The sequence below is a fragment of the Bradyrhizobium sp. HKCCYLRH2015 genome (assembly GCF_051168215.1).
GTDB lineage: Bacteria > Pseudomonadota > Alphaproteobacteria > Rhizobiales > Xanthobacteraceae > Bradyrhizobium.
In genome coordinates, this window is the sequence record NZ_JBNPUO010000001.1 from 516209 (window position 1) to 626417 (window position 110209).

Consider the following 110209-nt stretch of genomic DNA (forward strand, 5'->3'; position numbering starts at 1 on the left):
CCGAGGGCGAGGATCCCGCGGCGATCGTCAGCTTCGAGATGGAGCAGATGATCCTGCCGAAACTGTCCGGGCCGCATGTGCCGGCCTGTTTCGGCACCGGCGATTTCGCCACCCAGGCCTATGTGGTGATCGAGCAGATCCCGGGCGAGACGCTGTACAAGCGGCTGCCCGAGCTGCCGCTGGCTTACGAGGAGGCGCGGGTGCTGGTCGCGAAGATCGCGACCGCGCTCGCCGATATTCACCGGCAGCACGTCATCCATCACGACATCAAGCCCTCCAGCATCATGTTCCGGCCGTCGGGGGAGGCGGTGCTGATCGACTACGGCCTGTCCTGCCACAAGCACTTGCCGGATCTCTTGCAGGAAGAGTTCCGCCTGCCTTACGGCACGGCGCCCTACATGGCGCCCGAGCGCATGATGGGCACGCGCAGCGATCCGCGCAGCGACATCTTTTCGCTCGGCGTGCTGCTCTACTTCTTCACCACCGGCGTGCGGCCGTTCGGCGAGACCGAGACGCTGCGGGGCATGCGCCGGCGTCTCTGGCGAGATCCCTATCCGCCGCGGCAATTGAAGCCGGACTATCCACCGTGGCTGCAGGAGATCGTGCTGCGCTGCCTGGAGATCGAGCCGGTCTGGCGCTACCCGACCGCGGCGCAGCTTGCCTTCGATCTCGGCCATCCCGACCAGGTCAAGCTCACGGCGCGCGCGGAGAAGGTCAAGCGCGATCCGATCACGACCGTGTGGCGGCGCCGCTTCAACCGCGGCCTGGTGCAGCCGGAACAGAAAGCATCCGATGTCGCGGTGCAGATCGCCTCCAGTCCGATCGTGGCGGTCGCGATCGACACCGCGGAAGGCGGCGAGGAGCTCAACGGCGCGCTGCGGCTCACCGCGCAGCGCATCCTCGCGACCTTGCCTGCGGCGCGGCTCGCCTGCGTCAACGTGCTGAAGCTCGGGCGCCTCACCATCGACCGCACCCTGGACGAGGAGGGCAACAACAAGCACATCGATCGCATGGTCGCGCTGAAGCACTGGGCGACGCCGCTCAAGCTCGACGCCAGCCGGCTGACGGTGCATGTGCTAGAGGCCGTCGATCCGGCCGCCACCATCATCGAGTTCGCCGAGGCCAACCAGGTCGACCACATCATCATCGGCGCCCGTCGCGATTCGGTGCTGCGTTCGCTGCTCGGCAGCGTCTCGGCGAAGGTCGCCGCGGAGGCGGGCTGCACCGTCACCGTGGTCCGCACACGCCACGCCGCGCGGGAGATGGACGACGACGATGTGCCGGCGAAGGTCGGGTCGGGCGGACGAGGAGGCAACTCCTCATGGTGAGGAGCGCCGCAGGCGCGTCTCGAACCATGAGGTCCGGTCGGGGGCCTCGCCCTTCGAGACGCCCGCCTCTGGCGGGCTCCTCAGGGTGAGGCGTGGCAGCGGTGCGTGAAGAAGGATGTCGTGGGGGCTGCTCTCTTACAGCATTTGAGTGCGGGGCAGGAGACCTTCACCATGCGGTTCGAGCGCTACGCCGGCGGCACCTCAGCCCGACCGTTCAGCGCCGTTTCCGCCGGCGAGGGCGATGTGCGCATGAACCGTGGGCGTATCAACTGAGAGCATAGTTCGAGTATTCTACGGAGCCGTCTGGAAAGTGGATCTGCCAGATTTCGTAAGCGGTGAAGTTCAAGATCTGGAGCTTGATCGAGTTGCCAAAGAGCAGGATCAGGTCAGCCGTTTCTCTGTCGAACCGGGCATCGCTGCACGATGTACCATGCAGGAGCCTAGACATTTCCTGCGTCGCATCGATGGGGGGCGGAAGACCATATTGCTGTCGGTGATCGAAGCTCGACAGCACAGCGCGGCCGTCTTGTATGAGGCGCCAGTAGAAGGCCTACAAGATGGTGCCGTCTGAAAATTTCAAGCCGACGGCTGCTGCTCCGATTTCGTCAGGAGCATCCTCAGCGGAGACATCGACCTGGGTTCCTCGTAGCTTGACGAGACTTTGCTCCAATGCGGTCATCATTTCGTATCGCTCTATGCAGGGTGATCAACTCCAAGCTGTCAGTCCCGCAGCAAGTACGCCACCACTGCGGCGTTCGGCTCACCTCACCGGAACGGGCGCAGCTTCATGTGGCGGTTGGCGTCCTTGTAGAGCAGATAGCGGAAGCGGCCGGGGCCGCCGGCGTAGCAGGCCTGAGGGCAGAACGCGCGCAGCCACATGAAGTCGCCGGCCTCGACCTCGACCCAGTCGCGGTTGAGCTTGTAGACGGCCTTGCCCTCGAGCACGTAGAGTCCGTGCTCCATCACATGCGTCTCCAGGAACGGGATCACGGCGCCGGGCTCGAAGGTGACGATGTTGACGTGCATGTCGTGGCGGACGTCGAGCGGATCGACGAAGCGCGTGGTGGCCCAGCGGCCGTCCGTGCCGGGCATCCCGACGGGCGCAGTCGTCGCCTCGTTGGTGACGAAGGCGTCCGGCGCGGGGATGCCGGGGACGGCCTCATAGGCCTTGCGGATCCAGTGGAAGGTCGCGGGCGCCGCGCTGGCGTTCTTCAGCGTCCACTTGCAGGAGGGCGGCAGGAAGGCGTAGCCGCCCTTGCCCAAGCGATGCTCGGTGCCGGCGATGGTCAGCGCGATCTCGCCCCCGACGACGAACAGCACGCCTTCGGCCTCGGGATCAGGCTCCGGCTGGGTGCTGCCGCCGCCGGGCGACACCTCGACGATGTATTGCGAGAACGTCTCCGAGAAGCCGGAGAGGGGACGCGCGATCACCCAGGTCCGGGTCTTGTCCCAGAACGGCAGCGCCGAGGTGACGATGTCGCGCATCACGCCCTTCGGGATCACGGCGTAGGCCTCGGTGAACACGGCGCGTCCGGTGAGAAGATCGGTCTGCGGCGGGTGGCCGCCCTGCGGCACGAAGTAGTTCGGCTTGTCCATCGTCGTCTCTCCTGCGCGCGGATCGGCACGCCCGCGCGCCATGATTCAGGGGATGCTCAGGAACAGCGGCTGGTCGAGCCACAGCTCCTCGAGATTGTCGGGACTCATGCGGTCGACCACCATGAAGCGCGAGGCCTCGTCGAACACCAGCAGCGGATGATGCCAGACGTTGCGCGCGTAGTTCACGCCCTGGCGTCCGCTGGCGGCGAAGGCGCGGTAGCTCGCGGGATCCCGCGGATCGGCGCAGACCAGCACCAGCCAAGGCCGGTCCTGCAGTGGCATGAACAACTGGGTGCCGAGCGGATGCCGCTCCATCAGCCTGATCTCGATCGGGAGCGGCCGCGGCTTGGCCTCGAACAGGCTGATATTGACGTCGACGCCGCCCGAGGTGACGTCGATGGCGGCGAGGCCGTTGCAGCGGCGGGCAAAGCCCTGGTTGATGTCGATGGGCTGGGCGCCATCGGTCTCGACGACGTCGCCGAAGGCGGCGAACGCGGCTTTCGTCAGCGGCTGCGGCGTGAGCGTGTGCATCCCGCCTCGCGTGCCTCAGATCGCTTCGCCGCGCGCCAACGTGGCGGCGCTGCGGATCGCGGCGATGTTGCTGCGATAGGCCTCCTCCGTGCCGCCCTTGAACACGGCGGAGCCTGCGACAAAGGCGTTGGCGCCGGCCGCGGCGAGCGCGCCGGCATTGTCGCGGCCGACGCCGCCATCGACCTCGATATCGATCGGCCGGCCGGCGGTCATCGCCCGCAGATCCTGGATCTTGCCGATCGCCGAGGGGATGAATGCCTGGCCGCCGAAGCCGGGATTGACCGACATGATCAGCACGAGGTCGACGAGGTCGAGCACGTATTCGATGACGTTGAGCGGCGTCGAGGGGTTGAGCGAGACGCCGGCCTTCTTGCCGAGCGCGCGGATCGCCTGCAGCGAGCGATGCAGATGCGGGCCGGCCTCGGCATGGACCGTGATGTGGTCGCAGCCGGCCTTGGCAAAGGCTTCGAGATAGGGATCGCAGGGCGTGATCATCAGATGCGCGTCGAAGATCTTGGTGGTGTGCGGGCGCAGCGCCTTGATGACGTCAGGGCCGTAGGAAATGTTCGGCACGAAATGGCCGTCCATGACGTCGAGATGGATCCAGTCGGCCCCGGCGGCATCGACGGCGCGAACCTCCTCGCCGAGCTTGGAGAAATCCGACGCCAGGATCGAAGGCGCGATGACGAGCGGACGCGGCGTGAAGGGCTGGGTCATGGACGGCTGTTCCAGTGCGATCGGGATTGTCGCCGTATCATGCAGGGGCCAGTCCGGCAACGCGAGCAGGAAAAATCTGCCGGGCGCGGCATGAAGTGCCGGGTTGGGGCATCCGCAACATCGCGAAATGTCCGGACATATCAGCGGTTTGGCGATGGCATGGCGATTGCGAGGAGAGCGGACGTTCGCATGTCGCCGCCGTTCGCTGCGGCCTTCTCGGAGTTTCACCATGTGGTTTGCACTGGGGGCCGCGGCGTCGGTCCTGGATGGACTGCAGTCGCTGGGATCCACCAAGTCTGGTTCCGGCAAATCGGGCAATGCTGGCGGCGGGCTGTTCAGCCTCAGCGGCGGCAACGCGGGCAGTTCCGGCAATTTCGCCCCGTGGTCGAGCTCCGGCAGCAGCAGCTCCGGGCAGATCGCGCCGGAGACGATGAACGCGCTGCTGGCGGCGCAGAGCCAGTCGGGCACGACGTCGAGCGCGAGCTCGAGCGCCAATCCGCTGCAGGACCTGTTCTCGCAGATCGACGGCGACGGCGACGGGCAGATCACGAAGTCGGAATTCGAGAACGCGCTCGGCGCCGGTGGCACCAACCTCGCCAATGCCGACAAGGTGTTCGGCAAGCTCGACAGCAACGGCGACGGCAGTGTCAGCATGGACGAGCTGACATCGGCGCTGAAGGGCGCGGGCAGCGGTCGTGGCCATCATCGTCATCAGGCCGGCTCTGGCGGGTCGGGCAGCAGCGGCAATTCGTCGGGAGCAGGAGCGGATGCGCTGATGCAGGCGCTGTCGGGCGCCTCGAGCTCCTCGTCCACCAACAGCGACGGGTCGACCACCACCACGATCACCTACGCGGATGGCTCGAAGGTGACGCTGACGACGCCGGCGGCCACCACCGCGTCCAGCGCTGCGACCTCGTCCTACAACATGATCGAGAAGCTGATCCAGCGGCAGTCCAACATGCTGTCGGCCTCCACGACTTCAACGACCGCGGTCAGCGCGTAGGCTCAACTGCCGAAGCGGCCTTGCCAGGACGGCAGCGCGCCGGCGAAGGGCAGCGGCCTCGCGTGATAGACGCCGCGGGCGATCGCGCGCGCCAGGACGTTGGCCGCGACCATGCCGAGCTCGCTCAGCTCGACCAGCGGCTCGATCGGCCTGGCGCAGGTCGCCGCCGCGAACACGATGTCGCCGTCGAGCGGCAGATGCACCGGATAGATCGCACGCGCCATGCCGGTCTGCGCCATCATCGCGAGCCGCTTGGCCTGCGCCTTGGTCAGGACGGCGTCGGTCACGACGAGGCTGATCGTGGTGTTCTCGGAGGCCGACGCCGCCGGGCCGCCCTTGATGCGCATCGCCAGCATGTCCGGCGTGAAGGCGGCCGGCAGGCCGCGGCCGCCGAACTCGCCGTCGACCTCGTACGGCGCTGCCCAGAACCACGGACCGTCGCCGACCGTGACGCTGCCGACCGCATTCACGACCGCGACGGCGGCGACCTTGATGCCGCCTGTCGTCGTCGCTGACGCCGAGCCAAGTCCGCCCTGCAGGTTGGCGGTGGTGGCGCCGAGCCCGGCACCGACGCTGCCGAGCGCGAAGGTCGTGTTGGCCGCCGCTGCGGCTGCGTAGCCGAGCTCGCGATAGGGCGCGTAGCGACCCCAGGCCTTGTTGCCGCCGTTCAAGAGGTCGAACATGATCGCGCCGGGGACGATCGGGATCAGCGCGTCGCGCACGGCAAAGCCGCGCCCCTGTTCCGCCAGCCAGGCCTGGATGCCGCTCGCGGCCTCCAGCCCGAACGCCGAGCCGCCCGACAGGGCAATGCCGTCGACCCGTTCCACGGTATTCGCAGGATCGAGCAGAGCGTCCTCGCGCACCCCAGGCCCGCCGCCGCGGATGTCGATCGCGGCGACCGCCGGCTGATCGAACAGGATCGCGGTGACGCCGGATGCGAGCGCCGCGTCATCGGCGTGTCCCACGCGCACGCCAGGGATGTCGGTGAGGAGGTTCTGCACGGTCGCCCTCGCTGCAGGTGATGATGCCGGATGGATAGCGCGGCCGACGCGGCGGCTCAATGCAACAGCGCGCTGCTTCATCGCTCCAGCGCGATGCGGATCATGCGTGCGAGCTCGGGCTTGCGGTAGGGCTTGGGCAGCAGCAGCACGCCGGCGTCGAGGCGGCCGTGATGCACGATCGCATTCTCGGTATAGCCCGAGGTGAACAGCGTCCGCAGCGACGGCTGCCGCGCGCGGGCGGCATCGGCGAGCTGTCGGCCGTTCATGGCGCCGGGCATGATGACGTCGGTGAACAGCAGGTCGATCTCCGGATGGCGCTCCAGCACGTCGAGCGCCTCGGCGGCATTGGCTGCGGCCAGGGTGGTGTAGCCGAGGCTGCCGACCTGGGCGATCACGTGCTGGCGTACCAGCGGATCGTCCTCCACGATCAGGATCGTCTCGTTGCCGCCGCGCGCGTCCGGCGCCTGCAGGCCCGCGCTGGCGGCCGGAGCGGACGCCGAGTGCGGCAGATACAGCTTGATCGAGGTGCCGTGGCCGACCTCGCTATAGATCTTGATATGGCCGCCCGACTGCTTGACGAAGCCAAACACCATGCTGAGGCCGAGGCCCGTGCCCTTGCCGGTGCCCTTGGTCGAGAAGAACGGATCGAACACCTTCTCGAGATAGGCGGGCGGGATGCCGCAGCCGGTATCGCTGACGGCGATCATCACGTAATCGCCGACGGCAACCTCGCTATGGGCGTCGGCATAGTCCTGGTCGAGCGCGACGTTGGCCGTTTCCAGCGTCAGCTTGCCGCCCTGCGGCATCGCATCGCGTGCATTGAGCGCGAGGTTGACGATCGCGGTGGCGAGCTGGTTCGGATCGGCCAGTGCGGTACATGGATCGGAGCTGAGCGTGCGCTCGATCTCGATCTGCGCGCCGAGCGTCGGCTGCAGCAAGGCTGCGGTCTCGTTCAACAGCGCGTTGACGTCGATATCCGTCGGCTGCAGCGGCTGCTTGCGGGCGAAGGCCAGCAACTGCCGCGTGAGCTGCGCGCCGCGGTCGGCGGAGTCGTCGATCAGCTTGGCGACGGAGGCGAGCTCCGGCCGGTCGGACACGGCGTCGGCAAGAATGCCGATGCTGCCGGTGATGACGGTGAGGATGTTGTTGAAGTCGTGGGCGACGCCGCCGGTGAGCTGCCCGACCGCCTCCATCTTCTGCGCCTGGCGGAATTGCGCCTCGGCGGCGCGCTTCTCGGTGAGGTCGCGGCCGACGAAGAAGTGGCGCTGCACCGGGTCCGACCAGCTCGCCATCCAGTTCAGGACGACGCCGCGGCCTTCCTTGTGCAGGAGCTGCGCCTCGAAATTGTGGACGTCGCGGCCGCGGCGGCAGGCGCGCATCTGGCTACGGACCGCCTCGAGCTCGGGCGGAAAGACGAAGTCGCTGGCATTGCGGCCGACCATCTCCTCCGGCCGGTAGCCGAGCACGTCCACCGCGCTCGGGCTGACCTGCATCAATTGTCCGTAGGAGTTGGCCACCAGGATCAGGTCCTGCGAGGTCTCGAAGATGCGGCGGCGCTCCTCGGTCTCACGGGTCAGGGCGGTTCGGGTGCGCTTGCTCTCGGTGATGTCGCGCGCGACCTTGGAGGCGCCGACGACCGCGCCACGCGCGTCGAGAATCGGGGACACGCCGAGCGACACTTCGATCTCGTGGCCGTCCTTGTGGCGGCGGATCGTCTCGTGATGCTCGATGTTCTCGCCGTCCCCGATCCGGCTCAGGATGCGATCGACCTCACTGCGTCGTTCCGCGGGCACGATCAGGCCGATGTCGTGGCCGAGCGCCTCGTCTGCGCGATATCCGAACAGGTGTTCGGCAGCGCGGTTCCATGATGTGATCTTGCCCTGCAGCGTCAGCGTGATGATGGCGTCGCTGGAGGATTCCACCACGGCGCTGAACAGCCGCTCGCGCGCGATGAAGCGTGCCCGCTCGCTCTCGCTCTCGCGGCGCTGCCGTTGCAACAGCCGCGTGAGTCTTGCCTGCAGACTGACATTGTCCGCGAGCAGGACGCCGAGCACGAAGCTCGCTGCCAGCAGGCCGTAGATGCGCCCTGCGTAGTAGCCCAGGTCGAACCGGGCGGCGTTGAGCAGCGAGGAGAGCGAGAGATCGAACAGCCAGGCGCACAGCACCACCATGACCCAGAGGTCGAGAATGCTGTGCGGCCGGCGCAGCGCCAGCACGAGCAGGGCAGCCGACGTCACGCACCAGATGGCGCCGACCACGATCTTCAATGCCGGCGTGGCAGCGTCGGCGCGGACGAGCGCGGGCAGCGCTGCATCATGGGCGATCACCGCCCAGGTCAGTGCCGCAAGCGCGATCGCCACGCCGAGAATGGCGACCGACAGCGACAGCGCGACGGATTTGACGGGTGTCGGATGGACACGGTCGTGCAGCGCATAGGCGAGAACGAACAGCGGGAACGCGCCGTGCCAGATCATGTAGATCCACACCGCGGTCTGCGGCCCTGCGTCGAGCAGGCCGCTGTGAGAATACAGCCCCGGAAACACCAGCGTATGCAGCAGCGAGGCCGGCGCGGTGAACAGGTAACCGGAGGCCAGCCACAGCAGTGGTCGGGAGCGCAGCAGCACGAACTGGGAGAACAGCAGGAACGCAGTGATGAGATCGTTTAGCGCCAACGCCGATTGGTAGCTCGCGACGAACGCAGGCACTGCCGGCAACTGCACCTTTGCAAAGGGAGCGGCAGCGGCAAACAGCAGGGTCGAGATCGCAATCGCAGCCAATGCTGCGATCTGGTCTCGGCGCGTCGCGGTGGACGTCGACAGAAGGACTTCGCGATGATCCTCGATGCTCTGCATCTCCAGGAATCCTGCGCAACAGAGCCAACGTGCAAAACGCGGCGGCCACCACTTTTGCGCGATAAAAATCAATGTTCTAATGAAGGTTGTATGGTACCAGATCGAGACGTTCTGTAGAATGAGTCGATAGTAGAAGTAACTGCACCTTTACCGCTAATGAGATAAATATACCGGTAGTTGTGCTCGATTTCCTTCGATGTTGTAGGCTGTCCAACGGAAAAATTCTGGAGAAGTTGATGCCACGGATTCTGGTGGTCGACGATCAGAAGGATGTGCGCGCCATGATCTCCATGGTGCTGCGCGTCAATCAGTTCGACGTGGTCGAAGCGGGAACCGCCGCGTCCGGACTGCAGCTGTTCCGCGACCAGGCATTCGATGCGGCCATCGTCGACATCTATCTCGATGATTCCAATGGGCTCGATCTCATCGGTAGCATGCGTGCGCTGGTTCCCGACGTGCCGGTGGTCGCCGTCTCCGGCATGAACGCCTTCGATGGCGCGTCGATGTCGGACGAGCTGACCCGTGTCGTGTACTTGCAGAAACCGTTCCGCCCGGCGGAGCTGATGCGCGCCGTCGAAACGGCCCGGTCGGCAGTCGCGGCGAAGGGGGCCGCATCGCTTTCGGCCTGTGCCGGCTGAGCCGGCCTGCTACTTTCTCTCCGTATGACGGAGTTTCGCAATTTCCTTCAGGCGCTTCGACAAAACGCCCCGGTCGATGACCGGGGCGTTTGCATCCAGCTGATGATCGAAGCGGGAGTTCCTATCAGGATCCCTTGCCGCCGAGCTCGGCGTAGCCGCCCTTGGCGTCCCATTTGTAGACGACGTAGTCGATCTGCTTGATGTCGCCCTTGGCGTCGAAGCCGAGCTTGCCCAGCACCGTGTCCCACTCGCCGGCCTTGATGGTGTCCATCACCTTCTTGGCGTCGGTGGTATTGGCCTTCTTCACCGCCTGCGACCAGACCTGGATCGCGGCGTAGGTGTAGAGCGTGTAGCCCTCGGGATCGATGTTCTTGGCCTTGAACTTGTCGACGATCGCCTTCGCGCTCGGCTTGTTGCGCGGCTCGGGGCCGAAGGTGAACAGCGTGCCTTCCGCGGCAGGACCGGTGATCGAGGCGAACTCCTTGTCGTTCATCGCGTCGCCCGCCATCAGGATGGTCTTGAGACCCTGGTCGCGCATCTGGCGCAGGATGAGGCCGGCTTCCTGATGATAGCCGCCGACATACACGAGATCGATGTTGTCACGCTTCAAGCGGGAGACGATCGCGTTGAAGTCCTTGTCGCCCTTGTTGTAGGACTCGAACATCTTCTCGGTGACGCCGGCCTTGTTCAGCGCCTTCTTGGTCTCGTCGGCGAGACCCTTGCCGTAGGTGGTCTTGTCGTTGAGGATCGCGATGTTCTTGCCCTTGAAGTTCTTCGCGATGTAGTTGGCGGCGACGAGACCCTGCTGGTCGTCGCGGCCGCAGACGCGCGCCACGTTCCACAGCTTGCGCTCGGTGAACAGCGGGTTGGTCGAGGCGGGCGTGATCTGCAGGACGTTGCTGTCGGCATAGGCCTCGGAGGCCGGGATCGACGACGACGAGCAGAAATGGCCGGCGACGAACGGAATGCCGGAGCCGGCGAGCTTTTCGGCAACCGAGCGTGCCTGCTTCGGATCGCAGGCATCGTCACCCACCTGCAGTGCGAGCTTCTTGCCGAGCACGCCGCCGGCGGCGTTGAGGTCGGCCACCGCCATCTCGGCGCCGTTCTGCATCTGGCGGCCGAAGGCCGATTCACTGCCGGTCATGGGGCCGGCCACGGCGATGTTGATGTCTTCGGCGAAAGCTGCGGTCGAGAGCGCCAGCGATGCGCCCAGGGCCAAGCCGATGAGTTTGAGTGGTTTCATGAGAAATCCTCGCGGGGGGTAGGTCGACACGGAACGGCCCGAACGGCGGGCCGCAGACCGCGCGCATTGTGGCTGATTTTCCGGCGAAGTCACCGGCAATTTTTGACCACACCTACGAAGGACTAAGGCCATTCTGGCCGGGTTTTGAGGGCCCGCCTCAGTGGCGGCCGCCCTCAAGATAGGCGGCGCGGATCTCTGGCCGCTGCAGCAGCTCGGTGCCGGTGCCCGACAGCGTAATCATGCCGTTGACCAGTACGTAGCCGCGATGGGCGAGCTTCAGCGCATGATTGGCGTTCTGCTCGACGATCAGCACGGTGAGGCCGTCCTGGCGGTTGAGTGTCCGAATGGCGTCGAAAATCTGGCGGGCGATCAGCGGCGCCAAGCCGAGCGAGGGCTCATCCAGAAGCAGCAGGCGGGGCCGGCTCATCAGCGCGCGCCCGATCGCAAGCATCTGCTGCTCGCCGCCGGACAGCGTGCCGCCGCGCTGGTCCATGCGCTCCTTCAGCCGGGGAAACAGCGCGAAGACGCGCTCCAGCGTGGCGGCCCGCTCGGCGTCGGTCGTCTCGCCGGCATCGGCGCCCATCTGCAGGTTTTCCGCCACGCTCATGCGCGGAAAGATGCGGCGTCCCTCGGGCGACTGTGCGATGCGCAGCCGCGCGATCTGATGCGTCGGCACCTGCGTGATGTCGTTGCCGTCATAGACGATGTGCCCGGAGCTCGCGCGCGGGCGGCCGAAGATCGACATCATCAGCGTCGACTTGCCGGCGCCGTTGGCGCCGATCAGCGCGACGATCTCGCCGGGCTTGATGTCGAGATCGACGCCCTTCAGCGCTTCGATCTTGCCGTAGGACGCGCGAAGATTGCGGATCGCGAGCAGGGACGCACTCACGCCTCGGCCTCCATCACGGCTGCGGCCTCTTCCTCATCGGTGCCGAGATAGGCGGCGATGACCTTCGGGTCGTCGCGGATCTCGCGCGGCGTGCCCTCGGCGATCTTGACGCCGTAGTCCATCACGACGACGCGGTCGGAGATTTCCATGACGACGCTCATGTCGTGCTCGATCAGCAGGATCGACGTGGCGTGATCGGCCCGGATCGACAGCAGCAACTCGCTCAGCGCCGCACTCTCCCGCGCGTTGAGGCCGGCGGCCGGTTCGTCGAGGCAGAGCAGGGCCGGCGAGGTGCACATCGCACGCGCGATCTCCAGCCGGCGCTGGTCGCCATAGGCCAGATTGCCGGCCGCGTCGTCGGCGCGGTCGATCAGACCGACGCGCTTCAGCCAGAACACCGCATTGTCGATCGCGCTCTGCTCGGCCGCGCGCCACGAGGGCACGCCGAGCAGGCCGAGCAGCGTCATGCCGGACGCGCGCATCAGCGCGTTGTGCTGCGCGACCATCAGGTTCTCGAGCGCCGTCATGCCCGGAAACAGCCGGATGTTCTGGAACGTCCGCGCCACCTTGGCCTGTTTGGAGATGTTGAAGTCCTTCAGCTTCTGCATCTCGAACTGCGCGCCGTCATCATGGGTCAGGCGGATGACGCCTGACGTCGGCTTGTAGAAGCCGGTGATGCAGTTGAACACGGTGGTCTTGCCGGCGCCGTTGGGGCCGATCAGGGCCGTGATCTGCGTGCGTTGTGCGGTGAACGACAGCGCATTGACGGCGACGATGCCGCCGAAGCGCATGGTGAGGTTTTCGAGTGCGAGAATGGGAGCGGAGCTCATCCGTGGCCTTCCTTGACGAGGTCCGAAGAGATGCTCTTGGATTTTTCCAGGAATACGGTCGGCGCGCGATGGCCGACAATGCCGCGGGGACGCCAGATCATCACCAGCACCATGGCGAGACCGAACACCAGCATGCGGTAGTCCTCGAGGCTTCTGAACAGCTCGAAGCCGCCGATCATGGCGAGCGCCGCCAGTGCCACGCCGAGCTGCGATCCCATGCCGCCGAGCACGACGATGGCGAGCACCAGCGCCGATTCCTGGAAGGTGAAGGATTCCGGGCTGATGAAGCCCTGGCGCGTCGCGAAGAAGGCGCCGGCGAAGCCGCCGAACATGGCGCCGGTCGCAAATGCGGTCAGCTTGGTGGTCGTGATGTTGATGCCGAGCGCGCGGCAGGCGACCTCGTCCTCGCGCAGCGCTTCCCAGGCGCGGCCGATCGGCAGCCGGCGCAGCCGGATGGTGACCCAGTTGGTCAAGAGGGCCAGCGCCAGGATCAGATAGAACAGGAAGACGATGCGATGCGTCGGCGAGAACGGGATGCCGAGCATCGACGCAAGGCCGCCTTCGCCCGGTGTGAGCGGAATGCCGAACAACGTCGGTCGCGGAATCCCGGAGACGCCGTTGGGACCCCCGGTCACGTCCTGCCAGTTGATGAGGACGAGGCGGATGATCTCGCCAAAGGCCAGGGTGACGATGGCGAGGTAGTCACCGCGCAGCCGCAGCACCGGAAAGCCGAGCAGCACGCCCCAGAATGCGGCGAGGATGCCGGCGAGCGGCAGGCAGATCCAGAACGACAGGCCGAAGGTGGTCGAGAGCAGGCCGTAGGAATAGGCGCCGACGGCGTAGAACGCGACGTAGCCGAGGTCGAGCAGGCCGGCGAGACCGACCACGACGTTGAGGCCCCAACCCAGCATGACGTAGGTGAGGACCAAAATGCCGAGGTCGAGAATATAACGCTGATTGTAGAAGATCACCGGCACCAGGAGGGTGAAGATCAGCAGCGCCGGCGCGAGATAGCGGCCGGCGACCGACATGCCGCTCTGCACGGACGGCGGAACGAAGCTGCCGAGGCCGCCGCGCGGTCCGAGCCATAGCCGCAGCAGCTCGACCACGATCGAGCCGACGAACACCGCCGCAACCAGGCTGGCAAGGTCGCCGAAGCGGGTCCAGTATACGAGCTGGCCGCTCTGGCCCGCTTCGGTGCGGACGCCGACCATCAGGGAGAACAGGCCGAGAGCGACCAGTGCGCTGAGAAAGGCCTTCCTGAGGATGAAGGCGGCTCCAACCGGTTCGGAGCCTTTCGACGAGGCGGGAAGGGACGCGCTCACGCGGACTCCATCTTCAGACTTTTTCGACTTCGGGCCGGCCGAGCAGGCCGGTCGGCAGGAAGATCAGCACCACGATCAGGATCGAGAACGCCGCGACGTCCTTGTACTCCACGGAAAAATAGGCCGACCAGAACGTCTCGATCAGTCCGATCGCGAGGCCGCCGAGCATCGCACCCGGCAGCGAGCCGATGCCGCCGAGCACCGCCGCCGTGAACGCCTTGATGCCGGCGACGAAGCCCATGAAGAAATCGACCAGGCCGTAATACAGCAGGTACATCATGCCGGCGACGGCAGCGAGCGCCGCGCCGATCACGAAGGTCATCGAGATCGTGCGGTCGACGTCGACGCCGAGCAGTGCCGCCATGGTCTGATCCTGCTCGCAGGCGCGCATGTCGCGGCCGAGCCGCGTGCGGGATACCAGCCAGGTGAACAGCGCCAGTAGAACGATGGTGGTGATGACCACCACGATCTGGATGTTGGAGAGCTGGACGACGAAGCCGCTCGCGCCCTCGTGCAGCGTGTAGCCGCCGGTGATGATCGGCGGCACCGGCTTGACGCGCGCGCCCTGCGACACCTGCGAATAGTTGGTGAGCACGAACGACATGCCGATGGCGGACAGCATGGGCGCCAGGCGGAACGAGTGCCGCAGCGGGCGATAGGCGACGCGTTCGATGGTCCAACCATAGAGCGCCGTGATGGCCATCGACACCAGCAGCACGATCAGCAGGATCACCGGAACCGCAGTCAGGCCCAGCGATACCAGCACCAGGAAGGAGATCAGCGCGATGAAGCCGCCGATCATGAAGATGTCGCCATGGGCGAAATTGATCATGCCGACGATGCCGTAAACCATGGTGTAGCCGATGGCGATCAGGCCGTAGATCGAGCCGAGGACGAGGCCGTTGATGAGCTGTTGCGCGAAATAATCCATGAACTGCCGTGGGTGAGACTGCCGATACCGGTTCGCAACGCGGCGGGGGCCTTGCAGAGCGGGTGCTGGTATGCCTGGACATGCACCCGCGCCCAAGGCGACGCGTGCGGCAGTACTAACAGCTAGGAACCGGGTGCCGCAACAGCGTGCAGTGCCACAATTGCGGGCTTATCCCGCCTCCTTTGATGGCGCGGTTCCCCTGCCTTCCTCGGGGCCGGCCGTCGCCATCAAACGAACGCCAGGGAACCCAGCACCGAGCGCCGAAAAGGGGGGTTCTCGCACTGGTTGCGGCGCCGCTATATGCCGCTACCGCTGTCTTCCGGCGGCCCAGGCACTTTCCCCATCAGCTTCGACTGAAGCCGGACCAGGGCGTCGCGCAGCCGCGTCGCCTCGTCGTACCGGGTTTCCCGAGCCAGCAGGCCGGAGAACGGATCTTTCACCATGGTCTCGGCGCCCTGGGCGAGACGGCGCATCGGCGTCGCCACCCATTGCGCGGCGAAATTGAGCAGGACCAGAATCGAGAACACGCCGCCGGCAACATTGAACCAGAACGAGCGCACCAACTGGCGGGTCGGGGCCATCGCGGCAACGGCGTCCTGCCGGACCAGGACGGACCAGCCGAAGCTCGGCAGATCGGCGTAGCCCACGGTGGGGATGGTGACGGTGAAATAGTCCTTGTCGTCGGGCCATCGCTCGATGAGCGCGACCGAGGCCCCGCGGCTTGCGGCCTGCGCCGAGCCGATCGTCAGTTGCTTGCCGACGAGATCCGGCGGCCCGAACAGCACGATACTTTCGCGCGACAGCAACACCAGGTCTATGTTGCGCGACGCCAGCGCCGCGACGGATTCGATCACCCATTTCCAATCGACTTGAGCCCCGATGACGCCGCCGGGAGTGCCGTCGCGCATCAGCGGAGCCGACATGGCAATGAAGCGGTACGATCCCGAAGCGGTCTGCGACAACCGGTCTAGCGCCTCCGACTCGTGGGCATCAACAGCCGTCGGCGTCCCGAGACCCTGCCGGAACCAGCGCATGTCGGCCACGCTTCGTCCTTCCAGCATCCGGTCCTTGCTCGCGATCACCTTGCCGCCGGGGTCGGCGATGCCTAGCCAGGCATAGCGCGGCTCGAGCTCGCTCACGAACTGGATCTGTCGGCGCGCCTCGGCGATGTCGGCTGGGTCGATGATCGCGGCGAGCCGCGACACGTCGCTCCACGTGCCGTACATCTGTCGCGCCAGCAGGTTTGTGCTGAGCTCACCGCGGGTCCTCAACTGCTCGATCGCGAGTTCCTCGCCGCGCCGCTGCAGAGACGCCGAATAGAGAATGGCCACGGCCAGCGCCGTCACGAGGATCAGCGTCGCGCCGCCGAGGAACACCGTAGTCTGTAAGCTCCACCGTCGCCTGGTCATCGTGTTCTCCTCAATCGGCCACGGCTCGCGCGAGTTCTTTCAGCATGCGGCCGAGATCGCCGCTGTCGGCGCCCGGCACTCCACTTGCCGTGTGTAGTCGCTCGATGATCTGGGCGCGCTGCTGCGGCGTTACGCCGAATATGAGCCGGTAGCCGTCGTTTGTCGGAGCCGCGACCTTGGTCTGGATTTCGCCGAGCAGGGGCAGGGTGAGCGTGCCGGTGGTGCCGGTCGCAAGGCCGACGGGACCGCTGACGCGCGCGCCGCCGGGACCGAGATTGACGATCCAGCCGCGTTGCGCCTTGCCGTCGACCGTCAGGGTTATCGGCTCGACGATCTGACGTTGCGGCCGGTTGTAGCGTGGACGATCGATGCAAACGGCGATCGCCACCGACAGCACCAGAATGTTGTAGACCGTCCAGAACATCACGATGACGACGCCGTCTCCCGCGGTCGCCGTGGTATTGAACACGAAATCGGACGTCAGCGACACGATCAGGCCACCGACCGTCAGCGTCATCAGGATCAGGAAGGGCCGCATCAGCGGCCATTGGACGATGATCTTGGCGCGGTCGCCGCCCTTGGCGGTGACCGAGAATTTGTGTGGGCCGGGGGAGAGAAGGCCGAGAGCGGCGGCACGGAGCACGGGCCATGCTGCGACGATCTGCGAGACATCGTTGACGATCGGAATGAACAGTCCCTTGGACAGCCAGTTCAGCGTGTACATGATCGAGAGATAATATGGGCCGTAGTACCGGATGATGTCGGCGATCGAGGCATTCACCACGGTCACGCCGCCCCACCAGTAAAGCAGCGGACAGATCAGCGCGGCGAGGCGGAACGGATAGGTCGACGTCCAGTAGAGCAGCGAGTCGAGCACGCTGAGCCGGTGGAAGACATCGAGACCATGGGAGCCGAACGGATTGTAGACGTTGCGCGCGATCTGCATGAGGCCGAGGCACCAGCGGCCGCGCTGCACGACGTATTCCGCAAGGCCTTCCGGCGCCAATCCCTCCGACAACGCCTCGTTCAGGTACACGGTCTGATAGCCGTGTGCAGACAGGCGCAGCGTGAGCAGGAAATCCTCGGTGACGCTCTCGGTCGGGACGCCGCCAATCTCCTCCACGGCGGAGACGCGGAATATCGAGGAGGTCCCGCAGCACATGGCGATGCCCCAGGCGTCGCGCGCCGGCTCGACGTTGTCGAAGAAGTGGCGCTGCTCGTCGGGGTAGGCTGCGCCGATGCCGAGATTGTGCTGGATCGGGTCCGGGTTGAAGAAGTGTTGCGGCGTCTGTACGAGGCCGACAGCCGGGTCGTGAAACAGCGCCATCGTCCGCTCGATGAAGTCGACATGAGGCACGAAGTCGGCGTCGAGAACGGCGACGAAGTCCGGCCGGTCCGCATCCGCCGCGCGCAGCCGCAAGGCATTGTTGATGTTGCCGGCCTTGGCGTGCGACTTGTCGGTACGGGCGACATAGCCGATGCCGTGCTCGGCGCAGTAATTCTGGAGCCAGGCCCGGCTGCCGTCGTCGAGGACGAAAACGCGTAATGCCGCATAAGTGATGGCCTTGGCGCCGACGATGGTTCGCTCCAGGACTTCGAGCTGCTCGTTATAGGTTGTGATGAAGATGTCGACCCGAGGCGGCGGCCTCGGAAGCCACCAGCCGGCATGGCGATCAGCTTCCGTCGTCCGCTCCTTGGTTCGGGTCAGGATCAGGAAGGCGAAGGACGACGACACGACGGTGAGCGCTTCGAGAATGGCGAAGCCCCAGCTGAGGATCCCATCCGGCGTAAGGCCAAGCGGGGCAAGAGTCTCCGTGAAGCGCCAGGCGACATAGCGCCAGGCCAGCAGGATCGAGCCGCTCAGGAGCAGGGCCCGCCAGTACCATTTCCGCGGGTCCAGGAGGGGCAACACCAGGAGGCGCAGTCCGATGACGACTGCAATGACTGCGAACGCGGACAGAAATGGTGACAGCGTCGGCATCAGTAGCCGTACCGGGCGACGAAGCGGCGGAATGCCGCGACCGGTCCGCTGGTGAAGATCACCCGGCCGGTGCGCCCGATGGCGCAGGACAGGTCCGGCTGCTTGGCGAGATCTGGCACCGCCACGGTGACGTCGAAGCGCTGCAAGTGCTGCGGCGTCGGGCCGACGGCGAGATTGGCGTAGAGCTGCGAGGCGCCCGAGCCGCCGAGACGTGTCACCGTTCCATCGAATATCCGGTCGTCGCCGAACAGACGGAACTGCACCGGGACACCGATCGACAGGCTGTCGTAGAGCCTTTCGGGAACGCTCGCGGTCACCACGAGACTGTTGCAGTCCACCAGCTTGACGAGATCCTGACCTCGACGGGCATACTCGCCATCGTCGACGAGGAAGTCCCAAGCCATGCCCGGTACGCGGGCCCTCAGCGTCGCCGAGGTCAGTCGATTGATCCGGACGCGCTCGGCGTTGATCTGCTGCTCGTACTGGAGCTGGCGGGATTGGATCTGCTGCTCGTCCACGGCAAGTTCGGCGAGACGCAGGTCGAGCTCGTGGATGCGCTGCATCGAGAACGGCACGTCATTGTAGGAGTCGCCGATGAAGACCCCCGATTGCGCGGAGCCCAGCTCGGTCTCGAAATAGTTGGTGCGCTGCTTCGCGCTTTCGACATCCTGCTTGGCGATGTCGAGCGACACGCTGGCCTGGTCGAGGCTGGCAATCGTCTGGACCCCGCGTTCCTTCAGCTCGTTGGCCCGCGTGAAGGTGAGATCCGCGAGCTTCAGCCGGGCGGCCGCGGCATCTTCCGCCGCCTTTGCCTCGGCGATGCGTGCCGCGATCTGCCGGACGCGGCCGGTCTTGTAGTTGGCCGACTGGGTCGCGAAGGCGGCCCGGGCCTGCTCGAGCGCCGAACGCTGCGCTGGAACCCGCTTGAGCGCGATCTTCTGCTCGTCACGTTCGCGCTCGAGATTGAGCAGGCGCGTGGTGTCGAATCGGTCATCGACGATCTCGGCCATGAGTTCCCCGGCATTGACCCTGGCGCCGATATTGCTCACCCCCAGCGTCACGCGGCCTTCGATCGGCGCGCGCACGACGTACAGCCGGGCATTGACGGTCGCGTCGCCTGAAGTTCCCGCGAAATGCTCGCCGATCAGGATGTAAAGGCCGCCGGCGAGCAGGAGGATGCCGACGAAGATCCGAGCTACTCTCATGCGGTACTCCCGCTCGGCAGCTGCCTGCCGCATCACCATCCCGCTGTGCGAAACGCAGTCGTGCTCGTGTTAAGATAGTATTTAATTGTTCGGCTACTTTGACGCTAGTCAAGAACACCGATGGGGCGGCACAGAATTGCGAGGCGCCTGGACGATATCAGCGGCTGCCGCCGCGATCGGGCTGCCGGCGCATCGATCGTGCCCCGATGCAGGCGTCGGCGACGGCGGTCTTTCGCCGGAGGAGCCGCATCGCGGGGGGTGAAGACCGAGCGGGCGCAATGTTCGATGCGATGCAGATGTTCGAGGACGCGTCGATGGCCGGAAAGGCCGCTGTCACGCGGATATTCGAGGCCTGACCGGCGAGGTCATCAGCACCGTCTCCACGGCGATTGGACGGTGGACTCTCGCGCCTGTCGCCCCCTGTTAAGGTAAACAAATGGTTTAAATTGCCGTGCGGGTTTGCCGGGCGTTAGCTCGTCTGGAAATCGGCCGGACGGGCGGTTTGTGGGATGCAAAGGTGGGCGTGACATGATCAAGGATTGCGTGATCAGGAATTGGCGGCTCAGCTGCGTCAACGGTGTGCTGCTGGCGCTCTATTTCGTGCCCGCCTGGACCATCATCGCGTTTCAGATCATGGTTTCGCCGATCCAGGGGTTGTTCGCGCGGCCGAATATCGCGGTGGCGCTGTTCATCAGCGACCATCTGCAGCTGTCGGGCATCGAGACGGTCCGTGCCGCCTGGCTGCTTGCGCTGGCGCGACTGACGGTCGCAGGCTTCTTCGCGATGTTCCTGGTGCTGATCCTGGTTCCGCGGGTGCGAAAGGTGGCCGGCTATGTCGAGGCGCTGTCGATCGGGCTCGGCTTCGGCAGCATGCTCGCCTTCTTCAGCATGATCATGGCCGCCAAAGTCGGGGAGCCCCAGGCGTTGCGTCTGCATGCCACGGAACTCCTGATGCTGCTCGGCACGGCCATCGTCATGCTCGTGGAGAAGCCGTCGACGCAGGCCTCGCCGTCCTCCGCATCCGCTCCGCCGAAGATGATGGAGTCCACGGCGACGCCGTCGCCGCAGCAGGCATGACGCCCCGATCCGTCGCGGTGCATCAGCGCTGGGTCAGAAAGCCCAGCACGGCATCGTTGAACTGGCCTGCCGCTTCGACATTCGAGATGTGCGCGGCATCCACGATGGTCATGCTGGCGCCGGCGATCCGGCTGCGGATCGCTTCCGCCATCGCGATCGGCGTCGACTTGTCGTAGCGGCCGGCCACGACGAGGGTAGGGCTCTTGATGGCCGGCAGATCCTCGCGCAGATCCAAGGCGCGCAGTGCCGCGCAGCAGGCAAGATAGCCCTCGACGGGCGTGGCCACGAGCATCGCCTTCATCCGATCGGCGACATCAGGATTGTGATCGCGAAACTCCTGTGTCAGCCAGCCGGCGATGACGGTGTCGGCGATTCCAGCGAGTCCGCTGTCCTCGACCGCCTTGATGCGGGCGTCCCAGATTGCCGGATCGGGGTAGTAGCAGGTGGTGTTGGCGAGCACGAGCTTGCCGACGCGTTCAGGGGCATGGGCGGCGAGCCACTGCCCGACCATGCCGCCCATCGACACGCCGCACCAGTGCACCTTCTCGATGTTGAGGTCATCGAGAATCGCCAGCGCATCGCGGCCGAATCGCTCGATCGAGTAGGGCCCGGGCGGCACTTGCGATTTGCCATGACCGCGCCGGTCATAGCGGATCACGCGGAACACCTGCGTGAAGGCGCGCATCTGCGGCTCCCACATCTGCAGGGTCGAGCCGAGTGAGTTCGACAGCATCAGGGTCGGCCCGCCGTCGCGGCCCTCGACGGTGACATTCAACAGACAGCCGTCGGCATCGATCATCGGCATGGGCGGAATCCTTGTCGCAGGCGGTCGCGCCGCCGGAGGAATCGTGCAGATTTGATGGCGAACTAAGCACCGCCGCCGCCGTCTGCCAATCAAAACCCGACGGTGACGAGGTCCGGAATGCTGCGGTGCTCCGGCTTTTCTGCAACGCTTCCGGGCGCTGCCCGCCCTTCCTTTTGGGCGTTCGGTGCTTTACTTGAATGCCTCTAACCGCGCCAATCGGGGGGAGATGCACATGGCAATGACGATGACGGGCGAGGTCCAGCTGGCCGCTTCGCGAGAGCAGGTCTGGGACAAGCTGAATGATCCGGAGGTACTCAAGACCTGCATTCCCGGCTGCGAGGAGCTGGAGAGGACCGAGGATGGCGGCCTCCGCGCCGTCGCCAAGATGAAGGTCGGACCGGTCTCCGCGCGCTTCAAGGGCAAGGTGACCTTGAGCGATCTCGATCCGCCGAACGGCTACAAGATCTCAGGCGAAGGCGAGGGCGGTGTCGCCGGATTCGCCAAGGGTGGCGCGGTCGTCGCGCTGGCGGACAAGGACGGCGGCACGCTGCTGACCTACAATGTCGAAGCGCAGATCGGTGGCAAGCTGGCGCAGCTCGGCCAGCGGCTGATCAACGGCACCGCCAAGAAACTCGCCGACGAGTTCTTCGCCAACTTCGCCAAGGCGGTTCAAGGTTGATCGCAACCGACCCATGCGCGGCCGGGGGCGAGGTTGCCCGCCGCCGGGAGCGCCCATATGATGGTTTTCAACTGATTTTGCTGGGCTGCGCTGCAGTGCAACGCTGTGGCGCGGATAATAGAGAGTCCTGAATGGCCAAGATTTCCATGATTGTGAACGGTAATCCCGTCACGGCGAACGTCGATCCGCGGACGCTGCTGGTGCAGTTCCTGCGCGAGAATCTGCGCCTCACCGGCACCCATGTCGGCTGCGACACGTCGCAATGCGGCGCCTGCGTCGTCCATCTGGATGACAAGGCGGTCAAGTCCTGCACGACCTTGGCCGTCATGGCCGATGGTCATGAGGTCAGGACGATCGAGGGGCTCGCCGCCGACGGCGCGCCGCTGCATCCGATGCAGGAAGCGTTTCGCGAGCACCATGGCCTGCAATGCGGCTTCTGCACGCCCGGCATGATCATGACCGCGGTCGATCTCGTCCATCGCAAGGGACATGAGCTCAGCGAAGAGACCATCCGCGAGGAGCTGGAGGGCAATCTCTGCCGCTGCACCGGCTATCAGAACATCGTGCAATCGATCGCCGCCGGCGCCAAGGCGATGGCCAAATCGGACCTCGCCTAAACGTCTGACCTCGCCTTAGTCCGCCCGCTGCGCACAGGACATTTCCCCATGTACGAATTCAAATATCATCGGCCGGCGACCGTGCGCCAGGCCGCCAATCTCCTCACCAAGAACGAAGACGCCAAGCTGGTCGCCGGCGGCCACACGCTGGTGCCGGTCATGAAGCAGCGGCTCGCAAGCCCCCCGCATCTGGTCGATCTCTCCCATGTCGAGGGGCTCGATACGATCGAGGTGAAGGGCCGCAACCTCGTGATTGGCGCGATGGCGCGTCACGCCGACGTCGCCAACTCCGCCACCGTCGGCGAGGCGATTCCTGCGCTGGCACATCTGGCGAGCCTGATCGGCGATCCCGCGGTGCGCCATCGCGGCACCATCGGCGGCTCGATCGCCAACAACGATCCGACCGCGGACTATCCGGCGGCATGCCTCGCGCTCGGCGCCACCATCGTCACCAACAAGCGCAAGCTGAAGGCCGAGGAGTTCTTCCTCGGGCTGTTCACGACCGCGCTGGAGCCCGACGAAATCATCACCAAGGTGAGCTTTCCGCTGGCGAAGAAGGCGGCCTATGTGAAGTTCCGCAACCAGGCCTCGCGCTACGCGCTGGTCGGCGTGTTCGTCGCGCGCCGTCCGTCGGACGTGCGGGTCGCCGTGACCGGGGCCGGCGGCAACGGCGTGTTCCGCGTCACCGCCTTCGAGGAGGCGCTGCAGAAGCGGTTTTCGCCGAAGGTGCTGGAAGGCATTCCGGTCTCGGCCGAAGGCCTCAACAGCGACATTCACGGCAGCGCCGAATATCGTGCCCATCTGATCGGCGTGCTGGCGCGCCGTGCGGTCGATGCGGCCAATACCGGCGCCAAGGCCTCAACCGCGTCGGAGGGAGCCGCCGAACCCGAGGCTCCGGCTTCGTGACGGACGCGTGAAGAAGGAAGCGGTCTCGCCCATGAGTGCTCCGGCCCTGCCAGCATCGGTCGACGCGATGCTCGAATTGTTGTCCTCGCGCGGCTATCTGGCCGAGCGATCGCTGGCGACGGTGACCTATCTGTCGCTGCGCATGGGCCGGCCGCTGTTCCTTGAAGGCGAGGCCGGCGTCGGCAAGACCGAGATCGCCAAGGTCCTTTCGGCGGCGCTCGGTCGCAAGCTGATCCGACTGCAGTGCTACGAGGGTCTCGACGTCGCCTCCGCCGTCTACGAATGGAATTCAGCGGCGCAGATGATCGCGATCCGGCTGGCGGAAGCGGGCGGCGAGGTCGACCGCGATCAATTGACGTCGGACATCTTCGCCGACCGCTACCTGATCAAGCGCCCGCTGCTGCAGGCGCTGGAGCCGGATGTCGCCGGCGCGCCGGTTCTGCTCATTGACGAGCTCGACCGCGCCGACGAGGCGTTCGAGGCCTATCTGCTCGAGATCCTCTCCGACTTCCAGGTCACGATCCCGGAGTTCGGCACCGTCAAGGCGCCGCATCCGCCGATCGTCATCATCACCTCGAACCGGACCCGCGAGATCCATGACGCGCTGAAGCGGCGCTGCCTGTATCACTGGGTCGATTATCCCTCCGCCGAGCGCGAGCTCGCCATCGTCAAGACCCGGCTGCCCGGCATCTCGCAGCGGCTGTCGCAGCAGATCGTGCGCTTCGTCCAGGCGCTGCGCGACCAGGACTTCTACAAGTCGCCGGGGGTCGCCGAGACGCTCGACTGGGCGACCGCATTGACCGAGCTCGATGCGCGCTCGCTGAACGCCGAGGTCGTCGGCGACACGCTGGGCGCGCTGTTGAAGTATCAGGACGACATCGCCCGCATGCAGGGCGATGCGTTGCAGAAGGTGATCAAGGACGCGACCAGCGAGACTTGAGGCGGGGTCGCGCAACAACAACGGTCGTCATTCCGGGGCGCCCGGAGGGCGAGCCCGGAATCCATACTCACGATCGTGGTTATGGATTCCGGGCCCGTGCTTCGCATGTCCCGGAATGACGAGGGGATGGAGCCATGCCCACCAGCATCAATCACCTCGCGCCGCCGACCGGCGGCATCGCCGACAACATCGCTGGCTTTGCGCGGGCGCTGCGCGCCGCGGGCCTGCCCGTCGGGCCCGGCGCCGTCATCGATGCCATGACCGCGCTCGAGGTCATCGACATCGGCAAGCGGCCGGATGTCTTCGCCACGCTCGAATCGATCTTCGTCAAGCGCCACGAGCACGCGCTGATCTTCGCCCAGGCCTTCGACCTGTTCTTCCGTCCCGCCGAGGAATGGAAGTCGATGCTCGATTCGGTGCCGCTGCCGGACCACGCCAAGAAGAAGCCGCCGCCGGCCTCGCGCCGCGTCCAGGAGGCGATGTCGCAGCCGCAGATGCATGAGGAGCCGCAGGCGCAGGAGCAGGACCTGCGGCTCTCGGTGTCCGACCGCGAGGTGCTGCAGAAGAAGGACTTTGCGCAGATGAGCGCGGCGGAGATCGCCGACGTCACCAGGGCGATCGCCAAGATGCGGCTGCCGCAGGCCGAGCTGAAGACGCGCCGCCACACCACCGATCCGCGCGGCCACCGCATCGACATGCGCAAGACCCTGCGCCAGGCGCTGCGCACCGAGGGCGAGATCATCAATTTCCATCGCCTGGGGCGGATCGAGAAGCCGGCGCCGATCGTGGCGCTGCTCGACATCTCCGGGTCGATGAGCGAGTACACCCGCCTGTTCCTGCACTTCCTCCACGCCATCACCGATGCGCGCAAGCGGGTCTCGGTGTTCCTGTTCGGCACGAGGCTGACCAACGTGACGCGGGCGCTGCGCCAGCGCGATCCCGACGAGGCGCTGGCGAGCTGCTCGGCGAATGTCGAGGACTGGGCCGGCGGCACAAGGATCGCCACCTCGCTGCAGACCTTCAACAAGCAGTGGGCGCGGCGCGTGCTCGGGCAGGGCGCCATCGTGCTCTTGATCTCCGACGGGCTGGAGCGCGAGGCCGACAGCAAGCTCGCCTTCGAGATGGACCGGCTGCACCGCTCCTGCCGGCGGCTGATCTGGCTCAACCCGCTGCTGCGCTATTCCGGCTTCGAGGCGAAGGCGCAGGGCATCAAAACCATGCTGCCCCACGTTGACGAATTCCGCCCGGTGCATAACTTGACCTCGATCGAGACGCTGATCTCGGCGCTGTCGTCGCCGCTGCCGCCGCATCAGCGCAGCGCGATCCGGCCCGCCGCCTGAGAGGGAGATGACCATGCTCAATCGCGACGAAGACATCCTCAGGGCCGCCGAGGACTGGCACAAATCCGGTCACGGCGTGGCGCTCGCCACCGTGGTCGAAACCTGGGGCTCGGCCCCGCGCCCGGTCGGCTCCAACCTCGTGATCAACGACGAGGGCACCTTCCTGGGCTCGGTGTCCGGCGGCTGCGTCGAGGGCGCGGTCGTCACCGAGGCGCTGGACGTGATCTCCAGCGGCCAGCCGAAGATGCTTGAGTTCGGCGTCGCCGACGAGACCGCCTGGAACGTCGGGCTGTCCTGCGGCGGCACCATCCGCGTGTTCGTCGAGAAAGTGGGCTGACCGATGCAACTTGCAACGCTGGCAGAACTGAACGCCGAGCGTGCCGCGCGTCGCCCGGCCATTCTCGTCACCGACGTCGCGTCCGGCGCGCAGCGCCTGGTCAAGGCCGCCGCCATCGCGACTGACCCGCTGCGCAACGAGCTGTCGACGCATCTGCGCATGGGCAAGAGCGGCATGGTCGAGGTGGACGGGAAGCGGCTGTTCCTCAACGTCTACGCCCCGACGGCCAGGCTCGTGATCATCGGCGCCGTCCATATCAGCCAGGCGTTGGCGCCGATCGCCAAGTCGCTGGGCTATGACGTCACCGTCGTCGATCCGCGCACGGCCTTCGCCAGCCCCGAACGCTTCCCCGACGTGCCGCTGATCGCGGAATGGCCCGACGTGGCGCTGCCGCCGCTCAACGTCGATCACTACACGGCCTTCGTCGCGCTGACGCATGATCCCAAGATCGACGATCCGGCGCTGCTGCACGCGTTCTCGCGCGACTGCTTCTACATCGGCGCGCTCGGCTCGCGGAAGACGCATGCCAAGCGTCATGATCGGCTACGGGCGCAGGGCGCCAGCGACGCCGACATCGCCCGCATCCATGCGCCGATCGGGCTCGCCATCGGCGCGGTGTCGCCGTCGGAGATCGCGGTCTCGATCATGGCCCAGATCACCGCCACGTTGCGGTTGCCGGCCAAGGAGAAAGAGCAGGCGGCATGAAGTTCGGTCCTGCCAGTCCGGCCGATGCGATCGGCGGGGTGACGGTGCACACCCTGCGCAAGGGATCATTGGTGCTGAAGAAGGGCACGCTGATCGGTCCCGCGGAGGTCGAGGCGCTGGCCCGGGAAGAGGTCAAGGAGATCGTCGTCGTCCGGCTCGAGGCCGGCGACGTCTCTGAGGACGAGGCGGCCGCCGATGTCGCCAAGGTCGTCGCCGGCGCGGGCATTCACGTCGATCGCGCCTTCACCGGGCGCGCCAATCTGTTCGCGGCGCAGCCCGGCGTGCTGATGATCGACCGCGCCGCGGTCGAGCGCATCAACGGCGTCGACGAGGCCATCACCTTTGCGACCCTGCCGGCGTTCAAGCCGGTGGTCGAAGGCGAGATGGTCGGCACCGTCAAGCTGATCCCGTTCGGCGTCGAAGGCCGCCTGCGAGATGCCGCCGTCGCTGCGGCGGGCAGGGGCGCGCTCAGCATCGCCTCCTATGTGATCAAGCGCGTCGGCGTGGTCTCGACGCTTCTTCCTGGGCTCGCGCCCAAGGTCATCGACAAGACGCTGCGCGTCACCGCAGAGCGGCTCGCACCGGCCGGCGCCACCATCATCGCCGAGCGCCGCGTGCCGCATGAGCAGGCCGCGCTGGCGGCTGCGATCAGGGAGCTGCTGGCGCTGGGCGCCGAGCTCGTCATCGTGTTCGGCGCGTCCGCGATCGCCGACCGCCGCGACGTCATTCCCGCCGCGATCACCGGCATCGGCGGGGCCATCGAGCATTTCGGCATGCCGGTCGATCCCGGCAATCTGCTCTTGATCGGCAATGCCGGCGGTGTGCCGGTGCTCGGCGCGCCCGGTTGCGCCCGCTCGCCGGCCGAGAACGGTTTCGACTGGGTGCTGATGCGGCTGCTCGCCGGCATCAAGGTCACCCGCGCCGAGCTGACCGCGATGGGCGTCGGCGGCCTGCTGATGGAAATCGTGACGCGGCCGCAGCCGCGTGCCAAGCCGGAGGCCGAGGGCGAACGCAAGGTCGCCGCGGTCGTGCTTGCCGCCGGACGCTCGACCCGGATGGGCGGACCGAACAAGCTGCTGGCCGAGCTCGACGGCAAGAAGCTGGTGCGGACGGTCACCGAGCAGGCGCTGGCCTCCAGGGCCTGCGAAGTCATCGTCGTCACCGGTCATCAGGCCGAGCTGGTCGAACAGGCGCTGTCCGACCTGAAGGTCCGCTTCGTCCGCAATCCCGATTTCGCCGGCGGGCTCGCCAGCTCGGTTAAATCAGGCATTGCCGCGGTGCCTGAGGGCGTCGATGGCGCGGTCGTGTGCCTCGGCGACATGCCGATGGTGTCCTCGGATCTGCTCGACCGTCTGATCGGCACGTTCGCGCCTGATCGCGGCAATTTGATCGTGGTGCCCGTGTCCGAGGGACGCCGCGGCAACCCCGTGCTGTGGTCGCGCCGCTTCTTCGCCGAGCTGATGACGCTGGACGGCGACGTCGGCGCGCGGCACCTGATCGCCAAGCACACCGAGGCCGTCGCCGAGGTGCCGGTCGATGGTGACAGTGCGTTTCTCGACATCGACACGCCGCAGGCGCTGGAAGCCGCGCGGCGTGGCTGAGCCCACGTAGCCCGCCCTCAACCTCCCATTCACCAAGTCTCAACGACCCCCGGCTAGATTTGCCGACATTGGGCCTCGGGGGAGGAGAGAGTGATCATTTCGACCGCTGCGCGACGTTTCGCGCTGTTTGCATTTGGACTGACCGTGATCGTTGCTGCCGCGCGCATCGCGAGCACCAGCGCCATCAGCCCGGCCCACGCCGCCGGCGCCTTCGCCATGGGCCAGTGCGCCGCCTACGGCCAGGCGTTCGACTATCCGGCGGAGCATCTCGCCAAGGCCGCCGCGCTCAAGCAGTGCAAGGGCGACTGCACCGCGGTGACGATGAAGAAGGCCTGCGCCGCGTTCGCGGTCGATCTCACCAATCCCTGCGGCGCCCACGGCTATGCTGTTCGGCCGACGATCTCGACCTCACTCAACGAGGCGACCCGGGAATGCTACAAATATGGCGGCAAGGAATGCGTCATCCGCGCCTGGGTCTGCGACGCCAAGGGTTGATTCAAGTCTGATGATCTCAACGGCTCGGCTGCCGGGGTTCCACGTCCGCTTTCATTTCGATGCTTCACCCCGAGAACGGCTCGGCTATTCTCGGCGTTCGATGACATCGAACCCCGGAAGTGACATGCAATTCGACACCAAGATCGCGCTGATCATCCGCAACGATCTCGAGGCCTGGCAGAAGCTCAACGTCGCGGCGTTTCTTTCCAGTGGCATCGCCGCCGCATTTCCCGAATGCATTGGCGCACCTTATGAGGACGGCTCGGCAACCCTGTATCACGCGTTGATCGGGCAGCCGATCCTGATCTACGGCGCGCCGGATCGTGCCGCGCTGGCGCGTGCCCTGGATCGGGCGCTGTCGCGCAGCGTGAAGCCTGCGCTCTACACCGAGGACATGTTCAAGACCACGCATGACGAGGCCAACCGCGATGCCGTGAAGGCGGTGGCGCGCACCGATCTCAATCTGGTGGGACTGGCGTTTCGTGCCGAGCGCAAGGTGGTCGACAAGGTCGTCGACGGACTCAAATTTCACGCCTGACAGAAACGGGCGCATTGCGCTGTCATCAAACTGTTACTTCATGCGGCGGCGCGGCTTGACGCCGATCAAGACCGGACGACTCCGACGTCGTTAGTTTGCGCCGCGACATGAGGAGCAGACAGATGCAGACCATGAAAGCCGCCGTCGTCAAAGCCTTTGGCAAGCCGCTGGTCATCGAGGACGTTCCAATTCCTGCGCCGGGACCCGGCGAGATTCTGGTCAGGGTGAAGGCCTGCGGCGTCTGCCACACCGATCTTCACGCCGCCTCCGGCGATTGGCCGGTGAAGCCGGTGCCGCCGTTCATCCCGGGTCACGAGGCGGCCGGCATCGTCGCGGCGCTCGGGCCAGGGGTCACCGACTTCAAGGTCGGCGACGCCGTGGGCGTGGCTTGGCTGCACGATGCCTGCCTGCGCTGCGAGTATTGCGAGACCGGCTGGGAGACACTGTGCGAGCACCAGCACAACACCGGCTACAGCGTGAATGGCGGCTTTGCCGAATACGTGATCGCGTCCGCGGCGTTCGCCGCGCGTCTGCCGGCCAATGTGGACTTCGCCAGGATCGCCCCGATCCTCTGCGCCGGCGTCACCACCTACAAGGGCTTGAAGGAGACCGACACGCGGCCCGGCGAGTGGGTGGTGGTCTCCGGCGTCGGTGGCCTCGGTCATGTCGCCATCCAGTACGCGAAGGCGATGGGGCTGAAGGCGATCGGTCTCGATATCGCCGATGACAAGCTGAAACTCGCGCTGGAGGCGGGCGCCGAACATGCCGTCAACGCGCTTGACAAGGATGCCGTGGAGCAGGTGATCCGGATCACCGGCGGCGGCGCTCATGGCGTGCTGGTCACCGCGGTGTCGACGCCGGCTTTTGCCCAGGCGCTGCACATGGTCCGCCGCAAGGGGACGGTCAGCCTTGTCGGCTTGCCGCCGGGCGAATTCCCGACGCCGATCTTCGATGTCGTGCTGAAGCGCATCACCGTGCGCGGCTCGATCGTCGGCACCAGGCGTGACCTCGACGAAGCCATTGCGTTTGCCGCGGACGGCAAGGTGACGGCCGAGGTGACCACGGCGCCGTTGTCGGAGATCAACACCGTCTTCGACCGCATGAAGGCCGGCAAGATCGACGGTCGCGTGGTGCTCGACTTCGGCTGATCAGCATGACCGATTGGTGCGCCGCCGCGCCGAACACTTCGCGGCGGTTTGATCTGGATCAGGAAGGGGGACGCGCGGCGCTGGCACAAATTGTTCATGGCAGCCGTCACCAAGATCGTCTTCCTCGGCGCGAGCAGCGCGTCCTTCGGACTCAGCGTTTTCCGAGACCTGTTCTCGACGCATGATCTCGCCGGCTCGACGCTCGTGCTGATCGGCCGCGATCCGGTCCGGCTTGCCCGGTCGGAAGCACTCGCCCGGCTGCTCAACGACCTCTCCGGCGCCGGCCTCAAGATCGAGGCGACCACGGATTGGCGCGCGGCGCTCGACGGCGCCGGCTTCGTGATCCATGCCACCGCGATCGACCGCAACCGCCTGTGGAAGCTCGATTTCGAGGTGCCGCGCAAATACGGCATCCGACACACGCTGGGTGAGAATGGCGGGCCTGGTGGATTGTTCTTCACGCTCCGTACCCTGCCGGTCGTCTTCGACTTCGTGCGCGAGATGGAGCGGCGCTGTCCGGACGCGCTGTTCATCAACTTCTCCAATCCCGAGAGCCGCATCATCCTCGCGCTCGGGCTTCACAGCCGCGTCGCGCATATCGGCCTGTGCCATGGCATCTTCATCGCGCGCAGCCAGGTGGCCTCCATTCTGGGACTCGCCGAGGAGCGCGTGGACGTGTGGGGCGCCGGGCTCAATCATTTCCAATGCCTCGTGCAGATCCGGGATCGCGACACCGGGGCCGATCTCTATCCACTGCTTCGCGAAAAGGCCGGGAGCCACGACCCCAAGGTCGCGCCGCTGACGCGGGCGCTGTTGCGCGACTTCGGCTTCTGGCTGGGCTGCGGCGACAGCCATGTCGGCGAGTATCTCGCGTATGGCTGGGAAGCGGGCGAGAGCGGGTACGACTTTGCGTGGGACGAGGCGGAGCGGGCCAAGCTGATTCGGCAGATCGACGAGGTCCTGGCGGGCAAAGCCGGCATGCCGGACTGGTGGCGAATGCCATCCGGAGAGCGCGCGGTCACCGTGATCGGTTCGGTGCTGCACGATCGCAAGCAGGTCATCGAGTCCGGCGTCGTTCTGAACCGTCACGTCATTCCCAACCTGGCTGCCGAGGCCGCTGTCGAAGTGCCCGTTGTCGCGGATCGCGTCGGCATCCATCCGGTTTCGCTGGGCCCGCTTCCAGATGCCGTCGCCAAGCTGATGTCGGTCCAGGTTCAGGTTCAGCAACTGGCGGTGCAGGCGGCCATGACGGCGTCCAAGGATCTCGCCTTGCAGGCGCTCCTCATCGATCCCGTCGTCAACTCGGCCGCCGCCGCGCGCCAGATCGTGGACGAGCTTTGGGAGATCAATCGGCCTTACATCAGGTCCTGCGCGTGATCGCGCTGACTTCGTCTGATGAGGGGCCGCGCGCGGTCGGGTCGGGCTCCTGACCCGCGCCGACGGCTCAGCCTTCTCGGGGCCTCTTTACAATGACTGACTAGTCAGTCATAATTGTTCAATGTCGAAGCCGTCGAAATTGTCCGAGCGCAGAGTTGAGCCCGTCAAGCCGGCGGCAGCCGGCGCCTCGCGCCGGGCGGATCGCTCCGCCGAGCGCCGCGCGGCGATCGTGCAGGCGGCGATGGACGAGTTCATCGCCCGAGGCTTCGCGGCGACGCGGCTGGACGACGTCGCCAAGCGGGCAGGGGTCGCCAAGGGGACGATCTATCTGCACTTCAAGGACAAGGAATCGATGTTCGAGGAATTGATCCGGACCGCGATCGTGCCCTTCGTCGGCCGTCTTGCGGCGCCGCCGCCGGCCGGCGGCTCGGTGCGCGACATGGTCGAGGCGTTGGCGCGCATGTTCCTGCAGGAAATCGCCGGCACCCGGCGGGCCGATCTCGTCCGGCTCATCATCGCGGAAGGGCCGCGCTTTCCGTCCATTGCCGATTTCTACTATCGCGAGGTCGTCTCCCGCGGTCTCGCGGCCATGCGTGCGCTGATCCAGTTGGCGATCACGCGCGGCGAGATCCGCGAGCCCAAGCTGGCGCAACATCCGCAACTGATGATCGCGCCGATGATGGTCGCGGTGATCTGGAAGAGCCTGTTCGAGCGTCATGCGCCGCTCGATGCGGAAGCGATGCTGCAGACGCATCTCGATCTGATCTTTGGCGCGAGGAGGCCGACATGAGTCTGCTGCACTGCCTCGCCGTGCTGGTCACGGCCTTCACGTTCAACGGTTGCAAGGAGACGCGCGATCCCGGCTATCAGGGCTGGGTCGAGGCCGACATGATCTTCGTCAGCCCGGACGAAGCGGGCCGGATCACGAAGCTCAACGTGCATGAGGGGGACGTGGTCAAGATCGGCGATCCGCTCTATTCGGTCGACGACGATCTGCAGCAGGCCGATCTCAACCAGACCAAGGCGACGCTGGCCAATGCGCAGCAGACCTATGACCGCGCCGCCGCCTTGAGCAAGACGGGGGCGGGGACGCAGGCGACGCTCGACTCCGCCGTTTCGGCGCTGCGCGTCGCCGAGGCCCATCTCGTGACCTCACAGACGCGGCTGGCAAGGCGCAAAGGTGTGGCGCCCGTCGCGGGGACCGTCCAGCAGATCTACTTCCGCGAGGGCGAGATGGTCGCGGCGCAGCGGCCGGTGCTGTCGATCATGCCGCCGGGCAACATGAAGCTGCGCTTCTACGTGCCCGAGCCTGATCTGCCGAAACTCGCCATCGGCGACGAGGTCCGCGTCACCTGTGACAATTGCGCTGATGATCTGACCGCCAGAATCTATTTCCTCGCGACCTCGGCGGAATACACGCCGCCGGTGATCTACAGCCTCGATGAGCGCAACAAGCTGGTCTATCTGATCCAGGCGCGGCCCTCGCGGCCGGACGCGCTGCGCGTCGGCCAGCCGGTCAGCATCTATCCAAACCTCAAGACTCCCGATCGGAAGACTCCGGTGGCGGACAAGCAATGAACGGGGCGGGACCGGCCGAGATCGCGATCGACGTCCAGGGACTGACCAAGTCCTTCGACGGCCGCGAGGTCGTGCATGATCTGTCGATGCAGGTGAAGCGCGGCTCGATCTACGGCTTTCTCGGCCCGAACGGCTCGGGCAAGACCACGACCATCCGCATGCTGTGCGGCCTGCTGACACCCGACGGCGGCGAGGGCACCTGCCTCGGCTTCGACATCCGTCGCGACGCCGACAAGATCAAGCGCCGGGTCGGCTACATGACGCAGCGCTTCAGCCTCTATCAGGACCTCTCGGTGCGGGAGAACCTCGAATTCGTGGCGCGCCTCTATGGCATGTCCGATCCGCGCCGGGCCGCGCGCGACATGGTGCAGCGGCTCGGGCTTGCCGGCCGCGAGCGGCAGCTCGCCGGCGAGTTGTCGGGCGGCTGGAAGCAGCGGCTGGCGCTCGGGGCCTGCACCCTGCCGAGCCCGCAACTGCTGCTGCTCGACGAGCCCACCGCCGGCGTCGATCCCAAGGCGCGGCGCGATTTCTGGAACGAGATTCATGCGCTCGCCAGCGAAGGGCTGACCGTGCTCGTCTCGACCCACTACATGGATGAGGCCGAGCGCTGTCACGAGATCGCCTACATCGCCTATGGTCACCTGCTGGCGCACGGCACCGTCGCCGAGGTGATCGCGCAATCGGCGCTCACGACCTACACGGTCAGCGGCGACGATCTGCGCGAGCTCACGGCTGACCTCACCGGCAAGCCGGGTGTCGACATGGTGGCGCCGTTCGGCACCAGCCTGCACGTGTCCGGCCGCGACCGCAACGCGCTGGACGCGGCGATCGCGTCCTGCCGCGACAAGGCTGACCTGCACTGGCAGCCCGCCGCGCCCTCGCTCGAGGACGTCTTCATCGACCTGATGAACCGTTCGCGGGACAATTTCCAATGAGCGATGCGGCCGTCCATCCCACGTCTTCCGAGCCGCGCTTCGGCTTCTGGCGGCGCACCTATGCGATGCTCGTCAAGGAGTTCATCCAGCTCAAGCGCGATCGGGTCTCGTTTGCGATGATCGTGATGATCCCGGTGATGCAGTTGATGCTGTTCGGCTACGCCATCAACACCACGCCGCATCATCTGCCGGCGGCGGTGCTGCTGCAGGAGGACAGCGACCTCGGCCGCTCGATCCTGAAGGCGATGGAGAACACCGCCTATTTCCGCTTCACCCGGGAAGTCGGCAGCGTCGCTGAGTTCGACGATCTCCTGCTGTCCGGCAAGGTCCTGTTCGGCGTCGAGATCCCCCGCGGCTTCGAGCGCGCGGTCCGCCGCGGCGACCGGCCGGCCTTGCTCGTCGCGGCCGACGCGACCGATCCGGTCGCGGCGTCCTCGGCACTGTCCTCGCTCGGCATGATCGTGCAGACAGCGCTGGCGCATGATCTCTACACCGGCAATCCCGTCACCACGCCGTTCGAGATCAGGGCCCATGCCCGTTACAATCCGGCGGCCTCGTCGCGGCTCAACATCGTGCCGGGCCTGGTCGGCACGATCCTGACCATGACCATGCTGATTTTCACCGCGCTCTCGGTGACGCGCGAGATCGAGCGCGGCACGATGGAGAGTCTGCTGTCGATGCCGATCAGGCCGGTCGAGGTCATGCTCGGCAAGATCATCCCCTATGTGATGGTCGGCTTCCTGCAGGCGACGATCATCATCGGCATCGGCGTGCTGCTGTTCGGCGTTCCCATCATGGGCAGCTTGTTGCTGCTGGCGCTGCTGTCGACGCTGTTCATCGCGACCAACCTCTCGATCGGCTACACCTTCTCGACGCTGGCGCAGAACCAATTGCAGGCGATGCAGCTGTCGATGATGTTCTTCCTGCCGAGCATCCTGTTGTCGGGATTCATGTTCCCGTTTCTCGGCATGCCGCAATGGGCGCAAGTGCTCGGTGAATGCCTGCCGCTGACGCACTATCTGCGCATCGTGCGCGCCATCATGCTCAAGGGCTCGACGCTCCAGAACCTGCAGCATGATACGATCGCCCTGTTCGGCCTCATGCTGTTCGCGATGACGGTCGCCGTCTTGCGCTTCCGCCGCACCCTCGATTGAGGCACAATGGCGGCCGGGCTCAGAAGACGGCTGGGGCAGGATGACGATCTCGTGGGAAGGGCAGACCGGCAAGGAGCCGGCGGCGTCGGCTACGTTCAACCAGGCGCTCATGCGCCAGACGTTGAACACCGAGCTGCTGCGCGTGAGGGTGCTGATCAGCACTGCGGCGCTGTTTCTCGTGATATCCCTGCTGGTCGAAACCTTCGAACCCAAGATCTCGGAGTGGATCTGGCCGAGCCGGATCGGGGTCCTCTACGTCTACGCGATCATCGTCGCATTCATCAGCTTCGAGACTCTCATCCTGTTCAGGATCAAGGCGGACATCCGCCACGGCCGCGACGTGCCAGTGATCTGGCGCTATGTCAGCGCCCTGGTCGAGACCTCGCTGCCAACGTTCGTCCTCATCCTTCAGATCGAGGGCATCGGTCACGACAAGGCGCTGGGCTTCGGCGCACCACTTGTCTATTTCATCTTCATCGTTCTCTCGACGCTTCGTCTCGATTTCTGGCTGTCGAGCTTCACCGGTCTGGTTGCCGCGGTAGAGCTGCTGGTGGTGGCGCTGTTCGACCGGCCTTCGATCGATCTCAGCCAGAATCCGGAGATCTACTATCACGGTGAGCGCAGCTTCATCATCCTGCTGTGCGGGATGCTCGCCGGTGCTGTCAGCGTGCAGCTGCGACGCCAGTTCGCGGCGAGCATCGAGGCCGCGTCGGCGCGCGATCGCGTCACGCATCTGTTCGGCCAGCACGTCTCGCCCCAGGTCGTCGAGCGCCTGATGAAGGAGGGGACGGCGGAGGCACGCGACATCCACGAGGTCGCGGTGATGTTCGTCGACTTCCGCGGCTTCACCGCGGCGGCGCGGTCGAAGACGCCGCAGGAGGTCGTCGACCGGCTCGACGGCGCATTTGCTGTTCTCGTCGAGATTCTCGAGCGCCATGGCGGCATCGTGAACAAGTTCCTCGGCGATGGCTTCCTGGCGCTGTTCGGCGCGCCGTTCGAGTCGCGCGATGCGGCCCCGCAGGCAGTCGCGGCGGCCCGCGAGATGGTCGCCGCCATGGACCGCGTCAATGCGATGTCGTCCTGGCCGCTGCGGATCGGGATCGGTGTTCATCTCGGCGAGGTCGTTGCCGGCAGCATCGGGTCGCCGCGGCGGAAGGAATACACCGTCATCGGCGATACCGTGAACTTCGCCTCCCGCCTCGAGGCGCTGAACAAGGAGCTCGATTCGCGCCTCCTGATCTCGAGCGCGGTGCGGCAGGCCGCCGGCGACGGGGCGCGCGACGCCGTCTTCCACGGCGCGGTGTCGGTGCGCGGCTACGATCGGCCGTTCGAGGTCTGGCAATTGCACTGACTGGCAACCCGTCGCTCGCTGTCGGAGATTTACATTGCACGGTCTCCGCGTTTAACTGACCCCAATGAGAAGCATCATCAGGGGGGAATGCATGATCCGAACCGGGGCGCTGTTTTTGGCTGGGGTAAGCCTCGCGTGCGCAGCCGGCGGGGGGCCAGCGGGAGCCGAGGATGCTGCCTGCAGCAAGGTGACGGCAGAGGCGCTGAAGGTCCCAGGGCTGACCCTGACGGGATCGAAGCTGCAGGAGGCCGCCGACGGGTTGCCGCGGCATTGCATCCTCTCCGGCAAGGTCAATGAGCGCACCGGCGTCGACGGCCATGCCTATGCGATCCAGTTCGAGATCCGGCTGCCGGAGAATTGGAACGGCCGCTTCCTGCATCAGGTCAATGGCGGCAATGACGGCGTCGTGGTGCCGGCGCTCGGCGACAAGGCCGATGGTCTCGTCAGCGGTGGCATCACGCCGCTGGCCCGCGGCTTCGCGGTGCTGTCGTCCGACAGCGGCCACTCCGGCAACGATCCCGCCAACAAGCCGCGCGGGCTTGCGTCCGGCTCCGCCTTCGGCCTCGATCCGCAAGCACGCCGCGACTACGGCTATTCGGCCGACATCACGCTGGCGCCGATCGCGAAGGCGATCATCTCGGCGCATTACGGCAGGAAGCCGGATTATTCCTACATCGCCGGCTGCTCCAATGGCGGTCGCCACACCATGGTCGCTGCCGAGCGCATGCCCGAGCAGTATGACGGCTTCCTGGTCGGCAACCCCGGCTTCAACCTGCCGCGCGCGGCCGTGCAGCACGCCTGGGACGTGCAGGCGCTGACCAAGGCCGATGCCGATATTCGCAAGTCGATCACGCGGGACGATGCCAAGCTGATTGCCTCCAGGATCACGGAGGTCTGCGACGGGCTCGACGGCGCCAAGGACGGCCTCACGGCCAACCTGAAAGCCTGCCAGAAGGCGTTCAATTTCGACAGCCTCCGCTGCGCCGCCGGCGCGATCGACGCCTGCCTGCCGGCCGCCAAGGTCGATGCTTTGAAGAAAGTGTTCGCTGGCCCACACAATTCCAAGGGCGAGCCGCTGTATTCCGACTGGCCGGTGGATGGTGGCGTCGGCACCGGCAATTGGCGCGCCTGGAAGGTCGAGAGCCCGGTGGCGCCCTGGAACAACCTTCCGATCATCGCCACCATGGGCGGCGCCTCGCTCAACTACATCTTCTCCACGCCGCCGGTCGAGATCGAGGGCTCGCCCGACAAGCTCGTCGAGAAGCTGCAGACCTTCGACTTCGACAAGGACGCGCCGAAGATCTACGCCAAGGAAGGCCCGTTCACGGAGTCGGCGATGGACTTCATGGCGCCACCCGCGGTCGATAACCCGACCTTGCCGGCGTTCCAAAATGGGGCCCGCAAGATGCTGATCTACCACGGTCAGGCCGATCCGGTGTTTTCGTTCAACGACACGATCCGCTGGTACGAGAAGCTCGATGCCAACGTGCAGGGCAAGGCCGAAACGTTTGCGCGCCTGTTTGCATTGCCCGGCGAGACCCATTGCGGCGGCGGCGTCACGCTGGAGAAATTCGATGCGCTGGGCGCGCTGATGGACTGGGTCGAGAAGGGCAAGGCGCCGGAGGCGATCACGGCCTCGGTCAATGCGGCCAACAAGGAGCTGCCATCGACATGGAGCCCGCAGCGGACGCGGCCGCTGTGCCCATGGCCGACATTCGCCAAATATATCGGCGGCGATGTCGAGCAGGCGTCATCCTTCACCTGCGCGGCGGAGTGAGGCGTCAGACCTGCGGCGCGACCAGGTTCTTCACCTTGACCTGGTCGCGGTCCTCGATGATCTCGGCGATCCATTGCCGGTGGCAATGAGCGTGGTCGCGCTCGTAGCAGAGCAGGCAGACGGGACCGGCGCTCTTCACCAGCGCGGCCAGCTCGTCCATCTGCTCCTTCGCCTGGGGCGTCTTCAGGTGCGCGCTGTAGATCTTGTGCAGCGTGTCGTAATGGCCGCTGCGCGCGGCTTCGCGGCCCTCTTTCGGCGTGCCGAGCCCGCGCAGATGGACGTAGCCGATGCCGCGCTCGTCGAGCCCGGCGGCGAGCTGGCTCTTGGAGAAGCCCGGCCGGCGCGAGGCCGCCACCGCGCGCACGTCAACCAGCAGCTTGACGCCGGCCGATTGCAGCTCGTCGAGCACGGCTTTGGCCGGCGTGTGCTCGTAGCCGATGGTGAACAGGGTCTTGCTCTTGGCCATCGTGCGTCCCCTCGCGTCAGCTCACGCGCTCGATGAGCTCCATCGCCCCGGCTGGCGCGCGCACCTTGCCCTCGTGAATGACATAGGCAAACACGTCGCGCGGCATCTTCTTCGCCGGCTTGTCGTCAACCCGGGGCAGGTCGTCCGGTTCGCCGCCGTTGGCCCAGAGCTGCAATCGCTTCGCCCAGGCATCGAGCTGCTTCGGCGGATAGCAGGTCGTAAGCTCGTCATTGCCCTTCTGCAGCCGGGCATAGACGAAATCACCCACGACATCGGCGATCGCCGGATATTTGCCGTGCTCGGCGAAGACCACCGGCGTCGCGAACTCCCGCAGCAGCGCGACGAAGCCGGGGACGCAGAAACTGTCATGGCGGACCTCGACGACGTGACGCAGCTTGCGGCCGTCGAGCTCACGCGGCAACAGCTCGAGGAACTTGCCGAAATCAGCCTCGTCGAACTTCTTGGTCGGCGCGAACTGCCACAGCACCGGTCCGAGCCGATCGCCGAGCTCGAGCACGCCGGTGTCGTAGAAGCGCTTCACGGAATCGCCGGCTTCGGCAAGCAAGCGGCGATTGGTCGCGAAGCGCGGTCCCTTCAGCGAGAAGATGAAGCCGTCCGGCACCTCGCGCGCCCATTTGCGGAAGCTCTCCGGCTTCTGCGAGCCATAATAGGTACCGTTGATCTCGATCGAGGTCAGCTTCGAGGCGGCGTATTCGAGCTCTTTCGATTGCGGCAGCTTGTCCGGATAGAACACGCCGCGCCACGGCGCGAAGGTCCAGCCGCCAATGCCGATGTAGATGTGGCTCTTGGATTGCGAGGCGCGTGCGGGGGCTTTGCTCACGGACCGATTCCGATGCTGATTGCCGAGGGTGTTGCGGTACGGAGACGATAGTCAACCGGACCGGTTCTGGCCAGTTCGGCGCTGTTGGGGCGTCGCTCTTCCCGTGCTCCGGAGGCTCGTGTATCCAGGACGTGGGCCGGGAAGGGGAGATATGGCAATGAGAGCGGAATCGGTCGGTGGCCTGCTGGGCGCGATCGTCGGGGCCGCCGTGCTGGCGGCAGCCTTCTATTATGTTCCCGTCGGGCCGATGGCCCGTCAGATGCAGCCGGCCAAGATCGAGCTGCCGCCCACGCCGGTGCAGACCGTCCCAGTGGCCCCGGCGGTGCGGGGACCGGTCGTCCGCGAGGTTCCGAACTAGGCTGGCTTTCGTAGCCCGGCTGAGCGGAGCGATATCCGGGGTCTCCCGAAGAGTTCGCGTGAACCCGGATGTCGCTGCGCTCAGCCGGGCTACGGCGGACGGCCCTTGCATTTCGGCCGGCGCACCCCATTTTGGGGAACGACGGTGACGTCGAGCTCAACGGCTCCGGCACCGAGACGACCACGGCAGAGCGGCTGCGCCGGATGTACGCGCGCCCTTTGTTTGTGGTCGTTGGCGTTTTTGGGCCGGATTTGCGGCGGTGCACGGCGGCACCACAGTTCGCCCTTTTTGCAGTTTCCGGCGGCCGTCGCGCTTGGCAGTGCGGAACGCGGCGGATATACGCATCCGCACCATGACCGACGCCCTCCGACCGGCCCCGCAAGTGGCCCAGCAAACCGTTGAAATTCCGATCGTTTCGGTGGTCGTTCCGACCTTCAACGAGCGCGACAATGTCACCACGCTGTATCGGCGGCTGGAGGCGGCGTTCAAGGACGTGCCGTGGGAGGTCGTGTTCGTTGACGACAACTCGCCGGACGGCACCTGGCAGGTGGTGCGCGAACTGTCGCGCAACGACCAGCGCGTCCGCTGCATCCGCCGCATCGGCCGGCGCGGCCTGTCCGGCGCCTGCATCGAGGGTATCCTGGCTGCCAGCGCGCCCTATGCGGCTGTGATCGACGCCGATCTGCAGCATGACGAGACCCAGTTGCCGAAGATGCTGTCGCTGCTGCAGAGCGGCGCGGCCGAGCTCGTGGTGGGCAGCCGCTACATCGAGGGCGGCAGCGCGGCGAGCTTCGACAGCAAGCGGGCCGGGGCCAGCGCCTTCGCCACCGAGATCGCGCGCCGCGCGCTCAAGGTCGAGGTCAACGACCCCATGAGCGGCTTCTTCATGATCCGCCGCGACCGGTTCGAGGAGATCGCGCCAAAACTGTCGACGCAGGGCTTCAAGATCCTGCTCGACATCATCGCCAGCGCCGAGGGCGGTCTGAAGACGGTCGAGGTGCCCTATACGTTCGGCTCGCGCCTGCATGGCGAGAGCAAGCTCGACTCGATGGTCGCGCTCGACTTCCTCGGCCTCGTGCTGGCCAAGATGACCAACGACGTCGTGTCGCTGCGCTTCCTGCTGTTCGCCATGGTCGGCGGCACCGGCCTGGTGGTCCATCTCGCCACGCTGTTTCTCGGTCTCAATTTGTTCGACATGCCGTTCGCCGAGGCACAGGCGCTCGGCGCCTTCGTGGCGATGACCTCGAACTTCATCCTCAACAACTTCCTCACCTATCGCGACCAGCGGCTGAAGGGCTTTGCCATCCTGCGCGGCCTGCTCGTGTTCTATCTGGTCTGCTCGGTCGGGCTGCTCGCCAATGTCGGCGTCGCCTTCTCGGTCTATGACCAGGAGCCGATCTGGTGGCTGGCGGGCGCGGCCGGCGCGCTGATGGGCGTGGTGTGGAATTACGCGATCTCCGGATTGTTCGTCTGGCGCAAGCGATGACCTCTGCGGCAGGCGCCGACGACGCCCGGCTGGTCCGCAATGTCTGGCTGACCATCGCGGGCCTCGTCATTGTCAGGCTGATCGCGGCCGCGGTCACGCCGATCACCTTCGACGAAGCCTATTACTGGATGTGGTCGAAGCATCTCGCCGGCGGCTATTACGACCATCCGCCGATGGTGGCGGTCGTGATCCGGCTGGGCACCCTGATCGCGGGGGACAGCGAGCTCGGCGTGCGGCTGGTCTCGATCCTGCTCGGCCTGCCCATGAGCTATGCGGTGTATCGCACCGCCGAGATCCTGTTCGGCGGCGTGCGCGTGGCGGCGACCGCGGCGCTGCTGCTCAACGTCACCCTGATGGCGGCGGTCGGCACCTTGATCGTGACGCCCGACGCGCCGCTGCTGGTCGCCTCGAGCTTCGTGCTGTTCTTCTGCGCCAAGGTGCTGGAGACGGGCAGGGGTGTCTGGTGGCTCGCGGTCGGCGCGGCGGTCGGCGCGGCGCTGCTGTCGAAATACACGTCGCTGTTCTTCGGCGCGGCGATCCTGATCTGGCTCGTCGCCGTGCCGAGGCTGCGGCATTGGCTGGCCTCGCCCTGGCCCTATCTCGGCGGCCTCGTCGCATTCGCGCTGTTTTCGCCGGTGATCCTGTGGAATGCCGATCACCAATGGGTGTCGTTCATCAAGCAGCTCGGCCGCGCCAGGGTCGAGGCGGTCAGGCCCGTCTACATCGCCGAGATCATCCCGACGCAGTTCGCCTTCGCCACGCCGCTGGTCTTCATCCTCGGCGTGATGGGCCTCTATGGCCTGGCCCGCCGCCGGGCAGGGGACGCGGCGGCACGCGTCCTGATCGAGGCGATGGTCTGGGTCATCGTCGCCTATTTCGTCTGGCATTCGCTGCACGCCCGCGTCGAGGCCAACTGGTTCGCGCCAATCTATCCGGCCTTCGTAGTGGCTGCTGCGGCGGCGGCCCATCTCGTCGCCTGGTCGGCGCGCGAGCAGCGCACCGCGGCATTCTGCCTGCGCTGGGCGCTGCCCGCCGGCGTCGTGATGTTCGTCGCGCTGATCGTGCAGGCGAACACGGGCCTGCTGTCCGGTTATCGGCGCGATGCCACCGTCCGCAGTGTCGGCGTCGGCTGGCGCCCGCTGGCCGACGAGATCGAGGCGGCACGCGTGCGCGTCGGCGCCTCCTGCGTGCTGGCGATGGATTATGGCACCACCGCCTGGCTGTCGTTCTATCTCCCGCCGGGGACCTGCGTGCTGCAGCCGATCCAGCGCATACGCTGGGTCAATTTCCCGGAGCCGGATCCGGCCAAGCTCGCGGGCACGCAACTGTTCGTGGATGAGGCACAGATCGCGACGCGGGTCTACGTGAGCAAAACGTTCGGCCGCATCGAGAAGGTCGGCGAGGCCGCGCGCAAGCGCGGGCCCTTGACCATCGAGACCTACGCGTTCTACTCGCTCGGCGAGCCGAAGGCCGAGCTCCTCGACCGCACGCCGCCGCCGGAGCTGCAGCGCTGACGCGCGCCTCAGGCCTGCGGGATGATATCGGCCAGCGCCTTGTCCCGGCCGTGGATCGCGACCATGTTGATGTCGGCGTCGACGGTCTTGTAGCCGCGGCGATCGAACCATTGCCGCAACTGGTCGGCATCGGTCTTGATCTTCTCGACCAGCATGATCGGCGTGCAGCGCTCGATCGTCGCCGCCGCCCCTTCGAGCGCCTCGAGCTCCATGCCCTCGACATCGAGCTTGATCAGGTCGCAGCGCGGCAGGTTGAAATCGTCCAGCGGAAGCTTGCGCACCTCGACGGTATCGTTCGCGTAGTCGATGGCCTGGCCGATGAACTCGGTGTTGGGACGCTGGCGCAGCTCGAGGCTGCCGAAGCTCGACGGGGTCAGATAGTTCGGGCTCGGGATGTTGAGCACGCCGCGCTCCGAGGAGACCGCGGCATGGATCGCGATCGCGTTGAAGCAGTTGTTGATCGCGATATTGCCGGCGAGCGCGTAGTAGATCCGCTCCTGCGCCTCGATCGAGAGCACGGATCCCCAGCCGGTCATCGCCTTCGCCCATTCGACGGTGTGGACGCCGATATTGGCACCACAGTCGATTGCGACCGCGCCGTCGCCATAGTGCCTGCGGCGCACGCCGAGCAGGCGGACGGCGAGCTGCACCTCTCCCGGATCGAAGGCGCCGGTGTTGAGGATCTGGAAGCCGACACCGTAGCCGCGGTTGGCGTCGATCATGCGATAGTCGAGCCGGTTGACGATCATCGTACCTTGATTGGTCGAGGCCAGCACGAAGGCCAGCTTCCGGTCGGGGATCTGCATGGAGAGGTCCTCTCGTGTCGTCTCGGCAGGGAGCGGACGCGGTACGATTCGCCGACGGAGTGTCGCAGAGAATCGTCCCGTACCATACTGCCGCCGGCGGCCAGAGAGCTTGTAGCTCCGGGGTGCTACGGATGCGCTTGTCGCGCCCGGCCTGCCGGAGCGGGGGCTTTCGACCGGCGAGACCTGCGGCCTTTACCTCGTCAGCGCGCGCAAACGAGAGATCATCGATCGCGCGCCGCCGCCCCGGCCCAATCGTTAACGCGGCGTGCGCTGTTTTACGGATCGGCGCAGCCGACGGATGCTGCCTCTCCGGATTTTCCCGGTACGGTAATATTGCATGTGGCTGCAGTTTTGCCCTGTTTCCGCCCTCTTTGACGGCAAAACAGGCCCTGAAGGTTAACCCGCCCCTAATCCGCCAACACTTAATCAGCATTTAACTAAAAGTCGCCTTAATGAAGCTCTGTGCTTCTGCGAGATGCAAAGCGGGTGTCCGTGGCGCATCGAGCGAGAGTTGTCGAGTATTCGTTCGGGCGTGAGTGAATGAGTAACAGTCGAGCTGCGTTGGCCGCACGAAATCGCAGGAAGTCCTCCCTGATCGCGTTCTCTCACAAATTGATCGGTGGCGCGGCAATCGCATGCCTGATCGGGGGCTGCGCCGTGACGGTCTATACCAAGATCATCGCGGCCGACGCCTATCCGACCCTGGGCAGCATCGAGCAGGACGAGCCCGTCGTGCGCCCCGCGCCGCGGCTCGCGACGCGCAGCGCCGCCGAAGCGGTGGGCGACGCCTTCTCGGCATTCCCGGAATCTCCCCCCGTCACCACGGTCGCCGCCATCACGCCGCAGATGTTCAACGACCGCTTCGGCGCGGCCGTGCCGCAGGGCGTGGCCTCCAACGCCGCGAACGGCGCGCCGCCGCTGTCCAAGCTCGCCGAAGCCGCGCCGCCCAGGCCCGTCGAGGCCAGGCAGATCGAGACGAAGCCGTCCGAAGCCAGGCCGGCTGAGCCTGCGAAGGTTGCCGAGGCGCCGAAGAAGGATGCCCGGCCGCCGATGCAGCTGGCGCTCGCCAATACCAAGCCGGCCGCGCAGCCGCAGCAGCCCGTGACGCCGGCGCAGGCTGCCGAGGCCAATGCGCCGAAGAGCAGCGGCTTCTCGCTGCGCGCGATGACCGAGCGCGCCAAGGCGGCGGTGCTGTCGATCGCGGGTGATCGTCACTCGATTCAGGAAAAGCTCTGGGGCAAGCCGGAAAACCAGGATGGCGGCCTCCTGGCCTATGCTTCGGCTGATTCCAACATCACGGCCAGCATCGCCAAGGATCCGACCCGCGGCGGCCGGCCGCCTTATGATCTGAGCACCGCAGTCTACGACATCTCGGCCAAGGCGGTGTATCTGCCCGACGGTACCAAGCTCGAGGCGCATTCCGGCCTCGGCGAGAACCTCGACAAGCCGAGCTCGGAGAAAATCAAGATGCGTGGCGTCACGCCGCCGCACATCTACGAGCTGAAGCCGCGCGAGGCGCTGTTCCATGGCGTGCCGGCGCTGCGGCTGAACCCGATCGGCGGCGAGGACGCCATCCACGGCCGCAACGGCCTGCTGGCGCACACCTTCATGCTCGGCCCGAACGGCGACTCCAACGGCTGCGTGTCGTTCCGCGACTACTACGCGTTCCTCGATGCCTACAAGAACAAGGGCATCCGCAAGCTCGCCGTCCTCGCCCGCATCGAGTGAGCGGCGCCGGCCACGTTCTGCCGTTGTCATAGCGCCGACTCGGTCCTCTTCGTCATTTCGGCACCGGATTTTCGTCTGCTCTCTCCGCATCGTCATTCCGGGCAGCCCGCAGGGCTGAGCCCGGAATCCATAACACGATCGGAAGTATGGATTCCGGGCCCAGCCGCTGCGCGGCTGTCCCGGAATGACGAACTGAGAGAGCCGCCGCACAGGTGCTTCGCTCACAATGATGCCCGGCATGCGTCATCAGCCTCGCACCCGCTTTCGCGTTCGAGCCTTGGCTTTGGATCACCCTCTGCAAACAAGAGGGCGCGGGGAATGCCGGGTGAGGGCCTCACCCATGGCCCGCCTGCAACAAAGAAAGCAGGCGGCAGTCACCACAGGTTCAGCCGCATCATCCGGCATTCCCCGCGCGATGGATTGACGGCTTATACGTGGTCTCCCTGGTGCGCCGGCTGTCTGGCCACCATCGGTCGGAGCATTCGTCTCTCTCGACCTTGACACCAGCGTCGGGGTGTCAGGACATCACGACTTCGCCGTGCGCATCTCCGCGTTCGTCGGCATGACCGAAGTCACGCTGCGAGGCGATGCGCCCACCGCATCCCGCCCTCCACGTTCATGACGATCGCGAAGCGCCCCTCTCATGAGGACGGGACCGGCATAGAATGCATGATTTCTGATTTTTGAAAATAGAAAAATGTTCGGGCTCGGCGGTGAGCGTGGTGATCCCATTGGCTGTGCTCGAAAAATGAGTTTCCGCGCGCGCGCATTTTCGATCGCTAGAACGACCATTTGCGATCTTGTAGCTCGCGAGAATGCGCAACTGATTTGCCCGACGAGCAGTCTGGTTGTTGCAAATCTGTCGCGGTGCAGGGGACTGCAACGCCATCGCTTCGCGCTGCGGCCTTGACGGCTTCGGGAAATTCTGCGCATAGCTCTGCCCCATCGAAATCGATGCGCCGTTTGCCGGCGCGCTCTTGAGGACCACGACCGTGTTGAGCCTACGCTCACATCTCGCGAACGCCCCCGCCAACGAACGACCGTTTACCTGGTCGCGCGATGGGTCCGGCATGGGCGTCGCCTGTCAGGGGCCTGCCAATCTCGTGCTGTCCCTGGACAAATCGGGACTGCGAATTCCAGCACAAGTATAACTCGCGGCGGGATCTTGACCCTCCGCACCAAGAGCGGAGGGTCTGATGACCCGCATGATGAGCCCAGATTCCGAGACAACCGACCACACGCAAGCACTGTGCTCGCCGGTGGCGCTTGCCTTCGTGCGCATCGTCATGGCCTGCCGCGGCGTCACCGAGGCGCGCGCTCGCCAGATCTATCTCGACTACATCAATGGCGTTCGGCCGGAGCATGCTCCGGCTGGATTCGACTGATTGACCATGATCGTGCCGGCGCAGGCCGGGCGCGACGAACAGGCCCATGTTCCCATCTGGCGAAGGGACCGGACTATCGATCCGGTAAGGCGGGTTCGATTCCCGTCATGGGCGCCAACATGACCCGATGAGATCACGAGCCGAGAGAGGAGGTCGACGATGTCAGCAACAAATCCGGCGCTGGTTCTCAACGCCGACTTCCAGCCGCTGAGCTACTTTCCGCTGTCGGTGTTCAGCTGGGAGGATGCCGTCAGGGCCGCGGTCGGCGGATCGCACGTCGTGGTCGCGGAGTACGATCGGGTCGTTCGCAGTCCGAGCGTCACGATGCGGTTGCCGTCGGTGATCGCGCTGCGCGACTATGTCAGGCCGGCGATGCGGGTGCCGTTCACGCGCTTCAACGTGTTCCTGCGCGATCGCTTCACGTGTCAGTACTGCGGCGGCCGTTATCTTCACGGCGAGCTGACGTTCGATCACGTGGTGCCGCGTGCCGATGGCGGCGAAACGTCGTGGACCAACATCGTCGCCGCCTGCAGTCCCTGCAACGCGCGCAAGGACCGGCGTCACCTCAAGCCGCGCCGGCCGCCGTTCGAGCCGACGCGGCACGAGCTGATGGCCGCGCAGCGGCTGTTCCCGCCGAGATTCCTGCACGAAACGTGGCAGGACTATCTCTACTGGGACGTGGAGCTGGAGCGCTGACGATGGCCGTGGTGCCCAGATGAGCTCACGTCGTCGCCCGTCGGGCGGCGGCGTGAGCGACATGCGGTGTTCAACGAGCTGCGCGTGTGAACCCGGATGTCGCTGCGCTCATCCGGGCTACGTGGTGGTCACGTGCTTGTAGTGGCGCGTTTGTAGTCCGGATGAGCGCAGCGATATCCGGGGTATCACGAGCTGCGTGTATGAACCCGCATGCCGCTTCGCTCATGCGGGCGACATTCTTTGATGATCGAGAGATCGAAGTGTATCTAATTAGTAACGACGAGATCGGCAGTGAAAATGAGCGAGATGTTTGTCTTGCGTAAAATGGGAATTGCATGTAGCAGAACGATCCTTCGTGATGACTTTGGTTCGGGCTCGCTGAGATCCCGACTGGCGCGGCCGGTGTCCGGTCCCGTGTTCCGTCGTCGCAAAGAGCAAGGAGTCTGTAGCTCATGGAGAGCGTCGGGTTGAAGGCCCGAAGGCATCGGTTCGATTCCGGTCGACACCACCAAAGGATAGCTCAGTTGGATAGAGCAGATGATTATGATTCATCGGGTCGCGGGTTCGATTCCCGCTCCAGCGCTTCGGTTTAGCCTGAAAAGCTAATCGCCTCTGACGAGGACCGGACGCGCGCTTCAGTCGCGGTCCGGCCGTTTTGCCCAAGAAGAGATTTCAAGGGCATTTCGACCAGATCAAGACACTGCAGAACCGGCTCTGTGCCGCGGTGGATACCGCGTCTGAAGATGTCGGGAAGGCTGCGCAAGGACGCTCGGGTCGATGGCTCGAGCGACCGCGCGCGTGCGCCCGGCATCGTCAGACGCTCAAGCCTCGGCCCGCTCGGTTCAAGCGGGAAGCGTTGTCCGGTCCTCACGTCCTTTGATCGATGACATCAGCGTTTCGGCCGATGGGCCGGAAAGCAAACCGTGGGAGTGTGTTGTGACTTGGCATCTGGTGACGAAGACCGTGACGGTGGAGGATGGTGAGCGAGCGCTGGTCTGGCGCGACGGCCAGCTCGTGCGCGTGCTCGCGCCGGGCCGCCATGCGCTGCTCGATCCGCTGCGCCGGCTGAAGGTGCAGGTCTTCGACGTGGTCAAGACCGAATATCCGGCCGAGCGCTACGCGGTGCTGAAGGCCGCGCGGCCCGATCTCGCTGCGGAGCTGTTCGCGGCGGTCGAGACCGGCGCGAACGAGATCGCGATCGTGAGCCTCGACGGCCGGCCGGCGCATCTGCTCACGCCGTGGCAGACCCGGGTCTACTGGAAGGTTGCGACCGATGTCGAGGTCGAGCGGATCGACATCACCAGCGACGTGCGCGTGAGCGCGCGGCACCTGGCGATGATCGAGCGCAACCGGCCGAGCATCGTGACCGAGGCCGTGGTCGAGAACCACGAGGCCGGTCTGCTCCACGTCGACGGCAAGCTGACCGAGCGGCTGGCGCCGGGCCGGCATGCCTTCTGGGTGGTCGGCCGCAAGATCGAGGTCAAGCGGCTGGATCTGCGGCCCACCGCGCTCGAGATCACGGCGCAGGAGATGCTGACCAGGGATCGCATCGCGCTGCGGGTGACCCTGACGGCGTTTCGCCGGATCGTCGATCCGGAGTCGGCGGTGGCGACCACGCCGGACGTCGATGCGTGGCTGTATCGGCTGGTGCAGTTCGCGATCCGGGAGGCGGTGGCGTCGCGCACGCTCGACGAGGTGCTGGCGGCGAAGGCCTCGCTCGATGCCGAGCTGCGCGACTACGTGCGCGCGCGGTTGGGTGGCTCGGGTGTCGAGGTGACGGAGCTCGGTGTGAAGGACGTGATCCTGCCCGGCGAGATCCGCGACCTCGTCAACAAGGTGGTGGAGGCGGAGCGGCTGGCCAAGGCCAACCTGATCCGCCGCCAGGAGGAGACCGCGGCGACGCGCTCGCTCCTCAACACCGCCAGGCTGATGGAGGAGAACCCGCTGCTGCTGCGGCTCAAGGAGCTGGAGTCGCTGGAGCGCCTGGTCGAGAAGGTCGGCCGCATCGACCTGCATGCCGGTGAGGGTGCAGGCCTCGATGCGCTGCTGACGCGGCTCGTCCGGCTGAAGGCGCCGGATGCAGCGTGATGGACAAGAGAGGCCGCCCACGGGCGGCCTCTCGCTTCCGATGGAGAATGGTGATGACCGAGATGACCTGGAGAGCCGACAACATCGAGACGATCGCGAACTTCTTCTCCGCTGCGGAGTGCGAGGAGTACATCCGCTTGGGCGAATTGATGGGGTTCGAGGAGGCGACGTTGTTCGCGCCTCGCGGCGTGAAGGACTATCGCAACAATGATCGCGTCATCATCGACGATGCCGAGCGCGCGCATGGTCTTCACGACCGGCTTGCCGGGCATCTGGCGCCGTCGTTCCAGCATCGCTGGCAGCCCGTCGGGCTGAACGAGCGGCTGCGGCTGTACCGCTACGACGTCGGGCAGAAGTTCGAATGGCATCGCGACGGGCATTTCGAGCGTGACAATGGCGAGCGCAGCCAGTTCACATTCATGGTCTATCTGAACGATGACTTTGAGGGTGGCGGCACGTCGTTCTGCGACGACAACGGCCTGATGCCGGATGGTCCGTTGCGCATTGTGCCGGAGAAGGGGATGGCGTTGCTGTTCCATCATCCGATCATGCATCGCGGCGATACCGTTACGAAGGGGCGCAAATACGTGTTGCGGACCGACGTGATGTATCGGCGGACGAGGTGACATCGGTAGCCCGCATGAGCGCAGCAACATGCGGGTTCATCGCTGCAAATATTGAGATCCCGGATGTCGCTACGCTCATCCGGGCTACGTACGGCTGCAAAGATGGAGGCGATCCATGACAGACATGAGGTGGAGGGCGAAGAACGTCGGCACGATCGAGGGTTTTCTCTCGTCGAGCGAGTGCGACGAATATATCCGGTTCGGCGAGAAGATCGGTTTCGCGGAAGCACCGGTGTCGACCCCCGCGGGCATGATCATGATGAAGGACGTTCGTAACAACGAGCGCGTCATGGTCGACGATGCTGCGAGGGCGAGGCTGCTCTATGACAGGCTTTCAGTCCATCTGGCGCTGCGCTTCCAGAAGAAATGGACTCCGTTTGCAGTGAACGAGCGGCTTCGGCTCTATCGCTACGATGTCGGCCAGCAGTTCGATTGGCATCTCGACGGATATTTCGAGCGCGAGCCGGGTGAGCGAAGCCACTTCACGTTCATGGTCTATTTGAACGACGATTTCGAAGGCGGGGCAACGTCATTCAGGGACGGCTATGGAGGAGCATCGGTCGGTGATCCGTTTCGGATAGTTCCGAAAATGGGCATGGCGCTGCTGTTCCATCACCCGATCATGCATCGTGGCGATCCCGTCACGAGGGGCCGCAAATACGTGTTGCGGACCGACGTGATGTATCGACGGACGCTCGAGGCTGTCCGAGCCTGACGTTCTGAACAGTCGAGGGCCGCTCATTGGCGAGCTCTCGCGATGTGAACGCGGGTCGACCGAGGCACGACGAAGCTCCGGATGGAATGTGAGAGTAGCATGATGATCGACGGAAACACCTTGATCGCCTGGGGCTTCAAGCCCGGCCGCTGGTTCAAGCAGGGCCTGGCGACCGCCAACGAGATGCGTGCCGCGGGCGCCGATGACGATGCGATCTTCGCGGCGTTGCAGGTGCTGCAGCCGGCGGAGACGCTGATGCGCACCAATGGCGTGCCGTTCGCGATGCTGATCGATGCGGAGAACGAGCTGGAGCGCGCCAATGTCGCAGCGGTGACCCAGCACATGGATGCATTGATGCGGGTGCCGACCATCGTGGCCGGCGCCGTGATGCCGGACGCCTGCCCGTCGGGGACGGCGCTCGGCACCATCCCGGTCGGCGGTGTGGTTGCCTGCGAGGACGCGATCCATCCGGGCTTCCACTCCTCGGACATCTGCTGCTCGGTGGCGGTGACCGTGTTCGCGCGCAAGGACGATCCCAAGCGTATCCTCGATGCCGTCCACGCCGTGACCCATTTCGGTCCCGGCGGCCGCGACCGGCTGCATCAGCTGCCCGACGAGCTGATGGCCGGGTTCGAGGCCAACCCCTTCCTGAAGGGGCTCGAGCGCTTCGCGATCGGCCATTTCGCCACGCAGGGCGACGGCAACCACTTCGCCTATGTCGGCCATCTCAAATCGACCGGGCAGGCGGCGCTGGTGACGCATCACGGCTCGCGCGGTTTCGGCGCACAGCTCTACAAGCGCGGCATGGCCGTGGCGAAGCGGCACACCGCGATCCACGCGCCGAAGGTCCCGGATCACAGCTCCTGGATCAAGGCGTCGAGCGATGACGGCCGGGCGTATTGGGAGGCGTTGCAGGTCGCGCGGCTGTGGACCAGGGCGAACCACCACGCGATCCACGATCTCGCGGCGGCGAAGCTCGGCAACGCCGTCGCGGACCGGTTCTGGAACGAGCACAACTTCGTCTTCCAGAAGAGCGACGGCCTGTTCTACCACGGCAAGGGGGCGACGCCGAACTGGTCCGGCTTCTCGGCCGATGATGACGGACGCACCATCGTGCCGCTCAACATGGCCGAGCCGGTGCTGATCCTCAAGCATCGCGACAACAAGGACGCGCTCGGCTTCGCGCCGCACGGCGCCGGCCGCAATCTCGGGCGGAAGGCTTTTCTGCGCGAGAACCGTCCCGATCTGCCTGATGGCATCGACGCGCGCTTCTATTGCGGCAAGCCCGATCTGTCGGAGCTGCCGCAGGCCTACAAGAACGCCGCGTCGGTGCGGGCGCAGATCGCACGCTACGGGCTCGGCGAGGTCATCGACGAGGTGATCCCTTACGGCTCGATCATGGCCGGCGACTGGGAAGCCGACGCGCCGTGGCGAAAGGGACGGTGAGAGCTACGATCCGGGAGAGGTCGCCCACGGGCGGCCTCTCGTTGACGAATGGGCAGGGGCTGGAGATCATCGGCAGCCGCGTGGCTTCCGGTTCATTTGGTGATTGCGCAGGCTCGGGCCTTCCCTCATCCTCAGGGTGTGAAGAGGGGGAAGACGCGATGACGAGCCTGGCGGTGGGCGCGACCGGGCCGAGGCGCGAGCCGTGGTGGGCGATCGTAGCGATCTTCATCGCGGGCTTCGTGGCTCTTTGCCTGCTGCTGGCTTCGCCGGTGCTGATCCGCACCTTTCTGTTTCAGCCGTTCAACATTCCTTCATCCTCGAACATTCCAACGCTTCTCGTCGGCGATATCTTCTTCGTGTCGAAATATCCCTATGGCTACAGCCGCTTCACTTGGCCGTTGTCATGGCCTTCGTCGCTGCCGCCGTCGGCGCGGATCTGGGGTGCGACGCCTGCGCGCGGCGATGTCGTCGCGTTCTTCCTGCCGAAAGACAATGCGACCGTCTATATCAAGCGCGTCGTCGGACTGCCCGGCGATCGCGTCCAGATGAAGGACGGAGTGCTCTACATCAACGATACGGCCGTCGCGCGCGAGCGGGTCGAGGATCTGACCGGAGAGGCGGCCTGCGGGGGCGATGCGACCGAGCGCGTCAAGCGCTGGCGCGAGACCTTGCCGAATGGCGTGAGCTACGAGACGCTGGATTGCGTCAGCAACGGCTTCTTCGACAACACCAATGTCTTCGTCGTGCCGCCCGGCCGGCTGTTCATGCTCGGCGACAACCGTGACAACTCGACCGACAGCCGCGTGCTGTCCCAGATCGGCTATGTGCCGATCGAGAACGTCATCGGCCGCGCCGCCATGATCTTCTTTTCGGCCGCCGGTGCCGGCAAAGGCAGGCCCGGCCGCATCCGCTTCGAGCGGATCGGGACGATGGTGAGGTAGACCGGTCGCGGATGTCGTAGCCCGCATGAGCGAAGCGACATGCGGCACTGCCGACTCTGCTTCTCGAGACCCCGGATATCGCTTCGCTCATGCGGGCTACGCTCTGAGCAAAGAAAAGGGCGCGGCTTTCGCCGCGCCCTTGGTATCTTCGCGAGGAGGCCGGACTTAGAAGTCCATGCCGCCCATGCCGCCGCCCGGAGGCATCGCGGGGCCGCCGGCGTTCTTCTTCGGCAGCTCGGCGACCATCGCCTCGGTGGTGATCAGCAGGCCGGCCACGGACGCTGCGTTCTGGATCGCGGCGCGCACGACCTTGGTCGGATCGATGATGCCCTTGGACACCATGTTCACGTAGTCGCCCGACTGCGAGTCGAAGCCGTACGCATACTGCTCCTTCTCGAGGATCTTGCCGACGATGACCGAGCCGTCCTCGCCCGCGTTGATCGCGATCTGGCGGGCCGGAGCGGAGAGCGCCTTGCGGACGATCTCGATGCCGGTCTTCTGGTCCTCGTTCTTGGCGCGGACGCCCTTGAGCTGCTCGGAGGCCCGGAGCAGGGCGACGCCGCCGCCCGGCAGGATGCCTTCCTCGACAGCCGCGCGGGTCGCATGCATCGCGTCATCCACGCGATCCTTGCGCTCCTTGACCTCGACCTCGGTCGCGCCGCCGACGCGGATCACCGCGACGCCGCCGGCGAGCTTGGCCAGACGCTCCTGCAGCTTCTCACGGTCGTAGTCCGAGGTGGTCTCCTCGATCTGCGCCTTGATCTGCGCCACGCGCGCCTCGATGTCGGCCTTCTTGCCGGCGCCGTTGACGATCGTGGTGTTCTCCTTGTCGATCATCACCTTCTTGGCGCGGCCGAGCATGGAGAGGTTGACGTTCTCGAGCTTGATGCCGAGGTCTTCGGAGATCGCCTGGCCGCCGGTCAGGATCGCGATGTCCTGCAGCATGGCCTTGCGGCGGTCGCCGAAGCCCGGCGCCTTGACGGCCGCGACCTTCAGGCCGCCACGCAGACGGTTGACGACCAGGGTGGCCAGCGCCTCGCCCTCGACGTCCTCGGCGACGATGACCAGCGGCTTGCCGGTCTGCACCACGGCCTCGAGCAGCGGCAGTAGCTCGTTCAGCGACGACAGCTTCTTCTCGTTGATGAGGATGTAGGCGTCGTCCATCTCGACGCGCATCTTGTCGGCGTTGGTGACGAAGTAGGGCGAGATGTAGCCGCGATCGAACTGCATGCCCTCGACGACGTCGAGCTCGGTCTCGAGCGACTTGGCTTCCTCGACGGTGATCACACCCTCGTTGCCGACCTTCTTCATGGCGTCGGCGAGGAACTTGCCGATCTCGGAGTCGCCGTTGGCGGAGATGGTGCCGACCTGGGCGATCTCGTCGTTCGACGTGACCTTCTTGGAGTTCTTGACGAGATCGGCGACGACCGCCTCGACCGCGAGGTCGATGCCGCGCTTCAGATCCATCGGGTTCATGCCGGCGGCAACCGCCTTGGCGCCTTCGCGGACGATGGCCTGGGCCAGCACGGTCGCGGTGGTGGTGCCGTCGCCGGCCGCGTCAGCGGACTTCGAGGCGACTTCGCGCACCATCTGTGCGCCCATGTTCTCGAACTTGTCGTCGAGCTCGATCTCCTTGGCGACGGTGACGCCGTCCTTGGTGATGCGCGGCGCGCCGAACGACTTGTCGAGGACGACGTTGCGGCCCTTCGGACCGAGCGTGACCTTCACGGCATTGGCGAGAATGTCCACGCCGCGCAGCATGCGGTCGCGGGCTTCGACGCCGAACTTTACGTCTTTCGCTGACATATTGGGTTTCCCTGGTTTTGATCGAGATCCTCGTCCTGAGGAGCCCGCGCAGCGGGCGTCTCGAAGGACGAGATGAGGAGGTGGTTGGGGCCTCATCCTTCGAGACGCCGGCTCAAGCCGGCTCCTCAGGATGAGGGGCAACGGCGCTTAGGCGGCCTTCTTCTTGGCCGCGGTGTCGGTGAGAACGCCCATGATGTCGCTCTCCTTCATGATGAGCAGCTCCTGGCCGTCGATCTTGACCTCGGTGCCCGACCACTTGCCGAACAGCACGCGGTCACCGACCTGAACGTCGAGCGGGACGAGCTTGCCGCTCTCGTCGCGGGCGCCGGGGCCCACCGCGATCACTTCGCCCTGCGAGGGCTTTTCCTTGGCCGAGTCGGGGATGATGATGCCGCCAGCGGTCTTCTCTTCGGCGTCGATGCGCTTGACCACGACGCGGTCGTGAAGCGGACGGAAAGCCATACAGTCCTCCTAAGGTATTGAAGCGATTGTCAGTTTCTGGAGATTTGGCAGTCGGCGCCGGCGAGTGCCAGCACGCGGGCTGGATTTAGGGGAGAGTTTTATGCCGGGCAAGGCCTTGTAGCAGAAAAATTAGCAGTCGATCGCGGGCTCTGCCAAAGCGTTCCGACAGCGTTAACGGAGGCGGAACGAACCGCGAAACCCCGTATTAGCACCTGGGCTAAGTGGCTGCTAATGCAGCATTTTTCAACATGTCGTTAAACATTTAAGCTTGAGATGGGTTGAGGACATGCGTCACATTTCTAGGCAGTGAGCGCATCGTTGCCGGGTGGCTCCATCCCCGGTTGGCCACACGGACATGCGCTCCAGAAACGGAGGTTGGCATGGTGTCGAGGGTTGAGGTTTCCGAGGACTTTCGGAAACAGGTGCTGGGTTACGGGCTGACGACCGCGCAGATCCTGTATCGGATGCCGGACCATCGCTCGCTGCTGCAGACCTATGTCTGGCAGAACTACGACCTGTTTCCGAAATTCCCTGCGCTGCAGGACTTCCTGGCGTTCTGGGAGGAGAAGATCGAGGGCCCGCTGTACTCGGTCACCGTGGCGCATTCCAAGCTGATCAAGCCCGCCGAGCTGCGCGCCGTCGACGGCGTGTTCGTGCTGCATTGAGCTGACAACCCCGCCATCGGTGTCATTCCGGGCTCGTGCTGCGCACGCCCCGGAATGACGACCTTTGTTGGAGCTCTGCCGAGTCCCCCCCAATTGTGATAGCCTCTGACCCGAGGACTCGCAGGGAGAGCGCCATGGCCAAGAAGAGCCGCAGCACCACATCATCATCACGCGCCGCCGCGAAGGCTGCGCCGCGTAAGGTCGCAAAGACAAGGCCGACGGCGAAGACTGTCGCCAAGACGGCCGCCAAGCCGGGCAGGGCGGCTGCACCGTCCGCGCGCAAGGCGCTCGTGAGCAAGGGGCGGCCAGCGCCGGCGCCGCGCCGGCGCAAGCAGAAGGTCGCGATCAGCCATCACCGCGAGGAGGATTTCAGGGCCGACGGCCTGCGCGCCTATGCGCATTATCGCGACCTCGGCATCGCCGACGCGACGCACGGCCTGGCGCGCGCGCATGTCATCCGCATGCTGCCACCGTGCAATCCGCAGGAGGTCTCCAAGTTGCACACCCATGCGGTCGACTTCCAGATGGTCTATGTGCTCAAGGGCTGGGTGAGGAGCTATCTCGAAGGCGTCGGCGAGACGCTGATGAAGGAGGGCAGCTGCTGGACCCAGCCGCCGAAGATCCGCCACATGATCCTCGACTATTCCGACGACGTCGAGCTGCTCGAGGTGATCCTGCCGGCCGACTTCAAAACCGTCGAACTGTCGACGTAAAGCCGACAGAAATGGATGGAAACATCCGCGACGCGGTGGACGGCGGTCCCATCGCGCGTGTGTGTTGACATCCGGTCTCGCGTCATTGGGACGGATGGGCCGGCGACGAATCCGTCAGACGTGTTCGTCGCGGGCTTGCGTAAAGGCGTACCCGTCCCGTTGCCGCGCTTCGTCGTCCAGTTCGCTCCGACCATTGCGTGCGCGCCTCGCACGCGTGCATCGATGCAGCCTCGCATCGCCAACGCGGGCGCCGGCTCGGCTTCAGGTGCAGGCCATCGCGAGGACATCGACTGGCTGCGCGCCATCGCGGTGCTCTCCGTCGTCGCATTCCATTTCGAGGCGCCGGCGATCTTCGGCGGCTTCGTCGGCGTCGACATCTTCTTCGTCATCTCAGGATACCTGATCACCGGCATCATCGCGGCAGAGATGGCGCAGGGCCGCTTCTCGTTCGCGCAATTCTACGAGCGGAGGGTGCGGCGGCTGCTGCCGGCGCTCTACGCCATGGTGGCGTTCGCGGCGCTCCCGGCGTCGCAGGACATGCTGGGCTCCGAGCGCGCCGAGTTCCTCCGTTCCGCGGCCGCCGTCGTCACCTTCACCTCGAACATCTTCTTCTGGCTGCAGTCCGGCTATTTTGACCACGCGGCGGTCGAGAAGCCGCTGCTGCATACCTGGTCGCTGGCGGTCGAAGAGCAGTTCTATCTGGTGCTGCCCGTGGTGGTCTGGGCCGTGCTGCGGCTGGCGCGCGGCCACAGGCTCGCGCTGCCGGTCACTCTCGCGCTGCTTGCCACAGGCTCGTTCGCGCTCGGCCTGATGCTGATGCGCGGCGGCGCGTCCGCGAGCGCGTTCTTCCTCAGCCCGCCGCGCGCCTGGGAATTCCTGCTCGGCAGCCTGGTCGCGATATCCGGCCTTCCCGCGCCGCGGCCGGGTCTCGTTCAGCGCGGCGCCCGCGCGCTGTCGCTGCTGCTGATGGCGGTGCCGATCCTGGCGCTGCGCCCCGGACCGGGCTTCCCCGGCGTCGACGCGCTGGCGCCATGCCTCGGCGCGGCGCTGTTCCTGTGGAGCGGCGCCGGCGTGGCCAATGTGCCGCGCAGCCTGCTGTCGCCGCTCGGCGTGGCGGCGTTCTTCGGCCGCATCTCCTATTCGCTGTATCTCTGGCACTGGCCGCTGTTCGCCTTCGCGCGCTTCGCCAAGCCCGGTCTCGCGCTCGACGGCTGGGAGCGGGCGGCCCTGTTCGTCCTCACGGTCGCGGTCGCCACGCTGTCCTGGCGCTTCATCGAGCAGCCGTTCCGCAACCGCCGGCTCGCGGCGACTCCGCGCGCCGCGTTCGGTCTTGCGGCGCTGGCGAGCCTGCTGCTGCTGGCCGGCAGCGGCGTCGGCCTGCTGCGCGCCGGCGCGGTGTCTGACAACGACCGCGCGGCGCAGCGGCTGGACGCCTACAATGCCTACGACATGAAGCCGGTCTATCGCTACGGCACCTGCTTCACGACACCGGACGGCCGGGTCGCCGAGGATTGTCTGCAGGCGGTGGCCGGCAAGACCAATGTGCTGCTGTGGGGCGACAGTTTTGCGGCCCACTACTATCACGGCCTCAGGGCCCAGCTCGATCAGGACACCGTCAACATCATGCAGGCGAGCCAGCCCACCTGCATGCCGACCTTCAGCGCGGAGACGCAGGGCGTCGCGGCCTGCCGCGCCCTGGCGAGCCAGATGCGCGACTATTTCGCGCAAGCGCGGCCCGACCTCGTGGTGATGTCGGCGGACTGGCTGGAGAACGCGCGCCCGCCGCGGTTCGCCGGCATGGTGCGCGACCTCAAGCAGACGCTGCAACGGCTGCAGGAGGCCGGCATTCCGGTGGTCCTGCTCGGTCCCTCCGTGCAGTTCCGCGCGCGGCTGCCGTCGATGCTGGCACGCGCCACCCTGCGCGGCGTGACGCCCGATCCCGCGGCATTCGTCCGCTCGGACATCTTTGCGCTGGATGCCGCGATGCAGGCTGCGCTGCCGAGTGGCGAGGGCTTTTCCTACGTCTCGATCCTGTCGGCGGTCTGCGAGGACGGCCGGTGTCCACTCACGGTCGGCGACGTCCCGCTGTCCTTCGATCACGCGCATCTCACCGCGGAGGGCTCGCGCCATGTGATGGCCCGGATCGCGCCGCTGCTGCTTCCGCAGACGACGGAGCTCAGCTTACGTCAGCAGGCCGACGATCGCACCCATCAGACAGGTGGTGAGGGTGCCCGAGACGATTGACTTGAGGCCGAGCGCGTTGATCTCGTCGCGCCGCGTCGGCGCCATGGTGCCGAGGCCGCCGATCATGATGCCGAGGCTGGCGAAGTTGGCGAAGCCGCACATCGCATAGAGCATGATCAGCCGCGCGCGCGGATCGAGCGCGCCTGCATCGAGCTTCGCCAGCTCGACATAGGCGATCAGCTCGTTCAGCACCGTCTTGGTGCCCATCAGGCTGCCGGCGGTGACGGCCTGCGGCCATGGCAGGCCCATCAGCCAGCACACCGGCGCCATCACGAGGCCGAGCAGCCGCTGCAGCGAGACGTCGGCGCCGCCGATGGCGGGCAGCAGCGACAGGATCGCGTTGGCGAGATGCACCAGCGCGACGAGCACCAGCAGCAGCGCCACGATGTTCATCAAGAGCTCGAGCCCGGCGCTGGTGCCCTTGACGATCGCGTCCATAGTCGAGGTGGCCTCGGTCCCGGGATCTGCGAGCGCGCCGCCGGTGAGCTGCTTCGAGGTCTCTGGCACCATGATCAGGCTGATCAGGATCGACGCCGGCGCGCCGAGCACCGAGGCGATGACGAAATGCGCGGCAGCGTCGGGGATCAGCGGCGCCAGCAGCGTGGCGTAGAGCACCAGCACGGTGCCGGCGATGCCGGCCATGCCGCCGGTCATGACGAGAAACAATTCGCTGCGTGTCATCTGCGCGAGATATGGCCGGATGAACAGCGGCGCTTCCACCATGCCCAGGAAGACATTCGCGGCCGTCGACAGGCCGACCGCGCCGCCGACGCCGAGGGTGCGCTCCAGCAGCCAGGCCATGCCGCGCACTAAGGGCGGCAGAACTCGCCAGTAGAACAAGAGCGTCGTGAGCACGCTCATCACCAGCACGATCGGCAGCGCCTGGAAGGCGAGCACGAAATCGGCACCGGGCGCCTTCAGCTCGAAGGGCAGGGCGCCGCCGCCGACATAGCCGAAGACGAACGAGGTGCCGGCCCGGGAGGCCGACGAGATGGCGCCCACGACATCGTTGATGGCGCCGAACGCGCGGGCGACGGCGGGGACCTTGAGCAGGACGATGGCCGTCACGAGCGTCACCACCAGCCCGAGCCCGGCCTGTTTCAACGACACCGCGCGCCGGTTTTCGCCGAGCGCCCATGCGATCGCCAGCAGCGCGACGATCCCGAACCCCGATTGCAGCTGAAGCATCAGATCCCCCGAACCCCGTTTCATTATGAGCGCAGGGAACTGCCGCGTGCAATGCCGCGCGGCCATGCGGGGCCCGCGATTGACAAGCCATGAGGGCTGCGTCACGCAGGCGCATCATGTCGTCCACCGTCCCGATCGGCGCGCGCGATCTCCTGAAGCAGAGCGCGTTCCTGTTCTTCCTGTCGTCCCGCAGCCTGTCGCGCTTTGCGAGCCAGATCGCGGCGGTGGCGATCGGCTGGCAGATCTACGATCTGACCGGGCGCGCCTTCGATCTCGGCATGGTCGGGCTGATCCAGTTCCTGCCAACGGCCCTGCTGGTGTTCGTCGCCGGCAGCGCCGCCGACCGATTCCAGCGCAAGCGCGTCGTGCAGCTCTGTCAGCTCGTCGAGGCGCTGACCGCGCTCTATCTGTGCTGGGGCGCCACTACCGGCCAGCTCGGCGAATTCCAGCTGTTCGCGGCAGTCTTCGTTCTCGGCATTGCGGGCGCGTTCGAGAGCCCCGCGACCGCGGCGCTGCTGCCGCTGATCGCGCCGGCCGGCACGTTACAGCGGGCGAGCGCGCTGTCGAGCGGTGCCGCGCAGCTCGCGACCATCGCGGGGCCTGCGATCGGCGGCTTCGCCTATGCCGTCGCGCCCGGTGTGCCCTACGGCATCATGATGCTGTTCTGGATCGGAGGCATGGCCCTGACCGGCCTGATGCAGGTGCCTGATGACGTGCCGGCCGAGCGGCTCGAGGGCAGCAAGGACGATCTGTTCGCCGGCGTCCGCTTCATCCGCGCCAATCCGGCGATCCTCGGCACCATCTCGCTCGATCTGTTCGCCGTGCTGCTCGGCGGCGTCACTGCGCTGCTGCCGATCTATGCGCGCGATATCCTCGACACCGGGCCGTTCGGGCTCGGCGTGCTGCGCGCCGCGCCCGCGGTCGGCGCGCTGGCGATGACGGCGGTGCTGGCGCGCTACACCATTCGGCGGCGCGTCGGCCTGCGCATGTTCCAGGCGGTCATCGTGTTCGGTGCGGCGACGGTCGTGTTCGCCGTTTCGCAGGTGATGTGGATTTCGGTCGCAGCGCTCGCCATTCTCGGCGCCGCCGACACGATCAGCGTCGTGATCCGTTTCTCCCTCGTCCAGCTCGCCACGCCCAACGAGATGCGCGGCCGCGTCGGCGCGGTGAACTTCCTGTTCATCAACGCCTCCAACCAGCTCGGCCAGTTCGAGAGCGGCGTCACCGCCGCGCTGTTCGGCGCCATGCCGGCCGCCATCCTTGGCGGCCTCGGCACGATCGCGATCGCGCTGGCGTGGATGAAGCTGTTTCCCGAGCTGAGGAAGGTCGAGCGGTTGGAGTAGCGGGCCAGCATCGGCTCGCGTCGGGGGAGAGAACGGGTTGTGACGACGGTTTCTCCGTCATTCCGGGGCATCGCGCAGCGATGAGCCCGGAATCCATAATCGCGACACGTCGTGTGGCGGAGAAGAGCGCCACATCCATCTCGCACCAAATAACCGCTCGCGGCTATGGATTCCGGGCTCGCGCTTCGCGCGCCCCGGAATGACGTGAGGAGAGAGCGGGGGCCGTGATCGGAAACGGCGATCAGCCGCGTCCGACGAACGGCATCTTCGTCGCCATCACGGTGATGAACAGGACGTTGGCGTCGAGCGGCAGGCCGGCCATGTAGGCGACGGCGTCGCCGACGGCCTTCACGTCCATCCGCGGCTCCGGCATCATGCGGCCGTCGGGCTGCAGCACGCCGCCGACCATGCGCTCGGTCATCGGCGTCTCGGCATTGCCGATGTCGACCTGGCCGACCGCGATGTCATAGGCGCGGCCGTCGAGATTCGAGGCCTTGGTCAGGCCCGTGATCGCATGCTTGGTCGAGGTGTAGGGCGACGAGAACGGACGTGGCGCATGCGCCGAGATCGAGCCGTTGTTGATGATGCGGCCGCCGCGCGGCGACTGGCCCTTCATGATGCGGAACGCGTGCTGCGTGCACAGGAACGGCGCGGTGAGATTGGTGGCGACCACCTGCTGCCATTGCTGCAGCGTCAGGTCTTCGAGCGGCACCGGCGGCGCGCCCATGCCGGCATTGTTGAACAGCACGTCGAGCCGGCCGTAGGTCGACTTCACGGTATCGAACAGCGCCGCGATCGAGGCGGGGTCCGTCATGTCAGCCGGCACGGCGAGGCTCATGCCGGACGGACCGAGCTTGGCGGTTTCCTCCAGCATCTCCTTGCGGCGCCCTGCCAGCACCACGGTGAAGCCGGAGTTCATCAACGCCAGCGATGCGGCGCGGCCGACCCCTGTGCCTGCGCCCGTCACCAGCGCGATCTTCTTTGCCGCTTCAGCCATGTTTCCTCACCTTCAATTCAAGCGTTTTGCAGTTTCAGTGTTTTGACTCGCTCTGAGTCTTATAGGGCGGCCGCGGGATGTTGTTATGCGCCGCGCGCAGGGCCGCCGACCAGCGCGAGCGGAGATCATGGAAATAGGGCTCGCCGGCCTCGATGCGATGATTGAGGTCGGCCTCGCAGGCCTCCGCGCGCACCACCAGGACGTCGATCGGCAGGCCGACGCCGAGATTCGAGCGCATCGTCGAGTCCATCGAGATCAGGCCCGTCTTCAGCGCCTCGTAGAGCTCGACGTCGTAGTGCATGGCGCGGTCGAGCACCGGCTTGCCGTATTTGTGCTCGCCGATCTGCAGATAGGGCGTATCGGTGGTGCATTCGATGAAGTTGCCGGCGGTGTAGACCATGAACAGCCGCATCCGCGAGCCCTTGATCTGGCCGCCGAACAGGAACGAGACGTCGAAGGAGATGTCCTCGGCCTTCAGCGCCGGCCCTTCGGTGGCGTGCACCATGCGGATCGCCTTGCCGATCCGCTGCGCCGCCTGGAACATGGTCGGCGCGTTCATCAGCGTCTCCACCTCGCCGGTGTCGGGGTCTTCCATTCCTTCGGTCAAGGTCGACAGCACGGACTGGCTGATGGCGAGATTGCCGGCGCTGGCGACCGCCACGATGCGCTCGCCCGGATTGGAGAAGATGTGCAGCTTGCGGAAGGTCGAGACGTTGTCGAGACCGGCATTGGTTCGGGTGTCCGCGATCATGACGAGGCCGTCACGCACCAGAATTCCGCAGCAATAGGTCATCTCAGTCCCCTCGAGCCATTGCGCGAATTACTAGCGAAAATCGACGGTCCCTCCAACCCCGCAGTGCTGTAGCCCGGATGAGCGGCAGCCGGCGCCCGTAGGGCGCTGGTGGGAGCGATATCCGGGATCTCACGCGCTTTCTCGGAGAACCCGCATGTCGCTTCGCTCATGCGGGCTACGGGGCTACGGGCGCGCGTTCCGGAATTCAGGACTGGCGCTGCGACTGCGATTGCGACTGGCCGCCGCGGCCGACCTGCTCGACCTTCACCTTGACGGTGAGCGTCTCGGTGCCGCCGCCATAGCGGGTGCCGCGCACCGGCGCCGCGCCGAGATAATCGAGCCCGATCGCGACCCGGACATGGGCGTCGGTGGTGCAGATGCAGTTGGCGGCGTCGAAGCCGACCCAGCCCAGATCCGGCACATAGGCTTCCGCCCAGGCATGGCCGGCCTCCTGGTGCACCGCACCATCGGAGCGCAGGAAGTGGCCGGACACGAAACGCGCGGGGATGCCGGCGGCGCGCGCGCAGGCAATGAAGATGTGCGCATAGTCCTGGCAGACACCGCGCTTCAGCCCGAAGGCTTCCGCCGCCGAGGTGCCGCTGTGGGTCGGATCCTCGTCGAAGGTCATGTGCTCGTAGACCTGCGTCATCAGCGTGTGCAGAAGACCGAGCACGTCGCTCTCGGACTCCGCGCGCAGATCGCGCACGACTGCGGCCATGGCGGCATTGGCGGCCGTAAGCGGCGTCTGCCGGAGGAAGAAGCTGGGCGGGAAGCGCTCGTCCGCTCCCTTCAGCACGCCGCCGGTGTCGTGGGTCTCGACCAGACCCTCGGCCGTGATTGTGAGATCCTCGAGCGCGCCGTGCGTGATCACATGGGTGACGTTGCCGAATGCGTCCTCATGCATGTCGAGGCGGGAATCGGTCGACACGTCGATCTGCCACTCCGCCACATATTGGCCGTCATTGCTGCCGGGCGTCATGCGGATGATCTGGATGACGCCGGTCGCCGCCGGCTCGTAGCGGTAGGTGGTGGAATGGGAGATACGCAGGCGCATGGCGGTCGACCAGTCTTCGTCAGATGTGCTGTCCGCGGTAGCTCGTTTCACCTCTCCCTGAAAGGGGGGAGGAGGATCCCTCGGGCGGAGGGCAGGGCGCCGGATGCCGGACGTGGTCTCGCAGACACAGTCCAGCGGGCCGCCGTCGCTGTCTCCACTGCGCTCAGATCAGGTACTGCTTGGTGATGATCTCTCCGAGCCGCGAATTGTCGGCGATGAACTCCTGGATGAACTCGTGCACGCCATGCTGGAAGATGTCGTCCATGTTGGAGTGGTCGAGCCGGTTGCGGACGCCGCGGGCATGGCGCTGCGCCGCCCCCTGGCGGCCATAGGCGACGCCGATCTGGTCGAGATTGCGGACGAGGTTGCCGTAGCAGCTCGCCAGCGAGCGCGGCAGCGTGTCGTTGAGGATCAGCAGGTCCGCGATCAGCCAGGGCTTCAGCGTCTCGCGATAGACCCAGTGATAGGCCGTGAGCGCCGACACCGAGCGCAGGATCGAGGTCCACTGATAGTAGTCGAGCGGACCGCCGACATGCTCCTCCTCGGGCAGCAGCACGTGATATTTGACGTCGAGGATGCGGGCGGTGTTGTCGGCGCGCTCGAGATGCAGGCCGAGCCGCGAGAACCAGTAGGCGTCGTTGCGCAGCATGGTGCGGTAGGCCGAGCCGTCGAAGCGCAGCGAGGTCTCCTGCACGAAGCGCAGGAAGCGCGCCAGCTCCTCGCGCGTCTTGGCGCCCTTGCTCCAGACTTCCTGCAGCTCGATCCAGGATCCGTTGAGGGTGTCCCACATCTCCGACGTCAACGCGGTTCGCACCGAGCGGGCGTTGAGACGGGCGGCCTCGATGCAGTTCTTGATCGAGGACGGGTTCGACTGGTTGAACGAGAGATATTCGACGACGTTCTGCTCGTTGGCCTCGGAGTAGTGCTCGTAGAAGCTGACATTGACGCCGGCGGTCATCAGCGCCGATTCCCATTCATTGGTCTTGCCGATATAGGCCGCGGGAAGCGCCGTGACGCGCAGGGTGGCGTCGATGGTGCGGGCAAGGTACTCGGCGCGCTCGACGTAGCGGGCCAGCCAGTACAGGTTTTCGGCGGTGCGCGACAGCATGGGCAATCTATGAGGTGCGGAGGAGACGGTGCGCTCCCTCTCCCCGTTCTTCACGGGGAGAGGGCTGGGGTGAGGGGCAGCCGCACGGGTGGTGCGAGTTGATGGACCTGTACCCCCTCACCCGGATTGCATCTTTCGATGCAATCCGACCTCTCAGCGCGAGCGAAGCTCGTCGCGCCCCCGCAGGCGGGGAGAGGTTGCAGCGAGCAAGCTCAGAACCCTGTGCAAACCAACTCTTACTCATCCAGCACCCATGTGTCCTTGGTGCCGCCGCCCTGGCTGGAATTCACCACCAGCGATCCCTCCTTCAGCGCCACGCGGGTGAGGCCGCCGGGCACGATGGTGGTGCGGTCGCGTCCCGTCAGCACGAACGGCCTGAGATCGACATGGCGTGGCGCCAGGCCGGACGCGACGCAGGTCGGGCAGGTCGACAGCGCGAGTGTCGGCTGGGCGATAAAACCCTCCGGCTCGCGCTTCAGCTTGTCGCGGAACGCCTCGATGGTCGCCTTGGTGGCGGCCGGGCCGATCAGCATGCCGTAGCCGCCGGAGCCGTGCACCTCCTTGACGACGAGCTCGCCGAGATGGTCGAGCACGTAGGACAGATCGGCCGGCTCGCGGCAGCGCCAGGTCTGCACGTTCTTCAGGATCGGCTCCTCGCCGAGATAGAACTTCACGATGTCGGGCATGTAGGAGTAGATCGCCTTGTCGTCGGCGATGCCGGTGCCGACCGCGTTGGCGAGCGTGACATTGCCGGCAACATAGGCCGACATCAGGCCGGGCACGCCGAGCGCCGAATCCGGTCGGAAGGTGAGGGGATCGAGGAAGTCGTCGTCGACGCGGCGGTAGATCACATCGACCCGCTTCAGCCCCTCGGTGGTGCGCATGAACACCTCGTCGTTCTTGACGATGAGGTCGCGGCCCTCGACCAGCTCGATCCCGAGCTTGTCGGCCAGGAACGAGTGCTCGTAATAGGCGGAATTGTAGATGCCGGGCGTCATCAGTGCGACGGTCGGCTCGGCCGAAGCGCTGAGCGGCGCCACCGAGCGCAAGCACGACAGCAATTCGTCCGGGTAGCGCTCGACCGGTGCGACGCGGTGGCGCGCGAACAGGTCCGGAAACAGCCGCATCATGATCTCGCGGTTTTCCAGCATGTAGGACACGCCCGACGGCGTGCGCGCATTGTCCTCGAGCACGATGAAGTCGTTGGCGTCGACGCGGACGATGTCGATGCCGGCGATGTGGACGTAGACGTCGTGCGGCACGTCCTGGCCGTTCATCTCCGGGCGGAAGACCGGGTTCTGGAAGATCAGATCATCCGGCACCACGTTGGCGCGGAGAATGTCGCGGCCGTGATAGATGTCGCGCAGGAACATGTTCAGCGCCTTGACGCGCTGCTTCAGACCCTTCTCCAGCAGGGTCCATTCCTTGCCCGAGAGGATGCGCGGGATGACGTCGAACGGGATCAGCCGCTCCTGCGCCTCCGCCTCGCCATAGACCGCGAAGGTGATGCCGATTCGCCGGAACAGCAGCTCCGCCTCGTGGCGGCGATACTCCAGCGCCTCCGGCGGCGTTTCCTTCAGCCACCGCGACAGCTCCTGATAAGCCTGACGGACGTCGCCGCCCGGCTCGTTCATTTCGTCGAACGCAACTGCCATAGATGCCCGTGTGTCCCAGCCTCGCCATACACTGCATGACTCCTTGGGATGGTAGCAAGGGGCGGGCCAGCGCGATATGCATTCTCCTGCGGCATTTCGTGGGGGTTGCGAAAGCCGTGCCCGAAAAACCGGCTGCGTGGTGCTCAAATCCGCGGCATAGACTGCGACGTTCCGGATGACATTGGCGCCGTGGCGGGCCAAAAGAGACGCGAGATGCGAGGAGAAACCATGAGCGAGATCGTCACCGCGGGGTTGCTGGTCATCGGCGACGAGATCCTGTCCGGCCGGACCAAGGACAAGAACATCGGCTTCATCGCCGAATACCTCACCAATCTGGGCATCGACCTCAAGGAGGTCCGGGTGGTCTCCGACGACGAGCCCGACATCATCGCCGCGCTCGATGCGCTGCGGCATCGCTACACCTATGTGTTCACGACCGGCGGCATCGGCCCGACCCATGACGACATCACCGCGGATGCGATCGCCAAGGCGTTCGGCGTCGGCATCGACCACCATCCCGAGGTGGTGGCGCGCTTCCGCGAGCGCTGGAGCGAGCAGGAGCTCAACGAGGCGCGGCTGCGCATGGCGCGCATCCCCGACGGCGCCGAGCTGATCCAGAGCGCCACGATCCTGGCGCCCGGCTTCAAGCTCGGCAACGTCATCGTCATGGCCGGCGTGCCGTCGATCATGCAGGCGATGATGGACATCGTCGCGCCGAAGCTGAAATCGGGCGTGCGCATGCTGTCGGAGACCGTGCGCGCCAATGCCCGCGAGGGCGACATCGGCGGCCCCCTGCGCGAGATCGCCAAGGCGCATCCGGACACCATCATCGGCAGCTATCCCTTCATCGACGAGGACCAGAAGCCGAACACACATCTCGTCGTGCGTTCGCGCGACCAGGACAAGCTGTCGGCGGCGATGGCCGCGGTGAAGGAGATGCTCGCCGGGCTCAACGTGACGCGCTAAAGCAGGTTCAGCTGTCGAGAACTCACGGACGAGATGAGATGCCAGACAAGACTTTGAGTGCAGAGGAGCGCGCGGGCCGGGCCTTCCCGGTGTCCTGGGACCAGTTTCACCGCGATTGCCGGGCGCTGACCTGGCGGCTCAACGAGATCGGACCGTTTCACGCCGTCGTGGCCATCACCCGCGGCGGGCTGGTGCCGGCGGCCATCGTGGCCCGAGAGCTTGGCGTGCGCGTCATCGATACGATCTGCATCGCGAGCTATGACCACACCAAGCAGGGCGAGCTGCAGGTCCTGAAGGGCATCTCGGCTGACACGGCGCAACTCGGCGGCGGTACCGGCAAGGGGCTCCTCATCGTCGACGATCTCGTCGACACCGGCAAGACCGGACGCATGGTCCGCGAGATCCTCCCCGACGCGCATTTCGCCACCGTCTATGCCAAGCCGAAGGGTCGGCCGCTGGTCGACACCTTCATCACCGAGGTGTCGCAGGACACCTGGATCTTCTTCCCCTGGGACACCGCGCTGTCGTTCGCGCCGCCGCTGCGCGACGGGGCGGCGTGAGCTCGGCGAGTGGCGAATAGGGAGTAGCGAATAGGGGATTCGGGTGGGCGAGGCGTTCGCTATTCGCTACTCCCTACTCGCCATTCGCCCCTCAACGCCATTCGCCAGCTGAAGGCTCGCCATGCCGCTGCAGAACCGTGTGACCCCGCTGGGCGACATCGTCGCGACGCCGCAGCGCGGGCTGTTCACCGGCAATCGCGGCATCATCCATGATCCCGCGACGAAGACGCTGTTGCGGAAGCGCTGGTCGAGCCCCGCCTGGCTGGTCTGCCGGTGCGACTTCCGCGGCCGCCGCCGCGAGGTGATGGCAACGCAAAGCTGGACCGAGCTGTTCTTCCTCGACGAGGCGACCGCCTTCGCCGCCGGTCATCGCCCCTGCTTCTACTGCCGCCGCGACGACGCCAAGAGGTTTCGTGCGGCGTGGGAGGAGGGCAACGGCGTCGAGGCTCTGCGCATCTCCGAGATTGATCGCGTGCTCCATCGCGAGCGCCTCGATCGCGGTCGCAAGCGCCTGCATCCGCTGCCGACGCCGCTCGCCGCCTTGCCTGACGGGGCCATGGTGCAGGCAGGCGAGGAGAGCTTTCTGATCCGAAAAGGCAGGGCGCTGCCCTGGTCGGCGGCGGGCTATGACGCGCCACGCGCAGGGATCACCGACGCGTTGCTGCTGACCCCGCCCTCGACGCTGCGCGCGATCAAGGCGGGCTACGCGCCGGTGCTGCATCCGAGCGCGATGACCTGACCGTCGGGTGATCGGGGCGCCGTACGGATGTGCCGCGCGGAGCTCCGCGCGTCACCACGCGTAGCGCACGATGCCCTTGCCGGCGTAGCTGCGGGTCACATCCGAGAACTCGCCCTCGAAGCTCGCGGCGGCCGACCAGCCATTCCGCCACTTCATTTCAGCGGAGACCGTGGTCAGCGCTGAATTCTGCGCCTGCCGCGCGCCGTTGACGACGAAGGATGCGCCCGGAAGGGTCTGGAACGTGGCCCCAGCCGACCGGCTGGGGTTGAAGTCATAGGCCCAGGCGAAGCGGCTGCGCAGCGTGAAAACGCCATCGGCCAGCGCATAGGCCTTGTCGGTGCGCAGGCCCAGCTCCGACCGCGTATCGGTGACGTTCTGCGATCCAAAGCGCAGCGCGAACGTGTTGGCGCCGGAGACCGCATTCTCCGCGTAGCCCGGCAGGCTGAACGTCGTGAACTGCGCTGCGGCGTAAGGCGTGATCCCGAACCCCATCCAGGGCGACACGAAGCGATAGCCGCCTTCGACCCGGCCGGCAAAGGTGTTGGCGTCGAAATTGGCGCGCAGCTGGTCGACGCCGGCCACGGTCACGGTGCGGTTGGTGGTGATGTTCTGCCAGCCATAAGCCAGTGCCCCCGAGATATAGCCTGCGCCGATATTGTGCCTGACGAAGGCGCCGGCCTGGAACAGGTCGGACCGGCCGCTGCCGCCATTGGCGACGCTGAACGTGGTGCCGCCGCCGGCCATCGAGAACCCGGCGATCGTGGACGGCGAGAAGCGGTAGTCGGCGCCGACGGCCGTGCCGTAGATGTTGCTGGTGGTATTGTTGGACCCGAGCGCGGTGTTGCCATCGGTGGTCTGCGAGCCGCCGAAGCCGGCTGCCCACACGCTCCAGCCCGGCCTGGCCACGGGCGCGGCCGGCGCCTTGGTGTAGATCGCGGCCAGCGCGTCGTTCGGATTGCGCTTGGACGCAAAAGCGAGCGTCTCCTCCGCGTAGCCGATCGCGCCGCTGGGCGCAGAGCCCTGGTCGCCGCGGCCGCCGACGAACGGATCCGTCATGACGCCCATGAACTGCGTCATCGCATTGAACGTCGTCTGCTGCGAGCCGGTCGCGGTCTCGCCCGAGATCTGCGTCAGCCCCGCTGGCGTCAAGCCGGTGAAGACGACGGGAATGCTGCCGTTCGTGTTGAAGTAGTTGCTGAGCGCGTTGCTGACGTTCTGCTGGTTGATGCTCGCCGACGACGTGCCCATCGAGAGGTTGAGGAAGACATCGTTGCTGCCATAGCTCAACGTCGAGGTGAACCCGGCTGGGAGGTTGGTGTTGGTGATGCCGCTGAACGTGCCGCTGACGCCGCCGGTGGCGGTGAGAATGGTGTATTGCTTGGAGATGTAGCTGCCGTTTGCGAAGGTTGCGGTGACGGCGGCGCCCCCGAGCGTCGCAGTGCCGGTGACGGTGGCGAACGACGCCGTGGTCGGATTCACCTGCACCAGGTATTGCGCGCCCGACTGGAAGGCGAGGTTGCCGACGACAGCCATGGAGGACGCCGGCGTGCCGTTGCCTGGCGCGAACGAACCTGAGATCGTCGCGTTGGCGCCGGTGACGGTGCCATCTCCGCTCAGCGTGCCGAACGTCTTGTTGAAGCCGTTGAGATCCAGCGTGGCGCCGGACAGCACGCTGAAGACCGTGCTGGCACCGAACGCGCCGGCCGAACCCGCGCGCAGCGTACCGGCGTCGACATTGGTCGCGCCGGTGTAGGTGTTGGTGCCCGAGAGAAGCAGGATGCCGCCGCCCGCCTTCACCAGGGTGCCGGCGGAGGCGCCGTCGCCGACGATGCCTTGCAACGTGGTCGTGGTCGCGCTGGCTATGTCGATCGTCGACAGCCCGGCAATCTTGAAGTCGCGGCCGTTGGCGAACGTCGTCGTGCCGGTGACCGCCAATGTGCCGCCGTTGGAAATGATCACGTCGTTGGCGACGTTGCCGAGATTGGCGGTGGCGCCGACCGAGAGCGTGCCGGCGTTGATGTTGACGTTGCCGGTGAACGTATTGGTCGCCGACAGCACCAACGTGCCGATGCCGGTCTTGTTGATCGCCGTGTTGACGCCGCCGGTCGTCAGTCCGGTGCCGCCGATGGAGTCGCCGTAGGTCACGGCGCCACCGGACACGCTGATATTGGCCGTCACGCCGCTCAGGAAGATGCCGGCGCCCTGCGCTGCGCCGGCCGCCGCCGAAAACCCGTTGATGGCGCTTGGCCCGATGCCGATGCCGGGGGTGCCGGCGGCGCCACCGGTGACGGTGTTGCCCGAAATCGGCGAGTCGAGAATCGTCAGCGTGCCGCCGGTGGCGACATAGATGGCGCCGCCATTGGCTGCGCCGCCATTGCCGCCGGCGCCGCCGTCGGAGCCGGGCCCGGGCCCGCCCGAGCCGCTGGCATTCGTCGCGCCGTCGCCGCCGGTGCCGCCGTTGCCGCCATTGGCGTTGCCGGTGCCGCCCGGATTGTTGTTGGTGTAGGTGTTGCTGTTGGTGGTGCCTGAGCCGCCGCCGCCACCGCCGCCGTCGCCGAGCGCGGCGCCCGCGGTGCCGGCCGTGCCTTGCGTGCCGGTATGTCCGCCGGTGCCGCCCGCACCGCCGCCGCCGCTGGCGCCGCCGTTGTTCGCGGCGCCGCCCGCGCCGCCATTGCCGCCGTTCACCGGGTCGGCTGCCGCGTTCTGTGCGCTGCCGCCGTTGCCGCCACTGCCGCCGGTGGCGCTGTTGCTGGTGAAGGTTACCGCGGCGATCGTGACGTTGGCGCCGCTGCCGACCAGCAGGCCGCCGCCGGCACCGAGACCGCCACCGCCGCCGCCGCCGGAGCCATAGGCCAGGCCGCCGCTATAATAGCCGTTCTGGCCGTTCTGGCCGTTGCCGCCGATCGCGGCCGTGTTGGTGATCGCCAGGCTGGAGATGTTCACGGTCGGCGCGTTGGCACCGTTGACGACGATGCCCTGAAACGAGGAGGCGCCGTTGATCGTCTGGCCGTTGCCGGTGATGTTCACCGTGACGTTGCTGTTGGCGGCCTGCAGTTGCGCAAGCGAGCTCGACAGCGTGAAGCCGCTGGTGATGTTGATGGTGACGGTCGAGTTGGCGCCGGCGGCCGCGACCGCTGCCACCGCCGTATTCCAGTCGGTCTGGTTGGCGACGTCGATCGCCAGGGCCTGGGTGCTCAACATGGTGCCCGCAAGAAGAACCGAGACGGTCAGCCAGCGCCGCGACTTCGGCGCAGCAAACATCGTTCTCGCAAGGCAAGCCATTGCATTCCCCAATAATGAAGGCGGAGGTCAGATACGAACTGGATTAAGCAGCAAAAAATTCACGCCACACTTGTGGCCAAGAAATGAAATGTTAGGACACATACTGTCAAGCGCAGCAAAGACACACAGCGTCGGGAATGTTGTGCATCTGGTATTTTGCTACCAAGGATAGATTTTTTCCATCCGGCGACCGTGATCGATGATCGCTGCGATCTGCCGCAAAACACAGAGCAGTGCATATGAAAGGCTGACGTGGCCATCGCGGCGGTCGTGCAGGGGCGGCACAGGCGCGGCCGTGCTGTTGCGGCGAATCGCGCGTGGTGAGACCGTGCTCACCTCGGATGCGCTCTTACTTTGATTCCAGGACCGTGTGCGTATCGCCTCCCGGCGCGATCGCGATTGAGCCAGGGCCCCGAGCGCGATGCCTCGGGGGGCGGCGAGCCGTCGACGCCCTTGCCTCGTGTCTGACCTGACCTCTGAGTCAGGCAAACCTTTGCCGAGCCAGCTTTGCGCCGGTGCCGAGCGCCATCAGCTTGGCCTCGGCGATCTCGCGCCGCATCGGCGCCATGCCGCAGTTCGTCGTGGCGATGATGTTCTCCTTCGGCACCACCTTCATGACGTCCTCGAGCGTCTTGCAGACGTCCTCGGCGGTCTCGATCGCGTCGCTGGCGACGTCGATGACGCCGGCCTGCACGATCTTGTTCTTGAGCAGGCCGAGCAGCTCGATCGGCACCTTCGAATTGCGGCACTCGACCGCGACCTGCTGGATGCTGCTGGCGTCGATGACCGGGAAGGTCTCCTCATACTGCCGCCACTCGCCGCCCAGCGTCTCCTTCCAGTCGGTGTTGGCCTTGATGCCGTAGCCGTAGCAGATGTGCACGGCGGTCGGGCAGGTCAGGCCTTCGGCGGCGCGCTCCAGCGCCTTGATGCCCCAGTCGCGCACCTCGTCCATGTAGACGTTGAAGGCGGGCTCGTCGAACTGGATCATGTCGATGCCGTCGTCGTGCAGCGCCTTGGCCTCCTGGTTCAGCAACTCGGCGAAGGCGAACGCCATCTTGACGCGGTCGCCATAGTAGCTGTCGGCGATGGTGTCGATGATGGTCATCGGGCCGGGCAGGGTGAACTTCACGGCACGCGTCGTGTGCGTGCGTGCGATCCGCGCCTCGTCGCCATGGACGCGGCCCTTCAGCGAGAGCGGCGCCACCACCTGCGGCACCATCGCCTTGTAGCGGTCCTTGCGGATGCCCATCTCGACCTTGTGGGCGAAGTCGATGCCTTCGACACGTTCCAGGAATCCGTGCACGAAATGCTGCCGCGACTGCTCGCCCTCGGTGAGAATGTCGATCCCGGAATCCTCCTGCAGCTTCAGCGCCAGGATGGTGGCATCACGCTTGGCGCGCGCCAGCTCGTCGCCCTTCGACTTCCACGGCGCCCACAGCACGTTGGGCTCGGCCAGCCATTCCGGCTTCGGCAGCGAGCCTGCGATGGTCGATGGAAACAGCATGGTCGAACTCTCCGGCATAGGGGGGCGGTCAGGCTTGAGCGCCTGTCTGCCATGGCTTACCCTTCAGGTACAGAAGAACGAAGCCGCCTCGCGTGTTCCGCAGCGCGGCATAATGGTCCGGGGAAGGAATCGGGGAAGGATGATCGATCTCCACTACGCGCCGACGCCGAACGGCTGGAAGATCTCGATCACGCTCGAGGAACTCGGGCTGCCTTATACCGTCATTCCCGTCGACATCCGCGCCGGCGACCAGTTCAAGCCGGAGTTCCTGGCGATCAGCCCCAACAACCGGATTCCCGCGATCGTCGATCACGCGCCGGCCGATGGCGGCGCGCCGTTCCCGGTGTTCGAGACCGGCGCGATCCTGATCTATCTTGCCGACAAGACCGGCCGTTTCCTGCCGCAGGAGATGCGGGCGCGCTCGCGTGTCATCCAATGGGTGATGTGGCAGATGGCCGGGCTGGGGCCGATGATGGGGCAGCATGGGCATTTCGCGCTGTATGCGGCCGAGAAGATCCCTTATGCGATCCAGCGCTATCGTGATGAGGTCGCACGGCTGTTCCACGTGCTCGACGTGCAGCTCGGCAAGACCGGCGCCTACGTCGCCGGCGACGACTATTCGATCGCCGACATCGCCTGCTTTCCGTGGATGATGACGCACAAGGCCCAGGGGTTTACGCTCGACGACTATCCCGGCATCAAGCGCTGGTACGCGGTGTTGCGCGCGCGGCCGAAGCTGCAGGCGGGGCTGGCGATCGGCAAGTTCGTCAAGGAGCCGTTCGACGAGCAGTCGCGTCATGTGATGTTCGGCGCGCGGGCGAAAGAGATGATCGAACGAGGTTCATAAGAAACCCTCATGGTGAGGAGCGCCGCAGGCGCGTCTCGAACCATGAGGCCACGACGCGGGCCTCATCCTTCGAGATGCGCGCAGTGCGCGCTCCTCAGGATGAGGAAAAACAGCCAGAACGGAAATCATCCATGATCGAATTCTTCTTCGACTGCTCCAGCCCCTGGACCTATCTCGCCTTCCACAACATCCAGCCGCTCGCGCAGGAATTCGACGTCGACATCGTCTGGCGGCCGATCCTGGTCGGCGGCATCTTCAACACCGTCAATCCCAGCGTCTATGCGCAGCGCGAGAAGCCGGTGCCGGCCAAGGCGGCCTACATGCTGAAGGACCTCGGCGATTGGTCCCGCTCGGCCGGGCTCAAGATCAAGATGCCGCCATCGGTGTTCCCTGTGAACAGCGTCAAGGCGATGCGCGGCTGCATTTGGCTGGGCCAGGACATGGTGCCGTTCGCGCGGGCCGTGTTCGAGATCTATTGGGGCGAGGACCAGGACATCTCGCAGGATGCGGTGCTGACCGAGGTGTGCCGGCGCGTCGGCATCGATCCGAAGGCGTTCTTCGATGGGATCGCGCAGCAGGGCATCAAGGACCAGCTGCGCATCAACACCGAGGAGGTCGTCAAGCGCGGCGGCTTCGGCTCGCCGACCATCTTCGTCAATGCCACCGACATGTATTTCGGCAACGACCGGATGCCGCTGATCCGCGAGGCGCTGGCGAGGGCGAAGGGGCGCGCCAGCTGATGGCGCGGGCGATCGTCTGCCGCGAGCTCGGGCCGCCGGAGAAGCTGAAGCTCGAAGACCTTCCGCCACGCCCGCTGGCCGAGGGCGAGGTGCGGGTTAAGATCCGCGCGGCCGGCATCAATTTCCCGGACATTCTAATGGCGGCGGGCGAGTATCAGCTCAAGCCGGAGCTGCCGTTCACGCCCGGCGTGGAGGCGGCCGGCGACGTCATCGCGGTCGGCGCGGCCGCGACCGGCCATGCCGTCGGCGACAAGGTCATCGTCCGGATGCGCTTCGGCGCTTACGCCGAGGAGGCGGTGGTGGCCGGGAGCCAGCTCACGCCGCTGCCGTCGACCTTCGACTATGCTGAAGGCGCGACCTATCTGGCCGGCCACGGCACCGCTCATCACGCGCTGGTCGATCGCGGCCAGCTCAGGCCCGGCGAGACGCTGCTGGTGCAAGGCGCCGGCGGTGGCGTCGGCCTTGCCGCCGTCGAGATCGGCAAGCTCCTGGGCGCGACCGTGATCGCGGCGGCGTCGTCGGAGGAGAAACTCGCGGTCGCCCGCGCGCGCGGCGCTGATCATCTCGTGCTGTATGCGCGCGAGCCGTTCCGCGACGCCGTCAAGCGCATCACCGATGGCCGCGGCGTCGACGTCGTGTTCGATCCGGTCGGGGGCGAGGTGTTCGAGAACAGCGTCCGCTGCATCGCCTGGGGCGCGCGGCTGCTGGTCATCGGCTTCACCGGCGGCATTGGGCTCGCACGCACCAATCTGATCCTGATGAAGGGCGCCAGCGTGCTCGGCGTCCGTGCCGGCGAGGCGGTGCGGAAGGATCCCGAGCTGGGCCAGCGCCGCATGGCGGCGCTGCTGGAGTTCGCTGAGCAGGGCAAGCTGCGGCCGAACGTCTCCCATCGCGTGCCGTTCGCGGACTACGCCGCGGCGATGCGGCTGTTGATCGATCGCAAGGCGATCGGTCGGGTCGCGCTGGTGATGGACTGAGGCACACAGCGGCGCCAAACCACCGGTGTTGTCCCGGCCTTGAGCCGGGACCCATACCGCGTGATCTCTCTTGTGGCACCCTGAACGTCGTTCTTCGCCAAACAGCGCCCTGTGGTTATGGGTCCCGGATCGGCGCGCGCCGTGCCGCGCGCTTGTCCGGGACGACACCGAGGGTGGGGTTGGCACCGCTCGCCGTCATTGCGAGCGAAGCGAAGCAATCCAGGGCTAAGACGGGACTCTGGATTGTTTCGTCGTGGAGCCTGTCATCGGGCCGCGCTTTGCGCGGACCCGTTTGCTCCTCGCAATGACGGACGACTACTTGTACTCCCGCTCGTCCCACCACGGAAAATAATCCGGCATATCAGCCGTCACCGTGTTCTTGAACTGCGCCGGGCGCTTCTCCAGGAACGACACCACGCCTTCCTTGACGTCGTCGGAGCGGCCGCGCGCGTAGATGCCGCGGCTGTCGACCTTGTGCGCCTCCATCGGATCGTCGGCGCCCATCATGCGCCACATCATCTGGCGGATCAGCGCGATCGACACCGGCGCGGTCTTCTCCGCGATCTCGCGCGCAAGCGCTCGGGCGGTCGGCAGCAGATCATCCGGCGGCACGACCTTGCTGACGAGGCGGCCGGCGAGCGCCTCCTGCGCCGGAAACACGCGGCCGGTGTAGCACCATTCCAGCGCCTGCGAGATGCCGACGATGCGTGGCAGGAACCAGCTCGACGCCGCCTCCGGCACGATGCCGCGCTGGGAGAACACGAAGCCGAACCGTGCAGCGTCCGAGGCAATGCGGATGTCCATCGCAAGCTGCATGGTGACGCCGATGCCGACGGCGGGACCGTTCACCGCGGCAATCACCGGCTTCAGCGACTTGAAGATCCGCAACGTCACCTGGCCGCCGCCGTCGCGCACCTGCGGATCGGAATAGTCGACGCGACCGTCGGCATGGCGCTTCACCGGACCGCGCTTAGCATCGCGGTCGAAGGTGTCGGCACCAGACGAAAGGTCTGCACCGGCGCAGAACGCGCGGCCCGACCCGGTGACGATGATCGCCCTGACGCCGTCGTCCTTGTCGGCGCGATCGAAGGCGTCGATCAACTCCTCCATCATGGTGCCGGTGAAGGCGTTGAGCTTCTCCGGCCGGTTGAGCGTGATGGTGAGGATCTTGTCGACGACGTCATAGAGAATGGTCTGGTAGGCCATGGGGTTTCCTGGTCCGCTGTTGTTATTAGTTAGGCGAGCCAAAAATCCCGCCGTCATTCCGGGGCACGCCCGAAGGGCGTGAGCCCGGAATCCATAACCACGATCGTGAGTATGGATTCCGAGTTCGTGCTTCGCACGCCCCGGAATGACGACACAAACTAAGACCCGCGACGTGACCACAATAGTTCAGCGTTGCGCGGCGGCAAAGACCCGATAAATCATTCCGCAGCATGGAAAGGCGTAAGGCAACTCGCCCATTCCTGCACCCAAGACTCGCTGATAACGCAGCGTCATCTTGTTTCAATGGGCGACGTCGCAGTGATAATCCGCGCTCACGCGTGGGGATAGCTCGTCGTCTAATGGGCGGATGGTTGTGAAGCCGGAGCCTTTGGCCATGGCCGCTGCTCGCCGCGTAATCCCTCGAACGTCTTGGCCATCCCGAGCACGCCGACATCGTCGAAGCGGCGGCCGACGATCTGCAGGCCGATCGGGAAGCCGTCGGAGTCGTAGCCGGCATTGACGGAGATCGCCGGGTTCTCCGACATGTTCCACGGTACGGTGTAGGTGATGTGCTCGAACGGTGCCTGCGGATCGTTGACCGGCGAGGCGAACTCGGCGGGGAATTTCACGCCGGGCGAGACCGGCGAGATGATGTAGTCGTAGTCGCAGAACAGTCTTGCTGCGGCGGCGCGTAGCGCCATCGTGACGTTGAAGCCTCTGACGACTTCGACGCCGGAGAGCGCGGCGCCGCGCTCGGCCCATTGCAGGATGTAGGGCAGGGTCTTGGCGCGCACCTCGGGCACCAGCCGCGCCAGATCGTCCCACAGCCGCGCACGCCAGAAATTGTCGAGACCGTCGAGCATCTCGCGCGTCAGGAAGCCCTTGACCTCGCTGATTACGGCGCCGGCGTCCTCGAACGCTCTGGCGGCCGCCAGCGTCGTCGCGCGCACCGGCTCCTCGAGCGGCTGGCCGACGCCGCCGAGATCGAGCATCAGGCCGATGCGCAGCTTGCGCACCGGCTTCTCCGCGATCTTCCAGTGCAGGTCCGAGGGCGGCAGGCTGGTGCCGTCGCGCCTGTCCGGCTTGGACAGCACGCTCATCATCAGCGCGGCATCGTCGACGATGCGTGTCATCGGGCCGGCAACGCGGCCGACATAGGGCGGATCGATCGGCACGCGGCCGAAGCTCGGCTTGAGGCCGACGAGGCCGCACCACGACGCCGGCAGCCGGATCGAACCGCCGATGTCGGTGCCGACATGCAGCGGACCGTAGCCCGCCGCGGCGGCAGCACCCGCACCGGCGCTGGACCCGCCGGGATTCATGCGGAGATCCCACGGGTTGCGCGTCAGCGGATGGAAGCTCGACAGGCCCGACGACAGCATGCCGTAGTCGGGCATCGTCGTCTTGGCAAAGATGATCGCGCCGGCCTCGCGCAGCCGGGCCACCGGCGGCGCATCGGCGGCGAGTGGCGTGCGCGTGACGCTGGCTGCGCCGAGCGGCATCGGCTGGCCCTTGGTGGCGAGATTGTCCTTCACCGTCGCCGGTACGCCGTCGAGCACGCCGGCCGGCTCGTCATTGGCCCAGCGCTCGGCCGACGCTTTCGCCGCCGCTCGCGCGGCGTCGGTGTCGAGCAGGTACAACGCCTTGATATCAGGCTCCCACGCCGCCACGTGCGCCAGCACCTCGTCCATCACCTCGGACGGCGAGAACTGGCGCGCGCGGTAGCCGGCGATCAGGTCGACGGCGGAGAGATCGTGAAGCGAGGTGATGTCGTCCGAGACGGGCTTGTGCATGCTGGTGCTCCCACGCCGAAGTTCATCTCGATCTGCCGCCCGCTCATTGACGTATGTCAGTCGCGCTAGGCTGCCTTAAGGCGCGTCTCGATGATGCGGGCGAACATGCTGGCGCCGATCGGCAGGATCTTGTCGTCGAGCACGTAGCCGGGATTGTGCACCGGCACCGAGCCGTCATGGCCGACCCAGAAATAGGCGCCCGGGATGGTCTGCAGCATGTCGGCGAAATCCTCGCTACCCATCTTCGGCGTCGAGCGGGTCAGCACCTTGGACGGCTCGACCACGGTGCGCGCGACTTCCTCGACCACCTTGGACTGCTCCTCCTGGTTCACAAGGACGCTGAACGTGTCACGGATGTCGACATCGATCTCGCAATTGAACGCCGCCGCCATGCCGGCGCAGATCGCGCGCATGCGCTCGCGCACCAGCGCGCGCACGGGGTCGGAGAACGCACGCACGGTGCCGCACAGCCAGGCATCGCCGGGAATGACGTTGTAGGCCGAGCCGGCATGGATCTGGGTGATCGAGACCACGGCGGCCTGCAGCGGCTCGACGTTGCGGCTGACGATGGTCTGGATCGCCTGGGCCACGCTGGTGGCAATCACCACCGCGTCCTTGGAGCGCTCGGGCATCGCGCCGTGGGCGCCGTAGCCGGAGATCCGGATGTCGAAGAAGTCGGCGCCGGCCATGGCAGGGCCGGGCAGGATCGCGATCTCGCCGTGCTCCAGGTCCGGCGCATTGTGCAGGCCGTAGAGTTCGTCGCAGGGAAACTTCTGGAACAGGCCGTCCTTGATCATCGCGCGTGCGCCGCCGAGTCCTTCCTCCGCCGGCTGGAAGATGAAGTGCACGGTGCCGTCGAAGTTGCGGGTCTCGGCGAGATAGCGCGCCGTGCCGAGCAGCATCGTGGTGTGGCCGTCATGGCCGCAGCCGTGGAAGCGGCCGGGGATGGTCGAGCGCCACGGCAGGTTGGTGTTCTCCTCCATCGGCAGCGCATCCATGTCGGCGCGCAGGCCGATCTTCCTGCCGCTGTCGTTCTTGCCCTTGAGGACGCCGATCACCCCGGTGCCGCCGAGGCCGCGATGCACCTCGATGCCCCATTGCGCGAGCTTCTCGGCGACGATGCCGGAGGTGCGCGTCTCCTCGAAGCCGATCTCGGGATGCGCGTGCAGGTCGCGGCGGATGGCGGTGAGCTCGTCGGCGTAACCTTGGATGCGATCGATGGTCGGCATGGGTGCGTTTCCGTTGAGAGGTTTATGCTTTGAACGCCGGGCCGTTCGGCTTGAGGCGGATGCCCGGACGCAAGCTGGTCCAGGGCAAAGTGGAGGGATCGGCGGGCATCGCGCCGGGCGCGGCGCAGATCAGGAGATGTTCGGCGATCGGTTCGAAATCGGCGCGGAAATGCACCGAGCTCTTGTTGACGAGAATGGCCTGTTCGGTCGGCTCGATGCCGACGAAGCGATACATTTCCTGGTCGGCGAGCTGGGACTTGTGCGAGGCCACCACGACCCTGACGTCGCCGATGCGCAGTGCCGCGGACGGTCCCATCTCCATCTTGCGGCCGCCATAGAACGGGCCGGGCGCGACGAAGCGGCCGTCGGAGATCTTCTCGACGATGAAGCTCTCCTCGAACGGCGCATCGCCGGGAATGCCGCTCTTGCCGCCGAGCGACAGCGTCACGGTGGCGCCCTCGCCGGCGGCATGGGCGGCCAGCGCCGCCTGCGGATCGTAGATCATGCCGATCGCGGCACGGCTGGCGCGGTTGCGCACCAGTGCGCGCAGCATGCCGGTGGTGTCGGAGTCGCCGCCGGCGCCGGGATTGTCCTGGGTGTCGGCGATCACGATCGGGCGTGTCGCCGTCTTCGCCAGCGTCATGGCATGGCGCACGCCGTCGTCGGGCGCATAGATGCGGCCGTCGAAATCATTCTCGTGGCCCGCGACGATCGCCGCGATCGCATCCGCCGCGGCATCCGCGTCGGCCTGCGTACGGCCATAGGCGAACACGCTCGGGCCGCAATGGGCGAAATCGGCGGCGGGAAAGCCGGGCGCGAAGGACAGCGTCGGCACCGCCTCGCTCTGCAGCGCCGCGAGCTTCTCGTAGATGCCCTTGGTCGGCTGGTCGTTGGTGCACTGCCAGCTGATCGGGATCAGGAACGGCAACTGCCGGAACGCCTTGGCAAGCGGCTCTTTCGTCCGCAGCAGCAGCGCGAGATGCTCCGTCGACGCGCGTCCGGTGTCGGCCATGTCGGTGTGCGGATATTTGCGATAGGCGATCAGCGCATCCGCATGCGCCATCATCTCGGGCGTGACGTTGGCGTGCAGGTCGAGGCTCGCGACCAGCGGCACGTGCGGGCCGATCACCTTGCGGACGCGGGCGAGGATCTCGCCTTCGCCGTCGTCGAGATGCTCGGTCACCATCGCGCCGTGCAGATCGAGATAGACGCCGTCGAGCGGCCCGGCAGCCCTGATGCGATCGACCATCGCGGTCGTGATGCGCTCGAACGCATCCCGGGTGACATGTGCGGAGGGGCTCGCCGCACAGGCGATGGTGGGAACGATCTTCCAGCCGTTCGCTTCCGCGACCGCGATGAAGCCGGCCTGGCCGGCATTAATGCCGCGCATCGTCGTGAGCACGGAGGTCGCATCAACGATCGAGCCGCGGCCGCCGCCATGCATGAACGCGTCGTAGTCCGCTTTCGTCGGAGCGAATGTATTGGTCTCGTGCAGGAAGCCGCCGATCGCGACGCGCGTCATTACTTCGCCTCAGGCCGTTGAACGTATGATGACGTTAGACCCGGGTTCGCGGCCCACGCAAGCGATGGAGCGATGCCGTTTTGCATGCCGCTAACGCGTAGCCCGGATGAGCGGACGCCTGCGCCCGAAGGGCGAAGGCGGGAGCGACATCCGGGTTCATCGCCGCAGTTCGTGAGATCCCGCATGTCGCTGGCGCCGCCGCGCGTTCCGCGCGCCGGCTTTCGCTCATGCGGGCTACGGCAGCGCTGCTACGCCACCGCTTCCGCCACCGGCCGGAAGTTGGCAAAGTCCCAGTTCCGTCCGGGGGCCGCTTCGAGCAGGGATCTGGTATAGGCCTCCTTCGGATGCGTCAGGATCTCGCCGGCCGGGCCCTGTTCGACGATGCGGCCCTTCTGCATCACGACGACGTCGTCGCAGATCTGCGCGGCAACGCGCAGATCATGCGTGATGAACAGGATCGCGATCCCGAGCCGGCGCTGGATCTCGTCGAGCAGCTCCAGCACCTGCGCCTGCACCGACACGTCCAGTGCAGAGACGGCTTCGTCCGCCACCAGCACGTCCGGATCGAGCGCGAGCGCGCGTGCGATCGCGATGCGCTGGCGCTGGCCGCCGGAGAACTGGTGCGGATAGCGCGAGATCGCGTCCGCGGGCAGGCCGACCAGCTCGAGAAGCTCGCGCGCCCGCGCCATCGCCTTGTCGTGCGACGTGCCGTAATTGACGGGCCCCTCGGCGATGCTCTCGCCGACGGTGAGGCGCGGGTTGAGTGAGCGGTAGGGATCCTGGAACACGATCTGGATGCGCTTGCGGTGCGGCTGCAGCAGCCGCCGCGTCAGGATCGAGATCTCGTGGCCGGCAAGGCGGACGCCGCCGGAGGTCGGATCGATCAGCCGGACGATGCAGCGCGCCACCGTCGACTTGCCGGAGCCGCTTTCGCCGACGATGCCGAGCGTGCGGCCCTTGCGCAGGGTGAGCGTGACGTTCTGCGCAGCGACGACCTCGCGCGCTTTGCCGAGGAACGAACGCTCGCGATAGACCTTGCCGAGCTCGTTGGTCTCCAGCACTACCGGCTCGGTGCTGTCAGGCCGGGGCGGGCGCGGGATCAGGCTGGGCACGGAGGCCAGCAGGTTGCGCGTGTAGTCCATCTCGGGCGCGCGCAGGATCTTGTCGAGCGCGCCGGTCTCGACCAGGCGCCCCTGGCGCATCACCGCGACGCGGTCGGCGATCTCGGCGACCACGCCCATGTCGTGGGTGATGAACAGCACCGCCGTGCCGTGATCGCGCTGCAGCTCGCGGATCAGCGACAGGATCTGCTTCTGCGTGGTGACGTCGAGCGCGGTGGTCGGCTCGTCGGCGATCAGCAGCTTCGGCTCGAGCACCAGCGCCATCGCGATCATGATGCGCTGGCGCTGGCCGCCGGACAGGCGATGGGGATAGGAGCCGAAGATTCGCTCGACGTCGGGCAGGTGGACCTGCTCCATCATGTCGAGGATGCGCTTGCGCCGCGCCCGTGCATCGAGCGACGTATGCGCGCGCAGCACCTCGTCGATCTGGCGGCCGACCGGCACGACCGGATTGAGCGCGGTCATCGGCTCCTGAAAGATCATCGCCATCCGGGTGGCACGCAGCTCACGCAGCCGGCGATCGGTCGCGGTGAGCAGCTCTTCGCCGACCAGCTTGACGCTGCCGCCGACGGCATGCAGCGCGTTCTTCGGCAGAAGGCCCATCGTGGTCAGCGAGGTCACGGACTTGCCCGAGCCGCTCTCGCCGACGACGCAGAGCGTCTCGCCTTTCTCGACCTTGATCGAGACGCCGTCGATGATGCGCGGGCCGTTCGGGTTCTTCGTCTTGCCGACGGTGACGACGAGATTGTCGATGTCGAGGATGGTGTCGGTCATTAGGTCAGGTCTCCGCCGTCATTGCGAGGAGCGAAGCGACGAAGCAATCCAGAGTCGCGGGCGTGGCCCTGGATTGCTTCGCTTCGCTCGCAATGACGAAAAGTGAGATGATCATCTGGGCTAAGCGGTGCCGTCACTTGCCGGCCTCGCGCTGCTTCATGCGCGGGTCGAGCGCGTCGCGGGCGGCGTCGCCGATCAGGTTGATCGACAGGATGGCGATCGACAGCAGCAGGCCGGGCCAGAAGATCAGCGACGGCTTGATCTGGAAGTAGGAGCGGCCCTCGGCCATGATGTTGCCCCAGGTCGGCGTCTCCGGGCTGATGCCGGCGCCGAGGAACGACAGGATCGCCTCGGTGAGAATCGCGGCGGCGCAGATGTAGGTGCCCTGGACGATCAGCGGCGCGATCGTGTTCGGCATCAGGTGCCGCCACATGATCTTGGGCATCGACGTGCCCAATGAAATCGCGGCCTCGACATAGGGCTCCTCGCGCGCGGTCAGCACGACGGAGCGGACGAGGCGAGCGACGCGCGGGATCTCGACGATGGTGATCGCGATCATCACGGTGCCGACGCTGGCGCCGGACAGCGACACCACGGCGATGGCGAGCAGGATGCTCGGGATCGCCATCAGGCCGTCCATCACCCGCATCATGATGGCGTCGACCCAGCGGAAGAAGCCGGAGACGAGGCCGATCACCAGGCCGATCGCGATCGAGATGATCGCCGCGCCGACGCCGACCAGAAGCGAGATGCGGCCGCCATAGATCGTGCGCGACAACAGGTCGCGGCCGTAGGCGTCGGTGCCGAGCAGATATTGCGCGCTCGACGGCTTGAGCCGCTGCGCCGGCGCGAGCAGCACCGGGTCGTGCGGCGCCAGCAGCGGCGCCAGGATCGAGATGATCACGATCAGCGACAGGCACACCGTGGCCACGGCGATGATCGGGGTCGAGGTCAGAAAGCCGAACCGGGGCCCGAGTCGCGTGGTGACCGGGATCGACGGCTCAGGAGTGGTGACGATTGCCATCGGAACAGGGCCTCAGTAGCGGATGCGGGGATCGAGCAGGGTGTAGGCGAGGTCGATCAGCAGATTGACCGCGAGATAGATGAAGGAGGTCAGAAGGATCATGCCCTGGATGACCGGATAGTCGCGCGCCAGCACGGCGTCGACGGTGAGGCGGCCGATGCCCGGCAGGTTGAACACGCTCTCGGTGACCACGACGCCGGAGATCAGCAGCGCGAAGCCGGAGCCGATCACGGTGATGACGGGCACCGCCGCATTGCGCAGCGCGTGCCGCAGCAGCACCGCGATCTCGCTGACGCCCTTGGCGCGGGCGGTGCGCACGAAGTCCTCGCCGAGCACATCGAGCATCGCGGCGCGCGTCATGCGCGCGATCAGTGCGACGTAGATGAAGGACAAGGCGCAGGTCGGCAGGATGATGCGCTCGAAGAACGGGCCGAAGCCAGCGCTGAGACTCTTGAAGCCCTGAACGGGGACCCAGCGCAGGTTGATCGCGAACACCTGGATCAGGATGTAGCCGATGACGAACACCGGCACCGAGAAGCCGATCACCGAGAGCGCCATCACGAAACGATCGATCCAGGTGCCGTGCTTCCAGGCCGCGATGACGCCGAGCGGGACGGCGACGAGGATCGACAGGATGATGGTCGAGATCGCGACCGAGATCGACGGCTCGATGCGCTGTCCGATCATCTGCAGCACCGGCACCTTCGAGATCAGCGACACGCCGAGATCGCCATGCAGCAGCTGATTGATCCAGGTGAAGAACTGGATGTAGAGCGGCTCGTGCAGACCGAGCGTGATGCGGATGCGCTCGAGCTGCTCCGGAGTCGCGTTGTCGCCGGCGAGAATCGCCGCGGGATCGCCCGGCGTCAGCCGGAGCAGGAGAAAGACGAACAGCGCCACCACGCCCATCACGGGGATGGATGCGAGGATGCGGCGAAGCAGATAACCGATCATCTTGAGAGAACCGCCTTCATGGTGCTGGGGCGACGCGCGCAACGTCGTGAGAGAGTGTGCATGTCACCGATGTCCATCGCTTTCAAGGTCTCCGATGTGCGCTCGCCCGCTCCTGCGCGCAGGATGACACGGTGTTCGTGATCCGCGCGAACCATCGCATTTGCGAACAATGTCGCAGCACTTTTGCGGCGAACCTTCTCGGAAACTTTGCAAGCCGCATGCCATCATGCGCGCGCTGCGGAGTGATTGTCCACTCGCCCCGTGCAGGTCCCGGAAAATGAAACCGTGCTGCTGCGCAGCGTAGCCCGGGCGAGCGCAGCGACCGCGCCGACGAGCGGGACCCGCATGTCGCTGACGCTCATGCGGGCTGCGCGCCGTCGCGTGCCGCGATCTAGTCGAGCGTCGCGAGCAGTCCCGCCATCAGGCGGCCGCGCTCGGCGAGGCTGTCGATCTCGATGTGCTCGTTCAGAGTGTGCATGTCGGTGCCGCGCACCCCTAGGCCGTCGAGGGTTGGAATGCCGAGCGCGCCGGTGAAATTGCCATCCGAGCCGCCGCCTGCCGAGCCGTGCGGCAGCGACAGGCCGAGCTGCTCGGCGATTCCGCGCGCCTTGTCGTACAGCGCCATGGTTCCGGAATCCGGCTCCCACACCGGCCGCGTCACGCCGCGCGTCACCTTGAAGGTCACGTCGTCGGTGGTGCCGGACAGGGCGAGCATGCGCTCCACGCCGCGATCGAGATCGGCCTGCCGTTTCGCCATGCTGAGCGCTTCGCCGGTGGCGGTGGTGGCGACGCAATTGACCCACTGGCCGCCATGCACGATGCCCACCGAGAAGGTGCAGTCCTCGGTCGTCATGCCGTCGATGGCGAGGATCTGTCGCGCCATTGCCCGGATCGCGGAACGGCCCGCGCCGAGCCGTGCGCCGGCATGGCTCGGACGTCCGATCGCCTCGAGATTGAAGCGGGCGATGGCATAGCGGCCGGTCACCACGCCATTGTCCTGACGGCCCGGCTCGGGCACCAGCACGTATTTGTTGCGCTGCGCCTCGGCTTCGATGATGTCGCGGGTCGAGGGCGTGCCGACCTCCTCGTCAGGCGTGAACAGGACGGTGATCGGCAGCGGCGTGGCGATGGACGCCTTGCTCAACTGGCGGACCGCTTCCAGCGAGAGATAGTTGCCGCCTTTCATGTCGCAGATGCCGGGCCCGTAGCATCGGTTGCCGTCGCGGCGCCACGGCAGCTTGGCCAGCGTGCCGACGGGGTGAACGGTATCCATGTGGCCGGCGATCAGGATGCCCGGCTCACCCTGCCGCGGGTGCGGGAAGCGGGCGCGCACGCAGCCGGCGAAGCCCTGGCGTCCGGCGATGCGCTCGATCGTCGCACCCATGATCGCCATGTCGCGCGCGGCGAGATCCAGCATGCGCTCCACCGCGGCGGCGTCCCAGGTCGGACTTTCGCATTCGACCCAGCCGCGCAGGCCCTGCAGCATGATGTCGGTATCGAAGGGAAGGTGGGCTGGATTCATTTGTGCTCTCTCAAGGCTTTGTCGCGATCTCATGACACGAGACGGAGTTGCGCACGCCTTGTAAAGCGAAAGCTATGCGGACGTTAACGGCATTCTCAGCCCAGGGCCGCATGCGCTGAATGCGGATTGACGCGAAAGGCGACCTCTGCAACTGTCGAAAGCTCGCGACTTACAGCATGTTAGTTCGCACAAGGATTGATCTGCACGCCCAACGAATGGTCTGGATCTGATCAGTTTCAGGTCAAACCATCCACTCAGGAGACCTCGTAATGTTCCACAGCCCGCGCTGGAAACGTCTGACGCTCGCGACGAGCCTCGCCGTTTCCATGCTTTCGCTCTCGACGGCGCTGAGCACCCAGGCCATCGCAGCCGGCAAGAAGACGATCACGGCGGTGATGCATTCGGATCTGCGCGTCATCGATCCCGGATTCACGACGGCCTACATCACCCGTGACCATGGCTACATGGTCTACGACACGCTGCTGGCGACGGATTCGAATTTCAAGGTCCAGCCGCAGATGGCGGACTGGAAGATCTCCGACGACAAGCTGACCTACACCTTCACCCTGCGCGACGGCCTGAAATGGCATGACGGCACGCCGGTGACCGCCGAGGACTGCGTCGCCTCGCTGAAGCGCTGGGGCCGCAACGACGGCATGGGCCAGAAGCTGATGGACTTCACGGCGAGCCTGGAGGCTGCGGATGCCAAGACCATCGTGCTCAAGTTGAAGGAGCCCTATGGACTCGTCCTGGAGTCGATCGCCAAGCCGTCCTCGCTGGTGCCGTTCATGATGCCGAAGCGTCTCGCCGAGACGCCGGCGGGACAGCAGATTCCCGAGCAGATCGGCTCGGGCCCGTTCAAATTCGTCAAGGCGGAATTCCAGCCGGGCGTGAAGGCGGTGTACGAGAAGAACACCGACTACGTGCCGCGCAAGGAGCCGGCGAGCTGGACGTCCGGCGGCAAGGTGGTGAAGGTCGACCGCGTCGAGTGGATCACGATGCCGGATGCGCAGACCGCGGTGAACGCGCTGCAGTCGGGCGACATCGACTTCATGGAGAACCTTCCCTACGACATGCTGCCGGTGCTGGAGTCGAACTCCGAGCTCAAGATCGACGTGCTGAACAAGTTCGGCTTCCAGACGCTCGGCCGCATGAACTTCCTCAACCCGCCGTTCGACAACGTGAAGGTGCGCCGCGCGGCCTTCCTCGCGTTGAACCAGAAGGACGTGCTGGACGCGCTGGTCGGCAATGAGAAGTACCAGAAGATCTGCGGCGCCGTGTTCGTGTGCGGCACGCCGCTCGAGACCGATGTCGGCGCCGAGACGCTGATCAAGGGCAACGGCATGGCGGAAGCCAAGAAGGCGCTCGCCGAGTCCGGCTATGACGGCACGCCGATCGCGATCATGGCGCCGGGCGACGTCACCACCTTGAAGGCGCAGCCCGTCGTGGCGGCGCAGCTGTTGCGCGAGGCCGGCTTCAAGGTCGACCTGCAGGCGACGGACTGGCAGACCGTGGTGACGCGGCGCGCCAGCCAGAAGCCCGTGAAGGAGGGCGGCTGGAACATGTTCTTCACCAACTGGGTCGGCGCTGACGTCGCCAATCCCGTGGTGAACGTGTCGGTCGGCGGCCGCGGCACCAAGGGCGGCTGGTTCGGCTGGGCCGAGGATGCCGAGATCGAGAAGCTGCGCGACGCCTATGCGCGGTCGTCCTCGCTCGACGAGCAGAAGAAGATCGCCACCGAAATCCAGAAGCTGAACTACGAGAAGGTGATCTACATCCCGCTCGGCCAGTATCTGGTACCGAGCGGCTGGCGCAAGTCGCTGAGCGGCGTGCTGGACGGCCCGGCGACGCCGCTGTTCTGGAACGTCGACAAGAGCGAGTAGGCGGCGAACGCACTCGTGATGCAAACAAAGACGCGGCGAAGTGGAAACTTCGCCGCGTCTCTTTTTTGTTCCCGCATTCGCCCGTGCGTGAGCGCCCTTCAGCAGTGCGGATCGCGCACCGCTTCGAGACCCTCGACCATCAAGGGCGGGCTGATCTGATCCTGGGACGGGTTCTTCTCGGTGCGGATCGGCATGGCCGGACGTCGGCTGTCCCGCGGTTTGGTGACTTCATTCGGCATCATCAGGCTCCTTGCTGCTGCGCATAACAGACCGGGAGCCGCCGAGTTCCAGATGGCGGGACGTGATCGACGCAATCGCGATATGTGCATCCGCGTGATGCGGCGACCCATGCGCCCATGGCGATTGACCTGCGAGGGAACTGCTGCAAGTCTCCTCGCCGAGACTGTTTGCTGAAGCGTTTGCAGACGCGACGCAGGACGCCTCGTCAGGCCTTGATCGGTGTCAGGGCCCCCGGATGGAAGCTCACGCCAAGAGAGATCGCATGTCACATACTCCGCGCCGGACCGCATCCGCGCTCGTTTCATGGTTCGTCGCTTCGGTCATGGCCGTGTCGATGGCGGGCGTCACGACCGAGGCCTTCGCCGGCAAGAAGACGATCACGGCGGTGATGCATTCGGACCTGCGCGTGATCGATCCCGTGTTCACGCCGGCCTACATCACACGCGACCACGGCTACATGGTGTACGACACCCTGCTCGGGACGGACGCCAAGTTTCAGGTCCAGCCGCAGATGGCGGACTGGAAGGTCTCCGACGACAAGCTGACCTACACCTTCACCCTGCGCGACGGCCTGAAGTGGCACGACGGCACTGATGTCACCGCCGAGGACTGCGTCGCCTCGCTGAGGCGCTGGAGCCGCAACGACAGCATGGGCCAGAAGCTGATGGAGGCGACCGCCTCGCTCGAGGCCACCGACGCCAAGACCATCACCTTGAAGCTGAAGCAGCCGTACGGCCTGGTGCTGGAGTCCATCGGCAAGCCGTCGTCCTACGTACCGTTCATGATGCCGAAGCGTCTCGCCGAGACGCCCGCGAACCAGCAGATCTCGGAGCAGATCGGCTCCGGACCGTTCAAGTTCGTCAAGGCGGAATTCCAGCCGGGCGTGAAGGCGGTCTATGAGAAGAACACCGACTACGTGCCGCGCAAGGAGCCGCCGAGCTGGACGGCCGGCGGCAAGGTGGTGAAGGTCGATCGCGTCGAGTGGGTCTCGATGCCCGATGCGCAGACGGCCGTCAACGCGCTGCAGGCCGGTGACATCGACTTCATGGAATTCCCGCCGCTCGACCTCGAGCCGGTGCTCGCCGGCAATCCCGATCTGTCGATGAACGTGCTGAACAAGTTCGGCTACCAGACCCTGGGACGCATGAACTTCCTGTTTCCGCCGTTCGACAACGTGAAGATCCGCCGTGCGGCCTTCCTGGCGCTGAACCAGAAGGACGTGCTCGACGCGCTGGTCGGCAACGCCAAGTACTACACGATCTGCGGCGCCGTGTTCGGCTGCGGCACGCCGCTCGAATCCGACGTCGGCTCGGAGACGCTGGTGAAGGGCAACGGCATGGAGCAGGCCAAGAAGCTGCTGGCCGAGGCCGGCTATGACGGCACGCCCGTCGTGATCCTCGCGCCGGGCGATGCGATCACCCTGAAGGCGCAGCCGGTGGTCGCTGCGCAGCTCCTGCGCGCCGCCGGGTTCAAGGTCGATCTGCAGACGACGGACTGGCAGACCGTGGTGACGCGGCGTGCCAGCCAGAAGTCGCCGAAGGAGGGCGGCTGGAACATGTTCTTCACCAACTCGGTGATCGCCGACTCCGGCAATCCGATCGGCAGCACCTTCGTCGGCGCGCGCGGCCAGAAGAGCCCGTTCGGCTGGCCCGACGATCCCAGGATGGAGGAGCTGCGCGACGCCTTCGCCAAGGCCACCAAGCCGGAGGACCAGAAGCGGATCGCCGCCCAGATTCAGCAGGAGGTCTACGATCAGGTGATCTACGTGCCGCTCGGCCAATGGTTCATGCCGAGCGCCTGGCGCAAGTCGATCACCGGCGTGCTGGAAGGGCAGGCCGTGCCGGTGTTCTGGAACGTCGAGAAGAGCGAGTAGCGGAGGTCGTGTAGCCCGCATGAGCGCAGCGACATGCGGGTTCGCCACCGCCGTGCGTGAGATGCGTAGCCCGGATGTCGCTGCGCTCATCCGGGCTACGCATCTCACGCGGAACGACGATCTTCAATCACGCCTTGATCTGGTCCAGCGCCGCCAGCACCTCGCTGGATGCGACCTCGACCCGGCCGATCTCATTGAGCGCTTCCTCGATGTGCCCTGAGCTGAACAGCCGCGCCGCTTCCTTGCCGTGGCGGTGCACCGCCTCGTGCGGGCGCTCGAGGTTGCGGAATGCCGGATCCCCAGCCAAACGCCGACCGCCTTCGCCATAGTACCATTTGCCGAGCCGGCACGTGTGATGATCGGAGAGCTCGTCGGCGCGCAGTTGCAGCCGGCCGACCGACATGTCGACCAGCCGCTTTTTCCAGATCACGTGGTCGGCCTTGGCCAGTCTCACCACCTGGTGGTCCAGCGAAAGCTTGGCGATCTCGCCCAGCATCTTGCCGACCTTCGCGTCCGTCTTGCCCATGGTGTCCGCGAGCGACATCACCTCGTTGGCATTGGCGGTCGCGAGATCGGCGATGATGGTGATGCCCTGTGCGACCTCGTCGGTCGCGGCGGACTGCTCGGCGAGAATGCCGGAGATTTCGTCCATCTTGGTGCTGACCACCGCGGTCCGGGTGCCGGCCTGATCGATCGCCTGCGCCAGATCGTCCATCTCGGACATGCCGACCTCGACCGCCTTGGCGCCGCCGGCCATGGCCTCGACGATGCCGCTCATCTCGCCCTGCAGCCGCTCGATGCGGCCCTTGATGTCCTCCGTCGCCTTGGTCGTCTGCTGCGACAGGTTCTTGACCTCGGCCGCAACGACGGCGAAGCCGCGTCCGAACTCGCCGGCGCGCGCCGCCTCGATGGTGGCATTGAGCGCCAGCAGGTTGGTCTGGTTGGCGATCGCGTCGATGGTGCCGACGATGGATCCGATCTCGGCGGAGGCGGCGCTGAGATCGGCGATCTTTGCCGAGGTGTCGCGCACGGAGCTGGCGATGCCGTTCATCGTCTGCAACGTCCGCCGCACCGCGGTCACGCTGTCCTCGACGGCCTGGCGGGTCGCGGCGGCCTCGGCTGCAGCCTGGGTCGACGTCGCCCGGATGGTGTGCACGGAGGCCTGCATCTCCACCGAGGCCGAAGCGAGGCTCTGGCAGCGCTCGGATTGATTGTTGGAGGCGCCGATCAGGCGCGCCGCGCTGATCGAGGCTTCGTTGCTGTTGATGCAGAGGTCGACGATGGAATCCAGGTCCTGGGAGGCGCGGGTGGCCAGCGCGATGCCCAGGCGATGGATGGCCTCGATCAGTTGCGGCTTGAGCCTGGCACGTAGCGCGGCAGCGTCGACATCAGCGACATCGCGGTTGAGCCTGCCGTCCGCCCAGTCGCCCAGGCACCGCGCCAGCGTGTCCTGGAAGGCGTCGTGTGCGTCCGTGTCGGGGGCGGGCGGGGCATCCGACGGTTCGTTCTTTCGGCTGCGGAATCCCAGCATCGTGCCTCTCATTGATGGCGAGCCCCGGCTGGCCTCGGAACGTCGCACGCAGGTGATCGACTCGGAACGCCGGCAGCCGTTGGTTCCACCGTGGTTCGGTTGTGGTTAACGGCGGGTTTCTCCCTGCAACCGGCGGTGGCGAGATCTGCTGGATCAGACTCTCGTGTTCCGCGTCGAGCCGGCATCCTTGACAGTTTGGTAAGTATTGGCTTACAGTAAGTCATGACTTACGAAGTGGCGCTGAACGTTTTGGCGGACCCGACGCGGCGGGAGGTGTTCGAGCGGCTGCGCGGCGGGCCGCGCCCGGTCCACGCGATTGCGGCGGGAATGCCGGTGTCGCGGCCGGCCGTCTCGCAGCATCTGAAGGTGCTGAAGGATGCCGGCCTGGTCGAGGAACGCAGCGAGGGGGTGCGGCGCATCTACGCTTTGCGCCGTGAGGGGTTGGCCGAGCTGCGCGACTGGCTCGACAGCTTCTGGGACGACGCGCTGCTCGCCTTCAAGATCGAGGCGGAGCGCACGCATCGGCAGACGAAAGGGAGGATCGATGAGTGAGGGTGCCGTGATTGCGCCGGTCCGGAAGCTTGTCCATGTCCGGGCGCCGATCGATCATGCCTTCGACGTGTTCACGCGCGGCCTGACGCGCTGGTGGCCGCATACGCATGGGGTCGGCCGCAAGCCGATCGAGAAGGTGCTGCTGGAGCCGAAGCTCGGCGGCCACTGGCTCGAGATCGCCGAGGACGGCACGGCGACCACGGTCGCGACGATCACGCTGTGGGAGCCGCCGCATCGCTTCATCATGCTGTGGCAGGTCGATGCGCAGTGGAAGCCGGATGCCGCGATGCGCTCGGAGGTCGACGTGCAGTTCGTGGCCGAGGGCCCGGACGCGACCCGGGTCGAACTGCTGCACCACAAGTTCGAAACCATGGGCAGCGAGGCCGGCGCGTCGATGCGGCGGGATGTCGACGGCGGCTGGCCGGGGCTGCTGCAGCGTTTCCTGGCCGAGGCCGAGCGGCCGCCGGCGTCATCATGAGAAGTTCATCATAAGCGTGGGGAGATCGTGATGTCCGAGTTCGTCGTCCATTCCGTGCCGGGAAGCCCGTTCGGGCGCAGCGTGTTGATTGCGCTGGAGGAGAAAGGCGTTCCGTATCGGCTCGCGGCGATGGCGCCGGGTGACTCCAAGGGGGCGGCGCATCTGGCGCGTCATCCCTTCGGGCGCGTGCCGGCGCTCGCGCATGACGGCTTCGCGTTGTACGAGACCCAGGCGATCCTGCGCTATCTCGACCGCGTGCTGCCCGAGCCGGCCCTGACGCCCGCGGATGTCCGGCAGGCCGCGCGCATGGACCAGGTGATGAACATCAGCGACTGGTACCTGTTCCAGGGCGTGTGCAACGTCATCCTCTTCCAGCGCATCATCGGCCCGCAATTCTTCGGCACGACCACCGACGAGGCTGCGATCGCGCGCGCGATGCCGCAGGCGAGAGCCGTCATCGCCGAGTTGTCGCGGCTGCTCGGCGAGCAGCCATTCATGGTCGGCGATCATCTGTCGCTGGCCGATCTGCAGGCCGCGCCGCAGGCGAGCTTCCTGTCGCTGACGCCGGAATGGGCGGAGCTGACCGCCGGCCATCCCAATCTCGTCGCGTGGATCGAACGGCTGGAGGCGCGGCCGAGCTTCAAGTCCACCACCATGGCGGAGCTGACGGCGCGAGCGCAGGCGGCGTAGGCGCAAGGCGGCGTCGATCATGTTTCGGGTGAGATCCACGCCCAAGCGAGTGATGGCGCTGCGCCGGCCGTCGGGACGGATGGGCGACTTTCAGCCGCATGATTAATCCAGGTTATATCGCTGCGGACCGGTTCCATTTTAGCTGCGACGCAGGTCGAAGGCTTCGGCATCCGCCGCCCCCGATCGACCGCCACAGCGTCCCGATGACCGGATGACGAATCCGGGTCGGCGGGACGGAAGCGCGCGCACCCCTTGATGCTGCGATCAGAACCCGATCTCGCCGGCTGCTGCGTCTCCTGCACCCACGTCGATTCCGGATTCTGTGCCGCGCTGTTCAGGGCCTGCCGGGCGCAGTCGGCGCTGCCGCGGCTCAATCAGCAGTTCTTCAGCGTCCGGGCCGGCCAGCAGATCAAATGCCAGAGCGAGGCGCGTGACGACGTGCTCGTGCTCTGTAGCGGCTGGGCATTCCGTTACATCCAGTTGTCGGATGGCGGCCGCCAGATCCTGCGCTTCCTGCTGCCGGGCGACATCTTCTCGCCGGCGGCGATCTTCGCCAAAGGCATGAGCTTCTCGGCCAAGGCCTTGACCCAGGTCCAGGTCAGTCGGCTCGATGGCGAGGAGGTCCGCAAGCAGTGCCGTGCCGACGAGCTGGTCATGATGGAGGTGTTCCGCTCGCTCGGCGACAACGGCCGGGCCTCCTACGAACTCATCACCGTGCTCGGCCAGCGTCCGGCCGAGCGCCGGATCGCGCATCTGCTGCTCAGCCTGATGCGGCGGGTCGCGGTGGACGGCGTGGTCCAGCACCACCGCTATCCGTTTCCCTTGAAGCAGCAGCACATCGCCGACGCCGTCGGCGTGACCTCGGTCCATGTCAGCCGCGTGCTCGCGCTGTTTCGCGATCGCAATATCCTGACGATCGCGGAGGGCAGGCTGGAGGTCACCGATCTCGCCGAGCTGGAGCGGCTGGCGGCGCTGAACTGAGCCGGGCAGGGCAGTCGAGCGAGGCGTGCACAGGGCTGGTGCGGACGGTGGGACTCGAACCCACACGACGTTGCCATCGAGGGATTTTAAGTCCCTTGCGTCTACCGATTCCGCCACGTCCGCGCTTTGATCTTGGAGACCTGACGCATCATCCGGCGACGCCGGACGAGTTGCACTTTGACTCCAAAGCTCATCCTCTGCTTAAGCCAGCGCGAGCGCCTTGGTAAAGCCTCAATCCGGCCGTCACCAGCTGCTTTGAGATTGCTTTCGCGCTGAAGCGCTTTGTCAGGTCTGGGATCATCTGGTGCAAGACATGGACGAAGCGGCCGTTGTAAGGCACGGACCCATCACGAGAAAACGATTCGGATCCGCGTGCCTTGCGGACCAGTCGTTGAGCGAGGTGAGCGTGACGAATCCGAAGATCATCGCAGAGGCGAATGCTGCCGCCGTTCGGGCCGATGTCCGCGACCGATCGGCCCAAGATCGAGCCCAAGATCGAGCCCAAGATCGACCCCATGGCTCGCGGCCGCTGCACGATCGGGGCTGCATGACCAGCGATCGGCTTCGCGTCGCGCTGGCCGCGGGACTGCTCGGGGTGGGATCGCTACTGTCGGGCTGCGCCGGCATGAGCGACAGTGTGTCGACCGCCTTCGCGGATCCGGCCAAGTACGAGCTCTATGACTGCAAGCAGCTCGAGGCCGAGCGCAAGGCGCTCGCCGGGCGCGCGGCCGAGCTGCAGGGCCTGATGGCCAAGGCGGAGACCGGAGCCGGCGGCGCGGTGGTGGCCGAGGTCGCCTATCGCAACGACTATATCGCGATCCGAGGCCAGACCCAGTTCGCCGAAGAGGCCTGGCGCCGCAACAAGTGCCAGGAAACTCCGGCGCCGCAGCCGGCGGCCGCCAAGCCTGGGAGGCCGGTCAAGCCGGCGGCGCGCCCCGCGCGGCCGATGGCCTCCGGTGCGGGCACGCCGTCGACCCTGCCGCGGGATGGCTCGGTCTACTGAGACGGCGCTCTCCGCCTACGGCCGCCAGTCGTAGATCCAGCTCTGCCGCGCCGACAGGCGCTGCGGGCCGAGCGCCTTGATGCTGAGATCGCGGGCCAGCGCCAGCGGTCCGGTCATGTGATAGAGCCGGCCCTGGTTGCGCGCGGTGCGCTGCACCTGGCCGACGCGCGGGCGGCGCAGCTTGGCGTAGCGTTTCAGCGCAGCCGGGATCGCGCCGGGACCGTCCGGGCGCGCCTCGCTCAGGCTCTTGGCCAGCACCACCGCATCCTCGATCGCCATTCCCGCGCCTTGCGCCGCAAACGGCAGCATGGCGTGCGCGGCGTCGCCGAGCAGCGCGACGCTGCCCTCGGTCCATTCGATGCCTTCGGGGACGCCGAACAGCGCCCATTTGCGCCAGCCGTCGACCGCATTGAGCAGCAGCCGCGCCGTCGCCGGCCAGCGCGGCGGCGCGAACGCCGCCTTCAGCTCGCCCGGATCGCCCTCCGTGCTCCAGCCCGGCCGGTTCCAGGTGCCCGGTACCACCGCAACCACATTGACCTGCCGGCCAGCCGAGATCGGATAGGCGACGAGATGGGCCGCGGGACCCATCCAGAGCTGCACCCGCGCGGCGGTCAGTTCGCGCGGCAATTGCCGGGCGTCGAGCGTGCCGCGCCAGGCGATCAGGCCAGAGAACTCGGCGCGGACCTGCGGAAACAGATGGTGCCGGACCGTTGACCACACGCCGTCGGCGCCGATCAGCGCCAGCGCCACGTCCTGGCGGCGCTCATTGCCGCGGCGATGCACCACGGTGAGGCCCTTGGCGTGGGCGACGACGTCCTCGAACTGGCAGCCGAGCCGCAGCTCGACGTCCGGATGCGCCATCACCTCCGCGGCCAGCGCCGCCTGCAGGTCGGCGCGGTGGATCACCCAATAGGGTGCGCCCGCTGCCCGGCTCGCGGCCTCGCCGAGCGGCAGGCGGGCGATCTCGCCGCCGGCCCGCGCGCTCATGATGCTGACGGCGTCCGGCACCACCGCGCGCGCGGTCAGCCGCGGCCCGAGGCCGAGGTCGAGCAGGATCCGGCTGGCATTGGGCGACAGCTGCAGGCCGGCGCCGACCTCCTCGAGCCGTTCGGCCTTCTCCAGCACGACGACGCGGAAGCCCTTGGTGGCGAGCGCGAGCGCGGCCGTCAGGCCGCCGATCCCGGCTCCCGCCACATAGACGGTACGCGATGCCACGACACGCCGATCAGGCGACGTCCTTCAGCACGCATTCCGGGGGCCGCGCCTCGCCGGCGGCGAGGTCCGGCGCATAGCGGTACAGCGTCGAGCAATACGGGCAGATGATCTCCTTGTCGTTGCCGAGATCGAGGAACACGTGCGGATGATCGAACGGCGGATTGGCGCCCACGCACATGAACTCATGCGAGCCGATCTCGATGACGGGGACACCGGCATCGTTGTTGAAATGCGGGACGATGTTATCGGCCATCGGTATTACCTCGCGTGGCAACGGGAGCGTATGCGGTCAGCACGACGGAACAGGACGGGACTGAGGTCGCACGGCCGCACGCGTCGAAAACGACGCGACCATACTGAGCCTTGATGCCAATTCCTAGTGCTGGGAACCCGCGTTTGATGCAACGCACGCCGTTATGTTGTGGCCTGTGGATTCGACACAAACTCAGGGCCGCCGAGAAGCCCTTCTTTCGTCGAGGCCGTTGTGTCAGGCACGGAAATTACTATGTCTCTTCGCATCGTTCCCGCGAAAACGTGAAGGCGGCGTGATCTCGAAGCGAATCAAGCTGGGACTCAGTCTGGCGCTGGCCGGGCTTGCCGTCAGCGCCGCGGTCGGCGCTGCGATATGGCCGCACGCCTATGGGGCCGGAGCCATCGTCGCGGCGCAGGATGATCCGGCGAGGCTGTCGGAGCTTCAGGTCGCCTCCGTACTGCAGACCGATCCGGCGCGCATCAGCAGCGGCATCAGGGACGCGCTCGAAGCGGGCGATCCGGATCTCGCCGAGAGCTTCGTTGCGCTCGCGCGGGATCATCAGGTGGCACTCGACGACGCGCTGGTGCAGCGCGTGAGCGATGCGGCGGCCGCCGAGAAGGCGCCGGCCAGCGTTGCCAAGCGGTTCGCGACCGGGCTCGTCACCGGCCAGGCCGACGATGTCGCCAGCCTGTCCGGCACCGTGGCGGGCGATCTCTTCGTGTTCGGCGACATCCGCGACGCGGTGCGCGAGGGCAAGCATCTGGTGATGGGCGAGGAGACCGACCGCCTTGTGCTGGGCCTGGCCGCGGCCGGCCTTGCCGTCACTGCCGCGACCTATGCCTCGGCAGGCACTGCCGCGCCGGTGCGGGCCGGGCTGACGCTGGTGAAGGATGCGCGAAAGGTCGGCCGGCTCGGCGAGGGGCTCGCCGCCTGGGCCGGACGCTCGGCGCGGGATGTGGTCGATGCGCCGCTGTTGCAGCAGGCGGTGGCCTCGGGCTCGGTGCTTCGTCCTGGCCAGACCGCGACCGCGATCCGCGCGGCGTTCCGCGCCGAGAAGGCCGGCGCGCTGGTGCGGCTCGCCAAGGATGTCGGCCGCATCACTGAGAAGGCCGGCACGCGCGGCGCACTGGATTCGCTCAAGCTCGCCGAAGGGCCGAAGGACATCGCCCGCGCGGCGCGGCTCGCCGAGGCCAAGGGCGGCCAGACGCGCGCGATCCTGAAGCTGCTCGGCCGCGGCGCGCTGCTGCTGACCGCGGGGGCATTCAATCTCGCGCTCTGGCTGTTCGGCGCGCTGATGACGCTGCTCAGCTTCGTCGCATCGCTGAAGGCGATGACCGAGCGGGCCACCCAGGCCTGGCTCGACCGGAGCCGGCGGCGCCGCCTGCGCCGGATGCAGGCCGCGTCCTCCGCTCCCGAACTGGCCGCAACCGCGTCCTGCGGCTAGAGCATGATCCGGAAAAGTGGAAGCCGGTTTTCCGAAAAGATCATGCTCAAACAAAGGGATAAGATCATGATGCGATTCCGTGGAAGCGCATCATGATCTAGACTTCGTCCGACCAGCTTCACTCCAGCGTTCCGGGATTCGCGACCGATGCCGAGCTTTCACAACGGCGCCGTTGAAATTGCCTTCATCGATGAGGGGGAGGGCGATCCGATCGTGCTCGTCCATGGCTTTGCGTCGAGCAAGAACGTCAACTGGGTCTACCCGGCCTGGACCTCCGAGCTGCGCAAGGACGGCCGCCGAGTGATCGCGCTCGACAATCGCGGCCATGGCGATTCGGGCAAGCTGTACGACCCCGCGCTGTATTCGATCGCGGCGATGGCGAGCGACGTCACGGCGTTGATGGATCATCTCGGCCTCGCCAGCGCCGACGTGATGGGCTACTCGCTCGGCGGCCGCATCGCCGCGCATATCGCGCTGACCGCGCCCGAGCGGTTGCGTTCGGCGATCTTCGGTGGCATCGGCATGGCGATGATCGAAGGCGGCGGTCCCGGCGAGAACGTCGCCGTCGCGCTCGAGGCGCCGTCGATCGACGACGTGACCGATCCCGTGGGCCGCACCTTCCGCGCCTTCGCCGACCAGACCCGCTCCGACCGCCTGGCGCTGGCCGCCTGCATGCGCGGCTCGCGCGGCCTGATCTCGCGCGAGGACGCCGGCCGCATCGCGGTGCCGGTGCTGGTGGCGGTCGGCACCACCGACGAGGTGTCGGGCTCGGGTCCGGCGCTCGGCGCGCTCATCCCCGGTGCCGAAGTGCTCGACATCCCCAATCGCGATCACATGCGCGCTGTCGGCGACAAGGTCTACAAGGCCGGGGTCGTCGACTTCCTGTCACGGCGCTGAAGCCGTAGCCCGGGCGAGCGCAGCGACCCCGGGTTTTCCGAGCGGCGCGTGTGAACCCGCATGTCGCTCCCGCCTTCGCCCTCTGGGCTTCGGCTGCCGCTCAAGCGGGCTACGGGAGGCGTTCCGCCGTGCCTTCCACGCGCTCGCCGCTGAACCACCTTGCCGCGGCGATCAGCGCGGTGAAGGTGGCGATCCACACCATCCGCGCGCCGTAGCGGTCATGCGGGCCGGAGATGACACCGCAGATCAGGGCATTGCCCAGCAGCGCCAGGGTCACGGTGCTGGCAAGCAAAGCCACATCGTCGCGCCGCCGGCGCCAGATCGCGTGCGCCGCGATCGCCGCCGCCGCCAGCATCGAGGCCAGCGCGACCGGCACGTGCAGCCAGTTGACGTCGGCAAAATTGATGTCCCAATGCTGCTGGTGCGCGGCGCGCATTTGCCTCGTCTGCGACGGGATGTAGCGCTCGATGATGCCGTAGGTATGCGGCAGCCAGCCGTTGGTGCCTTCGCCGGTCGCCACATGCGCCAACTGCTCGGCGGTAGCGACCGCGGCGGCCTTGGCCTGCCACAGCGGATAGGCCGCGAGCGACCGCTTCACGATGAAGCCCATCTCATCGTTCATGCCCTCGAAACGGCCGAGCTTGTCGAACATGCTGTGGCCCCAGAGGAAGTCGTCGGCGGTGGGCGGCAGCTCGTTGCGATAGGGGCAGAGCTTCAGCTTCTCGCGGGCGCAATGGTCCTTCAGATATTGCGCCACGATGCCGTCCTGGAGCATGCGGCCGAAGGCGACCCCGGTGCCGCCCGGCGTCCACGCGAACTGGCCGGACAGGGCAAAGTTGGCTGCGAGCAGCATCGCCGCACCCGCGACGATCGTCATGCTGGCCTGGACCAGGCCGGAGAGCGCGATCTGCCGGCGCAGCCAGGGATAGGCGATCCAGCCGGCGCAGCACAGGCCGAACAGCACGCCGAGCGTGGCGCTGTGGGTGGCGGAGGCGAAGGCCACGAAGCCGAACAGCGCGCATGTCTCCAGCATGGAGATCCGGCGTGCGTGCGCGACCATGATGTAGAGCGCCAGCACCGACAGGCCGGCGAAGATGTCGGTCAGCAGCATGCTGGCGAGCCAGGGCAGGGCGGTGGTCAGGATCAGCAGCAGGCCGATCCAGAGCAGGCGCAGCGGCTGGGCCAGCCCCAGCACGCGCAAGGTGAGCTGCAGGATCCAGAGCGTCGCCAGCGCCTGCAGGCCGAGATTGAGCCAGAAGCTCGAGCCTTCGCCAAAATGCAGATAGAGCCCGAACACGGTCGAGCGGCTCGGCACCAGATAGCCTTCGTACCAGCGCGCGAGATAGCCCCCGGTGTCCCACTGCAGCAGCGGGTAGCCGTTCCATAGCGCCGGCGCGACGAGGAAGAGCGGGATGACGATGACGGGGAGCCAGGCCAATCCGGCCTCGGTTGCGCGTTCGTCCAGGATCTGAGTGTTACTGATACCCGTGTCCCCCGATCAGGAGCACCGTGGCCGAAATATGGTCAGGGCGATATTCACTAGTAGACGCAGAGCGATGGATGGTAAAGCCGCTCCCGTGATCGAACGGGGGAATGGCCGGCCTTCTGTCCCCGGGTGGTTCCTTTTTGCCGCAGCCGCCGGTATCCGTCCCTTCCGCCCTCCCGCAGAGTGCCCCAGGTGCCGGAACCGATTGCTACCCCCGAGGCCCACCTTGATTTCGGGTTCCTGCTGCCCACTTTGAACCGACGCGGTGCCGAATGGCATGGCGGCGCAACCGGGACGTCATCGGCGGGACGTAAAATGTCTCAATCCCGTGTTTTCTGGGAGGCAGGCTGGCTGGAATGGATCGCCGGCCTCGCGCCTCCTGCAGAGGACATCGTTCCATGCGCCGTGCTATAAGTCCCGCCCACTGAAACTGCGAGAAGCAGCCATGGCTATGCATCAGACCAATCCGCAGCAGGGCAGCAAGCTGGCGACGCTTGATCCGATCTGGGATCGGATCCGCCACGAGGCAGAAGAGATCGTGCGCCGCGAGCCCGAGCTCGCGACCTTCATCTATTCAACCGTCCTGCACCACGGCCGGCTCGAGGATTCGGTCGTGCACCGCGTCGCCGACCGTCTCGATCATTCCGCGCTGTCGGGCGACCTGATCCGCCAGACCTTCAATGACGCGCTGCGCGACGAGCCGGACCTCGGCCATGCGTTCCGCGCCGATCTCGTCGCCGTCTACGATCGCGATCCCGCCACCTCGCGCTTCATCGATCCGCTGCTCTACTTCAAGGGCTTCCACGCCCTGCAGACGCACCGGCTGGCGCATTGGCTGTATCGCAACAGCCGCAAGGATTTCGCGTTCTATCTGCAGAGCCGCTCCTCGGCCGTGTTCCAGACCGACATCAATCCGGCGGCGCGCATCGGCCGCGGCATCTTCCTCGATCACGCCACCGGCTTCGTCTGCGGCGAGACGGCCATCATCGAGGACAACGTCTCGATTCTGCATGGCGTGACGCTCGGCGGCACCGGCAAGGAGAACGAGGATCGGCACCCCAAGATTCGTCATGGCGTGCTGATCGGCGCCGGCGCCAAGGTGCTCGGCAACATCGAGGTCGGTCATTGCGCGCGCATTGCCGCCGGCTCGGTCGTCGTGAAGCCGGTGCCGAACAACGTCACCGTCGCAGGCGTGCCGGCGAAGATCGTCGGCGAGGCCGGTTGTGCGGAGCCGTCGCGCACCATGGATCAGATGATCAACGCGATCGGGATCTGAGCCGCGAGCGCCTCCGTCGACAGCGAAGTCAAGACCTTCTCATCCAGGGAAATTCGTGCCAACACATCGGCGTCTGTGGATTTGACGATCCGCCGTTTGTCTTGAGTTTGTCTTGGCGGAATGAATGTGAGATCCACGGCGTCCCTTTCAGTGCGTTCGACATCGCCGCTCGTCTTGCCTCGATCCTTGGGCCGGAATGTCGAAGTCATAAGGACACGGACGTTCGCGCTGTAGCGTCCGCATCATCTGCAAACCTCGCTGTCGATTGGAGATCACCGTGGACGTTCAGGAAGTCAGGAAGCTCGACGCGTATCTGAAGCGCGTGTTCGGCAATCCCAAGATCCGTGTGGTGCCGCGGCCGAAGAAGGAAGACTCCGCCGAAGTCTATATCGGCGAAGAGTTCATCGGCGTTCTGTTCGTCGACGACGAGGACGACGACCGCTCGTTCCAATTCCAGATGGCGATCCTGGAAGACGATCTGGTGGAGTAGATCCTCTCGCCACGCTTGAGAATGCACGATCAGGCGCGGTGCCAGTGAATGCGCCCTCTCCCCTTGTGGGAGAGGGCGACGCCGGCCTATCAACGGGCCGCTTGGGTGAGGGGTCTCTCTCCGCCAGCGGCGCTCGTCGCGAGATACCCCTCACCCAAGTGCGTTTGCCGCTCGGTCCTCCATGCCCTTTCCCACAAGGAGAGGGCGCATTCACGAGAACCTCGCCAAGGTGTCGACGCTCATCGGCCGCCCCTCGAGTGCCGTGGGGATGAGCTTATGAGTAAGTAGAACGGCGCGCATCGCGTAGCCCGCATGAGCGTAAGCGACATGCGGGTTCACACGTTGTGCCGGAGAGCCCGGATGTCGCTGCGCTCATCCGGGCTACGACCAACTACTTCACCGCATGCATCTGCGCCGTCAGCCGCTCCATGGCCGCGGCGACGTCCTGCCACTGTGACAGCCAGCCGCGCGGAAACCTGAAGGTCAGATCCGCGCCTTCGACGCGGCGTTCGCTGAGGCACATGCCCGGCGTGGCGGCATCACGCGTGCAGCGGGCGACCAGCACAGGCTGCTCGGCCGTGAACAGATCCTCCATGTCGTACGCTGTGCCCGCGCGGAAGCTTCGCATGCTCAATCCGTCCTGCACCGGCACGGCAGCTGGATTGAGATAGCGCGGATAGATCGTCTTCAGTCGCGTCTCCGGCGACATCGCGTCGTGATGTGCCGATATCGAGACGAAGATGCGATCGATCGGGTGCGGCGCCTGATCGATCTGGTCGGCGCTGACGTGATGCAGCGCCTCAGGCGGGGTGAGCGAGGGATATTCGAAGCCGAGATCGACGCGCTCCTGCGGCCCCGTATGGCGCTGGATCTTCACCCGGATGGCGGCCGCCGGCACGTTGAACACGGTGCCGCCGATGCTGACCGGCAGGCGTTCGGGCCCCTTGAAGGTGCTGGCGCGCCAGGTGGGCCAAAGCAGGTAGGCGACGAGGGCGACTGCGGCCGCCGTCAGCACGCAGCCCAGGATGATCGGCACGGCGTTGCCATGTCCGTTCGAAGGGCGGGCACTGCGGACCGAAAACATCGTCATGGCGGGCAGGGGATCTCAAGGACCGAATCAGCGCCGACTATGCCACGGCGATGCGGCGATCTGCAGAAACTTACCTGCAAGGGGCCGCGCACCGGCCGCGGCCGCCATTAACCCTTCCTTAAGGATAATGTGGCGGGTGCGGTCGCTTTTTGCCAAACCAGCATCGGGCAGTTCTGCAAGAGTGTGAGTGCGTACGATGTCGGCAGAGGCGTTCAATTCCCTGTTCTCGCTCCTCATCGGTTTTGCCTTGGCCGGCGCCTTGGCAAGCGGCTACCAGGCCTATGCCGAACGTCCGCCGGGCTTCGAGCTGCTGCAGGAGGGCGTCACGCCCCGGCGGTTCGCCGCGGTGCCATTCCTGGTGTTCGCCGCGCCTTTCATCATCATGCGCAACACGCTGCGCGGTGCCCGCATCGAGCGCCGTCGCTTCGAGTTCGTGATGCTGGCGACCGTGATCGCCGGCTTCTGGAGCATGATGTGCGGCACCTTCGTGGTGATGACGCTGCGCGCCGCGGGCGTGCTGGCCTAGTTCCCGTGCCGGGCGCCGCCGCGGCGTTTGCTTGAAATCGCTCCGGAGCCTGTGCCAAGGTCGCCTGCGAACGGGAGACCTCGATGGCCATCTACGAACTCGACGGGCAGGCGCCCGAGCTGCCGGCGGACGGCAACTACTACATTGCCGACAATGCCACCGTGATCGGCCGGGTGAAGCTCGCCAAGGAGGTCACGGTCTGGTTCGGCGCGGTGATCCGCGGCGACAATGACTGGATCGAGATTGGCGAGAGCTCCAACATCCAGGACAACGCCACCTGTCACGTCGATCCCGGCTTTCCGCTGCGCGTCGGTCGCAACGTCACCGTCGGCCACAACGTCATTCTGCACGGCTGCACGGTCGAGGATGACGCCCTGATCGGCATGGGCTCGATCATCATGAACGGCGCGCACATCCGCCGTGGCAGCGTCGTCGGCGCCGGCGCCATCATCACCGAGGGAAAGGATTTTCCGGAATACGCGCTGATCATCGGTGCGCCCGCGCGTGTCGTTCGCACGCTGGAGCCGGCGCAGGTCGAGCGCATGGGCATCGCGGCCAAGGCCTATGTCGCCAAGGGACCGCGCTACACCAAGGGTCTGAAGAAGATCGGCTGACATCACGGCCGATGGAGCTGTCGGAGATTCCTCACGTCCCTTCGGATTCGCCTGCCTCCGCTGCGCTGGCGACACGTTCGTGGCCGCTCGCCCACAGCGCATGCTGTTCGCTGCCGTCCTGATAGGGATTGGCCTCGGCCGGAATGTTCTCGCGCGCGGCGCGCTCGCCCTGTTCAAACGGATCGGGGTCGGTGCTCATGCTGATGTCCTGCTCCTCTGTTTCGGTTTGTGCTTCGACTGGTTTCTGGATTTGTCGTCGGGCTCGTTCTTCCGTTTGCGCGCAGGCTTGCCTGCGCCATTGCCATCCTCCGCAGCGCTCTTGCGCAGCGCGTCCTTCAGATCCGCCGGTACGCCGTGCTTTTCCAACAGGTCCATGAACGCCTCGTCGGCGAGGTCCTGCAGACTCAGCATCTGATCGCGGCCCAGCTGCTTGAGCTTGTCGAACGTGTCCTCGTCGAAGGCGATCAGCTTGCGCACGGCTCCTTGCTCTCCTCGCCCCATCAATCCTCTCCGATCAACATTCGTTCCGGAACGCGGTCCGTCCGGTCGGGTTGAAGTGTAAAGGGAGACGGTCCCATGGCCAGGTTTTCATTGAGCACTTTGATCGTGATTGCAGGCCTCGGCACGGCCACTGCGGTGTTCGCGCAAGGCGGTGGCGGCGGTGCGGGCGGCGCTGGCGGTGGAGCGAGCGCCGGCGGCGCGCCGAGCGCGGGAGCCGCCGGCACCGGCACGACCGGGACCGCCGGAAGCGGCAGCAATCCCTCACAGTCATCGCAACCGGGCGCGGCAGGTGCCAACGGGACTAACAGCCTGGGCACGGCGCAATCGTCCGGCTCCGGCGCGAGCGGGGCGGGGGCGAGCAATTCCGCTGTCACGACCGGCATGGGTCGTGGAGGAGACGGAGGGACCGCAGCAACAGGCCCGAACCGTACCGGTGATGCGACCGATGTGCAGATTCAGCAGGAGAACAACACGGTCGACCGGAAGGTGAAGAGCATCTGTCGCGGTTGCTGAATGTTGCCCGCCGCTCCAGACGTCACGCAACGACATCGAGATCGCGCAGATGTGAGCGGGTTTGCCCGCGCGCCGTTCCAAATCCGGCTTAGAGACTTCCGGCTGGGAGCACCGGAGTACACTGACGCTCTCATGCCGGTTGAATTTGGAGACGGATCGATGCGCAAGAGATTGATGGGATTGTTGGCGGGTGCCGTGATTGCGGCGGCAATGATGCCGGGCATCGCGTCGGCGCACGGGCCGGGCGGTTTCCATCATGGCTTCGGCCATCATGGCTTTGGCCCGGGTTTCGGACTCGGGTTCGGCTTCGGTTTTGGCTATCCCGGCTACTACGGATACGGAGGCTATCCCTACTACTACCCGTACACCTACGAGGATCTCGGCGGCTGCTACGTCGCGCGCAAGCGTGTGCGGACAGCGCACGGCTGGCGCTATCGCAACGTCGAGGTGTGTGAATGAAGTTTGGGCGAGGCGGCCGGCCGATCCGGTCACTTCGCCTTAACGACATCTCGTGACCATTTGTTGCCGCTCCGATCGGCGGAGCGGCGACGGAGAAGTAGCTGGCGCAACGCTTGCATGGGATCCAGGCATGATGAACACACTCACATCCCCTGAACTCACGTTTGTCTTCATGGGCGTCGTCGTCAGCCTGGGCGCTGCGCTGGTCTGGATGGCCTGGGAGCTCGAGCAGGGCGGCAGGCAGCTGGCGAAGATTCGTCGCGACGATCGTCGGCCGCGCTAACAGCCGCCGGTCCGGCGCCCGAGCGCAAGCGACAGCCGGCAAGCGACTTGCGGGAAGTCTCGCGGGGCAGTCTTCCGTGTTCGCTCGCCCCGGGCCGCGGCTGTCAGCTCAGCACGCCATATTTCTTGAACCACGCCTGCATCTGCGCCCAGCCGTCCTCCGCGGCGTCCTTGCGATAGCTGGGGCGATAGTCGGCGTGGAAGCCATGCGGCGCGCCCGGATAGATCTTGAACTCGGCGGTCTTCTTGTTGGCGGCGAGCGCGGCCTTCATGGCCTCGACGCTGGCGACGGGAATGCCAGTGTCGGCTTCGCCGTAGAGGCCGAGCACGGGCGCCTTCATCTCCGGCGCAAGCTGCGTCGGGCTCTTCGGCCAGGCGGGATTGGGCGGGTCGATCAGCGGGCCGTAGAACGCAACGCCCGCCTTCAGCGCCGAACTATGCGCCGCATACTCCCACACGTTGCGGCCGCCGCGGCAGAAGCCGACGATGCCGAGACGCGAGGTGTCGCCGCCCTGCGACTTGGCCCAGGCCACGGTGGCGTCGAGGTCCGACAGCAGCTCCGCGTCGGGCTTGGCATTCACGATCGGCAGCAGGTCCTTGATCTCGGTGATCTTGGTGAGGTCGGTCCCGCTGCGGAAGTAGTAGTCCGGCGCCACGGCGAGCGCGCCGAGCTTGGCGAGACGACGCGTCACGTCCTTGATGTACTGATGCAGGCCGAAGATCTCCATCGCGACCAGCACGACGGGTGGATTGCTGGCGCTGGCGGGGCGCGCGAAATAGGCCGGCATGTCGCGGTCGCCGACCTTGATCTTCGCATCTCCGGCATTCAGGCCATTGGTGTCGGTGGTAACGACCTCGGCCCGCACCGGGCCGGCAGCCAGCGTGTAGCCGGCCGTCACGGCAGCGGACGCTGTCATGAAGCCGCGGCGTGAGAAGGGGGCGACTGTGGTCAGCCCGATGACATCGGACGTCAGTGCTGGATCGGCGGACATGGGGGCTCCTCTGCGTCTTCAGGGCGCATTGAGCCGAGAATTGGCTGGGAAAAGCAAGTCACCAGCCGGAGAGCCGCGGTCGTCGGATTCGTTCCGGGCGGTCGAACGCGCCGCCACAAAGAACAAGGCCGTCGGCGCAGTATGGCGCCAACGACCTTGCCAGCCCCGGATATTGAAATTGGCCCTGTGCCATCCTGAAATTGGCTCGCCATCCGGT

At 66.1% G+C, this 110209-nt stretch carries 106 protein-coding genes and 4 tRNA genes (1 of these 110 only partly in view); 64 read left to right on the forward strand and 46 right to left on the reverse strand.

Annotation, left to right across the window (positions count from 1 at the left end; translation table 11 throughout):
• The 3 genes from ACQR1H_RS02230 to ACQR1H_RS02240 all read left to right on the forward strand — a co-directional run.
• Positions 1-1328, forward strand: partial view of a serine/threonine protein kinase gene (locus ACQR1H_RS02230; RefSeq protein WP_434907052.1) — the 3' portion only. The gene continues 145 nt to the left of window position 1, outside the view; the window shows 1328 of its 1473 coding nt (coding positions 146-1473); its start codon lies off the left edge, out of view; the stop codon is at positions 1326-1328.
• A 105-nt stretch (positions 1329-1433) separates the two neighbouring features.
• Complete coding sequence (locus ACQR1H_RS02235; RefSeq protein ID WP_434846364.1) at positions 1434-1601, forward strand: hypothetical protein; 168 nt, start codon at positions 1434-1436, stop codon at positions 1599-1601.
• A gap of 37 nt (positions 1602-1638) precedes the next feature.
• Positions 1639-1899, forward strand: a complete 261-nt coding sequence (locus ACQR1H_RS02240) for a hypothetical protein (protein ID WP_434907053.1) — start codon at positions 1639-1641, stop codon at positions 1897-1899.
• Positions 1900-2093: 194 nt separating this feature from the next.
• Here the strand turns inward: ACQR1H_RS02240 and ACQR1H_RS02245 are convergent, their stop codons facing one another.
• The 3 genes from ACQR1H_RS02245 to rpe are packed head-to-tail and all read right to left on the reverse strand — an operon-like array spanning position 2094 to position 4172.
• Positions 2094-2924 (reverse strand): bifunctional allantoicase/(S)-ureidoglycine aminohydrolase, encoded by an 831-nt coding sequence (locus tag ACQR1H_RS02245; protein WP_316176884.1) that lies wholly within the window; start codon positions 2922-2924, stop codon positions 2094-2096.
• Positions 2925-2969: 45 nt separating this feature from the next.
• Positions 2970-3455: an ureidoglycolate lyase gene (locus ACQR1H_RS02250; RefSeq protein WP_315801152.1), complete on the reverse strand. Its 486-nt coding sequence runs from the start codon at positions 3453-3455 to the stop codon at positions 2970-2972.
• Positions 3456-3470: 15 nt separating this feature from the next.
• The gene (rpe, locus tag ACQR1H_RS02255) at positions 3471-4172 is read right to left on the reverse strand and encodes a ribulose-phosphate 3-epimerase (RefSeq protein ID WP_315801151.1); all 702 of its coding nucleotides are present in this window, start codon (positions 4170-4172) and stop codon (positions 3471-3473) included.
• A 229-nt stretch (positions 4173-4401) separates the two neighbouring features.
• Between rpe and ACQR1H_RS02260 the strand changes: the two genes are divergently transcribed.
• The gene (locus tag ACQR1H_RS02260; RefSeq protein WP_434907054.1) at positions 4402-5175 is read left to right on the forward strand and encodes an EF-hand domain-containing protein; all 774 of its coding nucleotides are present in this window, start codon (positions 4402-4404) and stop codon (positions 5173-5175) included.
• 2 nt (positions 5176-5177) lie between these two features.
• On the opposite strand, the gene ACQR1H_RS02265 is transcribed toward ACQR1H_RS02260, so the two are convergent.
• The gene (locus tag ACQR1H_RS02265) at positions 5178-6176 is read right to left on the reverse strand and encodes a P1 family peptidase (protein WP_434907055.1); all 999 of its coding nucleotides are present in this window, start codon (positions 6174-6176) and stop codon (positions 5178-5180) included.
• A 77-nt stretch (positions 6177-6253) separates the two neighbouring features.
• Positions 6254-9028, reverse strand: coding sequence for a PAS domain S-box protein (locus tag ACQR1H_RS02270; protein WP_434907056.1), 2775 nt, complete (start codon positions 9026-9028; stop codon positions 6254-6256).
• A gap of 236 nt (positions 9029-9264) precedes the next feature.
• Here ACQR1H_RS02270 and ACQR1H_RS02275 point away from each other — a divergent pair, with 236 nt between their 5' ends.
• On the forward strand, positions 9265-9666 hold the full coding sequence (locus ACQR1H_RS02275; RefSeq protein ID WP_315801147.1) for a response regulator: 402 nt from the start codon (positions 9265-9267) through the stop codon (positions 9664-9666).
• A gap of 124 nt (positions 9667-9790) precedes the next feature.
• Here the strand turns inward: ACQR1H_RS02275 and ACQR1H_RS02280 are convergent, their stop codons facing one another.
• The 8 genes from ACQR1H_RS02280 to ACQR1H_RS02315 form a co-directional block, all read right to left on the reverse strand.
• The gene (locus tag ACQR1H_RS02280; RefSeq protein WP_315714776.1) at positions 9791-10909 is read right to left on the reverse strand and encodes a branched-chain amino acid ABC transporter substrate-binding protein; all 1119 of its coding nucleotides are present in this window, start codon (positions 10907-10909) and stop codon (positions 9791-9793) included.
• A gap of 157 nt (positions 10910-11066) precedes the next feature.
• A complete protein-coding gene (locus tag ACQR1H_RS02285; RefSeq protein WP_315801146.1) occupies positions 11067-11798 on the reverse strand; it encodes an ABC transporter ATP-binding protein in 732 nt (243 codons plus the stop codon).
• Positions 11795-12628: an ABC transporter ATP-binding protein gene (locus ACQR1H_RS02290; RefSeq protein ID WP_315801145.1), complete on the reverse strand. Its 834-nt coding sequence runs from the start codon at positions 12626-12628 to the stop codon at positions 11795-11797. Before ACQR1H_RS02290 ends, ACQR1H_RS02285 begins: the two co-directional genes overlap by 4 nt.
• Positions 12625-13953 carry a high-affinity branched-chain amino acid ABC transporter permease LivM gene (gene livM, locus ACQR1H_RS02295; protein WP_315801144.1) on the reverse strand — a complete coding sequence of 443 codons (1329 nt, stop codon included), beginning with the start codon at positions 13951-13953 and terminating at the stop codon, positions 12625-12627. Before livM ends, ACQR1H_RS02290 begins: the two co-directional genes overlap by 4 nt.
• 13 nt (positions 13954-13966) lie before the next feature.
• Positions 13967-14884, reverse strand: a complete 918-nt coding sequence (locus ACQR1H_RS02300; protein ID WP_315801143.1) for an ABC transporter permease subunit — start codon at positions 14882-14884, stop codon at positions 13967-13969.
• Positions 14885-15180: 296 nt separating this feature from the next.
• A complete protein-coding gene (locus ACQR1H_RS02305) occupies positions 15181-16260 on the reverse strand; it encodes a hypothetical protein (RefSeq protein WP_434895329.1) in 1080 nt (359 codons plus the stop codon).
• Between the two features lie 43 nt (positions 16261-16303).
• The gene (locus ACQR1H_RS02310) at positions 16304-18274 is read right to left on the reverse strand and encodes a glycosyltransferase (protein ID WP_434907057.1); all 1971 of its coding nucleotides are present in this window, start codon (positions 18272-18274) and stop codon (positions 16304-16306) included.
• On the reverse strand, positions 18274-19479 hold the full coding sequence (locus ACQR1H_RS02315) for an HlyD family secretion protein (RefSeq protein WP_315801140.1): 1206 nt from the start codon (positions 19477-19479) through the stop codon (positions 18274-18276). Before ACQR1H_RS02315 ends, ACQR1H_RS02310 begins: the two co-directional genes overlap by 1 nt.
• A 528-nt stretch (positions 19480-20007) precedes the next feature.
• Here ACQR1H_RS02315 and ACQR1H_RS02320 point away from each other — a divergent pair.
• Positions 20008-20556: a hypothetical protein gene (locus tag ACQR1H_RS02320; RefSeq protein WP_315801138.1), complete on the forward strand. Its 549-nt coding sequence runs from the start codon at positions 20008-20010 to the stop codon at positions 20554-20556.
• 22 nt (positions 20557-20578) lie between these two features.
• Here ACQR1H_RS02320 and pcaD read toward each other — a convergent pair whose 3' ends face one another.
• Complete coding sequence (gene pcaD, locus ACQR1H_RS02325; RefSeq protein WP_315801137.1) at positions 20579-21361, reverse strand: 3-oxoadipate enol-lactonase; 783 nt, start codon at positions 21359-21361, stop codon at positions 20579-20581.
• Positions 21362-21593: 232 nt separating this feature from the next.
• On the opposite strand from pcaD, the gene ACQR1H_RS02330 reads away from it, so the two are divergent.
• The 18 genes from ACQR1H_RS02330 (at position 21594) to ACQR1H_RS02415 (ending at position 38839) form a co-directional block, all read left to right on the forward strand.
• Positions 21594-22040: an SRPBCC family protein gene (locus ACQR1H_RS02330; RefSeq protein WP_315801136.1), complete on the forward strand. Its 447-nt coding sequence runs from the start codon at positions 21594-21596 to the stop codon at positions 22038-22040.
• Between the two features lie 131 nt (positions 22041-22171).
• Positions 22172-22657 (forward strand): (2Fe-2S)-binding protein, encoded by a 486-nt coding sequence (locus ACQR1H_RS02335; RefSeq protein WP_434884305.1) that lies wholly within the window; start codon positions 22172-22174, stop codon positions 22655-22657.
• A 48-nt stretch (positions 22658-22705) separates the two neighbouring features.
• Positions 22706-23563: an FAD binding domain-containing protein gene (locus tag ACQR1H_RS02340; RefSeq protein ID WP_315801135.1), complete on the forward strand. Its 858-nt coding sequence runs from the start codon at positions 22706-22708 to the stop codon at positions 23561-23563.
• Positions 23564-23594: 31 nt separating this feature from the next.
• Positions 23595-24503: an AAA family ATPase gene (locus ACQR1H_RS02345; RefSeq protein ID WP_316238840.1), complete on the forward strand. Its 909-nt coding sequence runs from the start codon at positions 23595-23597 to the stop codon at positions 24501-24503.
• A gap of 134 nt (positions 24504-24637) precedes the next feature.
• Complete coding sequence (locus ACQR1H_RS02350) at positions 24638-25843, forward strand: vWA domain-containing protein (RefSeq protein WP_316215959.1); 1206 nt, start codon at positions 24638-24640, stop codon at positions 25841-25843.
• A gap of 13 nt (positions 25844-25856) precedes the next feature.
• Positions 25857-26180 (forward strand): XdhC family protein, encoded by a 324-nt coding sequence (locus ACQR1H_RS02355; protein WP_315750017.1) that lies wholly within the window; start codon positions 25857-25859, stop codon positions 26178-26180.
• 3 nt (positions 26181-26183) lie between these two features.
• On the forward strand, positions 26184-26885 hold the full coding sequence (locus ACQR1H_RS02360; RefSeq protein WP_316176906.1) for an XdhC family protein: 702 nt from the start codon (positions 26184-26186) through the stop codon (positions 26883-26885).
• Entirely contained in the window at positions 26882-28486 is a 1605-nt protein-coding gene (locus ACQR1H_RS02365; RefSeq protein ID WP_316238841.1) for a molybdopterin-binding/glycosyltransferase family 2 protein, read from the forward strand. Before ACQR1H_RS02360 ends, ACQR1H_RS02365 begins: the two co-directional genes overlap by 4 nt.
• A 90-nt stretch (positions 28487-28576) precedes the next feature.
• Positions 28577-28981, forward strand: a complete 405-nt coding sequence (locus tag ACQR1H_RS02370; protein WP_315801130.1) for a DUF4189 domain-containing protein — start codon at positions 28577-28579, stop codon at positions 28979-28981.
• A gap of 124 nt (positions 28982-29105) precedes the next feature.
• Entirely contained in the window at positions 29106-29519 is a 414-nt protein-coding gene (locus ACQR1H_RS02375) for a DUF2000 family protein (protein WP_315759242.1), read from the forward strand.
• A gap of 122 nt (positions 29520-29641) precedes the next feature.
• Positions 29642-30667 carry an alcohol dehydrogenase AdhP gene (adhP, locus tag ACQR1H_RS02380; RefSeq protein WP_315801129.1) on the forward strand — a complete coding sequence of 342 codons (1026 nt, stop codon included), beginning with the start codon at positions 29642-29644 and terminating at the stop codon, positions 30665-30667.
• A 96-nt stretch (positions 30668-30763) separates the two neighbouring features.
• Positions 30764-32044 (forward strand): alpha-glucosidase/alpha-galactosidase, encoded by a 1281-nt coding sequence (locus tag ACQR1H_RS02385; RefSeq protein ID WP_315801128.1) that lies wholly within the window; start codon positions 30764-30766, stop codon positions 32042-32044.
• Between the two features lie 121 nt (positions 32045-32165).
• Entirely contained in the window at positions 32166-32834 is a 669-nt protein-coding gene (locus tag ACQR1H_RS02390) for a TetR/AcrR family transcriptional regulator (protein WP_315801127.1), read from the forward strand.
• The gene (locus ACQR1H_RS02395) at positions 32831-33622 is read left to right on the forward strand and encodes an HlyD family secretion protein (RefSeq protein WP_315801126.1); all 792 of its coding nucleotides are present in this window, start codon (positions 32831-32833) and stop codon (positions 33620-33622) included. Before ACQR1H_RS02390 ends, ACQR1H_RS02395 begins: the two co-directional genes overlap by 4 nt.
• On the forward strand, positions 33619-34557 hold the full coding sequence (locus tag ACQR1H_RS02400) for an ATP-binding cassette domain-containing protein (protein ID WP_434907058.1): 939 nt from the start codon (positions 33619-33621) through the stop codon (positions 34555-34557). Before ACQR1H_RS02395 ends, ACQR1H_RS02400 begins: the two co-directional genes overlap by 4 nt.
• Entirely contained in the window at positions 34554-35711 is a 1158-nt protein-coding gene (locus tag ACQR1H_RS02405) for an ABC transporter permease (RefSeq protein WP_434907059.1), read from the forward strand. The genes ACQR1H_RS02400 and ACQR1H_RS02405 overlap by 4 nt, the downstream gene beginning before the upstream one ends.
• Before the next feature lie 40 nt (positions 35712-35751).
• Positions 35752-37062 (forward strand): adenylate/guanylate cyclase domain-containing protein, encoded by a 1311-nt coding sequence (locus ACQR1H_RS02410; protein ID WP_434907060.1) that lies wholly within the window; start codon positions 35752-35754, stop codon positions 37060-37062.
• A 91-nt stretch (positions 37063-37153) separates the two neighbouring features.
• Positions 37154-38839, forward strand: coding sequence for a tannase/feruloyl esterase family alpha/beta hydrolase (locus tag ACQR1H_RS02415; protein ID WP_434907061.1), 1686 nt, complete (start codon positions 37154-37156; stop codon positions 38837-38839).
• Between the two features lie 4 nt (positions 38840-38843).
• Here the strand turns inward: ACQR1H_RS02415 and ACQR1H_RS02420 are convergent, their stop codons facing one another.
• Together ACQR1H_RS02420 and ACQR1H_RS02425 are read right to left on the reverse strand one after the other, a co-directional pair.
• A complete protein-coding gene (locus ACQR1H_RS02420) occupies positions 38844-39305 on the reverse strand; it encodes a DUF488 domain-containing protein (RefSeq protein ID WP_316176918.1) in 462 nt (153 codons plus the stop codon).
• Between the two features lie 16 nt (positions 39306-39321).
• The gene (locus ACQR1H_RS02425) at positions 39322-40146 is read right to left on the reverse strand and encodes a DUF72 domain-containing protein (RefSeq protein WP_434848827.1); all 825 of its coding nucleotides are present in this window, start codon (positions 40144-40146) and stop codon (positions 39322-39324) included.
• A 157-nt stretch (positions 40147-40303) separates the two neighbouring features.
• On the opposite strand from ACQR1H_RS02425, the gene ACQR1H_RS02430 reads away from it, so the two are divergent.
• The 3 genes from ACQR1H_RS02430 to ACQR1H_RS02440 all read left to right on the forward strand — a co-directional run bounded on the left by ACQR1H_RS02430 (position 40304) and on the right by ACQR1H_RS02440 (position 43504).
• Positions 40304-40504 carry a hypothetical protein gene (locus ACQR1H_RS02430; RefSeq protein ID WP_434890921.1) on the forward strand — a complete coding sequence of 67 codons (201 nt, stop codon included), beginning with the start codon at positions 40304-40306 and terminating at the stop codon, positions 40502-40504.
• A 352-nt stretch (positions 40505-40856) separates the two neighbouring features.
• A complete protein-coding gene (locus tag ACQR1H_RS02435; RefSeq protein WP_315801118.1) occupies positions 40857-41990 on the forward strand; it encodes a glycosyltransferase family 2 protein in 1134 nt (377 codons plus the stop codon).
• Positions 41987-43504 carry a glycosyltransferase family 39 protein gene (locus tag ACQR1H_RS02440; protein ID WP_434873154.1) on the forward strand — a complete coding sequence of 506 codons (1518 nt, stop codon included), beginning with the start codon at positions 41987-41989 and terminating at the stop codon, positions 43502-43504. Before ACQR1H_RS02435 ends, ACQR1H_RS02440 begins: the two co-directional genes overlap by 4 nt.
• 8 nt (positions 43505-43512) lie before the next feature.
• On the opposite strand, the gene ACQR1H_RS02445 is transcribed toward ACQR1H_RS02440, so the two are convergent.
• Positions 43513-44310: an FkbM family methyltransferase gene (locus tag ACQR1H_RS02445; RefSeq protein ID WP_315801116.1), complete on the reverse strand. Its 798-nt coding sequence runs from the start codon at positions 44308-44310 to the stop codon at positions 43513-43515.
• Positions 44311-44850: 540 nt separating this feature from the next.
• On the opposite strand from ACQR1H_RS02445, the gene ACQR1H_RS02450 reads away from it, so the two are divergent.
• Positions 44851-46038, forward strand: coding sequence for a tlde1 domain-containing protein (locus ACQR1H_RS02450; protein WP_315801115.1), 1188 nt, complete (start codon positions 44851-44853; stop codon positions 46036-46038).
• A gap of 616 nt (positions 46039-46654) precedes the next feature.
• On the opposite strand, the gene ACQR1H_RS02455 is transcribed toward ACQR1H_RS02450, so the two are convergent.
• Complete coding sequence (locus tag ACQR1H_RS02455; RefSeq protein WP_434873155.1) at positions 46655-47110, reverse strand: hypothetical protein; 456 nt, start codon at positions 47108-47110, stop codon at positions 46655-46657.
• Positions 47111-47234: 124 nt separating this feature from the next.
• Here ACQR1H_RS02455 and ACQR1H_RS02460 point away from each other — a divergent pair, with 124 nt between their 5' ends.
• The 10 genes from ACQR1H_RS02460 (at position 47235) to lepB (ending at position 53935) form a co-directional block, all read left to right on the forward strand.
• Entirely contained in the window at positions 47235-47423 is a 189-nt protein-coding gene (locus tag ACQR1H_RS02460) for a hypothetical protein (protein WP_316238850.1), read from the forward strand.
• Between the two features lie 42 nt (positions 47424-47465).
• Positions 47466-47540 (forward strand) — tRNA-Asp (locus ACQR1H_RS02465).
• A gap of 42 nt (positions 47541-47582) precedes the next feature.
• Positions 47583-48119: an HNH endonuclease gene (locus ACQR1H_RS02470; RefSeq protein WP_434873156.1), complete on the forward strand. Its 537-nt coding sequence runs from the start codon at positions 47583-47585 to the stop codon at positions 48117-48119.
• A 438-nt stretch (positions 48120-48557) separates the two neighbouring features.
• A tRNA-Phe gene (locus ACQR1H_RS02475) sits at positions 48558-48630 on the forward strand.
• Positions 48631-48632: 2 nt separating this feature from the next.
• Positions 48633-48698 (forward strand) — tRNA-His (locus ACQR1H_RS02480).
• 357 nt (positions 48699-49055) lie between these two features.
• On the forward strand, positions 49056-50207 hold the full coding sequence (locus ACQR1H_RS02485; protein WP_434873157.1) for a slipin family protein: 1152 nt from the start codon (positions 49056-49058) through the stop codon (positions 50205-50207).
• A 53-nt stretch (positions 50208-50260) separates the two neighbouring features.
• Complete coding sequence (locus ACQR1H_RS02490; protein WP_434907062.1) at positions 50261-50833, forward strand: 2OG-Fe(II) oxygenase; 573 nt, start codon at positions 50261-50263, stop codon at positions 50831-50833.
• Between the two features lie 115 nt (positions 50834-50948).
• Positions 50949-51548, forward strand: coding sequence for a 2OG-Fe(II) oxygenase family protein (locus tag ACQR1H_RS02495; protein WP_434907063.1), 600 nt, complete (start codon positions 50949-50951; stop codon positions 51546-51548).
• A gap of 102 nt (positions 51549-51650) precedes the next feature.
• Positions 51651-52994: an RtcB family protein gene (locus tag ACQR1H_RS02500; protein ID WP_434907179.1), complete on the forward strand. Its 1344-nt coding sequence runs from the start codon at positions 51651-51653 to the stop codon at positions 52992-52994.
• Between the two features lie 158 nt (positions 52995-53152).
• Complete coding sequence (gene lepB / locus ACQR1H_RS02505) at positions 53153-53935, forward strand: signal peptidase I (RefSeq protein ID WP_434886593.1); 783 nt, start codon at positions 53153-53155, stop codon at positions 53933-53935.
• A gap of 165 nt (positions 53936-54100) precedes the next feature.
• Here lepB and groL read toward each other — a convergent pair whose 3' ends face one another.
• Together groL and groES are read right to left on the reverse strand one after the other, a co-directional pair.
• Positions 54101-55741 (reverse strand): chaperonin GroEL, encoded by a 1641-nt coding sequence (gene groL / locus ACQR1H_RS02510; RefSeq protein ID WP_257166717.1) that lies wholly within the window; start codon positions 55739-55741, stop codon positions 54101-54103.
• Between the two features lie 147 nt (positions 55742-55888).
• A complete protein-coding gene (groES, locus tag ACQR1H_RS02515) occupies positions 55889-56203 on the reverse strand; it encodes a co-chaperone GroES (protein WP_315801108.1) in 315 nt (104 codons plus the stop codon).
• A gap of 380 nt (positions 56204-56583) precedes the next feature.
• On the opposite strand from groES, the gene ACQR1H_RS02520 reads away from it, so the two are divergent.
• The 3 genes from ACQR1H_RS02520 (at position 56584) to ACQR1H_RS02530 (ending at position 59825) form a co-directional block, all read left to right on the forward strand.
• The gene (locus tag ACQR1H_RS02520; protein ID WP_315801107.1) at positions 56584-56868 is read left to right on the forward strand and encodes an usg protein; all 285 of its coding nucleotides are present in this window, start codon (positions 56584-56586) and stop codon (positions 56866-56868) included.
• Positions 56869-57002: 134 nt separating this feature from the next.
• On the forward strand, positions 57003-57581 hold the full coding sequence (locus ACQR1H_RS02525; RefSeq protein ID WP_434907064.1) for a cupin domain-containing protein: 579 nt from the start codon (positions 57003-57005) through the stop codon (positions 57579-57581).
• A 222-nt stretch (positions 57582-57803) separates the two neighbouring features.
• On the forward strand, positions 57804-59825 hold the full coding sequence (locus ACQR1H_RS02530; RefSeq protein ID WP_434907065.1) for an acyltransferase family protein: 2022 nt from the start codon (positions 57804-57806) through the stop codon (positions 59823-59825).
• Here the strand turns inward: ACQR1H_RS02530 and ACQR1H_RS02535 are convergent.
• The gene (locus ACQR1H_RS02535) at positions 59763-61013 is read right to left on the reverse strand and encodes a NupC/NupG family nucleoside CNT transporter (RefSeq protein ID WP_316238855.1); all 1251 of its coding nucleotides are present in this window, start codon (positions 61011-61013) and stop codon (positions 59763-59765) included. The two genes, ACQR1H_RS02530 and ACQR1H_RS02535, sit on opposite strands and share 63 nt — an antisense overlap.
• A gap of 116 nt (positions 61014-61129) precedes the next feature.
• Here ACQR1H_RS02535 and ACQR1H_RS02540 point away from each other — a divergent pair, with 116 nt between their 5' ends.
• Positions 61130-62356, forward strand: a complete 1227-nt coding sequence (locus ACQR1H_RS02540) for an MFS transporter (protein ID WP_315801103.1) — start codon at positions 61130-61132, stop codon at positions 62354-62356.
• Between the two features lie 241 nt (positions 62357-62597).
• Here the strand turns inward: ACQR1H_RS02540 and ACQR1H_RS02545 are convergent, their stop codons facing one another.
• The 5 genes from ACQR1H_RS02545 to ACQR1H_RS02565 all read right to left on the reverse strand — a co-directional run bounded on the left by ACQR1H_RS02545 (position 62598) and on the right by ACQR1H_RS02565 (position 67963).
• Positions 62598-63353 (reverse strand): SDR family oxidoreductase, encoded by a 756-nt coding sequence (locus ACQR1H_RS02545; RefSeq protein WP_315801102.1) that lies wholly within the window; start codon positions 63351-63353, stop codon positions 62598-62600.
• 34 nt (positions 63354-63387) lie between these two features.
• The gene (locus tag ACQR1H_RS02550) at positions 63388-64146 is read right to left on the reverse strand and encodes a peptidase (RefSeq protein ID WP_315714729.1); all 759 of its coding nucleotides are present in this window, start codon (positions 64144-64146) and stop codon (positions 63388-63390) included.
• A gap of 205 nt (positions 64147-64351) precedes the next feature.
• Positions 64352-65200 (reverse strand): transglutaminase family protein, encoded by an 849-nt coding sequence (locus ACQR1H_RS02555; protein WP_315801101.1) that lies wholly within the window; start codon positions 65198-65200, stop codon positions 64352-64354.
• Between the two features lie 163 nt (positions 65201-65363).
• Positions 65364-66308 (reverse strand): alpha-E domain-containing protein, encoded by a 945-nt coding sequence (locus ACQR1H_RS02560; protein WP_315801100.1) that lies wholly within the window; start codon positions 66306-66308, stop codon positions 65364-65366.
• A 236-nt stretch (positions 66309-66544) separates the two neighbouring features.
• The gene (locus ACQR1H_RS02565; RefSeq protein WP_434838403.1) at positions 66545-67963 is read right to left on the reverse strand and encodes a circularly permuted type 2 ATP-grasp protein; all 1419 of its coding nucleotides are present in this window, start codon (positions 67961-67963) and stop codon (positions 66545-66547) included.
• A 228-nt stretch (positions 67964-68191) separates the two neighbouring features.
• On the opposite strand from ACQR1H_RS02565, the gene ACQR1H_RS02570 reads away from it, so the two are divergent.
• The 3 genes from ACQR1H_RS02570 (at position 68192) to ACQR1H_RS02580 (ending at position 70228) form a co-directional block, all read left to right on the forward strand.
• The gene (locus tag ACQR1H_RS02570) at positions 68192-68929 is read left to right on the forward strand and encodes a competence/damage-inducible protein A (RefSeq protein WP_315759531.1); all 738 of its coding nucleotides are present in this window, start codon (positions 68192-68194) and stop codon (positions 68927-68929) included.
• A gap of 38 nt (positions 68930-68967) precedes the next feature.
• Entirely contained in the window at positions 68968-69489 is a 522-nt protein-coding gene (gpt, locus tag ACQR1H_RS02575; protein WP_315714724.1) for a xanthine phosphoribosyltransferase, read from the forward strand.
• A gap of 121 nt (positions 69490-69610) precedes the next feature.
• Positions 69611-70228 (forward strand): hypothetical protein, encoded by a 618-nt coding sequence (locus ACQR1H_RS02580; RefSeq protein ID WP_434907066.1) that lies wholly within the window; start codon positions 69611-69613, stop codon positions 70226-70228.
• A gap of 51 nt (positions 70229-70279) precedes the next feature.
• On the opposite strand, the gene ACQR1H_RS02585 is transcribed toward ACQR1H_RS02580, so the two are convergent.
• On the reverse strand, positions 70280-73489 hold the full coding sequence (locus ACQR1H_RS02585; RefSeq protein WP_316176946.1) for an autotransporter domain-containing protein: 3210 nt from the start codon (positions 73487-73489) through the stop codon (positions 70280-70282).
• 502 nt (positions 73490-73991) lie between these two features.
• Positions 73992-75014: a methionine synthase gene (locus tag ACQR1H_RS02590; RefSeq protein ID WP_316176948.1), complete on the reverse strand. Its 1023-nt coding sequence runs from the start codon at positions 75012-75014 to the stop codon at positions 73992-73994.
• A 139-nt stretch (positions 75015-75153) separates the two neighbouring features.
• On the opposite strand from ACQR1H_RS02590, the gene ACQR1H_RS02595 reads away from it, so the two are divergent.
• From ACQR1H_RS02595 to ACQR1H_RS02605, 3 genes are all read left to right on the forward strand, one after another.
• Positions 75154-75861 (forward strand): glutathione binding-like protein, encoded by a 708-nt coding sequence (locus ACQR1H_RS02595; protein ID WP_316176950.1) that lies wholly within the window; start codon positions 75154-75156, stop codon positions 75859-75861.
• A gap of 131 nt (positions 75862-75992) precedes the next feature.
• Positions 75993-76601 (forward strand): 2-hydroxychromene-2-carboxylate isomerase, encoded by a 609-nt coding sequence (locus ACQR1H_RS02600; protein WP_316238861.1) that lies wholly within the window; start codon positions 75993-75995, stop codon positions 76599-76601.
• A complete protein-coding gene (locus tag ACQR1H_RS02605) occupies positions 76601-77578 on the forward strand; it encodes an NADPH:quinone oxidoreductase family protein (protein WP_434907067.1) in 978 nt (325 codons plus the stop codon). The genes ACQR1H_RS02600 and ACQR1H_RS02605 overlap by 1 nt, the downstream gene beginning before the upstream one ends.
• Before the next feature lie 315 nt (positions 77579-77893).
• On the opposite strand, the gene ACQR1H_RS02610 is transcribed toward ACQR1H_RS02605, so the two are convergent.
• The 8 genes from ACQR1H_RS02610 to ACQR1H_RS02645 form a co-directional block, all read right to left on the reverse strand.
• Positions 77894-78784, reverse strand: a complete 891-nt coding sequence (locus ACQR1H_RS02610; protein WP_315801093.1) for a crotonase/enoyl-CoA hydratase family protein — start codon at positions 78782-78784, stop codon at positions 77894-77896.
• Positions 78785-79140: 356 nt separating this feature from the next.
• Entirely contained in the window at positions 79141-80577 is a 1437-nt protein-coding gene (locus ACQR1H_RS02615) for an amidase (protein ID WP_434907068.1), read from the reverse strand.
• Positions 80578-80642: 65 nt separating this feature from the next.
• On the reverse strand, positions 80643-81806 hold the full coding sequence (locus tag ACQR1H_RS02620; protein ID WP_434874259.1) for a M20 aminoacylase family protein: 1164 nt from the start codon (positions 81804-81806) through the stop codon (positions 80643-80645).
• Between the two features lie 22 nt (positions 81807-81828).
• Positions 81829-83328: a M81 family metallopeptidase gene (locus ACQR1H_RS02625; RefSeq protein ID WP_434907069.1), complete on the reverse strand. Its 1500-nt coding sequence runs from the start codon at positions 83326-83328 to the stop codon at positions 81829-81831.
• Between the two features lie 248 nt (positions 83329-83576).
• A complete protein-coding gene (locus ACQR1H_RS02630; protein WP_434846331.1) occupies positions 83577-85223 on the reverse strand; it encodes an ABC transporter ATP-binding protein in 1647 nt (548 codons plus the stop codon).
• 133 nt (positions 85224-85356) lie between these two features.
• Positions 85357-86247, reverse strand: coding sequence for an ABC transporter permease (locus ACQR1H_RS02635; RefSeq protein WP_315801088.1), 891 nt, complete (start codon positions 86245-86247; stop codon positions 85357-85359).
• Between the two features lie 12 nt (positions 86248-86259).
• Complete coding sequence (locus tag ACQR1H_RS02640; protein ID WP_315801087.1) at positions 86260-87201, reverse strand: ABC transporter permease; 942 nt, start codon at positions 87199-87201, stop codon at positions 86260-86262.
• A 391-nt stretch (positions 87202-87592) separates the two neighbouring features.
• Positions 87593-88723: a M20/M25/M40 family metallo-hydrolase gene (locus tag ACQR1H_RS02645; protein ID WP_434907070.1), complete on the reverse strand. Its 1131-nt coding sequence runs from the start codon at positions 88721-88723 to the stop codon at positions 87593-87595.
• 269 nt (positions 88724-88992) lie between these two features.
• Between ACQR1H_RS02645 and ACQR1H_RS02650 the strand changes: the two genes are divergently transcribed.
• Positions 88993-90606, forward strand: a complete 1614-nt coding sequence (locus ACQR1H_RS02650) for an ABC transporter substrate-binding protein (protein WP_434886603.1) — start codon at positions 88993-88995, stop codon at positions 90604-90606.
• A gap of 98 nt (positions 90607-90704) precedes the next feature.
• Here the strand turns inward: ACQR1H_RS02650 and ACQR1H_RS02655 are convergent, their stop codons facing one another.
• A complete protein-coding gene (locus ACQR1H_RS02655) occupies positions 90705-90845 on the reverse strand; it encodes a hypothetical protein (protein WP_315801084.1) in 141 nt (46 codons plus the stop codon).
• Positions 90846-91108: 263 nt separating this feature from the next.
• On the opposite strand from ACQR1H_RS02655, the gene ACQR1H_RS02660 reads away from it, so the two are divergent.
• Complete coding sequence (locus tag ACQR1H_RS02660; RefSeq protein ID WP_434874262.1) at positions 91109-92719, forward strand: ABC transporter substrate-binding protein; 1611 nt, start codon at positions 91109-91111, stop codon at positions 92717-92719.
• Positions 92720-92846: 127 nt separating this feature from the next.
• Here ACQR1H_RS02660 and ACQR1H_RS02665 read toward each other — a convergent pair whose 3' ends face one another.
• A complete protein-coding gene (locus ACQR1H_RS02665) occupies positions 92847-94250 on the reverse strand; it encodes a methyl-accepting chemotaxis protein (protein ID WP_315801082.1) in 1404 nt (467 codons plus the stop codon).
• Positions 94251-94472: 222 nt separating this feature from the next.
• Between ACQR1H_RS02665 and ACQR1H_RS02670 the strand changes: the two genes are divergently transcribed.
• From ACQR1H_RS02670 to ACQR1H_RS02685, 4 genes are all read left to right on the forward strand, one after another.
• The gene (locus ACQR1H_RS02670; protein ID WP_315801081.1) at positions 94473-94802 is read left to right on the forward strand and encodes an ArsR/SmtB family transcription factor; all 330 of its coding nucleotides are present in this window, start codon (positions 94473-94475) and stop codon (positions 94800-94802) included.
• Complete coding sequence (locus tag ACQR1H_RS02675) at positions 94795-95280, forward strand: SRPBCC family protein (RefSeq protein WP_315801080.1); 486 nt, start codon at positions 94795-94797, stop codon at positions 95278-95280. The genes ACQR1H_RS02670 and ACQR1H_RS02675 overlap by 8 nt, the downstream gene beginning before the upstream one ends.
• A gap of 30 nt (positions 95281-95310) precedes the next feature.
• Entirely contained in the window at positions 95311-95970 is a 660-nt protein-coding gene (locus tag ACQR1H_RS02680; protein WP_315801079.1) for a glutathione S-transferase family protein, read from the forward strand.
• Between the two features lie 255 nt (positions 95971-96225).
• Positions 96226-96951, forward strand: a complete 726-nt coding sequence (locus ACQR1H_RS02685) for a Crp/Fnr family transcriptional regulator (protein WP_434907071.1) — start codon at positions 96226-96228, stop codon at positions 96949-96951.
• 36 nt (positions 96952-96987) lie between these two features.
• Here the strand turns inward: ACQR1H_RS02685 and ACQR1H_RS02690 are convergent.
• Positions 96988-97074, reverse strand: a tRNA-Leu gene (locus ACQR1H_RS02690).
• A gap of 424 nt (positions 97075-97498) precedes the next feature.
• Here ACQR1H_RS02690 and ACQR1H_RS02695 point away from each other — a divergent pair.
• Positions 97499-97954: a hypothetical protein gene (locus tag ACQR1H_RS02695; protein ID WP_315801077.1), complete on the forward strand. Its 456-nt coding sequence runs from the start codon at positions 97499-97501 to the stop codon at positions 97952-97954.
• Between the two features lie 15 nt (positions 97955-97969).
• Here ACQR1H_RS02695 and ACQR1H_RS02700 read toward each other — a convergent pair whose 3' ends face one another.
• Both ACQR1H_RS02700 and ACQR1H_RS02705 read right to left on the reverse strand, forming a co-directional pair.
• The gene (locus ACQR1H_RS02700) at positions 97970-99169 is read right to left on the reverse strand and encodes an FAD-dependent monooxygenase (protein WP_316215988.1); all 1200 of its coding nucleotides are present in this window, start codon (positions 99167-99169) and stop codon (positions 97970-97972) included.
• 10 nt (positions 99170-99179) lie between these two features.
• A complete protein-coding gene (locus tag ACQR1H_RS02705; protein ID WP_315714692.1) occupies positions 99180-99422 on the reverse strand; it encodes a zinc-finger domain-containing protein in 243 nt (80 codons plus the stop codon).
• Positions 99423-99714: 292 nt separating this feature from the next.
• On the opposite strand from ACQR1H_RS02705, the gene ACQR1H_RS02710 reads away from it, so the two are divergent.
• Together ACQR1H_RS02710 and ACQR1H_RS02715 are read left to right on the forward strand one after the other, a co-directional pair.
• A complete protein-coding gene (locus ACQR1H_RS02710) occupies positions 99715-100866 on the forward strand; it encodes a hypothetical protein (protein ID WP_434907072.1) in 1152 nt (383 codons plus the stop codon).
• Between the two features lie 147 nt (positions 100867-101013).
• Positions 101014-101763, forward strand: a complete 750-nt coding sequence (locus tag ACQR1H_RS02715) for an alpha/beta fold hydrolase (protein WP_315801075.1) — start codon at positions 101014-101016, stop codon at positions 101761-101763.
• Between the two features lie 109 nt (positions 101764-101872).
• Here ACQR1H_RS02715 and ACQR1H_RS02720 read toward each other — a convergent pair whose 3' ends face one another.
• Entirely contained in the window at positions 101873-103201 is a 1329-nt protein-coding gene (locus ACQR1H_RS02720; RefSeq protein WP_434907073.1) for a hypothetical protein, read from the reverse strand.
• Between the two features lie 493 nt (positions 103202-103694).
• Here ACQR1H_RS02720 and cysE point away from each other — a divergent pair, with 493 nt between their 5' ends.
• Together cysE and ACQR1H_RS02730 are read left to right on the forward strand one after the other, a co-directional pair.
• Positions 103695-104525, forward strand: a complete 831-nt coding sequence (gene cysE / locus ACQR1H_RS02725) for a serine O-acetyltransferase (RefSeq protein WP_316176981.1) — start codon at positions 103695-103697, stop codon at positions 104523-104525.
• Positions 104526-104802: 277 nt separating this feature from the next.
• On the forward strand, positions 104803-105015 hold the full coding sequence (locus ACQR1H_RS02730) for a DUF3126 family protein (protein WP_006611186.1): 213 nt from the start codon (positions 104803-104805) through the stop codon (positions 105013-105015).
• Between the two features lie 391 nt (positions 105016-105406).
• On the opposite strand, the gene ACQR1H_RS02735 is transcribed toward ACQR1H_RS02730, so the two are convergent.
• Positions 105407-106105, reverse strand: coding sequence for a hypothetical protein (locus tag ACQR1H_RS02735; RefSeq protein ID WP_434907074.1), 699 nt, complete (start codon positions 106103-106105; stop codon positions 105407-105409).
• Positions 106106-106301: 196 nt separating this feature from the next.
• Here ACQR1H_RS02735 and ACQR1H_RS02740 point away from each other — a divergent pair, with 196 nt between their 5' ends.
• Both ACQR1H_RS02740 and ACQR1H_RS02745 read left to right on the forward strand, forming a co-directional pair.
• Positions 106302-106631, forward strand: a complete 330-nt coding sequence (locus ACQR1H_RS02740; protein WP_009027540.1) for a DUF6949 family protein — start codon at positions 106302-106304, stop codon at positions 106629-106631.
• An 83-nt stretch (positions 106632-106714) separates the two neighbouring features.
• A complete protein-coding gene (locus ACQR1H_RS02745; protein ID WP_315801072.1) occupies positions 106715-107245 on the forward strand; it encodes a gamma carbonic anhydrase family protein in 531 nt (176 codons plus the stop codon).
• Between the two features lie 31 nt (positions 107246-107276).
• Here the strand turns inward: ACQR1H_RS02745 and ACQR1H_RS02750 are convergent, their stop codons facing one another.
• Together ACQR1H_RS02750 and ACQR1H_RS02755 are read right to left on the reverse strand one after the other, a co-directional pair.
• The gene (locus ACQR1H_RS02750) at positions 107277-107444 is read right to left on the reverse strand and encodes a hypothetical protein (protein ID WP_315801071.1); all 168 of its coding nucleotides are present in this window, start codon (positions 107442-107444) and stop codon (positions 107277-107279) included.
• The gene (locus tag ACQR1H_RS02755; protein ID WP_434907075.1) at positions 107441-107746 is read right to left on the reverse strand and encodes a hypothetical protein; all 306 of its coding nucleotides are present in this window, start codon (positions 107744-107746) and stop codon (positions 107441-107443) included. Before ACQR1H_RS02755 ends, ACQR1H_RS02750 begins: the two co-directional genes overlap by 4 nt.
• A 75-nt stretch (positions 107747-107821) precedes the next feature.
• On the opposite strand from ACQR1H_RS02755, the gene ACQR1H_RS02760 reads away from it, so the two are divergent.
• The 3 genes from ACQR1H_RS02760 to ACQR1H_RS02770 all read left to right on the forward strand — a co-directional run bounded on the left by ACQR1H_RS02760 (position 107822) and on the right by ACQR1H_RS02770 (position 109001).
• Entirely contained in the window at positions 107822-108259 is a 438-nt protein-coding gene (locus ACQR1H_RS02760) for a hypothetical protein (protein ID WP_434892399.1), read from the forward strand.
• A 159-nt stretch (positions 108260-108418) separates the two neighbouring features.
• Positions 108419-108718: a hypothetical protein gene (locus ACQR1H_RS02765; RefSeq protein ID WP_434907076.1), complete on the forward strand. Its 300-nt coding sequence runs from the start codon at positions 108419-108421 to the stop codon at positions 108716-108718.
• 130 nt (positions 108719-108848) lie between these two features.
• On the forward strand, positions 108849-109001 hold the full coding sequence (locus ACQR1H_RS02770; RefSeq protein WP_315801393.1) for a hypothetical protein: 153 nt from the start codon (positions 108849-108851) through the stop codon (positions 108999-109001).
• A 103-nt stretch (positions 109002-109104) separates the two neighbouring features.
• Here ACQR1H_RS02770 and ACQR1H_RS02775 read toward each other — a convergent pair whose 3' ends face one another.
• Entirely contained in the window at positions 109105-109917 is an 813-nt protein-coding gene (locus tag ACQR1H_RS02775; protein WP_410051410.1) for a dienelactone hydrolase family protein, read from the reverse strand.
• Positions 109918-110209: the final 292 nt, after the last annotated feature.

What these genes read in the sequence shown, in the direction of transcription:
- ACQR1H_RS02245 (WP_316176884.1), bottom strand. Translation starts at nt 2,924, where the DNA reads ATGGACAAGCCGAACTACTTCGTGCCGCAGGGCGGCCACCCGCCGCAG.
- ACQR1H_RS02250 (WP_315801152.1), bottom strand. Translation starts at nt 3,455, where the DNA reads ATGCACACGCTCACGCCGCAGCCGCTGACGAAAGCCGCGTTCGCCGCC.
- rpe (WP_315801151.1), bottom strand. Translation starts at nt 4,172, where the DNA reads ATGACCCAGCCCTTCACGCCGCGTCCGCTCGTCATCGCGCCTTCGATC.
- ACQR1H_RS02260 (WP_434907054.1), top strand. Translation starts at nt 4,402, where the DNA reads ATGTGGTTTGCACTGGGGGCCGCGGCGTCGGTCCTGGATGGACTGCAG.
- ACQR1H_RS02270 (WP_434907056.1), bottom strand. Translation starts at nt 9,028, where the DNA reads ATGCAGAGCATCGAGGATCATCGCGAAGTCCTTCTGTCGACGTCCACC.
- ACQR1H_RS02275 (WP_315801147.1), top strand. Translation starts at nt 9,265, where the DNA reads ATGCCACGGATTCTGGTGGTCGACGATCAGAAGGATGTGCGCGCCATG.
- ACQR1H_RS02280 (WP_315714776.1), bottom strand. Translation starts at nt 10,909, where the DNA reads ATGAAACCACTCAAACTCATCGGCTTGGCCCTGGGCGCATCGCTGGCG.
- ACQR1H_RS02290 (WP_315801145.1), bottom strand. Translation starts at nt 12,628, where the DNA reads ATGAGCTCCGCTCCCATTCTCGCACTCGAAAACCTCACCATGCGCTTC.
- ACQR1H_RS02300 (WP_315801143.1), bottom strand. Translation starts at nt 14,884, where the DNA reads ATGGATTATTTCGCGCAACAGCTCATCAACGGCCTCGTCCTCGGCTCG.
- ACQR1H_RS02310 (WP_434907057.1), bottom strand. Translation starts at nt 18,274, where the DNA reads ATGCCGACGCTGTCACCATTTCTGTCCGCGTTCGCAGTCATTGCAGTC.
- ACQR1H_RS02315 (WP_315801140.1), bottom strand. Translation starts at nt 19,479, where the DNA reads ATGAGAGTAGCTCGGATCTTCGTCGGCATCCTCCTGCTCGCCGGCGGC.
- ACQR1H_RS02320 (WP_315801138.1), top strand. Translation starts at nt 20,008, where the DNA reads ATGATCAAGGATTGCGTGATCAGGAATTGGCGGCTCAGCTGCGTCAAC.
- pcaD (WP_315801137.1), bottom strand. Translation starts at nt 21,361, where the DNA reads ATGCCGATGATCGATGCCGACGGCTGTCTGTTGAATGTCACCGTCGAG.
- ACQR1H_RS02330 (WP_315801136.1), top strand. Translation starts at nt 21,594, where the DNA reads ATGGCAATGACGATGACGGGCGAGGTCCAGCTGGCCGCTTCGCGAGAG.
- ACQR1H_RS02335 (WP_434884305.1), top strand. Translation starts at nt 22,172, where the DNA reads ATGGCCAAGATTTCCATGATTGTGAACGGTAATCCCGTCACGGCGAAC.
- ACQR1H_RS02340 (WP_315801135.1), top strand. Translation starts at nt 22,706, where the DNA reads ATGTACGAATTCAAATATCATCGGCCGGCGACCGTGCGCCAGGCCGCC.
- ACQR1H_RS02345 (WP_316238840.1), top strand. Translation starts at nt 23,595, where the DNA reads ATGAGTGCTCCGGCCCTGCCAGCATCGGTCGACGCGATGCTCGAATTG.
- ACQR1H_RS02350 (WP_316215959.1), top strand. Translation starts at nt 24,638, where the DNA reads ATGCCCACCAGCATCAATCACCTCGCGCCGCCGACCGGCGGCATCGCC.
- ACQR1H_RS02355 (WP_315750017.1), top strand. Translation starts at nt 25,857, where the DNA reads ATGCTCAATCGCGACGAAGACATCCTCAGGGCCGCCGAGGACTGGCAC.
- ACQR1H_RS02360 (WP_316176906.1), top strand. Translation starts at nt 26,184, where the DNA reads ATGCAACTTGCAACGCTGGCAGAACTGAACGCCGAGCGTGCCGCGCGT.
- ACQR1H_RS02365 (WP_316238841.1), top strand. Translation starts at nt 26,882, where the DNA reads ATGAAGTTCGGTCCTGCCAGTCCGGCCGATGCGATCGGCGGGGTGACG.
- ACQR1H_RS02375 (WP_315759242.1), top strand. Translation starts at nt 29,106, where the DNA reads ATGCAATTCGACACCAAGATCGCGCTGATCATCCGCAACGATCTCGAG.
- adhP (WP_315801129.1), top strand. Translation starts at nt 29,642, where the DNA reads ATGCAGACCATGAAAGCCGCCGTCGTCAAAGCCTTTGGCAAGCCGCTG.
- ACQR1H_RS02385 (WP_315801128.1), top strand. Translation starts at nt 30,764, where the DNA reads ATGGCAGCCGTCACCAAGATCGTCTTCCTCGGCGCGAGCAGCGCGTCC.
- ACQR1H_RS02390 (WP_315801127.1), top strand. Translation starts at nt 32,166, where the DNA reads ATGTCGAAGCCGTCGAAATTGTCCGAGCGCAGAGTTGAGCCCGTCAAG.
- ACQR1H_RS02395 (WP_315801126.1), top strand. Translation starts at nt 32,831, where the DNA reads ATGAGTCTGCTGCACTGCCTCGCCGTGCTGGTCACGGCCTTCACGTTC.
- ACQR1H_RS02400 (WP_434907058.1), top strand. Translation starts at nt 33,619, where the DNA reads ATGAACGGGGCGGGACCGGCCGAGATCGCGATCGACGTCCAGGGACTG.
- ACQR1H_RS02405 (WP_434907059.1), top strand. Translation starts at nt 34,554, where the DNA reads ATGAGCGATGCGGCCGTCCATCCCACGTCTTCCGAGCCGCGCTTCGGC.
- ACQR1H_RS02410 (WP_434907060.1), top strand. Translation starts at nt 35,752, where the DNA reads ATGACGATCTCGTGGGAAGGGCAGACCGGCAAGGAGCCGGCGGCGTCG.
- ACQR1H_RS02415 (WP_434907061.1), top strand. Translation starts at nt 37,154, where the DNA reads ATGATCCGAACCGGGGCGCTGTTTTTGGCTGGGGTAAGCCTCGCGTGC.
- ACQR1H_RS02420 (WP_316176918.1), bottom strand. Translation starts at nt 39,305, where the DNA reads ATGGCCAAGAGCAAGACCCTGTTCACCATCGGCTACGAGCACACGCCG.
- ACQR1H_RS02430 (WP_434890921.1), top strand. Translation starts at nt 40,304, where the DNA reads ATGAGAGCGGAATCGGTCGGTGGCCTGCTGGGCGCGATCGTCGGGGCC.
- ACQR1H_RS02435 (WP_315801118.1), top strand. Translation starts at nt 40,857, where the DNA reads ATGACCGACGCCCTCCGACCGGCCCCGCAAGTGGCCCAGCAAACCGTT.
- ACQR1H_RS02440 (WP_434873154.1), top strand. Translation starts at nt 41,987, where the DNA reads ATGACCTCTGCGGCAGGCGCCGACGACGCCCGGCTGGTCCGCAATGTC.
- ACQR1H_RS02445 (WP_315801116.1), bottom strand. Translation starts at nt 44,310, where the DNA reads ATGCAGATCCCCGACCGGAAGCTGGCCTTCGTGCTGGCCTCGACCAAT.
- ACQR1H_RS02450 (WP_315801115.1), top strand. Translation starts at nt 44,851, where the DNA reads ATGAGTAACAGTCGAGCTGCGTTGGCCGCACGAAATCGCAGGAAGTCC.
- ACQR1H_RS02455 (WP_434873155.1), bottom strand. Translation starts at nt 47,110, where the DNA reads ATGCCGGACCCATCGCGCGACCAGGTAAACGGTCGTTCGTTGGCGGGG.
- ACQR1H_RS02460 (WP_316238850.1), top strand. Translation starts at nt 47,235, where the DNA reads ATGACCCGCATGATGAGCCCAGATTCCGAGACAACCGACCACACGCAA.
- ACQR1H_RS02470 (WP_434873156.1), top strand. Translation starts at nt 47,583, where the DNA reads ATGTCAGCAACAAATCCGGCGCTGGTTCTCAACGCCGACTTCCAGCCG.
- ACQR1H_RS02490 (WP_434907062.1), top strand. Translation starts at nt 50,261, where the DNA reads ATGACCGAGATGACCTGGAGAGCCGACAACATCGAGACGATCGCGAAC.
- ACQR1H_RS02495 (WP_434907063.1), top strand. Translation starts at nt 50,949, where the DNA reads ATGACAGACATGAGGTGGAGGGCGAAGAACGTCGGCACGATCGAGGGT.
- ACQR1H_RS02500 (WP_434907179.1), top strand. Translation starts at nt 51,651, where the DNA reads ATGATCGACGGAAACACCTTGATCGCCTGGGGCTTCAAGCCCGGCCGC.
- lepB (WP_434886593.1), top strand. Translation starts at nt 53,153, where the DNA reads ATGACGAGCCTGGCGGTGGGCGCGACCGGGCCGAGGCGCGAGCCGTGG.
- groL (WP_257166717.1), bottom strand. Translation starts at nt 55,741, where the DNA reads ATGTCAGCGAAAGACGTAAAGTTCGGCGTCGAAGCCCGCGACCGCATG.
- groES (WP_315801108.1), bottom strand. Translation starts at nt 56,203, where the DNA reads ATGGCTTTCCGTCCGCTTCACGACCGCGTCGTGGTCAAGCGCATCGAC.
- ACQR1H_RS02520 (WP_315801107.1), top strand. Translation starts at nt 56,584, where the DNA reads ATGGTGTCGAGGGTTGAGGTTTCCGAGGACTTTCGGAAACAGGTGCTG.
- ACQR1H_RS02525 (WP_434907064.1), top strand. Translation starts at nt 57,003, where the DNA reads ATGGCCAAGAAGAGCCGCAGCACCACATCATCATCACGCGCCGCCGCG.
- ACQR1H_RS02530 (WP_434907065.1), top strand. Translation starts at nt 57,804, where the DNA reads ATGCAGCCTCGCATCGCCAACGCGGGCGCCGGCTCGGCTTCAGGTGCA.
- ACQR1H_RS02535 (WP_316238855.1), bottom strand. Translation starts at nt 61,013, where the DNA reads ATGCTTCAGCTGCAATCGGGGTTCGGGATCGTCGCGCTGCTGGCGATC.
- ACQR1H_RS02540 (WP_315801103.1), top strand. Translation starts at nt 61,130, where the DNA reads ATGTCGTCCACCGTCCCGATCGGCGCGCGCGATCTCCTGAAGCAGAGC.
- ACQR1H_RS02545 (WP_315801102.1), bottom strand. Translation starts at nt 63,353, where the DNA reads ATGGCTGAAGCGGCAAAGAAGATCGCGCTGGTGACGGGCGCAGGCACA.
- ACQR1H_RS02550 (WP_315714729.1), bottom strand. Translation starts at nt 64,146, where the DNA reads ATGACCTATTGCTGCGGAATTCTGGTGCGTGACGGCCTCGTCATGATC.
- ACQR1H_RS02555 (WP_315801101.1), bottom strand. Translation starts at nt 65,200, where the DNA reads ATGCGCCTGCGTATCTCCCATTCCACCACCTACCGCTACGAGCCGGCG.
- ACQR1H_RS02560 (WP_315801100.1), bottom strand. Translation starts at nt 66,308, where the DNA reads ATGCTGTCGCGCACCGCCGAAAACCTGTACTGGCTGGCCCGCTACGTC.
- ACQR1H_RS02565 (WP_434838403.1), bottom strand. Translation starts at nt 67,963, where the DNA reads ATGGCAGTTGCGTTCGACGAAATGAACGAGCCGGGCGGCGACGTCCGT.
- ACQR1H_RS02570 (WP_315759531.1), top strand. Translation starts at nt 68,192, where the DNA reads ATGAGCGAGATCGTCACCGCGGGGTTGCTGGTCATCGGCGACGAGATC.
- gpt (WP_315714724.1), top strand. Translation starts at nt 68,968, where the DNA reads ATGCCAGACAAGACTTTGAGTGCAGAGGAGCGCGCGGGCCGGGCCTTC.
- ACQR1H_RS02580 (WP_434907066.1), top strand. Translation starts at nt 69,611, where the DNA reads ATGCCGCTGCAGAACCGTGTGACCCCGCTGGGCGACATCGTCGCGACG.
- ACQR1H_RS02585 (WP_316176946.1), bottom strand. Translation starts at nt 73,489, where the DNA reads ATGTTTGCTGCGCCGAAGTCGCGGCGCTGGCTGACCGTCTCGGTTCTT.
- ACQR1H_RS02590 (WP_316176948.1), bottom strand. Translation starts at nt 75,014, where the DNA reads ATGCTGTTTCCATCGACCATCGCAGGCTCGCTGCCGAAGCCGGAATGG.
- ACQR1H_RS02595 (WP_316176950.1), top strand. Translation starts at nt 75,154, where the DNA reads ATGATCGATCTCCACTACGCGCCGACGCCGAACGGCTGGAAGATCTCG.
- ACQR1H_RS02600 (WP_316238861.1), top strand. Translation starts at nt 75,993, where the DNA reads ATGATCGAATTCTTCTTCGACTGCTCCAGCCCCTGGACCTATCTCGCC.
- ACQR1H_RS02605 (WP_434907067.1), top strand. Translation starts at nt 76,601, where the DNA reads ATGGCGCGGGCGATCGTCTGCCGCGAGCTCGGGCCGCCGGAGAAGCTG.
- ACQR1H_RS02610 (WP_315801093.1), bottom strand. Translation starts at nt 78,784, where the DNA reads ATGGCCTACCAGACCATTCTCTATGACGTCGTCGACAAGATCCTCACC.
- ACQR1H_RS02615 (WP_434907068.1), bottom strand. Translation starts at nt 80,577, where the DNA reads ATGCACAAGCCCGTCTCGGACGACATCACCTCGCTTCACGATCTCTCC.
- ACQR1H_RS02620 (WP_434874259.1), bottom strand. Translation starts at nt 81,806, where the DNA reads ATGCCGACCATCGATCGCATCCAAGGTTACGCCGACGAGCTCACCGCC.
- ACQR1H_RS02625 (WP_434907069.1), bottom strand. Translation starts at nt 83,328, where the DNA reads ATGACGCGCGTCGCGATCGGCGGCTTCCTGCACGAGACCAATACATTC.
- ACQR1H_RS02630 (WP_434846331.1), bottom strand. Translation starts at nt 85,223, where the DNA reads ATGACCGACACCATCCTCGACATCGACAATCTCGTCGTCACCGTCGGC.
- ACQR1H_RS02635 (WP_315801088.1), bottom strand. Translation starts at nt 86,247, where the DNA reads ATGGCAATCGTCACCACTCCTGAGCCGTCGATCCCGGTCACCACGCGA.
- ACQR1H_RS02640 (WP_315801087.1), bottom strand. Translation starts at nt 87,201, where the DNA reads ATGATCGGTTATCTGCTTCGCCGCATCCTCGCATCCATCCCCGTGATG.
- ACQR1H_RS02645 (WP_434907070.1), bottom strand. Translation starts at nt 88,723, where the DNA reads ATGAATCCAGCCCACCTTCCCTTCGATACCGACATCATGCTGCAGGGC.
- ACQR1H_RS02650 (WP_434886603.1), top strand. Translation starts at nt 88,993, where the DNA reads ATGTTCCACAGCCCGCGCTGGAAACGTCTGACGCTCGCGACGAGCCTC.
- ACQR1H_RS02655 (WP_315801084.1), bottom strand. Translation starts at nt 90,845, where the DNA reads ATGCCGAATGAAGTCACCAAACCGCGGGACAGCCGACGTCCGGCCATG.
- ACQR1H_RS02660 (WP_434874262.1), top strand. Translation starts at nt 91,109, where the DNA reads ATGTCACATACTCCGCGCCGGACCGCATCCGCGCTCGTTTCATGGTTC.
- ACQR1H_RS02665 (WP_315801082.1), bottom strand. Translation starts at nt 94,250, where the DNA reads ATGCTGGGATTCCGCAGCCGAAAGAACGAACCGTCGGATGCCCCGCCC.
- ACQR1H_RS02670 (WP_315801081.1), top strand. Translation starts at nt 94,473, where the DNA reads ATGACTTACGAAGTGGCGCTGAACGTTTTGGCGGACCCGACGCGGCGG.
- ACQR1H_RS02675 (WP_315801080.1), top strand. Translation starts at nt 94,795, where the DNA reads ATGAGTGAGGGTGCCGTGATTGCGCCGGTCCGGAAGCTTGTCCATGTC.
- ACQR1H_RS02680 (WP_315801079.1), top strand. Translation starts at nt 95,311, where the DNA reads ATGTCCGAGTTCGTCGTCCATTCCGTGCCGGGAAGCCCGTTCGGGCGC.
- ACQR1H_RS02685 (WP_434907071.1), top strand. Translation starts at nt 96,226, where the DNA reads ATGCTGCGATCAGAACCCGATCTCGCCGGCTGCTGCGTCTCCTGCACC.
- ACQR1H_RS02695 (WP_315801077.1), top strand. Translation starts at nt 97,499, where the DNA reads ATGACCAGCGATCGGCTTCGCGTCGCGCTGGCCGCGGGACTGCTCGGG.
- ACQR1H_RS02705 (WP_315714692.1), bottom strand. Translation starts at nt 99,422, where the DNA reads ATGGCCGATAACATCGTCCCGCATTTCAACAACGATGCCGGTGTCCCC.
- ACQR1H_RS02715 (WP_315801075.1), top strand. Translation starts at nt 101,014, where the DNA reads ATGCCGAGCTTTCACAACGGCGCCGTTGAAATTGCCTTCATCGATGAG.
- cysE (WP_316176981.1), top strand. Translation starts at nt 103,695, where the DNA reads ATGGCTATGCATCAGACCAATCCGCAGCAGGGCAGCAAGCTGGCGACG.
- ACQR1H_RS02735 (WP_434907074.1), bottom strand. Translation starts at nt 106,105, where the DNA reads ATGACGATGTTTTCGGTCCGCAGTGCCCGCCCTTCGAACGGACATGGC.
- ACQR1H_RS02740 (WP_009027540.1), top strand. Translation starts at nt 106,302, where the DNA reads ATGTCGGCAGAGGCGTTCAATTCCCTGTTCTCGCTCCTCATCGGTTTT.
- ACQR1H_RS02745 (WP_315801072.1), top strand. Translation starts at nt 106,715, where the DNA reads ATGGCCATCTACGAACTCGACGGGCAGGCGCCCGAGCTGCCGGCGGAC.
- ACQR1H_RS02750 (WP_315801071.1), bottom strand. Translation starts at nt 107,444, where the DNA reads ATGAGCACCGACCCCGATCCGTTTGAACAGGGCGAGCGCGCCGCGCGC.
- ACQR1H_RS02755 (WP_434907075.1), bottom strand. Translation starts at nt 107,746, where the DNA reads ATGGGGCGAGGAGAGCAAGGAGCCGTGCGCAAGCTGATCGCCTTCGAC.
- ACQR1H_RS02760 (WP_434892399.1), top strand. Translation starts at nt 107,822, where the DNA reads ATGGCCAGGTTTTCATTGAGCACTTTGATCGTGATTGCAGGCCTCGGC.
- ACQR1H_RS02765 (WP_434907076.1), top strand. Translation starts at nt 108,419, where the DNA reads ATGCGCAAGAGATTGATGGGATTGTTGGCGGGTGCCGTGATTGCGGCG.
- ACQR1H_RS02770 (WP_315801393.1), top strand. Translation starts at nt 108,849, where the DNA reads ATGATGAACACACTCACATCCCCTGAACTCACGTTTGTCTTCATGGGC.
- ACQR1H_RS02775 (WP_410051410.1), bottom strand. Translation starts at nt 109,917, where the DNA reads ATGACAGCGTCCGCTGCCGTGACGGCCGGCTACACGCTGGCTGCCGGC.